We start from the raw sequence: 115,343 nt of genomic DNA, 5'->3' as shown, positions 1-115,343 counted from the left end.
CTAACATCGAAAAATAGCTGATTTCCATTCAAATAAGGCACTAAATGTCCGTTCCATAAATGCTCGTGGGATCTAGTGTGGTTAATGGTTTTTCTGTTGAAATGTAGACAAAGGATGATGAGGGATGAGTGGTTCCATTCAAAAAGTATTTCAGTTTTGTTATAAACTTTTTTTAATCAGTTTTTATTATTGGCTTTACCTGCTAAAAGGAGTCGTTATTTACAGTTTTATACCGGCAACTGCATCATTGCTGAAGACGAGTGAGCAATTTCTAATCCATGAAAATCCAGAAGATATCGGATTATTGTTTAAAGAAAATTATCAAAGCTATCAATCGTATTATTTTGCTTCTTTCTTAAGTGTGATGTTTGTGATTTTAAGTTATACGGCCCTGTTTTTTGCGAACAGATCTGACCATTCGTTTAGTCTTGCGTTGGTGATAGTAATTGTCTACTTTATGATTCTATTTGTGATTAACTATACTTTTATATTGTATTATCTGACTAAGGGTATCAAAGCGTGGAAAAAATTATTGGCGTTAGCTTTTGTTTCTTCCATTAAATATCCGTTAAGATCCATATATATATTGTTTATCGTAGCGATCTTGTCCTTTTTATTTACTTGGAACCTTGTTGCATTTATCGCTCTAGCTCCTTGTATATATGGTTGTGGTATCACAACGAGCTTTATCAAATTTTCGCCTCCGTTTTTAGAAAAATAGGATTAGAGAAAGATTATACCCTTGAGTTTTTTCTCAAGGGATTTTTTTGTACATCAATCAATATAACTTTAACGCTAAATTAATCATGTCTGCCTGTTGTTGTAAATCATTAGAAACCTACTATAGGTTGATATGATCGTAATAGGTTAAAATGAGTAATGGAACATGATAAAAATTACTTATAAAAAAGCAAAAAAAGTATTGACTAGCAAGCGTTTTCAGGTTATTATTAAGTTGTTATTAACTTAACGTTAACTTAACGAATTCGAGAAAGGGGTCAAAAAACATGAGTAAAAAGTTATTAGTGTTTTTTGCAAGTATGTTAATCGTTTTAGGTATCATTGCAGGATGCTCATCAGATAGTGAAGATACTAGCAATGACAATGGTGAAGACACAGGATCTGACGCACCACTTTATGAAACCTGGAAAGACAAAGATCCAGAAGAAATTGAAGGAGACCTTACTGTCATCACGCACAGAACGGATATTGTAGATTCTGTCTACCAAGATTATAAAGATCAATTCAATGAAAAATATCCGAATGTAAATGTAGAGTTTGAAGCACTAACCGATTACGGTGGAGAAATTATGCCACGTATGAACACACAAGACTATGGGGATGTGCAATACCTACCAGTTGAGGTTCCAATTGCAGATATTCCAAACTTCTTTGAGCCAATTGGTAAATTAGACGAAATGGAAGAAAATTACTTAGGTGTAGAAGAACGTGCAGTTGATAACACCGTTTATGGGATTCCAATTGCCGTAACTTACACAGGCGTTATTTATAATAAAGCAGTATTTGAAGAAGCTGGTGTGGAAGGAATTCCAGCTACTAAAGAAGAGTTTATCGATGCTATGCAACAAATTAAAGATAATACAGATGCGATTCCGCTTTATACAAACTATGCAGATGGTTGGCCGTTAACACAATGGGAAGGTGCTGTGACGACAACTGCTGGAGATGTTGATTATTACAATGTGGACATGCTCGATGATCCGACTCCGTTTGATGAAGGAGATCCACACTATGAACACTATAAATTAATGTATGATCTTGCTGAGCAAGGTTTAATTGAAGAAGATCCATTAACTACAGATTGGGAATCTTCTAAAGTAAGAATGAATAATGGTGAAATAGCAACAATGGTATTAGGTTCTTGGGCGCTTGAACAAGTTCAGGGTGCTGGAGAAAATGCGGATGACATTGCGATTATGCCGTATCCATCTGATGCAGAAGAAACTATTTTCTCTTTAGGTGCTGATTTAAATATTTCTATTAACAAACATAGTGAAAATAAAGAAGCTGCTTTTGCTTGGGTTGACTGGTTTATTCATGAATCAGGTTATTCTGTAGAACAAGCTGGCGGTATTAGTGCATCTAAGGATGTTCCATTACCAGAAGCTTTAGCTGCAGGTGAAGAAGAAGGTTGGCAATTCTCTATGTTAACACCTTCTCCGGACGGCAAAAAAGGTTTATTAGATGAAATAGACAAAGAATCGGAAGTTGGTCTTTGGTTAGAACCTCGAAAACAAATTCTTATCGAAGCAGCAATTGGTAACCGTGACGACTCATTTGATGATTTAATGAACAAATGGAATGAAGATTGGTCTGCTGCTTATGAAAAAGTTGTAAACGAATAATAGGTGAAAGTGTACACTATTCACCCAATAGTGGTGAATAGTGTTCCTTTTCAACATCAATCTATTTCTACTGCCATAATAGATTAATAGAGAGAAAAGTGAAAATTAAATGAAATGTTGGAAGTATGCAAGTTGCTTCCAGTTTCATTTAGTTTTTACCAGGAGGTGCGACAATCAGATGTTTTCCAAATTATCCTATAGAACGCAACGAATCATTATTATTGTTTCCTTTTTAATTGTACCACTTACATTACTAGCTACTTTTTCTTTTTTACCTGTTGCCAATATGTTCTGGTACAGTGTGACTGACTGGAATGGCTATAGTGACAAAGAATTTGTAGGCTTGGAAAATTACATTACCGTATTTACAGATCCAGAGTATTTCCGAGTATTTGGTGTCAGTTTGTACTATTTCTTTGCAACATTCGTACAAATGGCGATTGCATTGTACTTTGCAACGATATTAAGCTTTAGAGTTCGATTTAAAAACTTTTTTAAAGGGGTTATTTTCTTCCCTTATCTTCTTAATGGGGTAGCAATCGGGTTTATGTTTTTATTTTTCTTCAGACCAGATGGTGCCTTAGATACGGTCTTGCAGATGATTGGACTAGGGGACTTAGCCATGCATTGGCTAGGTAATCCGGATATTATCAATATATCTTTAGCTGGTACATCGATCTGGCGATACATGGGCTTTAACTTCATTATTTTCTTAGGTGCGATCTCATCTATCTCTGGAGAAATTTATGAAGCAGCTGAAATTGATGGTGCGAATCGCTGGCAACAATTCCGCTACATTATTATGCCAAGTATCCGTATCATTATTTCTTTAAATCTAGTTTTAGCAATCAGTGGTGCTTTAAGTGCATTTGAAATTCCATATATCATGACTGGTGGAGCAAATGGAAGTGCGACATTTGTCATTCAAACAGTAGACACAGCGTTTAAATATGGAAAAATTGGTCTTGCATCAGCGATGGCAGTTATTCTCTTGTTTATCGTCATTATTGTAACTGTCCTACAAAAACGATTCTTTTCGGAGGAGGATTAAGATGAAAGCGAAATATGCGGCGGGAAGCATTTTAAAGTATGGGTCATTAATTTTAGGAGTAATTGCTGCAATATTACCTATCTTAGTTGTATTTTTTGCCTCTTTTAAGACAGGTGCAGAATATACAACAACTGGTCCACTTACTCCTCCGAGTGACTGGACGAATTTCGAAAACTTTAAACGTGCCTTCGTAGAAGGAAACATGTTAAACGGTTTTAAGAATACCGTTATTATACTCTTGATCTCGATTATTGGTACCACACTTATCGGATCAATGGTTGCCTTTGTGTTGAATCGTTTTAAGTTCAGAGGAAGTAAATTAATTTTGGGTGCATTCTTACTAGCTACACTAATCCCAGGGGTAACAACACAAGTAGCAACATTCCAAATCGTAAATGCACTAGGTTTATTTAATACGATGTGGGCAGCGATCATACTTTACTTAGGTACGGACATTATCGCTATCTATATATTCTTGCAATTTATGAATTCAATCTCGGTATCACTAGACGAATCAGCGATGCTGGATGGGGCATCTTATTTTACCATTTATACGAAAATCATTTTACCGTTACTAAAACCTGCAATTGTTACGGTGATTATCGTAAGAGGTATTTTCGTATATAACGATTTCTATACACCATTCTTATACATGCCGAAGACAGAGTTGCATGTTATTTCAACAGCACTGTTTAAATTCCAGGGGCCATACGGGTCAGAGTGGGAAGTTATCTGTGCTGGGATCATGCTTGCCATTATTCCAACATTTCTTGCATTCATTTCCTTGCAAAAACATATCTATAATGGCTTAACATCAGGATCAGTAAAATAACGGAGGTATTTATGGAGTATATTAAAGGTTTCACGTTTGGCTGGGGAGCGAAACGTGGAGATTTTACCAAACCAGAAGCAAAACAATCTTTACGATTAATGAAAGAACGAACAGCAAGTAATTATGTTATTTTTGCTTTAGCTGCCACACAAGAAACAGCCTTTTCTACCGATGTGATCTATCAAGGAGAACATATGGTAACAGATGAAGAACTAAAAGATATGGTTGATTATGCACGAAGCATAGGTTTAAAAGTTATGATCAAGCCTACCGTCAATCCTGCTGATGGGATTTGGCGGGCCCATATTAATTTCTTTGACATTGATGTACCATGTGAACCGAAATGGAGCGATTGGTTTAAAAGTTATACAGATTATCAACTGCATTATGCCAAAATAGCAGAAGAAAAAGAAGCTGAAATGTTTATTGTTGGCTGTGAAATGGTGCAGACCGAGCGTCGTGAAAAAGAATGGCGCAACTTAGTCAGAGATGTACGTGAAGTATATTCCGGTTTGATTACCTATAACACAGATAAATACCAGGAAGCGAATGTAACATGGTGGGATGAAGTAGATGTTATTTCTTCCAGTGGCTATTATCCGTTAGGGGACTGGGATAATCAGTTAGATCGAATAGAGCAGATTATCAAACCTTTTAATAAACCGTTTTTCTTTGCGGAGGCAGGTTGCCCGAGCAGATCCGGTTCCGCACAAATCCCTAATGATTGGGGACTAGCAGGTGCGATTAACCAAGAGGAGCAAAAAGCCTTTTATCAAGATATGTTTGAAAAAACAGCAAAACGTGATTGGGTGAAAGGTTTCGGTCTTTGGGACTGGAAAGCAATTCTTTATCCAGAATCTCAAGCGGAGCAGGACGATGACTATGCCGTTTATGGAAAAGCGGCAGAAAAGGTGATAAAAAACTTCTATCAATCGATGTAAAACAACAGAAGTCGTGCTATCAGATAGTACGGCTTCTTCTATAAATAGGGTGGTGTAATGATGCTAAAGGTTAATTTTAACGACAATTGGACAATGAAGGATTTACAAACAGAGAAAGAATATCATGTCAGATTGCCTGCTTCTGTAATGAATACTTTATTAGACGCGCATGAAATAGCGGACCCTTTTTACCGTGATAATGAAGAGCAGGCATTAGAAGTGGCGAATAAGGATTATCTATTTTATAAAAGATTTGAAGTAGATCAGACATTATTTGCACATGAGAAGGTTACGATTACTTTTCATGGCATCGATACCATTGCAGAAATTACAATAAATGGACAAAAATTAGCAACTACAGAAAATATGCACCGTATTTATGAATGGAATGTGAAAGAACTGTTAGTTGAGGGGGAAAATGAGATCCGCGTCACGCTATTCTCCCCGTTAAAATATATTGAGGAAAAACAAAGAAAGAATCGCTTAGCTGGTGTTGATCATGCTGTAGATGGGTATCAGCATTTACGTAAAGCACACAGTATGTATGGCTGGGACTGGGGTCCGAAAATACCCGATTTAGGTTTGTGGCGAGATGTCGAACTAAAAGCATGGAACGACAATCGATTAGAGGATATTCATATTCATCAAATTCACAATAATAATCAAGTACAGGTGAGGGTGGATGTAACAGTAGAAAATCAAATGGACAGCTGTGAGACAACCGTATTGTTAAAAGATCCTGCTGGTCAAGTGGTAAGTAAGGATGTTGGAAAAGATTCCTTTCTATTTGAAATGGATGACCCACAACTATGGTGGCCTGCCGGATATGGTGAGCAATCGTTATATACGTTGGAGGTTTCACTCAGCAAGGATGGCGAGCAAATTGATAGCCTGACAAAAAGTATTGGACTAAGAACGATTGAAGTAAAACATGAACCAGATGAGTGGGGAAAATCATTTACGTTTATTATAAATGGTTATCCGATTTTTATGAAAGGTGCTAACTATATTCCAGAAGATAATTTATTGCCACGAACATCGAAAGAGCGAACAGAACGTTTGATTCAAGATTCAGTGGCTGCCAACTTTAACATGATTCGTGTCTGGGGTGGGGGACATTACCCAGAAGATTATTTCTATGATTTATGTGACAGGTACGGCATTATTGTTTGGCAGGATTTTATGTTTGCGTGTAGTGTTTATCGTTTAACAGAACAGTTTGAACAAACTGTGCGGCAAGAGGCAATCGATCAAGTCAAGCGGATTCGTCATCATGCTTGTCTAGGAATATGGTGCGGAAATAATGAAGTCGAGGAAGCCATGGAGCATTGGGGTTGGCCGAAGAGAGCGGACTGGCGCCGTGATTATATCAAATTATTCGAAATCATTTTACCTGATATTGTTGCGGAATATGATCCGCAAACCTTTTATTGGTCCTCGTCACCATCATCAGGTGGAGGTTTTGATAAACCGCGTGATCCGAATATTGGAGATGTTCACTATTGGGAAGTGTGGCATGGTCAGAAACCATTTACAGACTATCGAAACTATTATTTCCGTTTTTGTTCTGAATTTGGTTTTCAGTCATTCCCATCAATGAAAACAATAGAAAGTTTCACCAAACCGGAAGATCGCAATATTTTCTCAAGAGTAATGGAACAACATCAGAAAAATGATGCTGCAAATGGTATGATTCTTTATTATTTATCTGAAAACTTCCTTTATCCGAAAAACTTTGATGCACTGCTTTACACTTCCCAACTGTTACAAGCGGAAGCAATTAAATACGGTGTCGAGCATTGGAGACGAAATTTAGGCAGATGTATGGGATCACTATATTGGCAATTAAATGATTGTTGGCCGGTAGCTTCATGGTCCAGTGTTGATTATTACGGTCGTTGGAAAGCTTTACATTATTACGCTAAAAAATTCTATGATCCTATCCTTCTATCGATAGAAGAAGGGGAAAAAGATGCTTCCATCTATGTTACTAATGATCATTTAGAAGCTATTGTTGGCCGTATTGAATGGAAACTACGTGATAATCAATCACGAGTTATTCGGGAAGGTTGGAAAGAAGTGAAGGTCGATGGTTTATCGGCGAAATCTTGTCAATACTTAGATTTTTCGGATGAGATTAATGAAAATACGAAATATCAAACTTATTTAGAAGCAACTCTCTATATAGATGGTGAGGCTTATAGTAATACGACTGTTATTTTTACTAAGCCAAAGCATTTTGACTTCTTAAATCCACAATTGAACTTCCAAGTGGAGGAAGGGAATCAGCAATTTACTATTCAAGTAAGTGCAAAAGCGTACACGAAATACGTAGAAATACAATTAGAACAGGACGCCGTATTATCAGATAATTTCTTTGATTTATCACCAGATGAGCCGAAAAACGTGACAATAGCTAAAAACAGGCTTCCAAAGTCAGTTACAAAGGCTGCATTAGAAAGAACACTCAGCATAAGAAGTGTTTACCATATTACACATTGAGGATGAGTAACATGCAGGAAATTTTTATTAAAGGTATGACATATGGTTGGAATACGACAAGAGGGGCTTATCAGACAGAAGCTGCTGTTGATTCCTTAACAAAACTAAAAGCTACAGGCAGTGAATGGATTGCGTTATCATTTTTTGCCTTGCAAGATACGTATCATTCCACAGATATTCATTTTGATTACGGCCATACGATGACAGATCGTGATATCATATTTGCGGTAAAACAGGCCAAATCATTAGGTTTGAAAGTTTGCTTGAAACCGGTTGTGAATTGTCGTGACGGTATATGGAGAGCGCGAATTGGTTTTCCAGAGGAAGCTGAAAGTGACTGGAATCAATGGTTCAAATCTTACACTAATTTCTTATTACATTATGCAGAACTAGCAGAAGAGCTTGAATGTGAAATGTTCTGTATTGGCTGTGAAATGATAAACACAGAACATCAAGTTGACAGATGGCGACTCGTGATTGAACAGGTTCGACGTCTGTATAATGGACCGATTATATATAATGCTAATCATGGAAAAGAAGAAGGTGTCGAATGGTTTGATGCCGTTGATTTTATCGGGACAAGTGCTTATTATCCAGTAGCAGACAAGCCTGGTGATTCGGTAGAAAATATGGTGAAAAAGTGGGAACAAATAAGTGTTAAGCTAGAAAAACTTTCTCAACAATACAACAAACAGATCATTTTCATGGAAATCGGTTGTCGCAGTGCATTAGGTTGTGCCACCATGCCTTGGGATTTTGAGCATACACATTTACCTTTCGACGAAGATGAACAGGCAAACTTTTATGAGTCTGTCTTTCAAGTATTTTGGGATAAACCGTGGTTCGCAGGATTCTTCTGGTGGGACTGGAAAACTACAATGTATCCTTTAGAAGATGCCAAAAAAGATCTCGATTTTGATATTTACGGTAAAAGAGCAGAGTATATTGTAAAAAAATGGTATAATAAAGAAAAGACACTCGTTAGTAAACCGTAAGGAGAATGGTAATGGAACTAGGAAAACGAATAGTTTTTATTGGTGACAGTATAACGGAATGGGGAAGATATGAGGATTCAGAAGGAATTGGCACTGGTTATGTAAGACTACTACATGATTATTTGCGTGTAAGTGCACCTGAGAAGAATTTTGAGATATTTAACAAAGGTGTTGGTGGCGATCGGATTATCGATATGAAACAACGATGGCAACAGGATGTTACTGATTTAACGCCTGACGTTGTGTCGATCTCGATTGGGATTAATGATGTTTGGCGTCAATTAGATCATCCGGGGATGGAACAAGTATCACCGGAAGTATTTGATGCGACCTATCGTCAGCTGTTAGATCAAGTAAAATCATGTCAATTAATTTTAATGGAACCAACTGTTATTGAAGAAAATCTCCAGTCAGAAGGAAATCAATTACTTAAAAAGTATGTGGAGATCGTCAACCAATTAGCTAATGAATACCAGGCCGTATTAGTCCCTACACATAGAGCATTTGTCCAGTATTTAGCGAAAAATAGCAGATACGAACTGACAACAGATGGTGTTCATATGAATAGTGCCGGAAATATGTTGATGGCAAAAACGTGGATCGAAGCGGTAGAAAAACGAACAGAGTAGTAAGAGAAAGTAGTTCCGTTTGGAGTATATCCAAAATGGGCTACTTTTTTGCGTTAGTGTATTATTTATTAGATGAGTACAATCAGTATGTTGCAAAAATGCTGGACATCATATACGCTTGAAAACATCAACCCTAGAAGTAATATCGATAGGAGTGTTTAAAGTGGCGGAACTAATTGTACCCATGAGTATGAATACGGTAGAACAGTGTATCGAATTATATAGAAATGTTTTTAACAATGAACCATGGAATGAGACGTGGACAGTTGAAGATGCTAAAGAAAGACTGGTAGATTTAGTGAAAACACCTAAATTTCTGGGCTTTCTATTATATGAAAAGGACGATTTAGTCGGGTTCATTGCTGGAAACAGTAAACAATCAGATAAAGGGTTAACTTTTTATATAGCTGAATTATGTGTTCATAATCAAGTCCAAGGCAAAGGTTATGGATCTAGATTACTTCAATATTTAGAGAATGAATTAAAGGAAAGAAATATTCAAAGTCTTTATCTATTAACAGCCAAGGGCGGAGCTGCAGAAGCCTTTTATATAAAAAATAATTATGTGGAAAATCAGGAAAGAGTCGTTATCAAGAAGAATTTGTGATGGAAATATCATAAAAAAACGTTTGCAATTTTCATACAATTATATAATAATATAACTAATCGACGTTTTGAGTCTTTTAAGTAAACGATAACTTAAATGTGTGGTATAATGAAACCGGTATCCTAAATTAGAGGAGGGCGATTATGCCATACATAGCAAATCAAGAACGCTATCAACGAATGACTTACAACCGTTGTGGTGATAGTGGCTTACTACTTCCAGCTATATCATTGGGCTTGTATCGTAATTTTGGTGAAGACACTCCATATCAAAGAGCAAAAGACATTCTTCTAACTGCTTTTGATAATGGTATTACTCATTTTGATTTAGCAAACAATTATGGTGAGCCAAATGGAAGTGCTGAAACATTATTTGGCCAAATTTTACGAAAAGAGTTAGCAACATATCGTGATGAAATGATTATCGCGACAAAAGCAGGTTATGATATGTGGCCTGGACCATATGGTGACGGCGGTTCAAGGAAATATATGCTCGCTAGCCTGAATCAGAGTTTACATAGGTTGGGCTTAGATTATGTAGATATTTATTACTCACATCGTTATGATCCTGATACTCCTTTAGAGGAAACAGTCTCGGCGTTAGACACTGCTGTCAAACAAGGTAAAGCCTTATATGCCGGTGTTTCTAATTATCCAGCTGACATGATGGAGGAGGTCATTGCTTTATTCAAGCAATACCGAACGCCATTTGTCGTACATCAAGTCCAATATTCGATGTTTTTGAGAGAACCGGAGAAGCGTTTATTTCCTTTATTAGAAAAGGAAGGCCTTGGAGCAATTGTTTATCAACCGTTATTTCAGGGACTTTTAAGTACCAAATATCAAGATGGGATTCCAGAAGATTCCCGGATTGCTCAAAACGTGGACTCGATTTCTAGTGATCAGATTACACACGACCGAATAGCAAAAGTACAACAATTAAAAGAAATAGCAGATAACAGAGGTCAATCTGTTCCACAGTTGGCAATTGCTTGGGTGCTAAAAAGGAAATCGGTTTCTTCAGCGTTGATTGGTGTTCGAAATGTTGAGCAACTCATTGAAAATATGAAAACAGTAGAAAATCTATCATTCACCAATGAAGAAGGCCAAGCGATTAACAGTATATTAACTTAGCATAAAGGGGGAACACCGATGCACATAGATATGCCACTCGAGGAATTAGAAAACTATCATGGCACCAATCCGAAACCGGAAGATTTTGATGCTTACTGGAAGCGAGCTTTAGAAGAATTGGCGCAGTATTCATTAGCTTATGACTTGGAGGAAGCGGATATCACCCCTGATTTTGCAAACTGCTATCATTTATATTTTTCAGGGGTTGGAGGAGCACGGGTTCACGCTAAATTAGTTAAACCTAAGCATCCAACAGGCCAAGCGATTGCTATCTTTCATGGTTATTCAGTAGATAGTGGTGATTGGCTTGATAAATTAGCATATGCAGCGCAAGGAATTACTGTCCTAGCATTAGATTGTCGGGGGCAAGGAGGCTTATCAGAGGATACCCTCCAAACGAAGGGCCCTACATTAAGAGGTCATATTATTAGAGGATTAGAAGATAGCAATCCTGACCAACTGTATTATCGGCACGTATTTCTTGATACCGTACAGACAGTTAGGATTTTACAATCGATAGAAGGAGTAGATAAAAACCGCATCGGTGTCTATGGGCAATCACAGGGTGGGGCACTGGCTACTGCTTGTGCAGCACTGGAGCCGACGGTTAAACATTTATATGCAGTCTATCCTTTTCTATCTGATTATGAACGAGCATGGAATATGGATGTACAAAACAGTGCTTATGAGGAAATTGCTTATTTTTTCCGGTGCTTTGATCCAACACACAAGCGGCATCAAGAAATTTTTAAGAAATTAGGATATATTGATATTCAACATTTAGCAGACCGAATTCAAGCATCTGTACAATGGGTAACAGCTATGAGGGATCACATTTGTCCACCATCTACACAGTTTGCCGCATATAACAAAATTCGTTCTGACAAACAGATGACACTTTATCATGAGTATGGGCATGAACATTTACCACATCATGCTGATCAAGCTTTTCAACAATTTTTAACTAGATTATAGATATTTGGAGGGGTATAACAATGGCAATTATTCAATTTCCGAAAGATATGCAATGGGGTACAGCTACAGCATCTTACCAAATCGAAGGTGCAGCGGATAAAGGAGGTCGAGGTGTTTCGATTTGGGATACGTTTTCCAAAACACCTGGCAACGTCGTAAATGGGGATAATGGAGATGTAGCTTGTGACAGCTATCACCGTTATGAAGAAGACGTAGAGTTAATGAAAGACCTTGGCATTGATGTTTATCGTTTTTCGGTAGCATGGCCGAGAATTTTTCCTAATGGTACAGGTGAAGTGAACCAAGAAGGATTAGACTATTATCACCGTTTAGTTGATAAATTATTAGAAAATGGGATTGAGCCAATGTGTACGCTCTATCACTGGGATTTGCCACAAGCATTACAGGATAAAGGTGGCTGGGGTAATCGTGAAACGATTGATGCATTTGTAGGTTATGCAGAACTAATGTTTCAAGAGTTTTCTGGAAAAATCAAAAAATGGCTAACATTAAATGAGCCATGGTGTATCTCCTTTTTATCCAACTTCATCGGGGTTCATGCACCAGGTAATCAAGATCTGCAATTAGCAACGCAAATTTCTCACCACTTACTGGTAGCTCACGGAAAAACCGTACAGAAATTCCGTGAGCTTGGAAATGATGGCGAAATTGGCTTTGCGCCGAATACGACATGGTTAGAGCCTTATAGTAATCGTCAAGAAGATATTGATGCATGTAATCGTGAAATCGGTTGGTATATCGAATGGTTTATGGATCCAGTATTTAAAGGAACATATCCAGACTTTATGGTCGATTGGTTTAAGAAAAAAGGTGTCGAATTAGACATAGAGGATGGCGATATGGAAACGATCAATCAACCAGTAGATTTCCTTGGTATTAACTATTACACTGGTCATATTGCCCGTTATAAGGAAAATGAAGGATTGCTCGATTGGGAAATGGTTGAAATGAATTATGATCGCACTGATATCGGCTGGCCAATCTTCCCAGAAGGGTTTTATAACGTTTTGATGCGTATTAAGAATAGCTATGGTGACATTCCCATTTATATTACGGAAAATGGTTCATGTTATAACGATGAACCTGAAAATGGTAGTGTAAAAGACTCTGGGCGTATTAATTATCTACAGCAACATTTAACAGCACTGAGTCGTGCAATCGCATCAGGTGTTAATGTGAAAGGTTATATTACCTGGTCACTTATGGATAACTTCGAATGGGCGGAAGGCTATACGATGCGTTTCGGTATTGTACACGTCAACTACCGCACATTAGAACGAACGAAAAAAGATAGCTTTTATTGGTATAAGCAAACCATCGCAAATAATTGGTTTGAGAATTAAAAGAGTAAGGACTTTCTTCAATGGAGGTCCTTTTTTATTACATCAGAGTAAGGCAATCCCACATCACTTTACAAGATATGATATTATTTATGTATAAAGTGAGACTATGAACATGTGTTAGCGTCTGTTCCCAGCACTTAGCTTCCTTGTGTTACTTGAAGCTTGAAGTGGGATTCTTTACAGACGTGACAAATTATCAGAGGAGGATCTAGCTTGGATATCAAGCACCTACAATATTTTTTAGAAGTAAGTAAAACTGAAAATTTTACCCAAGCAGCAGAAAACCTATATATTACCCAGCCAGCACTTAGTCGAATTGTAAAAACGTTAGAAAGTGACTTAGGTGTTGCTTTATTTCACCGTTCAAGAAAGAAAATTACACTTACAGATGCTGGGAAAGTACTGCATAAACATGCAACAAAAATTGCAGATCAAATAATAGAAATGGAGCAGGAAATCGATCAAATACGGACATTAAAAACTGATCATGTACGTATTGGCTTACCAACTGTCGTTAATTCCTTCTTTTTTTCTCAGTTAATTACTGATTTTCATCAACGTTATCCTGGTGTTACGTTTCATTTAGAAGAAAATGGATCAAAGGTGATTGAAGATAAGGTGTTAGATGGGGAACTGGATTGTGGTGTTGTAGTCCTGAATGATCATCTTTCGGCAGACTATTATACCTTTGTCGAAGATAATTTAAATCTAGTCGTCTCTAGTCAACACGCATTAGCAAATTTAAAACAAATCAAAGTACAAGATTTACAAGAAGAGTCATTTATAATGTTTAACCAAGATTTCGAGTCAAGATATATTATCATCCAAGCATGTAAGAAAGCTGGCTTTGAACCAAAGATTGTTTCCGAAACATCACAAATTGACTTTTTAGAGGAAATGGTAGCAACGAATTTAGGTGTTACGCTTTTACCAGATAGTACAAGTCAATCATTTACGAAGAATATCAATAGGATCCCCGTTGTTAACCCGGCCATTCCTTGGAACCTTGCGTTTATTTGGAAAAAAGATGCCTATCTATCACAAATTAATAAACATTTTATTACTTTTACGAAAGAGAAACTAGTACAGCAAAAAGAGAATGGAACCTGTCCTTAGGGGCAGGTTATTTTTGTGCTATCAGTTAGTATAAGACGGACAATTAAGACCAATCATTCTTTATGCCAAAATTCTAAAAATGATTATATTCCATTTCTAACCGTTTACATACATTTTTGTTATCTTGAGCATACTAGATCGGAATTGTACTTTAGTCGCTTTCGGGAATTATAATTTAGTAGTACGGGAGAAAAAAGAGAAAAGTAGCAGGGGTGACAATATGGAAACAAAGAAAATGAGAGAAACACGCGTTGTCCAGACTGACCAAGTTTTGATTAACGATTTAAATAATTATCATTCACTTTTTGGTGGTGTGTTAATGAAAAAAATGGACGGATGTGCGACACTTTCGGCAAGAAGACATTCACGAATTAAAGAGTGTGTTACTGCATCAACAGATTCTGTTCATTTTATTGCTCCTATTCGTCAGTCAGATTCTGTTTGTATCGAGTCTTTTGTGACATATACAGGTACAAGTTCAATGGAAATTTTCTGTAAGGTAATTGCCGAGGATTTAGATACAGGAGAAAGACGTTTTGCGGCAACAGCATTCTTTACATTTGTTGCTATCGGGCTTGACAAAAAACCAGTGCCAGTTCCAAAAGTAGAACCGGAAACAGATGAAGAGAAATATTTATATGAAACAAGTAGTGAACGAGTGAAAATTAGAGATATGAAGAGACAACAAAATAAAGAGTTAATTTCGAATATATCATTAGAAAAACCATGGGATTAAGGAGAGGGATTATGCTTATTTCAGCAAGTAAACAGCATTTACAAGATATTCAAGTTGCGATTGAACAGTTAAAAGCAGAAGATCCAGATCAATTTGAACAATTCAAAAATATTATAACACTGACACGTCAGTTACAATACAGTTTTCAATATTTAGGCTGTCTGATTATGGATGAAGACCCAAGTGGTTTTTTACCAAAAGTGCAGGATAGCTATGTATTGTCAATTTATGAAAGAGAAATAGAAAAATTAAAAGAGGAACATTCTCTGGATAAAGTAAAACAAATTTTAGCAACCTATAAAGAAGTTAGCTATGATCATATCTGTAAATTATTATTAGGTAAAGAAATTGAAATGTTAATTGGACCAATGGTTATAAGATAAAGAAAAACAGTCAAATCTTTCGGTTTGGCTGTTTTTTTATGATACGGATAAAAATGACTATACAGCGAATACTCGCAAGCAATGTGCCTTATTCCACAAATAAATTAATAGGTTTAATTGTTAAAATGTCAAATTAACAATAAAAATAGTAAAAATATTATCAAAAAGCCAAGAGCTTGTATGAAATAATGTAAGCGTATCCATAGTTATGGAAGGAGGTATTGTATCTTTCACAGCATGACAATACATAGTCAACGATGTAAGAGAGGAATGTGATGGGACTAAATACCTTTGAAAGGAATGGTGGAACATGACAGGTAGAAGGAGCACTTTTAAACAACTTATTAGACTGTTAGCTATAACACTGTTTTTACTAGGGTTTGGGACACTGATCGGAATCAATCAGTCGCAAGCAGAAGAAATAACAAAAACAATAACGATCGATGGTAATGATGTAGATGAACACAATCGTTTTAAAGGTTTTGGTACGGTATCAGGCAATAATACTTCACGCTTATTACTCGATTACAAAGAAGAACACCCGGAAAAATACTGGGAGATTATGAATCAACTATTTAATAAAGAGACAGGGGCAGGATTAACTCATGTAAAAGTAGAATTAGGTGGAGATATCAATTCTTCCTCTGGTACAGAACCAGCAACAATGCGTTACGAAGATGAACCTGCCAATGTATTAAGAGGTGCAGGCTTTCAATTTGCTGCAGACGCGAAATCCATTAATCCAGCAATCACAACCGAGATTTTACGATGGGGTGAACCTCGCTGGACTTGGAATGGTGTAGCTAATCAAGATTATGAAAATCGCTATCAGTGGTACAAACAAACGATCGATGCTGTTAATGAAGAGTATGGCTTCCAATTAGATTATATCGGCATATCGCAAAATGAGAGAGCACAAAATGGTAATGGAAGAATTGATGTAGAATGGCTTGAGTATTTTACTTCCAGAATAAAGGAAGAACCCAATTATGAAGAAGATTATCAAGATATAAAGCTAGTTGCTGCAGATGGATATCGGGATACCGAGACAATTAGTGGTACGTTATTAGATAACCCTGACTTGATTGATGAAATTGATGTGATCAGTTCTCATTATGGTCTGACAGGTTCTAATGAACTTTCAGAATTACAAGACCAATTAATTGCAGAAGGTAAAGAACCAAAAGAGCTTTGGGTTTCAGAAGGGATCGCACCTATGATTAATGCTAGATATCGTGAGAACATGGAACCACATTACAATGGCCTTGGTGGACGTGGCGGTATTATAGATGTGACATCACGGATCATCTCTGTCTATTCGTGGGAAGGAGCAGGCAATCTGCCGTTAAATGCAGTTTCATTTGATTTTCAACCGTCTGTTGCTGCTTTTTACCAAGGTGCACAATACAATCCAAAGCATTTAATTAGTGCATTTGATCCTTGGTCAGGTTTTTATGAAGTAGATGGTGGCCTTCAGGGTGTCAGACATGTCATGAATTTTGTTGGCTATGATGATCCTTCCACAAAGGAAAATGAAAGATGGCAATATATAAAGAATGCCACGTACAGTGATGGTAATTTCTTTGACGGAGGAGTAGATGTAGACACCAGTACCCATAATTATATGACATTGAAAGATCCAGAAACAGACGATTACACTACTGTATTTGCCAACAACACGAAAGACACACGTAAATATACGATTGAATTAGAAAACTTGGATGGAAAAGAGGATGCGGAAGTATTTGTTTGGGAGACTCGTGGGCCTGAAGAAGGACAAGATTATGATGAAAATTGGTTTCAACACATAGAAAACATTCAACCGGAAGATGGAACGTATGAGATTGAGGTAAAACCTTATTCGATCTTGACCATTTCTACGTTAGATAAAGAAACGGAAATCGATGATTTTGCTTATCAATCCGATCCGGTAGATTTATCAGAAGATACGATTATGCCTTTGCCTTACACAGATGATTTTGAGTATGATGAATATCCTGAAGATGAACAAGGGAGAGACTATATAGAACGACGTGGAGGTACACCAAGGTATACAACTGATCAAATCGGTGCTTTTGAGGTAGTGAAAGAAGCAACAAAACCGGTGGAAAGTGGTAGCTTTGAAAGAACAAAACGCGAAATCCCAGACGCAGAAGAACACGGTAGTATGCTGCAACAAAAAATCACACCAGATATTATCGGAGCAGATTGGGCTGTTTGGGGTGGAACAGACGGATCTGAAGCAAATGTTAATCCTAACACCAATATCGGAGATTTCCGCTGGGCAAATTATAAAGTATCATATGACTTTTTATTAGATACGCATACGCCAGAAGCAGAAGGCAGAGAGAATTATGCTTTAATTGGTGTTCGCCAAGTAAAATCTGACTGGTCTGACTCTCAGGCACCGTATAATGCCCGGATCTACAAGGATGGAAAGTATGAGATTTTGAAACTTGGTGATGTGGTTGAAGAAGGAACAGTAGAGTCATTTGATAATACTATATGGCACAACTTAGCATTTGAAGCGAAAGGAAATATCTTTACCCTTTATCTTGATGATGAAGAAATAGCCTCTTACACGGATGAGGATTCAACTGTCATGTCTGGTAGAGTGACATTAGGCTCAGGTTATTACGAAACACTTATCGATAATTTAAAAATTGAGCCAATTAAAGGTTATGCATATGAATCATTGAAACTGGATAATGCGCAAGGTAAAATTTACGACACAGAGGAAGAGGCATTAGAAAACGATGATCAGTGGAACCCAATTGGATATGTTGGTGACTGGGAATTTATTCAGGCTGGATATGGACACTATAATCGTACACAAATGAGCGCATCAAGTGACTATCCGGTTTGGAATGGCATTACTGTGGAGCATACCGATACTACCAATCAGCAAGGAACATTAAACAAGGTTTACTATTCAGGAGATTGGGGCTCTAATAGTGGTAACGCTTGGGGAAATGATGGTGATTCCTTTGACATTACCTTTAAAGGAAATGCTATCCGATTGTATGGTGAAGCAAATCCGTCGAATGGTACGGCAGATATTTATTTAGACGGTGAACTTGTCGGTGAAGCTAATTATTTGAATAATAGTTCGATCGTGAAAAAGGTTTGGGAAGCGACAGATCTGGAAGAAACTGAGCACACACTTAAAGTGGTTGCTAAAGAAGCTTATACAAGTTTTGTTCGAGCTGAAATAGAGACAGATGATCCGATTGACTTTGAAGCAGTAACAACATTAGCTCCCAATGACTTTACTGCAATAGCTGATGATTCAGAAATTGGAAATGAGGAAAATACAGTGTATGCATACCGTGAGAATGGCAACACCTGGGGGGCTAACAGCACTAATGCTTGGGCTGACTTTAACGATAATCCTTATATCTTCATCAACTTCACAGGTACGGGAATTGATTATCTTGCAGGTGCAGAAAATGAAACCACTTACCATGTGGAATTGGATGGTGAAAGTGTCGATAATTTTGACGTAGAGGATGATGGTATCAGATATTCAGTCAGAGGGTTAGAAGATAAAGCCCATACGTTAAAAGTTTCTTTAGGTGACAATGAAGCAAAAGAACAATATATGGATTATCGCGGTGTCAACATTTACAGTACACCTGAAGAAAGTGAAGATATGATACTCTTTGATTTTAAAGGAAATGGCTTTAATCTATTTGGGGCAACATCTGACGCATTAATAGATGTGTATATTGATGATCAATTAGTGGAGGAGGATTATCGAGTATATCCAAGAGGAGACAGACAAACCTCTTATCACATTCGAGGTCTGAAAAAGCAGAAGCATACAGCTAAAATAGTAGTGAAAGCTGGTAACTTTGTGCTGGATGGAATTGATATTATTACAGGTGCTAGTCCAGCAGAAAAAAATAAAGAGAAGGACAAAAGTAAAAAAGATAAGAACAAAAATAAAGATAAGGAGAAAGACAAAAGTAAAAAAGACAAGAACAAAGATAAAGATTTAGTAAAAGAAGCAGCAGAGGCGTTAAAAGTTTATAATATTGATGATGTCCGTGGTAATTTGACATTACCAATCGAAGGAAAGCACGAAACAACTATCTCTTGGGAGTCAGAAGATCCATCTGTTATCACGACAACAGGTGAAGTGACACGCCCTGAACATGGAGAAGGCGACGTAGAAGTAACATTAGCAGCGACTGTAGCACTCAATGGTAAGAAAGCAACCAAAGAATTTGTGGCAAATGTAAAAGAAATGCCCGAACCACTCGATTATCAAGGATATTTGTTTAGTTATTTTACCGGTGAAGGTTCCGAAAATGGAGAACAAATATATTTTGCCTTGAGTGAAGGAAATGACCCTCTTCACTGGCAGCAACTTAATGATGGAGATCCCGTCATCACATCTAAATTAGGCGAAAAAGGTTTAAGAGATCCGTTTATTATTCGTTCTCCAGAAGGCGATAAATTTTACATGATTGCGACTGATTTAAAAATCAATGGTAATTGGGATTGGAATAGAGCGCAAACAGAAGGCAGCAGGTCAATCATGGTTTGGGAGTCGACTGATCTGGTGAATTGGTCAGAACAACGATTAGTAGAGGTAGCGCCTGAGGAGGCAGGAAATACGTGGGCCCCAGAGATCTTTTATGATGATACGATCGGTAAGTATGTCGTATTCTGGGCATCGAAACTGTATGACAGTGAAGAAGATAGAAACTCAGGAGATAGTTATCAACGTATGATGTATACAACAACAAGAGACTTCCATACATTTAGTGAACCTGAGGTTTACTTGGATTATGGTTACTCGATTATTGACACAACAATGGTTGAGCATGATGATAAGATTTATCGATTCACAAAGGATGAACGAGTTAACAATGAAGATACGTCACCAAATGGTAAATTTATTTTCCAAGAGGTAGGAGATTCTGTACTTGACCCTGATTTTGAAATGATTACAGAAGGAATTGGTAAAGGAACGATTAGCCAAGGGGAAGGACCAGCAATATTTAAGTCCAACACAGAAGAAAAATGGTATTTATTTATTGACGAGTTTGGAGGCCAAGGCTATGTACCTTTTGAAACAACCGATTTAGATTCCGGAGAATGGACAGTAGCCGAAGATTATGATTTACCTAGTCATCCACGTCATGGTACCGTTTTACCAATTACAGAGGAAGAATATGATGCATTACTTGAAAATGTACCAAGTGAAATAAAAGAGTAGTTCTGGTTTATCGGTAGTGGGGGAACCTAGATCATCATGAAGTTGATCAAAGGCTTTACAGTTAATGGAACAATAGAATAGAATCTGAGTTTAGATATCAAGTTTAACAGAAAAGCTCCTAAGGATTATTCCTGGGAGCTTTTCTAAAAGAGTAAAAAAAGCTGTTCAAGCATTTCATAAAGGATGCTAGAGAAAAGGTAATTCTTTAGTTTTTAGTCATAAGGGTTGAGCTTTTTCTCAGTTTTCTTACGCGGAATCATGGCTTTCCCTATTAATGCTTATCATGTCAAAAGTTTAAGAGGAAAATGATTATGAAGTTCGTCTTACATACTAAATAAACAGGTATATAGGTTGATCATGAAAGTCAAATATCTATCGATAAAAGTAAAAATAGTGCTATTTTTACCAAAATGAAAGCGTTTATAATTTGAGTAAGGAAAGGAGGAGGCCATATGCAGTTTGATACATCAAGTGGTTTATTCAAAATTTGTGAATGGCTCTATCGTCTTGCATTACTCAATGTAATAGCAATCGGGTTTTGCTTGCTCGGAGGGATTGTACTAGGAGTTTTCCCGGCAATCACCGCTATGTTCGCATTAAATAATAAATGGATTCAAGCCGAAGAGTTTCCTGTTATCCAAGAATTCTGGAAAGCATTTAAGAAGTACTTTGTGAAAAGTAATTTACTAGGAGGGCTTATAGTAGTCACTGCAATAGCCTTATACATTGATTTTGCGCTAGTTCAGAACTTTAGTGGAATGCTATATTATGTCATTCTTAGTAGCAGTTCAACGGTATTAATATTAAGTGTTATTGTTTTGTTATATGTGTTTAGTTTCATGATTACATTTCCGGAATTAGGCTTGATCAAACAAATGAGAAGAGCTATACAGCTGAGTACACTATTTCCAATACAAACGATCTGGATGGGGCTGTCATTAGTTAGCTTTCTTTTTATCTGTTGGGTGATTCCTGGGTTTTCTTTCTTATATTTAGGAAGTGGTTTAACCTTTATTGCCATGTATTTTAGCAATTACGCTCTGAAAAGGTTGGACAAGTACAACATGTCACCATCCCAAAAGACAATTTTAGAAGAAAGAGGTGTTCTTCATGGCGAGTAACTCCGTCTCAACAACAGAGGAATTACATCAATCGAAAAAAACAAAAAAATCAAAAATCGAAAAAAGTGAAAATCTCGTTGGTTTATTATTTGTTTCACCAATGTTACTAGGAATATCTGTTATTGTGTTATTCCCAATTGTTGCCACATTTATCTTAGCTTTCGCAGATTGGAAGTTTGTCACTGGGATTGATCAATTACAATGGATTGGGTTTGATAACTTTGTAGCTTTAGCAAGTGATGAGAAATTTATCAAATCTGTGATCAATAATGCGATTTTCATTTTTACTGTCCCGATCACGATGATGTGTGCACTTTTCTTAGCTATAATTATTGATAAAAACGTCTATTTAAAAAGTTATTTTAAAGTAGCCTTTTTTATGCCGTACATTTCAAGTGTTGTTGCAATCGCTGTTGTATGGCAAGTGCTTTTTCATCCGTCTCAGGGACCGATTAATCAAGTATTAATGACACTGGGAATTGAAAATCCGCCAACATGGATTTCTGACCCCAATTTTGCCCTTATTTCGTTAATGATTATTCATATTTGGATCTCGATCGGCTTTAGCCTAATTGTCTATATTGCAGGATTACAGTCGATACCGAAAGAACTGTATGAAGCCGCTGATATTGATGGTGCCAATAGCTGGTACAAATTTAGAAATATAACATTCCCATTAATATCGCCAACATCATTCTTTTTGTTAATTACAGGTATTATTGCTTCTTTTAAAGTGTTTGATCTTATAGCTGTACTGACAGAGGGTGGACCACTAAATTCAACAACAATGCTTGTATGGCATTTATACGAAAGAGCGTTCCTTGATCTAGATGTTGGTTATGCTTCAGCGATAGCTGTTGTATTGTTCTTATTCGTATTTTCGATCACGATTATCCAATGGATCGGACAGAAAAAATGGGTGAATTACTAAGAGAAAGGATGTGTTTGGATGCAAAAACAAAGAAAATGGGATGCCAAGAAAATTATCAGTACAATTATCTTATTCTTTTGTAGTATAGCTTTCTTATTACCGTTTATCTGGATGTTATCAACATCATTAAAAATTGAAGCAGATGTTTTTAAATATCCGATAGAATGGATTCCGTCAAGATGGAACGCCGCAAGCAACTATCAGGAAGTCTGGTTTGGTGATCATCCCTTTTATTTATATTACTGGAATTCGATTAAAGTAGCTGTCTGTACCACTTTAATATCGGTAGTTGTATCATCTTTAGCTGCTTATGGTTTTTCGAAAGTAAGATTTCCTGCAGGTGCATGGTTATTTATTATTGTACTGGCAACATATATGGTGCCACCACAAGCAAGTTTGGTACCTCAGTTTATTTTGTATCGTTATTTAGGGTTGTTTGACACACATATTGGTTTAATATTACTAGGTAGCTTCAGTGTGTTAGGGACCTTTATGCTCCGGCAGTTTTTCATCGGTATTCATAATGACTTTATCGATGCAGCCAAAATTGATGGTGCAGGACATTGGCGAATATTTTGGCGAATTGCTTTACCAATTGTACGACCAGCAGTCGCAACATATGCGATACTCCGTTTTATCTGGACGTGGAATGATTATCAAAATCCGTTAATTTTCCTACGTACCGATGCATTGTATACGATTCAATTAGCGATGCAAAAATTTACAACTATTAATGGTAGTTTTTATACTTTAATTATGGCAGCAGCTGTATCAGCTATTTTACCACTATTAATTGTCTTTATCTTAGGTCAAAAACATGTTATTGATGGTATTGCCTTGGGTGGAGTAAAAGGGTAAAGTAAAAAAAGTGTTGTTAAAGGTAAAAAAAGTGATATGTTTGCTAAAGAGTAATTTGTTAGCATCATTAGTGTAAGGGTTTTCAATAATATTATAGGGGGTTTGAAAATGAAAAATAAGTTACTGCTCTTATTATTAAGTATGACATTATTCCTCGGCATCTTGGCAGCTTGTAGCAGTAGTGAGGATGAACCAGCTACAAGCTCTGATTCAGAAGAAGATAATACCGAACAACAAGAAAGTGACAATGAGGGTGAAGAAGCGAGCTCTGATGAACCAGTAAAAATTATGTTTCACACACATGGAAACGAAGCGTCTTATAACTGGTCGGAAACCATTCCAGCATTTGAAGAAGAACATCCAAATATTGAAGTAGAGCTCGTCATTTTAAGTGAAAAAGGGGACACAAATGAAGCATTACAGAAATTAGACCTTGCAGCATCATCTGGTGAACAATTAGATGTGTTGATGTTTAGTGATCCTGCTTCGTATGCGCAACGTGTTGACTTAGGTATGGTTGCTCCGATTGATGAATTTATTGAAGAAGAAGGATATGAGGTAACAGAGGAGTATAAAGTAAATACACAATTGGCAGATCAGTATTATGCTCTTCCAGGTAAATTTAATCCTTGGTATGTACTGGTCAACCAAGACCATTTAGATGAAGCAGGCTTAGAAATGCCTACAGATTGGACTTGGGATGAATTTGCTGACTATGCCAATCAATTAACAACAGATGAGCATTATGGAACGTTCTTTCATGGACCGCAAAATGGCGGCTGGATGGAATATTTAAAATTAGCTTTAGCGAGTAAACCAGAGGAAACAGAATTACTAAAAGCAGATGGAAGCTCTAACTTTGAGGATCCAATGTTTAAGAAGACATTAGAGCTTCGTTGGCAAATGGAGAAAGAAGATCAGTCTGCTACACCATATACAGACATTATGTCCCAACAATTACACTATCGCGATACCTTCTTTAATCAAGAAGCAAGTCTCGTTATGATCGGAAGCTGGATGAATACAGAACTTGGTGGTACAGATCAATTCCCGCTAGACTTTAATGTCGGGATAGCACCATATCCGAAAAATAATCCAGATGATGAAGGTGGTTATACACCGGTTACAACAGACTATATGGCAGTCGCTTCTAATTCTGAACATAAGGAAGCAGCTTACGAGTTTATTCGTTGGTATACAACGGAAGGTCAAATTGTTCAAGGTAAAAACATTCCTTCTTGGAATGGTGTAGGTGATGATGAATTAGAGAATATTGTCGATATTATTTTAGACGATACCAATAATCCGGAAAAAGTAGATAAAGAGGCACTAATTTCCGTATTACAAAACTCAAAAGCATCTAAACTAATTCCGCCAGCTCCATATCAGGCTGAAATCTATCAGATGGCTAATGATGAATATGAGAAACTCATTTATGAGGAACAAAATGTCGATGAAACGATTGATGCCATGCATGAGCAAGCTCAGGAAATCATCGAAAACAATCAATAACCTTGAAATGACTTAGTTGAAGCGTTTACAATTGATATAAGGGACGTTAATTCCGTTGTCCCCTAACATTCTTGTATTAGAGGAGGATGATGATGTGGACTAATTACCGGAGATTAACGTCTCCTTCTTTTCGTTCCAAAGTATTTCTCGCATCTTTTATATGTATTGGAATTCCCGTATTATTAACATTATCCATATACAGTTACTTAACAAGAGATGCAGTAGAAGAACAAGCAATGCAAAACGCAAAGAAAGAGCTTGATTTAACTGAAGAAAATGTTACTAGAGTGATAGATGATGTGATCAATGCCTCCAATTTTGTTCAAATAGACTCAGAATTGAATACGATCTTGAAGAATAAATCGAACCTAACCTTGAATGAAGTCGACAATCAGAGTTATACGGAATATTTAGAAGACCGTCAAGTCCGGAAAACCATTGAAAATATAACGCTGTTAGGTGAAAAATCCTATGTAACAATATTATTGAAAAATGGGCAGTATTATACGAATTATTCTACTGGGCAATTTAATCCTAATTCGTTCTATCAAGAGCAATGGTTTAAGGAATTGAGTTCATTAAATGGCTTTGAATCTTACTGGTCCGGTGTGGAACCAACGATGCTGACATATGAACGAATCCAAAGTCCCTATCAACTTTCTGTTGCCAGAACGTTACGTGACAGTAACAGCGGCATTTATGGATATGTTATTGTCACCTTACTGGAAACAAAAATTCGAAATATATTAAACAATCAAAACCCATCTGAAGAAATCATGCTTGTTGATGACCACAATCAGATATTATCCCATAAAGATCCTGAACTGATAGGTGAAAAAGCAACAATATTAGTGGATATCCCGTTAACGGATAGTTCACAAATAGCCGAATGGAACGGAAAAAAATATGTAATCACCCATAAATCATTAACATTTAATGACTGGAGATTGGTCTCTGTTCTTCCGTATAAAGCTGCTACTTCCAATATTAATTCGATTTTCTCAGAAGTATTTTTATTATTAGCTGTTTCCTTTGCCATATTTTTTGTTATTTTAGCCTATCTAATGAACAGAATTACCAAACCATTAAGACACTTGGATAAAGTGGTGAAGAAGGTACAAACAGGTGATTTGAGTGTCCGAGCAAACGTAAACAGTCATGACGAAATTGGTCAATTCTCTCATTCATTGAATCATATGCTCGATCGAGTCAATACGATGATTGATGAAGTAAATCAAACGCATAAAAGAAAACGAAAAGCAGAATTGGCTATGCTTCAGGCTCAGATTAATCCGCACTTTTTATTCAATGTGTTGAATTCGATTCGCATGAAAGTTTTTAGATTTGGTGATAAGGAAAGCGCCGGCATGATTCAGTCTCTTTCGAAGTTGTTACGCTGGACCATTGATAATAAAGAAGATCAAATCACGTTATTCGATGAAATAAGTTTAATGAAAGATTACGTTAATTTAATGAATATGAGACAGAAAAATAAAGTAGTATTAGAGATAGATGTAACAGATGAAGCATATCAGCAACTAGTGCCTAGATTTTTATTACAGCCTTTGATTGAGAATTCGATTATTCATGGTCTGAACCAAGGTTCCGGTCAAATTATTATCAAAGCGGACATCCATAATGAGGTGCTTCAACTTAGCATACGTGATAATGGAGAAGGGATTAGTCCACAACAATTAGCTAAATTAAATGAGGAATTACGTTCATCGACAACAACCAAACGTTCGAATAAAGGATTTTCGAGTATTGGTATGGCAAATGTATACGAACGCTTACAGCTTTCATATCGCGTGAGTCCTGAGATGAACATAGAAAGTAATTTGAAGTTAGGTACAATGATAACGATAAAAATTCCTTTAGGTGGTGAAGGTCATGTACAAAGTCATGTTAGTTGATGATGATTATCCAACGATTGAGTTTTTATCTGAAACGATTAATTGGAAGAAGTTAGGCTTACAATTATACAGTACACATGAGAATGGGTTACATGCCTTTCAATATGCAAAAAAAGAGATGCCTGATATTTTAATTACGGATATAGGCATGCCAAAGATGGATGGCATCGAGCTTACAAAAGAAATAAAAAAATGGAACCCGAATATCCAAGTAGCCATAATCTCTTGTCATAACGAATTTTCATATGCCCAGCAAGCGATTAAATTAGATGTCCAGGATTATATATTAAAGGAATCACTTAATCCAGAAGATGTGGAAGAGATTTTAATAGCTTGTAAAAGGCGATTAGATAATAATACTTCCGAAGTTGTAGAAGTGAAACAATTAAGACATAAAGTGAAAATGAATTATGATATCGAAAATCAAAAGCTATTGCGACAGCTCATGCAAGGCTCTTCCAATAAATTATTGGAAATATTTGATCAAAGTGTGCAATATATTCCTGTATATTTTTATGTAAATGCTTATTATCAAGTGAAGAAAAACTTTATTTCGGATGATACCTTGCAATTTGCAATTTATAACATTATGAGAGAAATTATCAATAAGAAAGAGTTGAATAAGATTTTATGCATTCATTATGAGCAAAACAAAGGCTTTCTCTTCTATCCAGATTATTTAACGATCAAATATGATATTTTCGGAGAATTACGTGATTTATTGAAAGAGTTACAACATTCACTGAACCATTTTTTGAATATACAGGTAAGCTTCTTGATAGGAAATAAAACGGATGTAAGTTTATTAAAGTCAGCCATTATTGCTTTAGTGAATAATGAGAAACAGATTTTTTTCACTCGTAACCATACCATAGTGAATGCAGAAGAAATAACTAGAACTTATCATGGACAAGAGATTTTCCAATATTATCAGGATGTGGCAAACGAACTGAAAAAGGCCATGTTCCAACGTGATCTTGTGTCGTTCAAAGAAAACTTGTCCAAATGGATAGAATTTTGTATTGCAAAGCAGTATGAGCCAAAGGTTGTTAAAGAATGGTTTCTCCGAATGATTTTAGACTTGAACATAAGATTGCGGACGATTCCGTATTTTCAATCTAATTACCATGTGGAGTCCATCCAAGAAGAGGTTTTTCTGTTAGATACGATATATGAATTACACGATTGGCTGAATAACTATGCTGAAAAATGCCTAAAAGAAACGACACAGCAATTAAAAAACAATTATCATCAAGATGTCGTCAATGCCTGTTATTATGTTGCAGATAATATTGAGAAAAAATTATCGTTAGACGAAGTGGCAGAATACTTATATTTAAATGCTAGTTATTTTAGCAGACTATTCAAAAAAGAAATGCAGATTACTTTTGTAGAATATGTCAAACAGAGAAAAGTCGAAAGGGCTAAAGAATTATTGGAATTAACTAATGATTCGGTTGGACAAATATGTGAACAACTGGGTTACGATAATCAAAGTTATTTTATCAAAATTTTCAAGAAGCAGGCAGGGTGTACACCATTAGAATATAGAGGACGTAAATGGAATGGGGCTAATGTGAAATGAATAGTAGCTTTATAGCACAATTAGAGAAGGATGCTGAGCATTTTCTGCATACACCAGCTGACAACATCAGCTTTAATACGTACCGGCAATTTATGCGAAACGGCGATCGGCAAATGTACGAAACACAGTATTTTCTGCGGCGAAAAAGATTAACGACATTTGGTTTACTTCACTACCTATACCCAGAAACGAAAACATATACAGATGCGTTAGAAAATGAGATATGGCAAGTATGTAATGAATTTACGTGGTGTTTGCCTGCACACTTAGACAGACAATTCGAAGAGCAAGATTATCAAACATATCGACAAACTGCTCAACTGCAATATTCTGTTGACCTTTTTGCGGCAGAGACAGCTTTTACACTAGCCGAACTTATTGATCTGTATGGTGAACAATTGGATGATTTTCTAGTAGAAAAGATAAAAATTGAGATCGATCGCCGAGTTTTCACTCCTTTTCTAGAACGATCTTTTCATTGGGAGAAAGCCACACATAATTGGGCATCTGTCTGCGGTGGATCAATTGGAGCGGCAGCGCTATATATACTAAATGGTGATCGTAGACAAAACCAAATAATCAATAGAGTGATCCAAACGATGGATTATTATTTAGCAGGCTTCGAGGATGATGGGGCGTGTGCGGAAGGCTACGGATACTGGCAATATGGTTTCGGTTATTTTGTCTATTTCGCTGATCTTTTAGAGCGTTTTCGGGACATTAATTTATTCGACCGTCCTAAAGTAAAAGCGATTGCTTCTTTTCAGCAAAAAATATTTTTGGATGACAATCACGTCGTCAATTTCTCAGATGCTGAACCAACTGCTGCTCCGATGCTCGGATTCAGCCATTATTTGCATAAAAAATTCGCCGAAGTACATGTACCAAACGAGAGTGTGGCGTTGACAAATGCTGTTGATCATTGTGGTAGGTGGGCACCTGCTATCCGCGAGTTAAGCTGGTATGACCCCAATTTCAAGGGAGGGGAATGGCCACAGGGGAACTACTTGATGGAACAGGCTTCTATCTTTTTATCACGAATCGACCAATATGCATTTGCTGTCAAGGCTGGTCATAATGACGAACCACACAACCATAATGATATCGGGCATTTTATTCTTTATGGTAAAGGACATGTGTTTTTGCGAGATTTAGGAGCTGGTGAGTATCATAAAGATTATTTTAATGATAAACGCTATCAATTTATCTGCAATAGTGCCGCTGGTCATTCTGTTCCTGTTATTAATGGAGTCTATCAACAAGAAGGTGCGCAATTTTCTGGTGAAATCACCCAAATTAGAGAAAGCAGCGGTAAGGACGAGCTTACATTAGATTTAAGCGATGCATACAGCGAACAACTACAATTTATTCGCAAGTTTAATTGGGATAAATCAGATAGACCAAAGTTAATAGTTATCGACGAGTTTGCATTGGAGAGAGAACCATCTTCTTTGGTCGAATCTTTTATTGCAGCGGATCTTCCTTTTGAACAGCAAGAGGATAGAATTTATTTAAAAGGTGATCAGGCAACCTTGGAAATAACGTTTGATAAAGATAAAGTACAATCAAGTGTGGAAAGGAAAAGTTTTCGAAATCATCAGGGTAAAACAGAATATTATTTACATATATTATGTAAAGTTATTAGCCTAGATAAAGATATTACACTTCGATTTGAATTTAAGTATTAGGAGGAATATGATGTTGCAGCAGAATCCTTTACAGACGAAAAAAGATGTAGAGAAAGTATTACTAGATATGTGGGCACCGCTTGAGCCGTATTATGATCAAACTAACTCACGGATAAGAATGGGGCAGACAGCTGCAGCCTACTCGGAAAGTGTAGCGGGACTTGAATGTTTTTCAAGAGTTTTATGGGGAGCAGCTCCTTTTATTGCATCTAATGGCAGTACAGCATTATGGTCGAAACATTTGCAAGGTATTGTAAATGGTACAGATCGAGAGAGTGAAGGCTACTGGGGCGAAATCCATGACTATGATCAACGAATCGTTGAGATGGCAGCCTTTGGTTATGCCTTGTGTTTAGCTCCGGAACAAGTTTGGGAACCATTAAGCGAAGATCAACAAGAAAATCTGGTAAACTGGTTAACTCAAATCAATCAGAACGCTGCCCATGATTGTAATTGGTTATTTTTCGCAGTAATCGTGAATATCGGTTTGAAACAAGTTGGGGCTCCATACGATCAAGCAACCATTGAACAAAATTTAAACAGGATTGATGATTTTTACTTAGGTGACGGTTGGTATAAGGATGGCGAAGTAGCTCATGTCGATTATTACACACCTTTTGCACTTCATTATTATGGGCTGTTCTATGCTACCGTCATGGAAAAAGATGACCCTAAACGTGCGAAGGTCTATAAAGAAAGAGCTATTTTGTTTGCAAGGGATTTTCTCCACTGGTTTAGTGAGGATGGACGGGCAATTCCGTATGGACGTAGTCTAACCTATCGATTTGCCCAATGTTCGTTCTGGAGTGCTTATGTCTATGCAGGTTTAGATGATATTCCTTTAGGTACTGTCAAAGGCATCATTCTCAGACATTTTCGCTACTGGTGTAAACAAGATATTTTTCAGCCTGATGGTACACTATCAATTGGCTATCATTATCCAAATCTTATAATGGCAGAAAACTATAATGCGCCAGGTTCACCGTATTGGGCATTTAAATCGTTTCTTCTATTAGCTTTGCCTGAAGATCATCCTTTTTGGCAAGTGGATGAGCAACCATTGCCTTTGCTGCCAAAATCAAAACGACTTGCAAAAGCTTCCATAGTAATTAAACGACATGACGAACATGTTGTAGCTTTCACTTCTGGTTATCAGCATACAAATGCACATACTCATACGTCCAGCAAATATGAAAAGTTTGCTTATTCGAATTATTTTGGTTTTAGTGTACCACGTGGAGAGTGGGGATTGGATCAAGCTGCTTTTGATAATATGTTAGCACTCAGTGAACAAGATCAATTGTTTCGCGTTAAGAGACAAGTCATCGAGAAAAAGGTAGAGAATGATTATATCTATATGGTGTGGGCGCCGTGGCAAGATGTTGTGATTCGTACATGGATCATTCCTGGATTACCGTGGCACATACGTATTCATGAAATTACCTCCAAACGACCACTGGACATAGCTGATGGAGGGTTTGCGCTTGGATTATCAGAATCCGGTATTACTATAGATGAGAAGTCAGTGAAAACAGAGTATGGAAAAGTGTCAGCTCTAGCGCTTAGTGGAGATGCTGAAAATAAGCATATTTATCCGAATGCCAATACGAATTTAATGCAAAAACGAACGGTAATTCCAACACTAACAAAATCATTAAACAAGGGAACTCATCTATTTGTACATGCCTTTTACGGATCACCGACACAAGCGAAAGCAGAGTTGCCAAGATTAGAAAATGGGATTATTTATTTAGAAGACAAAGAGTGGAAATTGGCTGATTTAATGAAGAAGCGGGATAACCCCCGCTTCTATTGATATAGTTGCAAGTAAAAGGTCCGGAGTTGCCAGTAAATTTTCTTGAAATCATAGTCACGCATGAATGTGAAGTTATGGTAAGTGTAAAAAGCTGAGAAAGTAAACTGTCAAAACCAACAATCATTAATCCCCAAAAGAGTCGTAATGCACCATATCTTCTTTTGGTATATGCTTTTTCGGTGGCTTTGTCTCTGCTGGATAACCAAGACCGATGATGGCCACTACTCGCCGATCTTCAGGAATAGCTAAGACTTTTCTAGCATGATTTTCACGTTTCTCTGATTCCTCGACATCCTCTGCATGATAGATGGCACCGAAAGCACCAACTAATCCTTGTTCCACCGCCGCTAACCAGCAATATCCAGCTGCAATGGAACTGTCCTGTAACCAATACTTACTAATATCTGGTCGACCGGTGATAGCAACTGCTGCTTTAGCGTCGGCAATCCATGGCATAAACGGTGTGGTGTCTTTTAAAGCAACTAATTTTTCTGGATCAGTTATAACGATAATATCTTTGGATGGTAAATTATTTCCAGTAGGAGCAAAATAGGTCGCATCTACTACAGCTTCCAATACTTCCTTATCAATCTCACGATCTAGGTATCTTGTAATTTCTCTTCTGTTTTTAATAGCTTCTAATACGTCCATACAATCCCTCCTATTCCATTTGCTAATTAATGTTTATTACATTCTATCAATAATTTCCTGTAATAACCATTTATTAGATTGAAATAAGGAGGGGGATTATTATTCTTCATATGTTCCAATTATATCTAATGATTCCTCAACAAGCGACATATCAATAATTTGATCGAAATCTAATTCTCCTTGAATCGCACCATTTTCTTTATAGAATTGGTATTGTTTTTCTACGTCTTCTTCAAATATATAGCCATTTGGATTTAAGCCGGTTACACCAACTTCTTCCCATAGCTCTTCATCTTTCAATGCTGTGTGATTGGCCATGATAGAGATAACTTCACCGTTGTCATCGATATCCTTTATAAAGACATCATGGTAATCACGAACTCCTCTTAAGTATGCTGCCATAAAGCGAACGGCAACATCTCGTCGTTCTGTTAAAAACTTTGGTGAACCTAAGACCATTGCAATTTGCGCTTCTGGAGCATAGTCGGTAGCATCGTGGAAACGCTGGTGTATGCCTTGATTCTCTCCTTGTGTAATAAGAGGTTCAATTTGCAAAGCAAGATCAATTTGTTCATTTCCCATCGCAGACATCATGTTACCAAAGTCACTCATCAAGACAAATTCTACATCATCTTGCGAAACATCGGCATGTTTCAGCATTTCATTGTAAATATAATGATCAACACCGTTTTCTGTAGAAACAGCAATTTTCTTACCTTTTACATCAGGATAATCGTTAATTTGATCCTTTAAATCTTCTCTTACAACAAAGGTAAAGTAGGAACTGCCTTGATTGTTATGGCCTTTGTCAGCAATAAAGCGAACATCAATACCCTGTGCGATCGAATTGAAGAAAGAAGCGGAAGATATACCACCTGCTACATCAACTTCACCAGCTGCAACAGCAGGCAACATTTCATCACTGTTGCCAAACGTTGCGAATTCTACTTCAATGTTATATTCTTCAAAATAGCCTTTATCCTTTGCGATGTAAAAACCTGCTCCAGAAGCGGATCCATCTTCTGCGATCACGACTTTGGCGGTCTCATCAAGGGGGGTTAAAGAATCAGTATTTTCGCCGTCACTCTGTTGCTCGGAATCTGATGATTGACAACCACTTATAACCAAAAAAGCGACAACTGCCATTATTAAAAAAAGAAATTTTTTCATTGTTATTCCTCCATTACAATTACTCACTATAACCTGGCTTGCTTTACTTCATTTTGTAGATGCTCCCATACATCTAAGAAAATGTCTGTCATGGCTGGATCGGATCGTACTTTTTCAATTGATCGTGGTCGTTCCATCTCAATGTTAATATCTTTAACAATTCTTCCGGGTTGTGAGCTCATTAGCAGAATTCGATCACTAAGCAATAGTGCTTCATCAATACTATGGGTGATAAAAAGAACCGTTTTCTTTGTTTCCTGCCAAATCGAAAGTAATTCTTCTTGTAAAATGAATTTGTTCTGTTCATCTAAGGCAGCAAATGGTTCATCCATTAACAAAATTTCCGGGTCATTTGCAAAAGCTCGCGCAATACTAACTCGTTGCTTCATACCACCAGATAGTTCTTTCGGATACAATCGTTTGAAATTAGTTAAGCCGACTTTGTATAAATAATAATCCGTGCGTTCTTTTATATAAGCACTTGGTAAATGTCTCATTTTTAACCCGAATGCAACATTCTCTTCAACCGTGAGCCAAGGGATAATTCCATTTTCTTGAAAAACCATCGATTGTAACGGCTTCTCTTTATCTGTCTGGTGAATTTTTACTTCACCAGTACTCGTTTTCTCTAAATTAGCTAAAATTCTAAGTAACGTTGTTTTTCCGCAGCCACTCGGACCTAGTAAACAGACGAATTCCCCTGGTTGAATCGATAACGTGATGTCTTGTAAAGCTTCAATATACTTATTTCGTTTAATGAATTTTTTCGATAGTTGATTAATCTCAATTTTTGACAACTTTATCCCTCTTTTCTACGTTATTTCCAGGGCAATAATTTTCGTTCTATTCCTCTTAGTAATAAGGAGAAAAAGTAACCAAAAAACGAAATTAGCAATAATCCGACATACATTTGTGGCAGTAGAAAGGCTTTATAATTCATCCAAATTAGGTAGCCGATACCTGAGTTAGCGCCAATCATTTCGGCTGCTACTATAGTCAGTAGTGCGATCGCCTGGCCCATTTGAATTCCTTCAAGCATAACTGGTAATGAGCCGGGAAGTGCAATTTTGAAAAAGAAGTCTTTTGCATTGGCTTGATAATTTTTGGCGACGTCCACGTAGATCTTATCGATATTCGCGACACCTGCTGCGGTATTGATAGCCACTGGAAAAAAGACACTAATTGCAATGGTAATCATTTTCGAGAATTCTCCGATCCCAAATAGGATTAGAATAATAGGAAGCATCGCCAATGTTGGAATCGGCATAAAAATCATGATGATAGGTGAGAAAAAATGTCTGAAATACCGATACATCCCCATTAACAGCCCGATACAGATTGCAGGAATAACTCCAAGTAAGAACCCAAATACAATTCGCGTTAAACTAACAGTAACATGAGTAAAAAGCTCCCCAGACTCTCCCATCTGCACAAGTGTTTGTATGATCAAAGTGGGTGCTGGAAAGAAACGAGGGTCTAATATCTCGAATTGTGAACAAAACTCCCATAAAAGAAGTAAGCAGATTGGGGAGGAGATGGTAATCAATTGTGGTATAGATACTTTTTTTCGCATGACATCTCTTCCTCTCTTTATATGGCTATCATATGTATTCGCCCAGAAGGTGTGCAAAAAAAGTCTGTATGAAAAGCTGACAAGAAAAAGAAGAAAGCCGATGTATATGGTGATTGCTAATCTATGTTTTTTCTGGTTGTGCTAGTTAGTGGAATCAGATAATCTTTATGGGCAGAAGAATACAGCAGCACCAATGATTAATATGGACGCTTATGCTTTGGAGAAATTAACTGAAGGAAGAATCGATCAAAGCAAAAGGCGAGGAAAAGGGGTGATAAAATAGTGATTATGTGGATATAGAGCAAGAAATTGGAGGCAACAAAGTATAGCAACTGGTATGTAGAGAACTACAATAAACCAGTTGCTATATCAGTAGCTAATGCTTTAGTTATAAAGTGAGCTGACAGATTGATGTTCATATAAACGGATAATCGCTTCGGCTGCAACAGGCGCTACAGTTAATTGTGTAATTTTATCGATTTGTTTTTCTTCGGATAACGGAATCGTATTCGTAACGATTAATTCTTTTATATCGGATTCAGCAATTTTATTGACGGCTATTCCCGAAAGTACAGGGTGTGTTGTACACGCATACACCAGATTTGCACCATGTTTTCTTAATGCCTCTGCACTAGTCGTAATACGTCGTCCGGTATCAATAATATCATCTATAATAATTGCTGTTTTGTTTTCAACATCACCAACGATATTGATAGTAGATGCGCTGTCTCTTGGACCTCTGCGGTCTACAATAGCTATCGGAGCTTTTAACTGCTCAGCTAAATGTCTGGCGCGTGATACACTGCTATGGTCAGGTGCTACAACAACAACATTCTCTAATTGTTTTGCATACAGATAGCTTCCGATAATCGGGACAGCTGTAATTGGGTCTACAGGAATATCGAAAAAGCCCTGTGCTTGGGGTGCATGTAAATCAATGGAAATAATTCGGTCTGCACCAGCTTTTTGGATTAAATCAGCAATCAACTTAGCAGTGATTGGTTCTCGCGCACGAGATTTTCGATCCTGACGCGCATAACCATAATAAGGAATCACGACATTAATGGATGCTGCTGAAGCCCTCTTCAAAGCATCTATCATAATTAATAATTCCATCATATGATCTTCAACAGGATCATACGTTGATTGAATTACGAAAACATCACAACCTCTAATGCTTTCTTCAATATTAATTTGAATTTCTCCGTCACTAAATGTTTTGACAGATGACTTACCTAAATCAATACCAATATGATGAGCAATTTCTTCAGCTAACGGCAGGTTGGAGTTTAAAGAAAAAACTTTCAATTTGGTATCATTGTATGTATCGTTCAAGCAAAAGACCTCCTAATTAATGAATGTCTCTTACATTATCGCAAAAAGCGACAAATGAAACAAGTTATCTCTCTTTCTTTATTGCTTGAATCAATGACATAATTTGCAGCGTTTGTTCCTTTAACAAAGTAGAGGTGTTTTCCATACATTCCCCCAGGCTTAAGGGCTGATTAACAATGGAAAAACAGCCTGCAAAATGTTCTCTTAATTTTGCGGTATTGCCGCCCAAGCTGCCAGATAGTAAAATGGTTGGTGTGTTATAGTTATTAGCAGTTTCTGCTACAAAACCGGGTGCTTTTCCATATAAGGTTTGTTCATCACTTTGACCCTCACCAGTGAAAATAAGGTCAGCTGCTTTGATACTTTGTTCTAGATGGATAGCATCAGCAATTAAAGAGGCCCCTGATTCTAATTGACCTCCAAGTGATAGGAAGGCGAATCCTAGACCACCAGCAGCCCCAGCACCGGAAACCTGCTGCCAATTATGATGTAATTGATCTTCTATCAGATGAGCAAATTTGTTTAAAGCATTATCATATAATTGGATTTGTTCCAATGATGCGCCTTTTTGTGGACCGTATATAGCACTTGCACCAAGTTTTCCACATAAAGGATTATCGACATCACATGCAATTCGAAAGTCAACATCTTGAATACGAGGGTCTAAATCATCCAGTTGAACAGTTTCAATATGTAACAGGTCTTTGCCAAATTTATCTACAGGATTACCATTTTTATCAAATGCTTTTAATCCAAGTGCTTGTAATAAACCTAAACCACCATCGTTCGTAGCACTACCACCGAGACCGACAATGATTTGTTGACAGCCTTTATCTAATGCATCGAGAATCGCTTGTCCCATACCGTAAGTTGTCGTTAAATCTGGGTTTCGCTTTTCAGTTGGAACTTGATACAATCCTGCATGCATGGCTGTTTCAATGACAGCAGTAGTCTGGTTAATAATAGCATAGCTCGTCTGAATTGTAGTGCCTAATGGTCCGAGTGTAGAGATCTGGACTTGTTCTCCGGATGTAGCTGATAAAATTGCCTCGATCGTACCTTCACCACCATCTGCCATTGGTTTGGTGATAACTTCATGACTTCCACTTGCTTGAATTGCTGTCTTTATCGTATTTGCGACTTCCGCAGCGGAAAGACTTCCTTTATAAGAATCAGGTGCAACAACAATTTTCATAACACTTCCTCCAATAAATAAGATACTTTTTAGTAAAGTATAAAGGAGATACCGCTTTCAATCAATTTTAAATTGAGAGAGAGGAGCGTTTTGTGGAATTAAGAGGGAACAAGTAGTTGAGAAATCATAAATATAAAAAAAGATGATGCAACAATCACATCATCTTGATTAATTATTTTGTTGTACCATTGGTTGACGTACTTTAATTGATTTTCGCATTTCAAGTAACACAATAGTAAAGGCAATATGACCGTATATCAGATTGGCAATGAATATTCCCCATAAATAGGCCTCTCCAGGTCCTATTCCAACGGTTACATATTTTATAAAGGTAAACCATGCACCAATAACAAAAGGTATTTGGCCTAGCGCAGTTTTCTTCCAATTATCGCCCCAAAGTAAAAAAGGAGTGAAACTAAAAATTAACAAGAAAATTAACAATATATCCATACTGAGTCACCTCAAGCTTTAGTTTGTAAGTGTTTTCAGTGTTAGTATAACATAAAGTTCATATTTTTGTAACAATTAGTTCATATTTTAGACACAAATTTTGAGTGGCACCGACTAGACGGCGCGGTTGAATCTCCCTTATATAGCTTTTTTCATTGTCTTTACTATCTCATTACCCGTGGTCAATGGGACATTAAACCTCTCCAAGTACTTAGTTTCTGGATTCGTGTTCATCTATCCAAATTAAAATACTAGGAGATAATATGTTACCGATGAAATAAAAAGACCGTAAGATTTCCCGGTAAAGTTTGATTTACCGGGAAATGTGTCTAGGAAAATGATGAGTTTTTCCGGTAAACTTATCATTAAGGGGAAATGTATCAAATAGAATTAGAGGTTTTCCTGATAATAATTTGAGTCAAGATAGGGCGATTCTGAAGTCATTATCTTGTTAACATCATAGAAGCCTTTAAGCACATTGCTTAAAGGCTTCTCAATAATGATATTAACCTGTATTACGCAGACCGGCAGCGACACCATTAATGGTAAGGAGAGCTTCCATTAACAGTTCATCATATTGCTCGCCTTCTTCTCCCTGATTGCGTAATTGTGATACGAGTTGAACTTGTAATAAATTTAATGGATCTACTAAAGGATTACGTAGTCTAACCGACTCTTTAATGTTATGACGATTATCAAGTAATTCCTCTTGTCCCGTAATTGTTAAGACGATATCTTTTGTTTGTCTATATTCTTCTTTAATAGCGTTAAAGATACGAGAACTAATTTCCTTATCTTGCATCATATTAGCATATTCCTGGGCAGTTTGAATATCAGCTTTAGTTAGGGCCATTTGTAGATTATTGATCGTTGCATTAAAGAATGGCCATTTTTCATACATTTTTTTCAGTAAGTCTAGGTTTCCTGTTTCATCAAGATATTTCTTAAAGCCAGTACCTGCAGCATACCACGCTGGCAGTAATTGACGACTTTGAGTCCAAGCGAATACCCAAGGGATTGCACGTAGATCTTCAAAGCGGTCACTACCTTTACGCTTCATCGGACGGGAACCAATGTTCAAGTCACCTAATTCGTGTAAAGGAGTTGCTTGGTTGAAGTATTGGATAAACCCTGGATCTTCAAAAACTAATGATTGATATTTCTTCAATGCGTATTCAGAAATTAGACTCATCGCATCCACTTCTTCTTGTGAAGGCTTCATGTTTGTATTATCATCATTTAATCCCATGATACCAGTAAGCAGGGTAGAGGTAGCTTGTTCTAAACTACGGTAGGCAATATCTTCTAGTAAATATCGAGATGATAATACTTCCCCTTGTTCAGTAATTTTAACACCATCACCAAGTGTTACAGCTGGTTGTGATAATAGACTGGAATATAATGGTCCACCACCACGACCAAGTGATCCACCGCGTCCGTGGAAGTATTTTAATTTAACACCATAACTAGATGCAATATCATGAATTTCTTGTTGTGCCTGATATAACTCCCAGTTTGCTGTGATGTTACCGCCATCTTTACTACTGTCAGAGTAGCCAAGCATTACTTCCTGTAGGTCACCACGTGCTTCAAGATGTTTACGATATAAAGGAATATCAAATAATTTTTTAATCATTTCAGGTCCGTTTTTCAAGTCATCTATTGTTTCCAGAAGTGGTGCCACATGGATGCGACTAACTACTTTTCCATCTGGATAGACACGATAGAGTCCAGCTTCTTTTGCTAGTACTAGTACTTCTAGAAGATCACTTACGTTGTCTGTCATACTGATTAAGTATACTTCAATCGCACGTAAACCAAATGTGTCCTGAGCACGCTTGATCATGCGGAACGTGTCAATTACTTCTAATGTTTCAGGACTGAATTCATCATATATAGAAATGAGTGGACGAGGATTCTCTAGAACGGAAACAAGTGTTTTAACTTTTTCATTCTCATCTAAAGATTTATATCCCTCAGCTATCCCAACCTTATGGAATATTTCACTAAGTGCTGATTCGTGCTCACCACTATGGTTTCGGATATCCAATGATGCAAGGTGGAATCCGAAAAGATCAACTTGACGAATTACTTTGCGTAAAAGCTTAACAGGATTGTAATTTGGATGATGAATTTTCATGCTTTCACGGATAAGGTTTAAATCCTCCAGTAACTCTTCAGCTTTCGCATAACCGCGTTCATCATCTTTTTCCGTGAAATCTAATTTTTTCAGCATAAGAGAAAGTTTTACTCGATATACTTCATCGTCTTTATGCCAGCCATTATAGGCTAATTCTTTACGATCTTTCTCAATAGAATCTCTTAAAGCTTCACTTACTTCGATTTTAGAATCGGAATGACTTAAGCGATCTTTTAATGTATCAAGTGCCTCTTTATATTTTCTTAAGACTAGTTCACGCTGGCGTTTTAATGTTTCGAATGTTGTTGTTGCTTTTACATTTGGGTTACCGTCTCGGTCACCGCCGATCCAAGAACCAAAGCGTAAGAATGAAGGGATATTCCAACGTTGGTTATATTTTTCAAATAATAAATCCTCAAGGTCGTCATGTATTTTGGGTAAAACATCAAATAGAACACGGTCAAAATAATATAACCCGTTAGAAACCTCTTTCATAACAGATGGTTTCTTTTGTCTGATTTCTTGTGTTTGCCATAAAAAGGTTATTTCATTTGCAATTCGCTCTTTGATCATTTTTTTCTCATATCTTGTATAGGAATAATCCCACTGAGTTAATAAGCGAGCAATTCTTTTATGAATTTGTAAGATAGTTCTTCTCGTTGCCTCAGTTGGGTGTGCGGTCATAATTAATTCTAATGACAATTTCTCAAGTAAATCTGTAATCTGATCTGGACTAACATTATTATCAATTAGTGTTTTAACTCCAGCTTCTAATGAACCAGGCTGAATAATATTTGCATCCTGTGCTTGATATTCCCGGCGTCTTCTTGTACGGTAGTTTTGCTCGGCAATGTTTAACAAGTGCAAGTGGATAGAGAAAGCACGAATAACAGTTTTTCTCAATCCCGGCTCCAGTTCATTAATTTTTTGTTTAATTTTATTTTGAGTAGTAGCATCTTGTGTCTCTCTAAATTCGGTGGAAAGAACACGAATCTCTTTAACTGTATTTAACAACGTATTGCCACCTTCGTGAAGCAATACATCGTCTAAAATCTTGGTTAAGTATTCGACATCTTTGAGCAATGATACATTGACTTTTTCGACTGATGTTGTTGTCATATTGTCCCACTTCCTTTCAAAGTTTTCTTTCAATTAATGTTATGAAATAAACGTATGCATTTAATAGTGTCGTGCTTTGAATAACTTGCAATTGATAGTTGGCTGGAATTGGTTAGAGGACTTAAACTGGACGATCGATTTCACACTGCCTTAGAATCGTCAGAGATAATAAATGAAAATAGTTCATAAAATAGACACACCTATTATGATAACATGATTTTGACAAAAAGAATAATGATTTTTCTTTATTGTCGTAATTGTCTGAAAATCCACGCATTCTATGTATAATAGTTGAGTCTATCTCTATATTAAGTTTATGCTAAATGAAAGAGAATCGCAAACCATTCAAAAAAAGAGGGGAAATCATGAAACTAGAAGGCGTTTTGCCGGCAGTTCGTAATATGAAAGATTTTGACAAAATTCTTGAAAGTGACCACGAACTATTCATTATTCTTGAAACACGGATTGCTCAACTTCCACAGATCGTTCAATATGCTAAAAAAAACCATAAGAAAATATTAGTGCATGCAGATTTAATTAACGGATTGAAGGTTGATCAGTATGGCATGGAGTTTTTAATTCGCCATGTAAAAGTCGATGGCATTATTTCGACAAGAGCAAACGTTATTGCGATGGCGAAAAAGAGTAATATTGTAGCCATACAGCGGCTATTTGCTATTGATAGCTCAGCAATTACCAAGAACATTGAGTTAGTATCTAAAACCCAACCAGATTACATTGAGGTTTTGCCAGGTATTATTCCGGATGTGATCGGGGAAGTAGCAAACCAAACAGGTATACCAGTTATTGCAGGTGGATTAATAAAATCTAGAGAAAATATTGATCATGCACTGCAGCAAGGAGCGGTAGCAATTACTACTTCTAATGTAGAACTTTGGTGAAAAAAGATAGAAGAAAACCATTGACAGCGCTTTACATGAAGTGTATTGTTGTAAATAACAAGTTAAAGAACGTGTCGGAGATAAGGAGTCCACACAGCAATTTGCGTACTTTCCTAGGAAGTGGTGCGTAAAAGGCTGTGTGGGCTTTTTTTCTGACACTGCACGTGCATCTCTTGTTGATGGAAGACTTATTAAAGATAAGGGGTGGATCATTTTGTCAGAGTTTTTAGCTGAATTAATCGGAACGATGATACTGATAATCTTTGGTGGTGGTGTTGTCGGTGGAGTGGTTCTGAAGAAATCAAAAGCAGAAGGAGCAGGTTGGGTCGTCATTTCAATAGGCTGGGGGTTAGCTGTTGCGATGGGAGTTTATGCCGTAGGAAATGTCTCAGGAGCACATATCAACCCTGCTGTAACAATAGGTTTTGCTTCAATTGGCGAATTCCCATGGGCCAAAGTTCCGATGTATGTTAGTGCGCAATTGATCGGTGCATTTATTGGAGCAGTCATTGTCTTCTTTCAATACTTACCACACTGGAAGGAAACAGATGATAAAGGGGCAAAGTTAGCAGTTTTTTCTACAGACCCTGCAGTAAAAAGTACACCTTCCAATTTAGTCAGTGAAATAATCGGTACCTTCGTATTAATTATGGGGCTGTTATTTATCGGTGCCAATCAATTTACGGAAGGATTAAACCCTGCCATAGTAGGTTTGTTAATTGTAGCAATCGGGATGTCACTGGGGGGAACAACGGGTTATGCCATTAATCCGGCCAGAGACTTAGGACCCCGAATTGCTCATGCTGTCTTACCGATTATTGGAAAGGGAGATTCCGATTGGGGTTATGCATTGATACCGGTAATAGGTCCGATTATCGGTGGTGTTTATGGAGCAGTTTTTTATAATGCAATCTTTGTAGGTGAAATTACGGCTTTATTTTGGATCATGTCGATTGTGATAGCAGTTATATTAGGAGTAGCGTTAACTGAAGAGTTGAAAAAGCATAACGGACCAATCAAGTCAACCAACAACTCTTCCGAAAAGGAAGCAGTTTAAAAGATATTGTGAGACTACCATCAGTGGGGGGCTTACGGGGATTATTACATTTTGGGGAGGAAGTATAATGGAAAAGTATATTTTATCAATTGATCAGGGAACAACCAGTTCAAGAGCGATCATTTTTGATCAGAAAGGAGAGATTGTTGAAGTTGGGCAGCAGGAATTTCAACAATTTTTCCCGAAGTCTGGCTGGGTGGAGCACGATGCTAATGAAATATGGACTTCTATTTTGGCATGTATTGCAGAAGCATTAAGAAAAGCAGATATCGAAGCATCTCAAATTGCTGGTATCGGGATTACCAATCAACGTGAAACAGCAGTTGTTTGGGATAAAGAAACAGGTAAACCTATTTATAAAGCAATTGTTTGGCAATCCCGTCAGACAGAAGAAATTTGTCGGGAATTACGTGAAGCAGGTTACCAGGATACATTCCGTCAAAAAACAGGTCTATTGATTGACGCTTATTTCTCTGGAACAAAGGTGAAATGGATTCTGGATCACGTAGAGGGAGCGCGTGAAAAAGCAGAACAAGGTAAGTTACTTTTTGGAACCATAGATACATGGTTAATTTACAAGTTAACTGGAGGCAAAGTCCATGTAACTGATTATTCCAATGCTTCCCGTACTTTAATGTACAACATTTATGATTTGAAATGGGATGAAGAATTATTAGATATATTAGATGTGCCCAAAAGCATGCTGCCAGAAGTAAAATCATCGTCAGAAATATATGGGGAAACGGTTGATTATCACTTCTTTGGTCAGAATGTTCCAATTGCTGGTGCTGCAGGAGATCAGCAAGCAGCATTATTCGGTCAGGCATGCTTTGAAAAAGGAATGGTGAAAAATACGTATGGAACAGGCTGCTTTATGCTGATGCACACTGGTGAAGAGCCTGTTCGGTCAGATCATGGCTTGTTAACCACATTAGCTTGTGGTGTCGATGGAAAGGTAGAATATGCGTTAGAAGGAAGTATATTTGTTGCTGGAAGTGCTGTTCAATGGTTACGTGATGGCTTACGCATGTTTAAAGACGCAGGAGAAACGGAAAGCTATGCAGAAAGAGTGGAGTCTGCAGATGGTGTTTATCTAGTGCCGGCATTTGTAGGGTTAGGAACACCATATTGGGATAGTGATGCTCGTGGTGCCGTATTTGGTTTAACAAGAGGTACTACAAAAGAACACTTTATCCGTGCCACATTAGAGTCGATTGCATATCAGACGAAGGATGTACTTGGTGCGATGATTGAGGATTCAAATATCGAGGTGAAATCATTACGCGTTGACGGTGGTGCTGTTGCGAATAATTTCTTAATGCAGTTCCAAAGTGACTTATTGGACGTTCCAGTAGAAAGACCAGAAGTAATTGAAACAACTGCATTGGGAGCAGCTTATTTAGCAGGTTTAGCGGTTGGTTATTGGGAAAGTAGAGACAATATTAGCAGTCAATGGAAGGTAGATAAACAATTCAATAGTGAGATGGACAGTCAAACGCGAGATGATCTATATAAAGGCTGGAAAAAAGCTGTCGAAGCAACCAGACTTTTTAAATAAAAAATAAGTGAGACTTCGATTAGCGGAAGTATTACGGACGATAAGAGCCGTAATAAAAACTATTATTGTAACCAAAAACGAACAACAATTGATTGTCAGAACTTAAAGGGGAGAAATCTATGACTTTTTCAAGCAAAAATCGCAGTAATACGTTTGATCAAATGAAACAGAATTCATTGGATATGATCATAATAGGTGGTGGTATTACAGGTGCAGGAATTGCTCTTGATGCTGTTTTACGAGGGTTAAATGTTGCTGTTGTTGAAATGCAGGATTTTGCAGCGGGTACTTCAAGCAGATCTACCAAGCTTGTCCATGGTGGGTTACGTTATTTAAAACAATTTGAAGTGAAAATGGTTGCTGAGGTAGGGAAAGAAAGAGAGATTGTATATGAAAATGGCCCTCATGTGACAACACCTGAATGGATGATGCTTCCATTTTATCAAGAAGGGACATTCGGTCCTTTTTCAACTAATATTGGATTACGGGTGTATGATTTCCTTGCCGGGGTTAAAAAATCAGAACGTAGAAAAATGCTTAGCCGGGAAGAAGCGATCAAACGTGAACCGTTATTGAAAGATGAAGGACTTAAAGGTGCAGGCTATTATGTCGAATACCGTACAGATGATGCAAGACTAACGATGGAAGTCATGAAAAAAGCAGTGGAAAAAGGAGCTCTTGCCTTAAACTATGCAAAAGTATCTGACCTCCTCTATGAAAACGGCCGTGTCAATGGAGTAAAGATAGTTGATCAATTAACTGATGAAGTACATGAAATGAATGCAACATATATTGTTAATGCCGCTGGCCCATGGGTAGATACCATTCGTGAAAAAGATCATTCCAAAAAAGGAAAAACATTGCAATTGACGAAAGGGATTCATCTTGTCTTTGATCAATCACGTTTCCCTTTAAAACAAGCGATCTATTTTGATACACCTGATGGTCGGATGGTATTTGCAATTCCACGTGAAGGAAAGACGTATGTTGGAACAACAGATACTGTCTATCAAGGAAATATCGCACACCCGACGATGACGGAAGCAGACAGGGATTACGTATTAGATGCGATTGCGTTTATGTTTCCTGATCAGCAGATTACAGCTGATGATGTTGAATCTAGTTGGGCCGGATTACGACCATTAATTCATGAAGAGGGAAAAGACCCTTCCGAAATTTCACGTAAGGATGAGATTTTTGAATCAGATTCTGGTCTTATTTCGATTGCCGGTGGTAAATTAACAGGTTATCGAAAAATGGCAGAACATGTTGTAAATGTTATTCGTGATAAAATGGTGCAGGCAGAAAAAAAGGTCTTTGATCCGAGTGATACGAAGCATTTACCAATATCAGGTGGTGATGTTGGTGGATCAAAAGGTTTTAAAGCATACATGACAGAACAAATTGCCAAAGGGGTAGAAGTAGGATTATCAGCAGAAGAGGCTAAAATGCTTGTACAACGTTATGGCTCTAATTTTCCGATTGTTTATGATTACTATCAACAAGCTGTAAACAAGGATCATTCTCTTGCACTGGTAACATATGCAATGCTTCATTATAGTATCGAGCATGAAGCGACTTGTAAACCAGTTGACTTTTTTATTCGTAGAACAGGTGCACTATTCTTTGCTATTAACTGGGTGAGAAAAGAGAAGCAAGCAGTCATTCATGAGATGCAACAAATCTTTAATTGGTCCGATCAAACAAAAGAAGCTTATACAGAGGAACTGGACCAATTATTATACGAAGCTGTACATCCAACTAATAAATAAAGGAAATAGTGGACTTAGTCGAACATGCTGAGTCCACTATATCTTTTATTGTCTAAAAACTGGAAAAATCAATTGATTTCCGCTATGATGAAAATAAATAAAAAGAGGTGATGGGTAAATGAAAAAAGTGATAAATAATGCCAATCATGTCGTAGATGAAATGTTAGATGGATTAGTGACAGCTTATCCGTCCTTTTTGAAAAGGCTTCCAGAAACAACTGTCATTTCGAGAAGTGATGCGCTGGTACAGGGAAAAGTCGGTATTGTAAGTGGTGGCGGAAGTGGTCATGAGCCAGCACATGCTGGATTTGTTGGAAAAGGTATGTTAGATGCAGCCGTAGCAGGAGAGGTCTTCACGTCTCCAACACCTGACCAAATTATCGAAGCGATTAAATCGGTGGACAGTGGAAATGGTGTTCTTTTAATTATCAAGAATTATACGGGCGATGTCATGAATTTTGAAATGGCACAAGAGATGGCGGAAATGGAAGGGATAAAAATAGCCAGTGTAATTGTGAATGACGATGTTGCTGTGGAAGATAGTACCTTTACAGTGGGAAGAAGGGGAATTGCTGGTACTGTGTTTGTTCATAAAATAGCTGGTGCTAAGGCAGATACGGGAGCATCACTTGAAGAAGTAAAAGCTGTTGCTGAAAAAACGATCGCAAATGTTCGGTCTATGGGTGTGGCATTATCACCATGTACTGTACCTGCTGCTGGAAAACCCAGCTTTACATTAGCAGATAACGAGATGGAAATTGGTATAGGTATCCATGGGGAGCCAGGGATAGAACGACTACCTTTGGAGGAAGCGGATAACATAACTACCATTTTAGTTGATAAGGTTTTAGCAGATATAAATTATGAGAAAGCAGAAGTTGCATTAATGGTAAACGGTTTAGGGTCAACACCTGAAATGGAGCTACATATTGTAAATAGAAAGGTCTCTGAGATTTTACAGGAAAAAGAGATTACACTGTACAAAACCTGGGTAGGGGAATATATGACATCACTTGATATGGAAGGATTCTCGATAACATTATTAAAATTGGATAGTGAATTAAAGGATTTATTAGTTCAAGATGTCAAAACGATTGCATTTCACGTGTAAAAGGAGAATTGGATGATTATATTAACGGTTGATAAAGCCAAGGACTGGATGAAAGAAATTCAAAAAAGAATGTTTGATCATAAGGATCAATTAACTGAACTGGATCAAGCGATCGGAGATGGGGATCACGGCATTAATATGGCGCGTGGATTCCATGAAGTTGTCGCAAAAGTTAATCATACATCATATGATTCCGCAGCGGATGTTCTAAAAAGCGCTGCGATGACATTAATGGCAAAAGTAGGTGGGGCATCAGGTCCGTTGTACGGAACTGCTTTTCTTAAAATGTCTTTGGCAATGCAAGGGAAAGAAGTAGATCAGGACGTCTTTAAACAAGCAATAAATGATGCAGTCGAAGGTCTCCAAGCTCGTGGTAAAGCAGATTTTGGAGAGAAAACCATGTACGATGTATGGAAGCAAGTAGCGAACTTTCTTCAAGAAGAAGATGTACAAGATTGGCACGGTATTCTAGAAGTTTGTCAGGCAACGATTGAGGACACACGAGAAATGGCTGCAACGAAAGGCCGAGCTTCTTATCTCAAAGAACGTTCCAAAGGACATGTAGATCCTGGTTCGATGTCTTCGTTTTATATTTTTGAAGCATTGGCCGAAGTACTCGATTTGGAGGAATAGAGATGGCAGAAAAGGTAGGAATCATTATTGTTTCCCACAGTTATCCGATTGGTCAAGGAATCAAGGCATTGATTGATCAAGTTATCGATGATGTGCCACTTTCACTGGCATGTGGAACAGAGGACAATGAAATTGGTACAAGTATTGAAAAAATCCAAGAAGCTATTGAACAAGCTGCAGGTGACAGTGGCGCTATTATCTTTTACGACCTAGGTAGTGCTAAAATGAACGCAGAAATGGCGATAGAATTACTGGAGTCTTCGAATATTCGTATCGCTGAGGATATTCCAGTTGTAGAAGGTTCTTATATCGCTGCTGTGGAATCTAACTTAGGTAAGTCTGTAGAGGAAATTATATCTAGTTTAGAGAAAATGAAGATAAATATGTAATATAAGAATCCCCTGTCATCACTGGATAAGACAGGGGATTTTGTTTCTAAAAGGAAAGAAAGTATAAAAATTGGGTGCCTGTCTACGCAAGCGCCCAGAAACTAGGCGACTTCACGAATCGCCCTGCGATAAGTCATCATCGGTTCGTAAACTCACCGTAATTCCTTTATCTCAGTTGATGCTGAAGTCGCTACGTTTCTAAACGGGCGCTCTGCGCTTTTCTTATAAATAAAGAAAGTATATAATCCGTGGTATCAACGCATTTGTAAGCAGAGTAGCCATTTTGAAATAGCTTGTATAGGAAACCATCGCTGCGGCTGTCCACTTCCCTTTCCACCATCCCGTAGGAGTGGAAGTGGACGGCCTCCGCTATGAAACTGTTCTACAACGTTTGTGACTGCTCACTTCTCGAGCTTTCTTAACCTGTGTAATAAAATTGGAATGTCAGCGAGTACATTCATTGTAGAGCATTAATTAGCGTAGGCGTCCACTTCGACTCCTGTGGGATCAGCGTGATCTGAAGATCCACTTTTGTAAGCGATCTTCTTTACAAAAGTTAGCTGAAGACCCGCCCCACGGAAAGCGAGGTGGGCAAGCCGCAGCGGTTGTTACGCCTATTATTCATGTCAAAATAAACTACTTTGGACAGGACCGGGTGGGATTTCCCGGTTTTTCTTAAAATTTCACAATCTTTCCCGGATTACTCCATTCAACACCTAAATCATTTGGAAGACAAAACTGATTATAGCATTGTTTTAATGTCTCATCTAATCCTTGAACAGTCGTCAATTTTCGGTCTTCGTCATAAGCTATCCAATGTTTAGGAAATTTAGGAATGTCCTTTACGGATTGGTGTATTCCGTAAATCGCATTGACATGTGCACTTGCGGCTTCAGGTCCACATAAAATACTTTGTTTTTCATTACGGAGCGCTTCTAACATAACTTCTAATTTTACTATATGAATATTTTCAGGATCTTCGTATACCTTTTCTCTGCCGTCATGCCACTTAGCTATAATATCCCCGCGTTCTCCCTCTGGATGATAGGTGATTGTTGCATCTTCAAACTCTAATGTATATTTCGGACGATGTTCATCAGCAACTGCATGAGAAGCAAGGTAAACCATTTCTATATCATTTTTGGTATGGATATGAATTGCACATGTATCAAATGTTTCAATCGGATTTGCACGATATAATTCAGCCGAAATTTGATCGATTTCCGCACTCGTTTCAATAGAATCACCAGATAAATAGAGTAGATGGTGTAAGAAATGTGCGGTAGCATTATTGGCAACACTATCAAAAATCATCTCTCCGTCTGGACTATATTTTTTTCCTGCCCACCCAGATCGATTAAAATAGTCAGCGTTTCGCGGCCATAATACTAGACTTTTCATCCTGATCGGACGACCAAATGCTCCGCTTAATATATCCTGTTTTAAAGATTGAATTGATTTAGTAAAAGACCAGTTAAATCCGATCGCTAATTTTTTCTGGGTACGATCCCGTGTTTCAATCATTTCCTGCAAATGCTCGCGATTGGCTGTTGCTGGTTTTTCACAAAGTACGTGACTGCCTCTTTCCATCGCAAGACATGCTTGTTCCTTATGTAGGTGGATAGGTGTCGATATAATGGCAAGGTCAGCTTGATGTTCTTGATAGAATTGCTCCAACGTATCATAGATTGGGATATTTTTATCCTTGATTTCCTGATAATACCTCGATCGTTCAGGAGAAACATCAACAGCACCTTTCAAGAATACGTTTTCATAATTGTTTTCAAATAAATTTTTCAAATAAACATTTCCATAACCTCCGATACCAACTAATACAATGGAAATCTCGTTATCCATAGGACAAATCTCCTCACTTTTTGCTTTTTTTAAAATCAATACTATATAATAGCAATATATCACAACTTCCTATTTTTCGCAGTAGATGCTGGAAAACTAAACAAAAAAATCTGAAATCTGGAGGAAGTTCCATGTTAAAAGATATTCGAATCGAACCATTCGGTATACAACTATATGAAAGCAAGCATCACGCTGGTGACCGTATTGAAGAACATCACCACCAAGTCTATCAACTACTTTACGCGCTTGAAGGGACAGGTAAAATCATCTTAGATGGAAAAGAATATTTTCTTGAACAGGATCACCTAACATTTATTACACCATTGACACCACATGCGATTATTTCGGATCATAAATTAACTGTCTTGGTGCTCGCCTTTGATAGACGAATTAAAGATGGAACGAATACAGAATTATTTGAGAAATCATTATACGAATCTAAATTTATCGGTTTAAACCCTTTTAATAGCAGTGAGATTCGCCAGCTATTGCGGACAATGCTTTATGAACAGGCTCATGACAGTCTGCATCAGGAAACAGCGTTACGCACATACTTGTCACAACTTTTATTATTAATCGCACGTGGCGGGAAAAATAATGAAAAAGTTGATGCGAATACCTTACGGGCAGAGCGGCTAAAGGATTATATCGATTCTCATTACTTTGACTGGATCCATGCAGAAGACTTGGCATCACGGCTAGGAATAAGTACGAGACATATGAATACGATTTTCAAAGAAACCTATTATATGACTCCTATTCAATATTTAACAGAAGTCCGCGTAGGTCTAGCTAAGAAAATGTTAGCAGAAACGGACAAAGATATTGCTTCGATTTGTTTTGAAGTTGGATTTGAGTCGCTTTCTACCTTTTATCGAGCCTTTAAGAACATCACGGCGATTTCTCCTCATAAGTACCGGACTAAACAACAGCATATTGATAAGCGAAGTTGATAGTAAATCATGGAAAGCTGCCAGAAAATTAATCAAAGTTGCCAGTAAATGAACCAAAGAAGCCCCAACAATCGACTAAAATACTAGTAATCTCTCCATTTTATTTCCGATTTTAAGAAATTCGTTCTTAGATTAATAAGACGAATTTTTTTTATTACGCTAAACTTAATATAAATTAGCAACTGAAAGGGGAAAAAATAATGGCAGAACATAAAATCGGTATCATTATGAATGGGGTTACAGGAAGAATGGGGACGAATCAACACTTAATTCGTTCTATTAAAGCAATTAGAGAACAAGGCGGTGTTTTATTAAAAAATGAGGATACATTAATGCCTGACCCAATCTTAGTAGGAAGAAACGAAAAGAAATTGAAAGCGTTGGCAGAAGCACATGGCATTGAACGCTATTCAACAGATTTAGAGGCGGCATTAAACGATGATTATAATGAAATTTATTTTGACTCTCAAACAACGGTTAGGCGCGCTGAAAGTATTAAGCAAGCAATAGCAGCTGGAAAACATATTTATTGTGAAAAGCCAACAGCTACTAACCTAGAAGGATCCGTTGAACTAGCAAGACTGGCAAGGGAAGCAGGAGTGAAAAATGGGGTAGTACAAGATAAATTATTCTTACCAGGTCTACTCAAATTAAAGCGTCTTATCGATTCCGGTTTCTTTGGCAAAATGTTATCAGTAAGAATGGAATTTGGTTATTGGGTGTTTGAAGGAGATTGGCAAGAAGCACAACGCCCATCTTGGAACTACCGGAAAGAAGATGGCGGTGGTATTATCGTTGATATGTTTGCACATTGGCGTTATGTCATTGATAACCTTTTTGGTAATGTAAAAGCAGTGTCATGCTTAGGTGCTACTCATATTCCAGAGCGTGTTGATGAAAATGGTGAAAGATATCAAGCAACTGCAGATGATGCTGCATATGGAACATTTGAATTAGATAATGGTGTTGTTGTACAGGCAAATTCATCTTGGGCCGTAAGAGTAAATCGTGATGATTTGTTAACTATTCAAGTGGATGGTACGGAAGGTAGTGCAGTTGCAGGACTTCGGGATTGCAAAGTACAACATCGTGTCAATACACCAAAACCAACGTGGAATCCGGATATTGAAAATCCATTTGATTTCCAAGCACAATGGCAGGAAGTACCGACAAATGATGTGTATGACAATGGATTCAAAGTACAGTGGGAGTTGTTCTTAAAACATGTCTTTGCAGATGAGGAATTCCCTTGGGATCTGCTTGAAGGTGCAAAAGGAACGCAACTTTCTGACCTTGGTTTACAATCATGGGAAGAAAGACGCTGGGTAGAGGTGCCAGAAATCAAATTGTAAGGAGGTACACAAAATGACGAAGCTCATTTTACCGAATAAGGATCGAAAACTATATACTTATGAAGCTAGTAATTATACACCTTTTGATGTTCCAACAGATAAACCTTTTGAAAAAAGGACTGCATTCTCGGCTGCTCATGTGGTGGCCGATCCTTTAGCAGATGCTGATCCTACACTTAATGCTCAAATAGATTGGGATAAAACGATGGAGTATCGCCATTATTTATGGTCACTCGGATTATCTGTAGCAGAAGCAATGGATACCGCACAACGCGGAATGGGATTAAGCTGGGAAGGTGCGAAAGAGCTAATATCACGCTCGATTAAAGAAGCAAAATCTGTTGGTGGGAATATGGCAAGTGGGGTTGGAACAGATCATCTAGAACCATCTCCGTCCGTCACACTAGAAGACGTAGAAAGAGCATATGAAGAACAAGTTTCTTTTGTGGAAGGAGAAGGTGGGAAAATTATTTTAATGGCCAGTAGAGCACTTGCAGCCTGTGCACAAGGTCCAGAGGATTATCAGCGTGTCTATAATAAAATTTTACAAAATGTTTCCCAACCAGTTATCTTACATTGGCTTGGCGACATGTTTGATCCTGCATTAAAAGGCTACTGGGGCCACGAAGATTTAGATGAAGCAATGGAAGTATGCTTGCAAATTATTCGAGACAATGAAGCAAAAGTCGATGGTATTAAGATTTCGCTCTTAGATGATCAAAAAGAAATTGAGATGCGTCGTAAGTTACCAGATAGTGTCAGAATGTATACCGGCGATGATTTCAACTATCCAGAACTTATCAAAGGTGATGAACAAGGATACAGTCACGCCCTGTTAGGTATTTTTGATGCAATTGCGCCGGCAGCAGCGGGAGCGATGCATGCTTTAGATGCAGGTGATCTAGAAAAATATGATCAATTATTAGAAAAAACAGTGCCGTTATCTCGCCATATTTTCCAGACCCCAACTTTTTCTTATAAAACAGGTGTTGTCTTTATGGCATACCTGAATGGTCATCAAGATCATTTCCGGATGATCGGTGGAAAAGAAGGTGCACGTTCAATTGTTCATTTGTCCGATTTATTTGTGATGGCGGATGAGGCTGGATTATTAAGAAACCCAGAATTAGCAACAGATAGAATGCGTTTGACATTAGAACTTGCTGGTGTGAATCAGGAGGGAACACGATGACAGATGAACAGTTAATGAATCGTCTTAGTTTAAATCAAATTACAACCGAACAATGGAGTCTTCAGGAAGCTGTCGAAGGTTGCCTCCATCATGATGTACCATGGATTTCGGTATGGCGTCATAAAATAGCAGAAATCGGCTTAAAAAAATCAAAACAGTTGATTCAGGAAGCCGGATTACAAGTATCGAGTATTTGTCGTGGTGGGATGTTTCCTGCTGCTACTGAGAAAGAAAGAGCAGATAGAATTGATGATAATAAACGTGCTGTGGAAGAAGCGGCAGAATTAGGTACGGATACATTAGTATTGGTTTGTGGTCCAAGTGCTGATAAAGATATTGCTACAGCAAGAGAACAAGTTGCGCAAGGGATTGACAAGTTAGTCCCTTTTGCAAAGGATTATGGTGTAAAATTAGCGATTGAACCTTTACATCCGATGTTTGCTGCAGACAGGTCAGTTATTAACACAATGGAGCAAGCGACAACTATCGCAGAAAAATATGACCCAAGTGAAGTGGGGGTTATTGTTGATGTCTATCATGTTTGGTGGGATCCAAACCTTTATGCGGAAATCGAACGCGCAAAAGGAAGAATTTTAGGTTTTCATGTGTCTGACTGGAAAGTACCAATGGATGATATGTTTAAAGGCCGTTTTATGATGGGAGACGGTGTGATCGAAATTAACAAAATGAGAAAAGCTGTAGAAGCAGCAGGTTATCATGGTCCAATCGAGGTTGAGATTATTAATCAATCATTGTGGGATCGTGATGGGGATGACGTATTGCAAGAGGTCAAGCAAAGTTTTGCTAAACATGTATAAATACTGATAAGGATGGGATGAAGGAGTGTATCTTTTAGGGGTACACTCCTTTCTATAAAATGGAGGGGTGAGTATGAAAAAAGCTCCAGCACCATTATTCAGAGATCCGATCTATGACGGTGCTGCTGATCCAACTGTGATCTGGAATCATGTGGAACAAGAATGGTGGATTATTTATACGAATAGAAGAGCGACAAGCCGGCGAATTGATGTATCATGGGTACATGGAACAGACTTAGGTATCACCACTTCGAAGAATGGTTATGATTGGCTATATCGTGGGATTATCGAAGGTTTAGATATAGAAAAAGGACGTAATACATTTTGGGCACCTGAAATTATTTATCATAAAGGCATCTATCATATGTATGTTACCTATATTAAAGGCGTACCCAATGAGTGGGCTGGTCATAAACGAAAGATATTGCATTATATAAGTGATGATTTGTGGAATTGGAACTATCAAAGTACGTTGTCGCTGAGTTCAGAGTTTGTAATCGATGCTACTGTACACAAGCTGCCAAATGGAAAATGGCGAATGTGGTATAAAGATGAACAAAATCATAGCCATACATACGCAGCTGACAGTGACGATTTATATCATTGGGAATCAGTTGGTCCAGTAATTACTGGTTTCCCACATGAAGGAGCCAATGTGTTTTATTGGAAAAAACAATATTGGTTAATCATTGATGAATGGAGTGGACAAGGTGTCTACCAATCAAAAGATTGTGTGAATTGGCAGTGGAACGGTAAAATTTTAGATAAAGATGGGCAGAGAAAAGATGACCAAGGTGCCGGTCTCCATGCGGATGTATTAGTTATTCATGATAAAGCATATATTTTCTACTTTACTCACCCTGATCGTTTAAAAGGTTATGGAGAAGATTCTTATTTAACTAAACGTTCTTCCATTCAAGTAGCTGAACTAGAAATTGAAAACGGGATTCTTACCTGTAACCGGGATAAAAATCTGACTTTAGATTTGAATTAAAAACTAGGAAACTATGTGTATTTCGAATGGTTTAGATTAGATTTATTTACATTTTTATCTTTCAATGGTAATTTAGTAGTATGAATGACGTAATGTTTGGAGGGGAGAGCCCTGAGAAATAATCAAGATTCAATGGTCGTATACATCACAATTGCAGTAGGGATAACATTACTAATTGGTATAGGCTGGTTTATTAAAAGCTATCTGGATGGTAAAACAGTCTTTAATAACAATTCCATTCAGCAATATGCTTATGATCTTCATCAGACAAAAGCATTAAGCACGATCAATATTCATTTACCCCAGGGGTTAGAAATATTAGATGAAGAAGAGGATCAGGATGAAAACGAAGAAGATGAAGAACTAGAAGATGAGGAAGAAGTCGATGAAACTGTTGAACTAGAAGATGAAGAAAACCTATATGGAGGAACTGAGCAAGTAGACTCCAGCACTAATAATAGTTACTATTATCAAGATAATAACAGTTCCAGCAGTTCTAACAGTTCCAGCAGTAGCAGTAATAGTAGTAGCTCTACAGTTCGTGATGATGTATATGGCGGATAATTACATAAAAAAACAACAGCTTATTCATAGATGGATGCTGTTGTTTTTTTATTGAAACAATTTTATACAGGATAATTTATTTCGCCTGAGGATGTTTCTCTGAAACGATATCTAAATCAGCCGCACGTGCATTGGAACTAACCTGTTCTCGGTTTTTACAACCCGGTATAACAGTCGTGACAGCATTGTGTTTTAAGCACCAAGCAAGTGCCCAACTTGCCATATTTACTCCTTCAGGAACTTCGTGACGAGCAATTTCTTCAACGATTCTTAACAAGCGGTCGGTTTTGTCACGGTCATGTCTGGATCGTACGTCATTTTCTTCAAATGTAGAACCTGGTTTATATTTGCCACTTAAGTAGCCACTTGCTAATGGGACCCTAGCCAAAACACCAAGATCTTGGTTGATGGCAGAGGGATATATTTTTTCCTCAGGTGCACGATCCAGGCGATTATATACTACTTGGATTGCTTCAGCTCCAACTTCTGTTGCTTTATCAGTCTGGTAGCTATCTTCATTTCCAGCTAATGAAATCGCTAAGTGTCGAATCTTACCTGCTTGTTTCTGTTTGTCTAACATGGTCCATAAATCATCATTAGTAAATTCTTCATCAGTACAGGAATGAGCCTGATAAACATCGATGTAATCTGTTTTTAATGATCTTAAGGAGTCATCAAGTTGTTTCAACACTTCATCTGGAGACCAATGGCGCGTCCGTTCAAAATTACGATGAAAATGGTGACCGAATTTAGTTGCTACAATCCAGTCTTCACGATTATTCCTACTTAAATAATCACCGATAAATTGTTCAGAGAGATGATCACCATAACATTCAGCAGTGTCGATCAGATTGATTCCTTCTTGTTTTGCCTGATCAAGAATCTGATCAACTTCTACTTGGATAAAATCCTTTCCCCATTCACCACCGAATTGCCAAGTACCAATTCCTACAACTGAAACATCTAAATTTGTTTTGCCGAGTCTACGATATTTCATACCTTGCACCTCATCTCTTTTTTGTTATAAGTGATAGTTTATCCCTTGCAAATAAAAGCATGTATTATTAGCATAACTGAAAAAGGAAGCGATGTCACAAATTAGACATAAAGATTTGATCAAAATGTGAATGAATGAACATTATTATTGAAAAGAGAAACAATTATGATATGATATAAGTGTAATAAAGATAACAAACACATAACCAAATGTGAAATGATGAACAAGAAAAGGAGTGGTGGAAGATGTTTCTAGAATTCTTAAGATCTAATCGTTATGTTGCAGGTTTTCTAGCTATTATTCGTATTTATTTAGGGTACACTTGGTTAACATCTGGTTGGGGGAAAATAACAGGAGGTTTCGATGCATCCGGTTATTTACAAGGAGCAGTAGCTAAAGCAAGTGGCGACCATCCAGCAGTTCAAAGCTGGTGGGCAGCATTTCTTGAAAATGTCGCCATACCAGGAGCAAATGTTTTCAGCTTTCTAGTAATGTGGGGAGAGTTCTTAGTAGGAATTGCACTTATTCTAGGAATCTTCACAAACTTTGCAGCATTAATGGGAATTGTAATGAACTTTGCCTTTGTTTTCAGTGGAACAGTAAGCAGTAACCCACAAATGATTTTATTAACAGCATTCTTATTAGCAGCAGGGTTGAACGCAGGTAGACTCGGATTAGATCGTTATGTAATTCCATTTATTCGTCAAAAAATAGCAGATAAAAGAAGAAATCAAATGAAACAAGTTGTTGCAGAAACACATTAACTTATAGCTTTATATGTGAAATGTTGAACAAAAATTAAAAGGAGTGACTTAAAATGTTCGTAAACTTTTTAAGAAATAATAAAGTAGTAGCAGGAATCTTAGCTTTTATTAGAGTGTATTTAGGGTATCAATGGATGACAGCTGGTTGGGGCAAGATTACTGGCGGAGAATTCGATGCTAGTGGATTTCTGCAAGGAGCTGTAGCAAACGCAGGTGGTGAACATCCAACTGTTCAAGGCTGGTGGGCAGCGTTCTTAGAAGCTGTTGCGATTCCTGGAGCCGATATTTTTACATTCCTCGTTATGTGGGGAGAATTACTAGTTGGTATCGCGCTTATTCTAGGTGTATTTACTAATTTCGCAGCATTAATGGGAATCATGATGAACTTTGCATTCCTGTTCAGTGGAACAATCAGCACAAATGGTCAAATGATTTTACTCACATTATTCTTACTTGTAGCAGGTTATAACGCAGGAAGATTTGGATTAGACAGATATGTGATTCCTTTCATCAAAGAAAAAGTAACAAGCAAAAATGAAGAAAGCTTTATAAAACAAGCAGAAGCACACTAAGCAAAAAACACGCTCCCAAGTGGAGTGTGTTTTTTGTTCCAAGAATATCAAAGAATAGCACAAAATTTAATATACTGCGCAGTAATTGCTCTCTTCCATTCTTGACTTAGAGAGTGTCAGACAAACCGCTCCGCAGAATACTGCGCTTTCCGTGGGCTCGGCTTCAGCTAACTTTGCAAAGTGGATCTTCAGATCTCGCTGTCCCACAGGAGTCTCCGTATTCTGCCTCCGCTATTGTTGTGCTCTGGTTATAGAAAGGATAGAACTCATGGAACTACATATGGTGGAGAAATCAACTGGCTGATTTCGGATAAGTGTTGTGGAGCATATCTTAACGAAGGCGCCCACTTCCACTCCTGTGGGAATCGTTTGACCTGAAGATCCACTTTTTCGAGCGGTTTTGGCTCAAAAAGTTAGCTGAAGGGCAACCCCCACGGAAAGGGAAGTGGGCAGCCGGAGTGGCGGTTATGATCACGACGATATATGTCAAAATTACTTCATAGGCTACTGTGCATTTAGTTTCGAACAAACAGAATTTTCAAAACTTCGCAGGATGTATCTACTCCACATCACAAAAACAAGCAGGGTCGGTGACCTCGTTAAAGCAGTTTTGTTGTTGTAAACAAAAAAAGGCACCCTATATTATAGGGTGCAAAGGGGGACAATCTATTTTGAATCAAAATACTGTACATGTATCCACACCTCTGAAAGATGTGAACAGTATATGTACACAACAACTATTATTGTAACCGATTTCAGTATATAAAATTTAGTAAGCGATTACAATAGGCACATAGAACTATTTTATTCGCAAATAATGGGAATACTAAATTAGATAATGGCGAATATGCTTATATAAAGGCTTTTTAAATGACTGATAATTTTAAAAAATGGGTGATAAATATGAAATTTCGCCGTTATCAATATCAAAAAAACCGTAACATTATATTGTTAATCGGATTGATCTTCACGATAGCTTTCATCACGTTAGTTGTTTATGCGATCGTACAGTTTTTTTCTACAGAGCGAGAAGTGGAAAAAGTGGTAGAACAGTTTTATCAATACGAACAAAATGGGGATTTCTCTAATTCGTGGGAGATGTTTCACTCTTCAATGAAGAACAGATTTGACAAAAGTGACTATATTCAAGATCGTGCCCACGTATTTCTCGAGCACTTTGGTGTTAACACGTTTGATTTTACGATTAGTGAACCGGTAAAAATTGAAAATTATCAAATGACAACTGAACTGGCAAACACTCAAACCGTTTACCGACTTATCGTAACCTATATTTATCAGAGTAAATATGGTTATTTAGAAATTGATCAACCAGTTATTTTAGCTGAAGAGGATCAAGAATGGCGAATTTTATGGGAATATGAAGAATGACCCATGTTCGATGTTGAAATTTAATCATAATAAGCGTATAATATAAACTACCATACTAGTATAAAGAAGGTGTAGGAATGGTCACTCAAAGTCAAAGAACAAGAGGATCGTCACGGGATTATGTGTACAACACGATTAAAACACAAATTATGAATGGCGAAATTGCCCCTGGAACCAAGCTGTCTGAAAAAGAAATCTCAGATAAGCTTAATGTTAGCAGAACACCAGTTAGAGAAGCTTTTCTACAATTAAATCAGGAAGAATTGCTAGGTGTCTATCCACAAATTGGAACGATTGTGACTAAAATTAATTTAGCATTAGTAGAGGAAGGGCGCTTTGTCAGAGAAAATATTGAAAAAGCTATTGTAAGAGAAGCTGCCGAAACAATGGAAAAAGAAGATTTGCTACAAATGGAATCCAACTTAACACTTCAGGAATTTTCATTAGAAAAAGGATCCTATCAACGCTTATTTGAATTAGATGATGAATTTCACCAGTTAATGTACCGAGGTTGTGGTAAACATAGAACATGGAATATGGTGAAACGAATGAATGTCCAATTTGACCGTTTACGTCTACTACGTCTTTCTGTCAATCATGATTGGAAAATCATCGTCGCTCAGCATCGTAATATATTTGAAGCAATAGCTGGCAGAGATCCTGAGACAGCTGAAAAAGCAGCAATGGAACATCTACAGCTCGTTGAAATAGAAAAAGATCAGCTGAAAGATCAAAACCCAGAATTTTTTGTTTAGAGAGAAGGAGTGTAGATATGAATCGTAAAAAATATAATATGTGGCTACAATATCAGCCAGTAACAGATAGCAAAGCGAAAGAGCAATACCAACTTTTGTTGGATCAAGTTTGTGTGATAGGTGAAGGTTTACAGTTACAAGCTGCAAAGGAAGAGCTGCTTGTGGCTGTACCACAAATGCTTGATAAGAAATTCAACGTTTCGAATGATCCTTATAATAGTAAAGTTGTAATCGGTAACAAGATTGAACTAGCTCAACACCTAGATGAAAACAAGCAAGCGATATTAGCAGATAAAAATGAAGAAGCTTTCCTTCTTTCATCGGATGAAAAACAATTAATCATTACCGGTAATTCTGATGTTGCTGTCTTATATGGAGTCCATCATTTGTTAAGGTTGATGCAGCTTCAAGCAGATATCACACAATTAAGTATAGTTGAACAGCCGAAAAATCAATTTCGAATGCTAAATCAGTGGGATAACTTTGACGGTAGTATTGAGAGAGGGTATTCCGGTCGATCGATTTTCTATCAAAATAATCAATTTGTCGAAGATAAAACGAGAATCAAAGATTATGCGAGATTTTTGTCTTCTGTCGGTATCAATGCCATTTCGATCAACAATGTCAACGTCTGGGAAGAAGAAACCTATTTTATTACCAAAAAATATCTACCTGAAATTCAAGAGATTGCTAGTATTTTCCGTACATATGGTATCAAACTTTATCTAAGTATCAACTTTGCCAGCCCTGTGACACTCGGAGATCTAGGTACGGCAGATCCACTTGATCAAAACGTACAAAATTGGTGGAAAGAAAAAACAAAAGAAATTTATGCTTATATTCCGGATTTTGGCGGATTTGTTGTGAAAGCTGACTCCGAAAACAGACCTGGTCCTTTTACATATAATCGTGACCATGCCGATGGGTCGAACATGTTAGCAAAAGCCTTAGAACCATTTCAAGGTAAAGTAATCTGGCGCTGTTTTGTCTATAACCACTTACAGGATTGGCGTGATCGGTCAACAGATCGGGCAAGAGCTGCATATGATCACTTTAAACCATTGGATGGACGTTTCCATGAAAATGTGATTTTACAAGTAAAAAATGGACCAATGGATTTTCAAGTGCGAGAGCCTGTCTCCCCATTAATTGGGGCGATGCCAAATACGAATCAAATGATCGAATTTCAAGTGGCGCAAGAATATACTGGTCAACAAATCGATTTATGTTATCTAATACCACAGTGGAAAGAAGTCCTTGCCTTTGATACGCATATTAAGGGAGAGGGAACAACCATTGAAGAAATAGTAGCCGGCAATATTCATCACAATAAATACAGTGGGGTAGCAGCAGTTTCCAATATTGGTGATGATGAAAACTGGACAGGAAATACATTAGCACAAGCAAATCTCTACGGATATGGCAGATTAACCTGGAATCCAGCATTAACTTCGGAAGAGATCGCAAAAGAATGGATTAGGCAAACGTTTGGTACGAATCAAGAAGTGCTTGACACGATTGAAGATATGCTATTAAACGCATGGGAAATCTATGAAAATTATACCGCTCCACTTGGAGTAGGCTGGATGGTAACGCCAGGTGTGCATTACGGACCTAACATTGATGGGTATGAGTATTCGAAATGGGGAACCTATCATTTCGCTGATCGTGATGGAATTGGTGTTGATCGGACGAATGAAACAGGAACAGGTTATACCGAACAATATCAAGAACCGCATCAATCTATTTATAATGACTTAGATAAAGTTCCAGATGAACTGCTTTTATTTTTTCATCATGTACCATACAAGTATACGTTAAAAAGTGGAAAGACGGTGATTCAGCATATCTATGACACTCATTATAAAGGCTATGAACAGGTTGAAGGCTTAATCGAGCAATGGAATGGATTAAGCAACGATATTGATAGGGAGCGGTTTGAGAATGTGAAGAATCGCTTAGAGCGACAACTGGAGAACGCTAAGGAATGGCGTGATCAGATCAATACCTATTTTTACCGTAAATCTGGTATCCCAGATCAACACGGACGAACCATCTACTAAAGAAGGGATGTGACAACATGCGAATGGTGTTTCGATGGTTTGGTGAGGGGAATGATAGTGTAACATTATCTCAAATTAAACAAATCCCCGGAGTGGAGGGTATTGTTTGGGCATTGCATGATATTCCTCCAGGTGAAATATGGCCAAAAGACCGCATCTATGAAGTGAAGCAACAAGTAGAGCGTTATGGATTACACCTAGATGTTGTGGAGAGTGTCAATATTCATGAATCTATTAAACTAGGGAGAGCAGACCGTGATCGATATATTACGAATTATATAGAAACGATCAAAAATTTAGCGGCAGTAAATGTAAAAGTTATTTGTTATAATTTCATGCCAGTATTTGATTGGGTAAGAACCGATTTATTTGGTTCCTTACCTGATCAATCAACAGCACTTTTTTATGAAAAGGCAAAAGTGACAGATATGGATCCATTAGAATTAGTCGAAAAAATTGCTGCAAATCCTGATTATACGATGCCTGGCTGGGAACCGGAACGATTAGAGACACTAAAGGATTTATTTGCAGCCTATCAGCACGTTACAGAAGATGATTTAATCGATCATCTACGTTACTTTTTGCAAAAAGTCATTCCAGTATGTGAAGAGTATGATATCAAATTAGCGATTCATCCAGATGATCCGCCATGGGAAATCTTCGGCCTTCCGCGGATAGTGACAACGCAAGAGCGCCTTCGGAACATTATGCGTCTAGTGCCAAGCAAGTATAATGGGATTACTTTATGTTCAGGTGCATTAGGAGTTCGAAGAGATAATGATATCGTCTCGATGATCCATGAGTTTCAAGATCGTATTCATTTTGCTCATATTCGTAATGTGAAATTATTTGATAATGGTAATTTTATTGAAACATCTCACCGAACAAATGATGGTTCAATTGGCATTGATGAGATTGTCAGAGCCTATCATGATATTAACTTTACGGGCTACACAAGGCCAGATCATGGTCGGCATATTTGGGATGAACAGTGTAGACCAGGTTATGGGCTATATGATCGAGCGCTTGGGATTATGTATTTATGGGGATTATGGGATGCTTACCAATTAGTCAAAGGAAAGGATGAATCAGATGTTACCAATCCATTCGAACTTAAGAAATAAAGTAGCTGTCGTTACTGGAGGTGGCGGTGTCCTGTGTGGGGCAATGGCAAAGGAATTAGCACGTCAGGGCATGAAGGTAGCCGTATTAAATCGCACTTACGAAAAAGCAGAAAAGGTAGTCGATGATATCAAAGAACAAGGTGGAGAAGCGTTGGCAATTGGCTGTGATGTACTCGATCGAGCAGCGGTGATGAGAGCTGAAGAAAAAATATTTCAAGCATACGGAGCCTGTGACGTTCTGATAAATGGTGCAGGAGGTAACCATCCTGACGGTACAACAGCAAGTGAAAAGTTTGAAAAAGAAGAATTGTTAGACCCCTCCATCCGCACATTTTTTGATATGACAACAGAAGGCTTCTCATCGGTATTTAACCTTAATTTTATCGGTTCCTTAATTCCGACACAAGTTTTTGCTGAGCGAATGGTGGAACGGAAAACGACGGTTATCAACATCTCATCCATGAGTGCACCAAGTCCGATGACAAAAGTTCCGGCGTACAGTGCGGCCAAAGCTGCGATAAATAATTTTACCCAATGGCTTGCAGTGCATATGGCGGAAGCGAATGTACGTGTCAATGCAATTGCTCCCGGCTTCTTTTTAACAGATCAAAACAGACCGCTTTTAACAAATGAAGATGGTTCACCAACACCACGTATGCAAAAAATCATTGATCATACACCAATGCGGCGTCTAGGATCGCCAGAAGATTTATTAGGAACATTGCTTTGGCTTGTTGATGAAGAAGCAAGTGGTTTTGTAACCGGTACTTGTATTCAAGTTGATGGCGGATTTATGGCATATAGTGGGGTGTAATCATGCAAGATGTCATTACGATTGGTGAATCAATGGTTGTGTTCACTCCGGTATCAAGTCCAATGATGCGTTATGCAGAGACCTTTTCCAAAAATGTAGGTGGAGCCGAGACGAATGTAGCAATTGGTCTTGCTCGCCTTGGGCATAACGTAGGCTGGGTTAGTAAGCTAGGAAAAGATGAATTTGGTACATATATTTTAAATACGGTGCGTGGAGAAGGAGTCGATGTCAGCCAAGTTAAACAAGATCCAGTTTTTCCGACAGGGCTTTATTTTAAAGAAATTCGCCATGCTGATGATATCCGTGTCAGTTATTATCGCAAAGGATCGGCAGCCAGTACTTTACAAACAGATGATATTGATGAAGCATATATAAAAAATGCCAAATATCTTCACGTAACCGGAATAACGCCAGCCTTGAGCGAATCTGCTTACCATACTGTGATTCAAATGATGAAACTAGCTCGTAAACACGAGGTGAAAGTTGTTTTTGACCCGAATTTAAGACGAAAACTATGGTCAGAACAAAAAGCAAGAACTGTGCTAACAGAAATGGTGGCGTTATCAGATATTGTTTTACCAGGCTTAGAAGAGGCGGACTTCTTATTTGATGAAACAGATCCAGAGCAGGTAGCCGATCAATTTTTAGCTAATGGCTGTGAAACAGTTATTATTAAGCTTGGAGAAAAAGGTGCGTATTTTAAGGCTAAAAATGAAAGCGGATATATCGAGGGGTTTCCGGTTCCACAAGTGATCGACCCTGTCGGAGCGGGTGATGGCTTCGTGGCAGGATTTTTATCCGGTATGCTTGATCAACTTCTGTTAAGCGATGCCGTCAAGCGTGCGAATGCGGTAGGGGCGATGCAAACACAAGTAAAAGGTGATTACGAAGGATTACCAGATCAAGAAGCGTTACATCAATTTATGTTCCAGCAAGATAATATCGATGTCAAAAGGTAGGTTGAATACAAATGACTGTATTACAAAGGATGTTAGACACTGGTGTAGTAGCGGTAATGCGCAAAACCACACCTGAAACAATTATTCCGATTGCACAAGCATTACGTGATGGTGGGGTAACATCGCTTGAAATAACCGTGGAAACACCTAAAGTGTTAACACTTATAGAGAAAGTAAAAGATGAATTAGGTGACGAGGTAATGGTTGGAGCAGGTACTGTACTTGATGCAGAAACAGCACGTGCAGCCTTAATGGCTGGTGCATCTTTTATTTTCTCGCCAACAGTAAGAGAAGAAACAATTGAAATGACGAAACGATATGGAGCTGTATCTGTAGCAGGTGCCTTTACACCGACTGAAATTTTAACAGCCTATGAAAAAGGGGCAGATATGATTAAAGTCTTTCCTGCTAGTGTAGTAGGGCCGAGATTTTTTAAAGATATCAAAGGTCCGCTTCCACATATTCCCTTAATGCCTACTGGTGGCGTCGATATCAATAATACTAGTGACTACATCAAGGCGGGAGCTGTTGCCGTAGGAGCTGGGAGCACATTAGTTAGACAGGCCGATCAGATTACAGACAACTATTTAGCTGATTTAACCAATAAAGCAAAAGCATTTATCGAAGCGGTGGAGAAAGGAAGGAACGGAAGATGACCACAATTCAGGTGAAAAGAGAAAGTGAAGCTATTTTTTCGGATAATTGGAAGAAATGTATCGGTACTGGTCGCTTAGGGTTAGCTTTACAACAGGAATATTTGGAGCACTTAAAAACAGTACAAGAAGAAATCGGCTTTTCCTATATAAGAGGTCATGGTCTGCTACATGATGATATCGGGATTTACCGAGAGATCGAAATTGATGGGGAGAAGCGGCCTTTTTATAACTTTACCTATATTGATCGTATTTTCGATTCATTTCTAGAGCTTGGCCTAAAGCCATTCATTGAAATTGGATTTATGCCAAAATTATTAGCTTCTGATCATCAAACGATTTTTGCCTGGGAAGGCAATGTCACACCACCAAATGATTATCAAAAATGGGAAGACTTAATCAAAGCAGTAACACAACACTTTATCGACCGTTATGGTAGAGAAGAAGTGTTAACATGGCCGTTCGAAATCTGGAATGAACCGAATCTTGTGAATTTTTGGAAAGATGCTGACAAAGAAGAATATTTTAAATTATATCAAGTGACCGCGAATGCGATTAAATCAGTTGATCAGCAGATCCAAGTAGGAGGACCGGCAATTTGTGGTGGATCAGATGAATGGATTACAGACTTTTTGACCTTTTGTAAAAACGAAAACGTGCCTGTTGATTTTGTTTCACGCCATGCCTACACATCACGTTCACCACATAAAGTAACAGCAGATTATTACTATCAAGAACTTGCTGAACCAGATAAGATGTTAGCAGAGTTTAAAAATGTTAGACAGCTGATTAAAGACTCCGATTTTCCTGATCTACCTTTTCATATCACGGAATACAATACATCCTACAGTCCGATAAATCCGGTTCATGATACAACGTTAAATGCTGCCTATTTAGCAAAGATTTTAAGTGAAGGTGGCGATCATGTTGATTCCTTCTCGTATTGGACATTCAGTGATATTTTCGAGGAACTAGATGTACCGAAAGCGCAATTTCATGGAGGTTTTGGCTTGATGGGCTTAGGTCATGTACGAAAGCCAACCTATCATCTGTTTGCCTTTTTTAATCGATTAGGCAGTAAGGTATTATATCGAGATGATCACATCCTTGTCACGGAAAAGAAAGATGGGAGTATTTCGGTTGTTGTCTGGAATTTAGTGATGGAGAAAGGTGATGATCATAATCGTGTAATAAACATTCAATTGCCTTTAGCTAACGGGAAGTATTTTGTCTATTCTAAATCAATCAGTGAAAAACATGCCAATCCATGGCGAGTATGGCAAGAGATGGGGCGACCGCGTTTTCCATCAAAAGCACAAGTGGAAACATTAAAACAAAGTGCAGTACCACTATTTGAATCCTTTCAAAAGCATGCTAACGATGTAGGATTACAACTAGACCTTCAATTAACAAAAAATGAAGTAAAATTAATTGAAGTAGAATTATTGAAGAATGAAACACCTTCGTACCCAGGGCTGGATGATAGCTTGATTGATTCATATTCATAAAGTAATCCGGTGTGCATCAAGGAGATCACACCGGATTTCCAATTAATAGTTCCAGAAGTGTTTCGCAATAAACAAAGGCGATTTCGCAATAAAGGAGCATCGTTTCGCAATAAACAAAGTGGATTTCGCAATAAAGGAGCATCATTTCGCAATAAACAAAGGCGATTTCGCAATAAACAAAAGCAGATATCGCATAAAGGCTGTGCAACTTGCAATTCTAACAAGAAATGTTCTATCTTTGAAATTTCAACAAAGGTAACAAATTATACCTTCTGTTTTTCGTGTTACCTTCTGCTTTTAAACCTAAATCTTTTAATATTCTAGTTGCAGTATATTCTGAATCTATTAAAAGGAACCATCTAAGCTGTCTGTTTGTAATGAATTCTCCAAAGAGATAAATGAAATCAATTAAAGCATAGATGTGGCAGTCTCGATTTTTATAGTTACACTTGGGACAGACCCATCCACCGTGTGTGCGTTTCATGACAATAGGTTTACACTTTGGACAAAATACACCACGGCGAATATTGCGTAAATCTATGTGTGTATCCTGTAATAGTTTCAAATTTTTTTCACTATTCAAAGCAAGCAATTCTTTTCCAAGGGTGAGCAATTGATCCATTGTTAGTATATGGTTAGGAAAATCCTTCGAAAGTTTTTTCAGCCGAAATGGTAGTAGTTGAGAAGTGATTATATCTGGATGATCAATCGATAGGTTTACTTTTTTATGTGTGAAAACGACTAAAGTGTGAATAGGAATGGAGTGGTAGCCTAATTTTGACAGTAATGAATGTAGTTGTTCTTTTTGTAAAGCAGCTTGCATGATGGGGTTATCATAAACTTTTCTTCAGTATCTTTCGATTGAATCAGTTGATTGGCATCATTTAGCATTATCTTTCCTATTAGATGCTTAACTTCTATTATCAAAAGAAAGTTCGAAAAAAGGAATAATCCATCCATTTGAAAATGGTGTCTATTATGCTCAAGACGCAAGTTATATAAATCATAATGGGAATGTAATGATGTGAGGTTGATATAATAAGGTAAGCTTTTTTCTCCGAGGTAACCTGCTAGTTCTCGACCGAATGCATCTACAATATCAGGAGGTACTTCGAGGTAACGATCTTGTAGTATTTCTAACTGTAACAATGATTTCGTTTTTTGTGGGGGTTTTAATATCAATGAATCATCTCCTCTCCTAGTGAGTATAACAAAAAAGTCGGAATGAAGCGATAAAAATATCGCTTCATTTCATTTTAAAATAATTTCCATTTGACTTTTTTAGCTTCTTTTAATCTCTCATTCACATTATCCCAATTCACAACATTCCACCAATTTTTTATATAGGATGCTTTATCGTTTTGGTGTTGCAAGTAATAGGCATGTTCCCAAACATCTAGCACTAATAACGGAATAGTGTCCGGTAATTGAAATAATTGATGTTTTTCAAATGATTGGATCGCTAGTTTACCGCTTCTAGGTGACCACAGCAATACTGCCCAACCATTACCTTCTACTGATTCTGCAACATCCGTAAACAACTTTTTAAAGCTATTCCATGAGCCAAAATCTTTTTCGATTTGTTTGAGTATCTCACCAGATGGTTTCTTTTTACTGTTTGGTGTCATGTTATACCAGAAGATGGTGTGCAAATAATGACCGGAACCATTAAATGCTTGTTCTCTTAACCAATGCTTGATCGGATCTTTGCCTTTTTTACCGGAGTATAAGGCTTCTTCAGCTTTATTTAATCCGTCAACATAAGACTGGTGGTGTTTTGTGTGATGTAGACGCATAATTTGTTCACTAATATAAGGTTCCAATGCATTATAAGCATAAGGTAAAGGAGGCAATTTATGCTTACCATAAGGCACACTCTCTCGATTAGAAGAACCTTGTATTTCTTGGATCAAATGTTCACCCTCTGCCCTTAAATCTAACATTCTTTCAGTATTTGCCTCGGCTTCTTCTTGGTCTAATAATTCGTAAATATTTCCTTGCCATTTTTCCACTTGTTTTAAGGCATGCATTTTTTCATCGTCTAAAAGCTCACTCTGTTGAATAGTTTGTTTCAGCTTTTCGCCCCAATTCAACAAGTTTTCAAGATATTCTTTGTATTCTTTATTCATGTCATCACCCCATGTAGCATATGAAAAAAGCCTAAACGGGGTGAATATATTAGGGTACATCTTATTGAAAAATAGTAACGGAGTAAGAAAGGAGAGATAAAGAGCTAACAGCAGCTGGAATAGGGGAGAACCCAATGGAATAGTCAAATGCTCCAGCTGCAGTACAAAGATTAAAAATTAATGCATGATAGGTTCATTCCCAGTTTCCGTAAAAAACTTCTCAATATTAAAGGCAGCCATTCCCATTACGGTAGAATGGTTCTTCAGTTTAGCTACGTTTAACTGAACATCATTCTTGTTAAAACCAATTGCATTTTTTTCAATTCTTTTTTCAATGGCAGGCATAATATACTTTTCTGCTTGGCGTAATGTATTACCGACAACTACTTGTTCAGGATTAAAAATATGAATAATATTAGTAATTCCAACACCTAAATAGTCGCCGACATTTTCTAATAACTGTATTGCTTTTGCGTCACCTTGATCAGCAGCTTCGATCAAGTGATCAACTGTAGTATCTTTAAATCCAGCTTCTTCTGCTTGGTCAAGTAATGCTTGCTCAGAAGCATAAAGCTCCCAACAACCTTGGTTTCCACACCGACAATCTGCACCATCCTTCTCAATTGTCATGTGTCCAAGTTCACCAGAGAACCCTCTTAATCCTTTATATAACTTTCCTTCTAAAATCAAGCCAACACCAATACCGATACTAATACTTGTATAGATTAGCTCACTCGACATTTGTCCGACTCCGTATACTTTTTCACCATATGCTCCTGCATTTGCTTCATTTTCAACCGTAACAGGGACATTGTAGTGGTCAAATAGAATTTTTTGTAGTGGTACTTTTTTCCAACCGAGGTTTGGTGCCAATAAAATTTCGCCTTCCGTTGTGACAACACCTGGTACACCGATACCGATACCGACAATTCCATATTCAGATTCCGGGGCATCGTTCTTTAACCCATCAATTAATTGATATAACAATGCCAATACTTCATCGAAATCTTCCTGGCTGAAGCGGATTTTTTTCTCTGACAAGATATTACCACGAAGATCGGTTAACACACCTAAAATACTTTTAACACCGAGATCAACTGAAATAGTAAATCCAGCAGTTTCATTTAAAAGTAACATCACTGGTCGTCTGCCACCGCTGGATTTACCTGTACCAGATTCATGGATCAATTTCTCATCTATAAGTTCACTTACGAGTGATGAAACAGTTCCTTTGTTTAAACCGGTTACATTTGCGATTGTTGCTCGAGAGATAGGTGCCCTTTCTTGAATAGTTTTTAGAACTAGTGCTTTGTTCTCTTTCTTTACGACATGCTGATTCCACGTTTGACTCAATCTGCTCACTCATCCCTTAACTTAATAAATTATCTTCATTTTAACATAATTTAAAAAATTATTCTATAATCTTTGTTTATTCGCTAGACAAACTTAAGTGTAGTTGCTATAATAATCACGAAATCAAATCCATAATGGATATAACTTGGAGGTATGTATAAATGACATGGTTTGAAAACGTTGACAAAATTAAATATGAAGGCCCGAAGTCAACTAACCCGTTAGCATTTAAATTTTATAATCCGGAAGAGAAGATCAATGGTAAGACAATGGAAGAATTTCTTCGTTTTGGTGTAGCGTACTGGCACACATTTACGGAAGATTTATCAGATCCATTTGGTACAGGTACAGCAATTCGTAACTGGGATAAGTATGATGGTATGGATCGTGCTAAAGCTAGAGTAGAAGCAGCATTTGAATTCTTTGAAAAACTAGGTGTGAAATATTTCTGTTTCCACGACGTTGATATTGCTCCAGAAGGGGCTACACTACGTGAATCAAATCAAAACCTTGATACAATTGTTGAAATGATCAAGGATTATAAGAAAGATAGCGATGTAAAACTGCTTTGGAACACAGCAAACAACTTTACAAATCCACGCTTTGTTCATGGTGCAGCATCTTCTAGCAATGCAGATGTATTCGCATATGCAGCAGCGAAAGTAAAGAAACAATTAGAAATTGGTAAAGAGCTTGGTGGAGAAAACTACGTATTCTGGGGTGGACGTGAAGGTTACGAAACACTCCTTAACACTGATTTAGGATTAGAGCAAGATAATCTTGGACGTTTCTTCCACATGGCAGTAGATTATGCGAAAGAAATCGGCTTTGATGCGCAGTTCTTAATTGAGCCAAAACCAAAAGAGCCAACAACACACCAATATGACTTTGATTCTCAATCGGCACATGCATTCTTATTAAAGTATGGACTAGAGGATCATTTCAAATTAAATATTGAAGCAAACCACGCGACACTTGCTGGTCATACATTCGAACACGAGCTTCGTTATGCACGTGTTAACGGCTTACTAGGATCTGTGGATGCTAACCAAGGTGACCCATTATTAGGTTGGGATACAGATGAGTTCCCTGCAGATATCTATTCTACAACATTAGCAATGTATGAAATCATCAAAAACGGTGGACTTGGATCTGGTGGTCTAAACTTCGATGCCAAAGTACGTCGTGGTTCATTTGAACAAGACGACCTATTCCTTGCACATATTGCAGGTATGGATCACTTTGCAGTTGGTTACAAAGTAGCAAACAAATTAGTTGAAGACCAAGTATTTGAAAAAATCATTGATGACCGTTATGCAAGCTTTAAAGAAGGTATCGGTAAAGATATCGTAGAAGGTAAAGCAGACTTCAAATCACTAGAAGAACATGCACTAAACCTAAAAGAAATCAAAAATAAATCAGGTCGCTTAGAATTAATCAAAGCAAGGATCAATCAATACTTATTAAACGCATACGCTGATCAATAAGATAAGCAGTAAGAAGAAGACTTAGCTGAGCTTGTGCATAGCTAAGTCTTCACTTCGATATAGGAGTTGTATTGGTTGCGAATTATAACCAAAAGGAGAGGTGTCGCTGTGAGTTATGTAATCGGTGTCGATCTCGGCACAAGTGCAGTTAAGCTGCTATTAGTTAATAAAGCTGGTGAAGTAGTTCAGGAAGTTTCCAAGGATTATCCACTGATTCAAGAGAAAACTGGTTATTCCGAGCAAAAGCCGGAAGATTGGGTAGAACAAACAGTAGCTGGGCTTACAGAGCTTGTTCAACAATTTGATGGAGATGTTTCTGACATTGAAGGTTTAAGCTTTTCCGGCCAAATGCACGGATTAGTCTTACTGGATGAAAATAACCAAGTGTTGCGAAATGCAATTCTTTGGAATGATACACGTACAACTTCACAATGCGCGGAAATTTACCAAAAAGTAGGCAAAGAAAAATTTATTGATATTACGAAAAACTTAGCATTAGAAGGTTTTACCTTACCGAAAATTTTATGGGTGAAAGAACATGAGCCGGAAATCTTTGCGAAAGCAAAAACATTCGTTTTACCTAAGGATTATGTGCGTTACCGCTTAACAGAACAAGTGCATATGGATTACTCTGACGCAGCAGGTACCAGTTTATTAGATGTAGCGAAAAAAGAGTGGAGCAAAGAAATCTGTGAGTTACTTGACTTAGACGTTTCGATCTGTCCACCACTAGTTGATTCACATCACAATGTCGGAAAAATAACGTTAGAGATTGCAACTGAAACTGGATTATCTGCAGATACAGATGTATTTGCTGGTGGAGCGGATAATGCCTGCGGTGCGATCGGCTCAGGTATTTTATCTGAAGGAAAAACTTTTGCTAGTATTGGAACATCTGGTGTGGTACTTTCCTATGAACCAACAGGTGATAAAGACTATAAAGGAAAAGTACACTATTTCAACCATGGTGAACAGGATGCATACTATGCCATGGGTGTTACGTTAGCAGCTGGGCATAGCTTAAATTGGTTTAAAACAACATTTGCAGTAGAGCAAAGCTTTGAAGAGCTGTTAGACGATGTTGGTGAAGTACCTGCTGGTGCAAATGGTTTACTTTTCACGCCTTATCTTGTAGGGGAACGAACACCACATGCTGATTCACAAATTCGCGGTAGCTTTATTGGTATGGACAGTTCCCATACATTGAAGGATTTTGCACGTGCTGTATTAGAAGGAATTACATTTTCCCTTAACGAATCGATTGCGATCTTTAGAGAGAATGGCAAACAAATTGATACGATCTATTCGATTGGTGGTGGAGCGAAGAATCCAGATTGGCTACAGATGCAAGCTGATATCTTCGATGCCAATATTGTCAAATTAAAAAGTGAGCAAGGCCCTGGAATGGGTGCCGCGATGCTTGCTGCCTATGGATCAGGCTGGTATGCTTCATTAAAAGAATGTGCAGATACTATTTTAGAAGATGCTGAGACCTATCAGCCAAATCCAGACAACGTGGAAAAATATAAACAGTTATTTAAGTTGTATCAAGATGTGTATCAACAAACACAGCAATTAAATCAAGATTTGATGGACTTTAGAAAATAATACTAAAAAGCCAAGGGTTAATTTCCTTGGCTTTTTAGTATAATCACAGTATAACACTGCTGATACTTACTATTACCCTATCAATCCATATCCTTATTTATGATGGAAACCACATTTTAAATCTCCCACTTAATGCTAAAAGGCTGAAAAAGTAAAGACAGTTATCATAGTATCTTCTTTTTCCTGTTCTGACGGGTGTATCCCAAAATAGATCAACAGCTTTTTTAGCATGGTCACCGCTTGTCGCTAATGATGCCATAGCATTGGCAGCGATTAGACCAACTGGATGAAGTGCTTTTTCATCAAAAGGTTCTCCGTCAATTTTATACCTTCTGTAATCCTCAGGATCTTTATCAGCAAAGAATGCCTGAATCTTTTCCGCGACGACGACTGGACAAGCATTATCTTGAAACCATTCATAATCTAGTCCAATATTACAGGCAACACGGTAAGAATCGCTGAAGAAATGGCCAAACCCTCTAATATGATTAGGTGAACCATCATAAAAAGCATATTCTGGAGCTAAACCGGTTATCGGATGTGCTGACTTAGCAATATATTGCCTACTAGCGATGGCAGCTTCCTTCCAAAAATCACGATCTTCCTCATAACTCCATAGGGCAAACAATTCATAAAAATGCGGCAAGTGATAAGAGGGATCAGAAAATTCTACGCTAGGAACAAACTTTATCAGTTTGTTCTCTGGATTCCACATTGGATAGCCATCATTATTTTCTCCTTTATGAATACAACGATGTAATAAATCCTTTGCATGCTTACTATATTGATAGATTCCAGTACCGTCACCCCATTGATGGGAAGCGAAAAACAGTGCTAATGCAAAATATTCTTCACCGTCTGGGGCAGGGCCATAAGCATTCTTTGAACCATCTGGAGCACATGACCAGGCAAAGTAGCCGGCATTTTCTCCTTCTTCCATATACATATAAGTCATGGACCACTTCCATAGCCGATCGAAAATATCTTGATCATCCATTTGAACTGCCATCATCATTCCATAGGACATACCTTCTGTTCGAACGTCGTCATTTCCGGTATCAAGCATATAACCTAGGTCATCACCGACAGGAAAATAGATTTGTGTTTCCGGGTGTGAGGAATCAAATAAGAGTTTCCATGTATTCTCTACTTTACGATTGATTAGCTCCTCGTCATACCCATATTCTTTCCATACGTTCCGATAGTTTCTGTTTGTAAATGTAGCTGTGTAACTCATCAAACTCCTCCTTCTGTTGTTCTGCATGGGATACTTATACAATAAAATAGATTAGTGGAGATTTCGTGGGCAAAATAATCACGATAAATCAAAAACCCACTTTTCTTTTGATTCATATTGTACTATAATAAGTATGTCTATCGAATGAACAAAGTATATTTTTTTCTTTGATTTTTAAAGCGTTTTCAAGAGAGGAGGAATCATCATGGCAAAAACAGTGAACTCTAACGGATTTTATCGTTTTTTGGAATGGTTGATGTGGATCATGTATTTAAATTTGTTGTGGGTAATGATGTCACTTGTTGGTTTGATTGTTCTTGGTATATTTCCAGCTACTGCGGCCTTAGTGACTACCATTAGGGAGTGGTGTGTACAAAAGGATGGTATTGCTTTTAACAAAACGTTTTTCAAAGCTTATAAGCACACATTTATCCAATCAAACGTAATCGGTTATCTATTGACGATCATTGGCTATGTTTTATTTGTTGATTTTCAGTGGATTATACAACATACTTCAACCTTTCAATCATTATTTCTGGTCTTATTTATCGTCATTGGGATTATTTACACGATTACGATATTGTACATATTTCCAACCGTTGCACATTTCGACTTATCGATACGGCAAACATTTAAGCATGCGATTGTATTAGGATTATTCAGCCCATTGGTTACGATAGCAATGTTTGTTGCTTTATTTTTACTGCAATATGTATGGAGGTTTATTCCTGGTCTACTCCCTGTAGTTGGTGTCAGCTTCACTTTTTATATTGTCACTCGAGCAGCGATATTTGCCTTTGAAAGCTTTGAAAACAGGCAGCAAAGCTTATTAGAGAAAGAATATGTGAAAGGGGAGAAGAAGCATGCATAAAGTCTATTTGGTCGATGATGATGTCTTTGTTCGTAAAGGAATCAAAACATTGATAGATTGGGAATCATATGGCTTTACAGTCTGCGGGGAAGCAGGAAATGGAGAAGATGCATTGGCGGAAATAAAGGAACTTCAGCCAGACCTTGTGTTAACCGATATCAGAATGCCTGTCTTAGATGGTTTAGATTTAATTAAACTTGCGAAAGAAACGATATTTCAATCTCCTTATTTTATTGTTATTAGTGGGTATAACGATTTTAAATATGCACAGCGCGCACTTCGTTATGGAGTAAAAGATTTTATTTTGAAACCTGTTGATCAAGATGAAATTCATCAAACATTGGAGAAAATAGCTAATGCGATCGAAGTTGAATATGAAGCCAAACAAATGGAAGATAAAATGGAAACGGTAACAGAATTGAAGACGTTCCTTTTATGTGACAAAGAATGTAATCTGTCAAATGAATGGCAGCATCCTTTCTTAAAAGAGACAGCGTATACATTTATAAAAGTCGAGTTAAACGGATTGAATATCGATTATCAGCAAAGCTTTGAACAATTAGAAAATGTATTGCTTTCGATGGAAGCACAAAATCATTTTATCTGTTTTGAAGATAATATCAATTGTTTTGGCTTAGTAATCAATAACAAATTTTTGTCTGCGAATAATCAAACGCTAGATCAATTTCTCGATGAGTGGCATCGATATGCAGATTTAGATATGCATATTTACTGTGGTGAAACAGTCCAGAAAGTCGAGGACTTAACTACTTCGTATAAGACAGCCAAAAAGTGTGTGCAATTCAAATATTTAGTTGATAAGCCGATTATTACTGCTGCTATGATTACTGAAAAAGATGTGTTTTTCATCGATTTGGATCAGGCCTACTATGACAAAATGATGGAATGTGTAGAAGAAAATAATCATGAAAAGATCGACAAACAATTAAATAAGATGCTACAAGCTTGCAAAGAAATGAAGTTTGCTAAAGATGCTTGGCGAACCATGGTCAATCGTCTCAATCATAAAATTCTTAAATCGATAAAAGAATCAGATGGAAATGAACAGGAAATCGCCAATTTAAAAGAAATGTTAGAGTGGGATCAATATTCTCTAAGTCTTCAGCAATTACAAGTTTTATGGGGAGATTTTATCAAAGATGCGGCCAACATCCTCGCTAAATTAAATCAAAACAATGTGAAAGGAACGATTTATCAAATCAAGAAATACATCCATTCGCATTACGATCAACCGATAACACTAAAATCGATTGCGAACAAATTTTTTATGAATCCGGTATACATGGGGCAATTGTTTAAAAAAACTTATGGTGTTTATTTTAAGGATTACATCTTAACGGTAAGAATGGATGAAGCTAAGAAACTCCTACGAACTACCGATTTAAAAGTGTATGAAGTGGCAGAAAATGTCGGATTTAATAATCCGGATTATTTTGTTACCCAATTTGAAAAGATTGTTGGAACCACTCCGTCACAATATCGAAAAAAATTAATGGATCGAATCAGCTAGAAGGGTTCCTATGAAAAAAATTCACTTAAATGATATTCGCATTCGCAATAAATTATTATTAATCTATATGTTTTCCGTATTTTTACCGATTGTACTCACGAATGTTATCTTCTATAATGTAACATCTGAAAATGTCCGTACCCAAAAAATACATGATAATGAACTTGCGTTACGGCAAGTGGCAAATAGCTTTAAACAAGGAGTTGAGGATGCTGTCGGAATAGCATCCGTTCTTTATGCCGATGCGTTTGTCTATCAACTATTAGATACTACGTATGAGTCACCGGTAGATTTTATCTTAGCATATAATAATAATTTTCGAGACATTAATAAATATACACCAGTATATTCTTCGATTCGTTCCATTTATTTATATACAGACAATCCGACAGTCATTACAGCAGGTGGAGTATTTGCGATTGATGATTCAGTAAAGGAGTCACATTGGTATCAATCAACACTTGAAACGAGAAAAAAATACCCAGTTGTAACAAGGAGTACTGCAGAAAATGGTGATCTAAGCCAATTTGTCGTCGTAAGAGCTTTAGACTCAAGTGATACTTCATCACACGAAAAGGTTATTATGATTAATTTAAATGATCGTTTTATTCATCAGCTGTTCGCAAATGAAACATTTGAGGGAGATATCTATTTGTTAAATGAGGAAAATAACATCGAATATACCACGAATGAATCTGTTCCGTGGGAGTCTGAGTATATTGCTTTTGATACTGTTTCGATTCCTAACCATGCTACCGTATTAGATGAATCCTATCCGGTACAATATATAGATGATTGGAAAGTTGTAGGGGTCATGCCTGAAGATCAATTGTTAGCAGAAGTAAGAAAGTCGATTCCGTCTATTTTATATTTAGCGTTATGGAATTTTGTGATCCCGACCTTATTTATCGTTTATATTGCTGGTAATATTCATTTTCGCCTAAACACGATCGTGAAGAAAATGAGAAAAGTCAAAAATCAAAATTTCGAACTAATACCTGGGAAACCTTATAAAGATGAGATTGGAGTATTAACTACCGAATTTAATCGAATGTCCAAGAAGATTAAAGACTTGATTAATGATGTTTACATTGCACGGATTCAGAAAAAAGATTTGCAAATACAAAACAAAGAAACACAATTAAAAGCATTACAAAGTCAAATTAACCCCCATTTTTTATTTAACGTACTGGAAACGATCAGAATGAGAAGTTTATTGAAAAAAGAGGATGAGACGGCTGAAATCATTCGTAATATGGCACAACTGTTAAGAAACTCGATTACATGGGATAAAGACTTTGTAACGGTTAAAGAAGAAGTGCAATTAATCCAAGCATTTCTGGAAATTCAGAAATATCGGTTTGACGATAAAATACAATATAGTATTCATGTAGCTGAATCAGTAGAACATATTTTAATACCAAATATGACGATTATACCTTTCGTCGAAAACGCAAGTATTCATGGAATTGAACCCTTGAAAGCTAAAGGAAAAGTCACGATAGAAATTAAACAAGATGACACACATTTATGTTGTATGATCAAAGACAATGGTATTGGAATCGATGAAAGAAAATATGAGGAAATTTTTGGTTCATTTGATGACGAAGAGATTACTGGCGAAAGTATTGGAATAGCTAATGTTTATCAACGGTTAAAAATGTATTATCAGCATCATTTTGAATTGAAAATTGACAGCCGAAAAAATATAGGAACAATCGTGTATATTAAAATACCGTTAAACAAGAAATTAGAAATGTAGTCTTATTGAAATAAGACTACATTTCCTTTTTGGGGTTTTATCTAATCTGGCTTTATTTTTCAAAGTTTCATCTAAACTTTGATGGGTAACAATCGGAATAACTACAAGTTACAATGAAAGTGCTTACAAAAATAACATCTTGGCAACGAAATACTTTTTTAAAAAAGAAAGGGGAATTAGTTTTATGGATTGGAAAAAGAATGTATGGCTATTAAGTTTACTAGTTGCAGTATGTTTATTAATAGCAGCTTGTAGTGACGATAGCGAGGAAACAGGTTCTTCAGATAGTGATTCTGATGCAACTGAGGAGTCGGGTAATGAAGAAAACGAAGAAAGTGATGGCGAGATTTACACTTACGATTTCTTTGACGCATCTGGTCCTGGAGAGGATATCAATACTTCAGAGACTACTTTAGGGAAAATGTTTGAAGAAGAAACAGGAGTTAACTTCGATATTGAGCACATTGTTGGTGACGTAAATCAAAAAATTGGAACGATGATTGCAAGTGGTGAATATCCGGAACTATTAAATGCTGAACAATCAACTGATGCTGTTATTGATGCTGGAGGATTTATTCCGTTGAATGACCTTCTTGAAGAGCACGCTCCAAATATTATGGAAATGTATGGTCCGTATTTAGAATTAATGAAACGTGATGACGGAAATATTTATGTTATTTCATCCGGGGCAGCGCATGATTTTGCAAAACCAGCAAACGTAGAGCAAGGTGCTTGGTGGATTAAACGTGATGTTTTAAAAGAATTAGATTATCCCAAACCAGAAACGTTAGATGAATATTTCGATATTATTGAAGAATACACAGAGGCAAATCCACAAATTGATGGAGCAGATACAATTGGTTTTACAGCACTAACACATGATTGGCGATTCTTTGCTTTATCGAATCAGCCAATGCACTTAGCAGGGTATCCAAATGATGGTGGTATTTTTGTTGATATGGATACACACGAGGCAACGGTATACAACAATAAACCAGAAACAGAACGTTGGTTAAAGAAATTGAACGAAATAAACTCAAAAGGTTTATTTGATCAGGAAGCATTTACCCAAAATTATGATGAATATTTAGCAAAGCTAACAACTGGACGTGTAGTAGGTTTCTTTGATTATCGTTGGCAAGTTGGAGACGCAATGAACACGCTTCAAGAAGATGATGATCCATATAATGATTATATGGCATTCCCTGTAGTATTTGAAGAAGGTGTGAAAGACCAATATTTAGATCCTATAGGATTTACTGCTTCTCCAGGTATGGGAATTACAACAGGTACGTCTGAAGAAGATCAAATTCGTATCATCAAATATTTAGATCACATTGCAAAAGAAGAGGTACAAAAGTTGGTTACATGGGGTATTGAAGGAGAGACGTATGAAGTAGGTGATGATGGTCGTTATTATCGTACAGAAGAACAAATCGAACAAACAAGAAGTACTGAGTTCCGTGATGAATTCGGGTTCAGCTACTTTGAATGGGGCTGGCCTCGTATGAATGGTTTGTATGAAGATGGCAATGCCGTAGAACCTCCTAAACAACCAGAAGTAGCAAGTATGATGTATGACGATGGTGATAAAGAGTTTCTTGAGGCATATGATATTGAAACCTTTACGGAGTTGTTCTCTGAGCCTGATCCAAGACCATGGTTCCCAGCTTGGGATACTCCAATTGAAACAGGTTCTCAAGCTCAGTTATATGAACAGCAATTAGATGATTTAATGAAACGGAAGTTCCCTGAAATTGTTTTTGCTGACTCAAGTGACTTTGATGCTCAGTGGAGTAGTTATTTAGATGAATTTGAAGGTCTTCCGTATGAAGAATACGAAGAAGTTATCACAGACTCAGTTAAGAGAAAAGTAGAGCTTGTAGAACAATAAATATTTAAAAAGAAGGCTGATTATTCAGCCTTCTATAGTTATAAAATGATATTGCTAACCTTTTTGTTTTCGGACCATTCAGTTAAGAATAACAATTCTCTTGATGATATTGTTCATTAGGCGAACATTTACCGTTTGCCTGATGGTCCGAAAGCATAGAAATATTTATACAGTGAGTGATAAGGGGGATAATCTATGCAATCAGAATCCAGTATTAAAACAAAAACAATGTCACAAGCAGATGATGATAAAGGTCTGAAAGGATTTCTAAAGAAATGCAAACAACAACAAGCACTTCTTTGGATGACTGTACCTTTTGTTATTTGGGTGTTTATCTTTAAATATTTACCGGTATGGGGCTGGACCATGGCCTTTCAAGATTATAAACCAGCATTAAGTTTTACCGATCAGGAATGGGTAGGGTTTAAACATTTCCTGTTTTTATTCACGGATGATCGTTTTCTTGGTGTACTACGAAATACATTAGCACAAAGTTTAATCAATCTTGTATTAGGGTTTATTACAGCAATCACACTAGCGGTACTAATTAATGAATTATCTAATATGAAATTTAAACGAGTAGTTCAAACGATTAGTTATCTGCCACACTTTTTATCCTGGGTAGTGGCTGCAGCGTTAGTTTCTTCTGTGCTATCTATTGAAGGTATCGTTAACGAGGTGCTAATGGGATTAGGACTTATTGACAAAGAAATTCTATGGTTAGGTGTAGGTGAATACTTCTGGGGGATTTTAGGTGCTGCGGAAACGTGGAAAAATGTCGGATGGAACGCGATTATCTATTTGGCTGCTATTTCCATGATCGATCAGGAGCAATATGAAGCAGCGAAAATTGATGGAGCTTCCCGGATTCAGCGAATTTTACATATTACAATTCCTGGTATGAAGTCAGTTATTATTGTCCTTTTAATTATGAATATTGGTTATATTTTAGAAGCTGGTTTTGAACCTCAATATTTATTAGGAAATGGTCAAAACGTCGAATACTCAGAAAATATCGATGTATTTGTAATTAAATATGGTATATCGATGTTTAACTTCTCATTGGCGACCGCAGCAGGTATGTTCAAAACAGTGATCAGCTTTATATTCCTAATTGCAGCCAATTCATTATCAAAGAAAATGGGTCAAGGTGGACTTTACTAGGAGGTATTCAATATGTTTAGACGCAAAAAAGCAAGTTTTATGAGAACAAGAGAAGATATCATTTTTGATACAGGTAATATTATTTTTATGTTAATACTATGTGTATTTATGTTATATCCATTCTTAAATCAAATAGCAATCTCATTAAATGAGGCAACAGATTCTGTACGGGGTGGCATATACTTATGGCCGCGAGAATTTACATGGAATAATTATGAACATGTATTTGAGAAAGCTGCTATTTATCAAGCAATCTTTATTTCGGTATTAAGAACCCTTGTCGGAGCAGGTGTCGGATTGTTCTGTACCGCTATGGTGGCTTACGCTATTGCTCAACCGAATTTTATCTTCAAGAAGTCAGTGACGATTATTTTTATTATGACGATGTATTTTAATGGTGGGTTAATCCCGACATTCCTATTAATGAGAGATTTACAATTAATCGGATCTTTTTGGGTGTACATTTTACCAACATTAATCAGTGCCTTTAACTTAATTATTATGCGATCTTTTATTGAAGGTTTGCCGAACAGTATTTTTGAATCAGCAAGAATCGATGGTGCAGGAGATTTTCGAATTTTCTTCCAGATTGTTTTACCATTATCATTGCCGGTGTTAGCAACGGTTGCACTATTTGTTGCGGTTTTTCAATGGAATCAGTGGTTTGATGTGTTCTTATATAATTCAAGTCAAGAACATCTTACTACGTTACAATATGAGTTAATGAAAATACTTCAAAATTCAAGTACAACTTCCAGTGGTGATATGGCATCTGCCTTTGCAAATTCAGCTGACGGCAACTCCAATATGGTAACACCGAAATCGATTCAGGCAACAATGACGATTGTTGCAAGTGTACCAATAATTATGGTTTATCCATTCTTGCAACGATACTTTGTTAAAGGGATGACTCTTGGAGCAGTAAAATAGAAATATAGGAGTGACGCTAATGACAGAACAAATAACTAGTCTTTATCAGCGTTTTGAGAAAGATTTCAAAATTGGAGCAGCGATTAACCAACGGACCATGTATTCATCAGAAGAAATAATTAAAAAACATTTTAATAGTTTAACAGCAGAAAATGAAATGAAGTTTGAGAGTGTTCATCCGAATGAAAATGAATATACATTTGAAATCAGTGATAAAATCGTAGCATTTGCAGAAAAACACCAAAAAGCAATGAGAGGTCACACGTTAGTATGGCATAATCAAACGAGTGATTGGATTTTTGAACAAAACGGCAGACTTGTAGATCAAGAAACCTTATTAAAAAGAATGAAAACTCACATCGATACCGTTGTTGGCAGGTATAAAGGCAAGATTTATAGTTGGGATGTTGTCAATGAAGTAATTGCCGATGAAGAGGATAAATTTTATCGTGACTCCAAATGGTATCAGGTGCTTGGAGAGTCATTTATTGAAAAAGCGTTTGAATATGCACATCTAGCAGATCCGGATGCAACGTTACTATACAATGATTACAATGAATCTAATCCAGCCAAACGAGATAAAATCTATCAATTAGTCAAACAATTAAAGGATAAAGGCGTACCAGTTCATGGAGTCGGCATGCAAGCTCACTGGAATATTTACGATCCGTCCCTGGACAATATCCGTAAATCGATTGAAAAGTATGCATCTTTAGGTTTAGAAGTACAAATTACCGAGATGGATGTATCGATGTTTACGTTCGATGATAAACGGACAGATTTAACCGAACCAACAGAGGAAATGAAAGAATTACAAATGCAAAGATATTTACAATTCTTTGAGGTTTTTAAAGAATATAAAGAACATATCGGAGCTGTAACGTTCTGGGGAGTGGCAGATGATTATACATGGCTGAACGATTTTCCCGTAAAAGGACGGAAAAACTGGCCATTCTTATTTGATGAAAACCAACAGCCAAAAGAAGTGTTGAAGAAAATAATGTCCAAGTGAACTTAAAAATAGTTAGCTATATTGGTATAAACCCGTTTCAATTATGATGGAACGGGTTTATACTTTTCTATGAGTCAGTAAAATTTGAAAGTTGGTAGTTAATCCTTTTGTTATTGCAAGAGCTTTAACTCGTGAAAATCAAGATAAACGACAAATCAAACATATAGCGCAAAAAAGGAGTCGAGATGATGGTAATGATGGTAACTATTCAAGATGTTATGGAGCAGATTGAGAAGGGGATTAGACTTGATTCATCAACAGTGGATGGGTTGAAATATGGAAATAAGGAAGATCAAGTAAAAGGGATAGTGGTCAGTTTTATGGCTAGTTTAGATGTGATTCGAAAAGCGGTTGATCTAAACGCCAATTTGTTGATTACACATGAAGGCCTATTTTATCAGCACCATTCCAACCATTTGTTAGAAAAAAACATGAGTCTAATCGAACAGAAGAAAGCAATCATTGAAGAGACTAACCTTGCCATTTATCGTAACCATGATGCGATTCATCGCTCTGATCCAGATGGTATTACACAAGGCTTAATTGAGTCCCTTGATTGGCAGCAATATGTATACGAAAACGCACCATCCCATAGTATTGTACATATACCCCATAAAACACCTGTACAGATTGCTTCTTATCTTAAAGAGAAGTTGGGGATTGAAAATATACGATTTTTAGGTAATCCATATATAAGATGTGAAAAGATAGCTGTGCTCGTAGGCTACCGAGGACACGGAGTAAATACAATCCCATTGTTAGATAAGGTTGACCTTGTTATTTACGGAGAAGGGCCGGAGTGGGAAACACCCGAATTTGTTTGGGATGCAATCCAGCAAGGTGCCTCCAAAGGATTGATTCAACTAGGTCATGCAGAAAGTGAAGATCCTGGCATGAAGAGGTTAGCTAACCAATTACAACATACCTTTCCGGATGTTCCAGTCACATTCATACCAACAGCAAGTCGATTTAACGTAATCTAAGGGATAAGTTAAAACTTCCATTCTAATTGTCATTGCTTTTTTAAATTAATTTATTTATAATGACAGTAAGTTTTAACAACCAAAAAGGAAACCGATTTCTTTAAAAATTTAGTGGAAGGTGTGAGATTTTTGAGTTTAATAGAAAAGATTCAATCACCATCTTTATCATTAGAACAACGATTAACAACATTAATGGAAGCGCTAACGTTAGATGAAAAAATATCGCTGTTAAGTACGAGTCAAAGTGCGATACCGAGATTAGGAATCAAAGAATATACAGTAGGCGGTGAAGCAGCACATGGAGTAGTTGATCGCGAAGGTGGCAAAGCGACCGTATTTCCTCAGCCAATCGGACTATCCAGTACGTGGAACAAAACCTTAATGCATCAAGTAGGAAGCGCGATAGGAGATGAAGCAAGAGTCTTTTATCAGCTTCAGAATGAAAAAACAGGTCTAACGTTATGGGCGCCTACGATTGATATGGAACGAGATCCCCGTTGGGGACGAACAGAAGAAGCCTATGGAGAAGATCCCTATTTAACAGGACAATTGTCCAAAGAACTAATTAAAGGGATGCAAGGTGACGATCCTTTTTATGTGAAACTTGTCGCAGCACCGAAGCATTTTTACGGGAATAATAATGAAAAAGGGCGTGAAGATACATCCAACAGTATTGATCTACGTAATCGAAAGGAATATTATTTGAAAGCGTTTGAACCAGCGTTTAAAGAAGCAAAAGCATTATCTATGATGACCGCCTATAATGGTGTCAATGGTATTCCTTGTATGCAAATACATGAAATCGAAGAAATTGTCCGAGATGAGTGGAATATGGATGGGTTTATTGTCAGCGATGGTGGTGCATTGACGTTAAATGTAGATGAATATCAATATTATCACTCATTTGAAGAAGCATTAGCAGATGCATTGATCAAAGGAATTGATTGTTTCGTAGATCGCAAGGAGATTGTCGAGGAAGCAGCAAGGAACGCACTCGAAAGAGAATTGATCCAACCTGAAGATATTGATCGAGCCATTCGTCGAATGTTAAGGGTACGCTTTCGCTTAGGGCACTTTGATCATGATCCAAGTCAAAATCCTTATCACAATATACCATTAGATGTGATGTGTAGTGAAGAACACGGAAAACTTGCTCGTAAAGCAACGGATGAATCGATCGTATTATTAAAAAATGATCAACAGTTTTTACCTTTACAGAAAAATAAATTGAAAAAACTTGCCGTTATTGGTCCAACAGCTAATGATGTTTACCGAGATTGGTATACAGGTTATCCACCTTATAAAGTAACACCATTAGCAGGTATCGAAAACTACCTTTCAGATGTCGATATCACTTATCATGATGGTTTTGATCGCATAATCTGGCAACCGAATGAATCGAGCAATCATGTTGGATTGAATGAAGAAAATCAATGGGTCGTTACGGAATATGATGAAGAATCTGCGGTATTAGTGGATGAAGACTGGGGAAATGGTTGGCATGTCTTTAAAAGTGTGAAGACAAATCGTTACCTAACACAAACTGATAAAGCTAGTTCTTTTTCAGCTACAAAAGATGAGGTTTTTGACTGGTTTAATCGTGAAAAAATAAGTATTCAAACAAATGAACAGGACTTGTATACACTTAGCAGTTGGAACGGTTACCCGTTAACAATAGCAGAAGACAACGTAGTAGTGAACGAAACAGAGCATACTCTTTTTGAGAAAAAGATCATTGAAAATGGTATACAAAAAGCTGCGGCTCAAGCGAAGGAAAGTGATGTTGCCATTGTCTGTGTAGGTAATCACCCCATGATAAATGGTAAAGAAACAGAAGACAGAGAGGATATTAAACTGGCAGACTACCAGCAACGGCTAGTTCAGGCTGTTTATCAAGCGAACCCCAATATGATATTAGTCGTAACGGCTAGTTATCCATTTGCGATCAATTGGGAACAAGATAACATTCCGGCAATTCTTTATAGCTCGCATGGATCGCAAGAACTTGGTAATAGCTTAGCTGCAACGATCTTCGGTGAAAACAGTCCTTCAGGAAAACTTAGCATGACATGGTACAGAAATGCGGACCAACTACCAGATATTACAGATTATGATATTCGTAAAGGAAAGCGCACTTATCAATATGCTGACTCGAATATTTTGTATCCATTTGGTCACGGGTTAAGTTACGGGACCGTCACATATCAAGATATCACGATTGATAAATCGAAAATAGGGGAAAATGAAGCACTGTCCATCTCATTAACATTGAAAAATGAAAGCAATTTTACGCAGGCAGAAGTTGTGCAAGTGTATGCAACGATAACGGAAGGCTACTATTCGAAAGCTAATAAACAATTGGTTGCGTTTGAAAAAGTCTTGTTGTTACCAGATGAAGAAAGACGTGTCACATTATCTATCGATTCAGATCAATTGCAAGTATTTGATGTGCGAACGAATCAGTTTGTGCTTGAACAAGGTACCGTTCGTTTCCTTATTGGTCAATCAAGTGAACAATTTGTTTTCACTTCTGATCCGATAGCAGTTGAAGGTGAAGTGATCACAGAACGCTCACTGGCAGAACCAACACCAGCAGAAAACTATGATGATTATGAAAATATTACGTTAACAAAAGGAGAAATGGAAAAACCTTGTGTCACAGCTGAACAACAAGGCTGGATTCTGTTTCAGAATGTTCAATCTAAACCAAATGCAAAATTGAAAGTAAGAGTGAAAGGTGAGGCAGGTCAGATTCATGTTTTCTTCAATGACCGAGAAGCGTCACCGGTTGCTGTGAAAAGTATCGATAGCAATCAATGGACAGATGAAATAATCGAGCTAGATTTAGCGCATAGTGATCCAATCACTATGATACTCGAAATCAATCATTTATCGATTCAATCAGTACAATTAGTGGAAGGATGAGTACATTGCTACATCAATTACCTAAACGAGGTATCTGGACTGATCAACCTGCCTTCAGATGGGAGGATGCTTTAGTAAGTGGGAATGGCAGTCATGGAGTAATGGTATTCGGTGATCCTGTTCGCGATACTATTATCGGCAACCATTGTCGACTTTATTTACCACAAGGTAACAGCTATGATTTACCAGATATGGCTCCGTATTTAGAAGAAATGCGAGCGATTATTCGCGAACACGGGTATGAACAGGCAATATCCTATTATTATCAGAAGGCGACAGAACTAGGTTACCAAGGGTTAACGATGAGTGACCCATCACATCCAGGTTTTCATTTACATGTGGAAACAGATCATCAAAACTATTCAGATTATAAGCGGAGTATTAATTACGAGACAGGTGAGTTAGTAGTCTCTTATAAAGTAAATGAAGAAGATTACTATAAAAAAACATTTGTGTCACAGGACTGCAATCAAATTATTCATTTTCTAAGTCCCGGCAGTTACAAAATAAAGCTGGAAGATTACCAACATCCTAAAATGAGCCAATTGAGTCAGGTCGACCAGAAAATAATCCACACGCATTTTGACTATCGTTATAGTGATGGTGGATATGATGTAATGATTGAAGTAGAAGCTGAAGGGATCAAACCGCTAGCTAATGAGATCGGATTTGAATTGAATAGTGCGAATCCGGTTCTTATTCGTATGGAAATTTTACCTTACCGGCATAAGTCGAAGCGTAGTATAATTCGAAACAAAGTAAACTTATCTAATGAATATTCTCGTCTTTTTACCAAACATACAGCTATTCATAAGGAAATGTTTCAACGCGTGGAGTTGAGGTTAGCTAGAGACGAGGAACGACTACAATCGATCTGGTCATTAGTAAACAAGGCAAAAGAACGAGGGCAGATCACACCTGTTTTATTAGAAAAAATGTATGATGCCGGTCGATATATGTATATTTGTAGTGCTGGTGAGCTCACTCCAAATTTACAAGGGATTTGGACGGGGACGTTTGAACCGGCATGGAGTGGTGATTTTACCTTTGATACCAATGTAGAATTATCAATTGCCGCGGCACTTTCTAGTAATCTATTAGAAGGATTGGAAGGATATTTCCGATTAATAAAAGAGTTAATGCCAGGTTTTCGTGAGAATGCCCAAAAGTATTATGGTGCCAGAGGTGTTATGGCAGCAATTCACGCCAGTAACAGTGGCAAACATGTTCACTGGAATCAAGAATGGCCCTTACATTTATGGACGTGTGGTGCTGGGTGGTTAGCGCATTGGTATTATCAATATTATCGTTTTACCGACGATAGGTTGTTTTTGCAAAATGAAGCGTTACCTTTTTTAGAAGAGAATGTCTTGTTTTATGAAGATTTTCTTGTTGAAGATCCGGATGGTACTTATCGATTTACCCCTTCCTATTCAGCAGAAAATGGAGCGGCAGATAATGCAACACAAGATATAGCGGTCGCGAAAGAAGTATTAACTAACTTAAGTGAAGCTTATCAAATTTTAGGTTATCCAGAAGAAAAGATAAAGAAATGTCAAGAGATGAAAAATAAACTACCTGCTTATCAGGTAAACGAAGATGGTGCATTGAAAGAATGGTTAATACCAGAAAAAGGTGAAAATTATAACCACCGTCATTTTTCTCATCTTTATCCTGTTTTCCAAAGCAGGGAATTTAATGATGAGACAAATCCAGAAATGTGGCAAGCTGCAAGAACCGCATTTAATAAGCGCTTGGAAGCATGGTTATTAAATGAAGAAGGAGACACCTCCTCTACTCATGGTCGGATGCATTCCGCCTTGTGTGCTACCCAATTCCATATGCCGGAATTATTAGATGATATTTTCCGTCTGTTGATTGATCATAATTGTTTCTATTCTTCATTAATGATGTCACATTATAATGAACAGCAAATTTTCAATGTTGATGGAAACGGAGCTTTACCACAAGTCGTTCACGAGATGCTAGTTGATTTCAGCAATGGCAGATTAACCTTATTAGGTGCCCTTCCATCTTCGATTTCAAAAGGAGAAATGAAAGGAATTCGCCTGCCAAATCAAATGATAGTGAATAGATTGACTTGGGATTTAGAGGCAAAACACGTAGAATTACAAATCGTCAGCAAAATCGATCAGGAGATAAAATTGTATTTGCCGCTTTATCAAGAAGTGGAGCAAAATCAGCAAACTATCATGCTACAGCGAAATAAACCAGTTTCATTTCAGATAAATTTGTAAACAGGTGATTGAAACGAACGGAGAAAAGCTAGCTAATAAGTAAGAAGAAGCTGTGACAGGAGGGATCACAAATGTTCCTAAAGAAAAAAATCATGTCTTTATTTGATTATTTAAAAGTAAAGCATAAATTGTTAGGCATTTACCTAATTGTCACAGCGATACCTGTTCTTTTGGTTGGTGCGTATTTGAATGATAGTACGAGAGATATTGTATTAAGTCATTCACTAAGTGAAGCCGAATCGAATGTAGATAAGCTTGAATTACGATTACAAACGATCTTTAATCGAGTTATTAGTATTGCAGATATGGTTTACATCAATCAGAATATGAAAGAGTTGTTAGAAAATGAGTATGAATCGACATTAGAAATTTACAATGCCTATAATCGTTACCCGGTGTTCGACGATTTTCTGAAATACTACGATGAAATTGAAACCATTCAATTTTTTATGAACAAAGATATGATAACGGATTCACATTTTATTTATGCGGATTCCATCGTAAAGCAAGAGGATTGGTACAAGGAAGCAGTTGAAAAAAGTGGACGTTTATCATGGGTTTATATGGAGGATTATTGGACTGGTCAGGAATTATTAGCGCTAACAAGAGCAGTATACGGTCAAAGTAATGATTTATTAGGAGTATTAGCTATTTACGTTTCACCGGATATGCTGAAATCAGTAGTAGAAGGGGAGCCATATCAAGCCTATATCACATTAGATCGAGAAACAATCGTATATAGTACAGAGCGTGAATATATTGGCAACAAAGCTACTTTTTTCAACCAAGAATCTAATGCATCCGGAAATGATGTGATGGATACAAAGTTTGAAGGGGAGCATGTCAAAATAAACCAGCACGACTTTCGACCTGATAAATCGCTGGATAATAGTTTTCAAGTCTCGTCCGTTATTCCGGTTGAAGAAGTGATGAAGGAACCAAATGCTATTTATACACGAGGACTTTTGGTGATCATTAGCGCGTTATCGGTATCGATTCTATTAATCGGTATTTTTATCAGAAGTTTTCATAAGCGGATTCAGCAATTGAGGCAAACAATGTATCAAGTAGCAAAAGGTAATTTTCAGGTTAACCAACAGATAAATGGACACGATGAAATTAGTGAGGTTTACCACGACTTAGCAACAACTTCCCAAAGTGTTCAGAAAATCATTGATGAAGTCTATATTCATAAAATTAAGGAAGAAACTTGGAAACGCAAACAAAAGGAAATGGATTTTAAAATGCTAGCTAGTCAGATTAATCCACACTTTCTTTACAATACGTTAGAAATGATCCGGATGAAGGCAATTTTAAACAAGGACCCGGAAGTCGCAAAAATTGTAAAAATGTTAAGCAAAATGATGCGTTCAGCATTAGAAAGAACAGATCGCCCTGTTCCGATTACTGACGAAATAGTTCTTATGCATTATTATTTAGAAATTCAGACATTACGTTTCGGTGAGAAATTTAGTTATCAATTAGAAGTGGAAGATGCAGTAGAAGACTATTATATTTTCCCGTTATTGATTCAGCCTATTGTAGAGAATGCTATTATTCACGGGCTTGAGCCAAAAGAAGAGCAAGGGTTTATTAAGATAACGATGGCAGAAGAGGATAAATATATCCAAGTAGAAGTAAAAGATAATGGTGTTGGCATTCCGAAAGAAAGTCTCAGTGAAATTAGAGAACGATTGAACGATGAAGAATACTATTCAGATGGTAATCGAATTGGCTTGCACAATGTCCATCAACGGTTAAGGCTTTATTACGGAGAAAAATATGGTATTGAGATGGATAGTATTGAAGGCTTGGGCACAACGATGACCCTAAAAATACCTAAAATTAAACATGAGAAGGGGGTAGGATGAATGTTAAAAGTTCTGTTTATAGATGATGAACCGTTGATAAGAGAAGGTCTTGCTTCCATTATTGATTGGAATGACTATGGTTATCAAGTGGTAGGTACTGCGGAAAATGGTAAAGTCGGCTTAGAGAAAATAAGAACGTTAAAACCCGATGTTGTTTTTGTAGATATTCGGATGCCAGGCTTAAGTGGAATAGATATGGTAAAGCAAGCGAAGAATGAAGGTTATCCCTGTAAGTTTGTTGTATTATCTGGTTATTCCAATTTTTCTTATGCACAGCAATCCATTCGTCTTGGGATGGAATCCTATTTACTGAAACCAGTTGATGAAGAGGAGTTGATCCCACTTATTCGTCAGCTTAAAGAAAAATGCAACAGTGAGTATCTATTGCATTCACAAATACACGAATATGAGACGATGACAGAGAATGAAGAGTGGAAGCAATTTTTACAAGGGAGAAAAAAACATCACAGGTTGAACCAGTATCAAAATGAGACTTTCCATATAGCAAGTGTCACATTCATCAATAGACCAGAAAAAAACTGGGTGGAACAAAAGATAGAGTCGGATCAACTCTTCAAATATATTTGGATCGATCAAGTTATGTATCTACTTTTTAAAAATGGTGAAGTTGCCTCTATTAAACGGTTATTCCAATCAATGAGCCGGTTAATGGCAGCTAAACAACATCAATTTCAGCTCATAGAAGAAGGAACGACCATTGAAAGATTACCAGACATGGTCAACCAACTGAAGCAGTTGCAACACTTACACTTCAGTTATAGCAATACAACTGTTTTATCTAAGCAAGAACTGATTTCAGAGAAAACTAGTTTACCAGACGGCTGGGTAGAAGAAGTATGTCGTTCGATTGAATTTGAAGATGATAATAAATTAGACAACTATTTTGAAGAAATGGAAAAATATTATCAAGCCAAACAATACCAGCCACAAAGAATTACTGCTGAATTAATTGAAATCACCAAAGATATTTATACGATTTTATCGCGAGCAAACCAAGATATTCATATACCTTCCAATGAAGAAATGGCCAATATTATTTGTGCGTCTCAGACATTACAACAACTGCTGTCTTCACTAAAGAACCAATTTAGCAAGGCAGCCTCTGAAATCAATGGATTTGCTTGTAATTCAGAAAATACAATTGAGAAAATCGTTGAATTTGTCGAGAAGTTTTATTATAAGGATTTAAATTTAAAAGTAATAGCTGACTTGTTCAGTTACAACCGCTCTTATTTAGGAAAAAAATTCAAGAAGCAAACAGGGTATTATTTTCATCAGTATCTCGATATAGTCAGAATGGAAAAAGCAAAATATTTCTTAGTCGAAAGGGAGCTGAAAGTATACGAGGTATCAGAAAAAGTAGGTTATTCCAATAATGATTATTTCTATAAGAAGTTCAAAAAATATGCCGGTGTTAGTCCAAAAGAGTATCAAAAAAATCAGCGGAAACAACACGCTTAAAGGGGGATGTCGATGGCACAAACAGTAACAGAAAGGCCATTATATATAGGTGTTCAATATTTTTATTACTTTCTCATAACTAATATTCATTTTATGCTAGCTAATCTCCTGTTTTTACTAGCTTTTGTGTTTGTTGAAATGTCCGTGCAAAATATCATCCTTTTTTCTATTGCGTTATTACCAGCAGGCCCTTCTTTGGCTGCCTTATACGCAACAATGGGAAAAATGATTCGCGAACGCGACCTTAGTCCGACAAAAGATTTCTGGAGCTATTACAAAAATAATTTCAGCATTGCAACCAAATATTGGCTCTTTCAGTTGACGATTATGACGATTTTAATAGTAGATATTTATTATGCGAATCATTATCTGGCAGTGCTATCTCCAGTATTTCTAATTTTATTAATTTTTACGTTGTTTGTTTGTCTTTACGCTTTTCCAATTTTGACAAGGTTTGAAGTGAAATTAAAGAACTTGTTTATTGTATCGATTTATGCGGTCTTCCGTTATTTTAAGACGACCTTGTTTCATATTTCTACCTTGGTCTCACTGGGAATCATCTATTATTTTGCTCCTGGGATTACCGTTTGGTTTTGTATGAGTGCAGCAGCTTTTTTTATCATGTTTAATATGCGAAAGCCACTTCAGTTGATGGAAGAACAATTGGCACAAAGAGGGATGGAATATGAAGAAAACTAGCATTTTAATTTATGTGATCATCAGTATTGTCGCATTAACTGTCTTGTTATTCGTTTTAGTAAATCAGGACAAAAAAGAAACAGAAGCAGAGTCTGATCAGCTCATTGATGATTTTGAACAAGTAACTGCCATTGATGTGTTGGCAAGTGAGGATATTTCTTTAATGAAATCGGATCAAGGATGGCAAGTTGAGGGCGCAGAGGAACAAGAAGATACGGATAAAATAGATAGCTTTCTATTAGCAATGGAAGAAATGACAGGGGAAGCGGTTGAAGTCAAGAAGAAAAATGTCAATCTAGATTTTCCGAAAGTGGTTGTTTCCTTTATGGATCAGCAAGATGATAGGCAGAGAATTGCTATAGGTCAAATGCATGACCAAGGGGATCGCTATTATGTTGAACATAAAGAAAAAGAAACGATTTATTTAGTGGACCGATCATCGGTGGAAATGATTCCATTGCAACGGATAGCATTATTGGATAATAAGATTTTAACCATTTCTTCTCAAGATATTACAGAAATCGAAATAGACAATGGAACAGAAGTAATTCAGTTGAATAAGGAGTCCCCTTTTTCAGAAAAGGAATCATTAGCACACCTTAGTGGCTGGTATATGCATGAGCCTTATCAACATGTTTATAGTGTTGCCTTTTCCAATGCAGAGGAGATGGTAGTTGGTGTAGATGGCATCGAACAAGTAGAAACTGTCGATGGCGACGACCAATACGGCTTAGCGGATTCTGACTTTTCGATAATATTTTCGAATGGAGAAGAGGAAGAAAAGCTGATCATCGGTGATCCTGCTGCAAATAATCAGTATTATGTCCAAGTTGATGGTAAGGAAGAAGTGTATAAGGTACCTACAGAATTACTAGATCCATACAGTTACAAGGCTTATGATATGATTGATCATTTTGTCCATATCGTTTCTTTAGAAGTAATCGATGAATTAACGATTGAGACACCAGAAGATAGTGTGCAATATACAATGGACCATGAGGAAAATACGGAAGAAGAGGTGGAAACAACTGTATTCCATGACGGGAAAGAACTAGAGATCGACACCTTCCGCGATGATTACAAACAATTGGCAGGCCTGACATTTGATCAAGCTTATAAGGGAGAAACGGTGAAAGATGAGCCGGAAGTAATGATAAACTATTTGATCACAGACGAGAACAATCAACCAATTGAAAACACGATAGCATTCCATGCAATATCTGATACAGATTATGCAATCATCAAAAACAACAGCAGTGAAATTGACTTCACCATCAAAAAAGACAAACTGCACCAGGCAATAGTATGGGCAGTACAAACTGAATCATGATGTTCGCTCACTTTATTACCGGGAAAACCTCTACTTCTATTTGATAGATTTCCCGGTAATGATGTTTTTATAGGGAAATCCCCTACTCTGAATTGGCAGATTTCCCTGTTACTTCACTTTTACAGGGAAATCTCCCTGTTATAATTAATAGTTTTCCTGGTAGTTAACTTGCCAACGAAAAAAGAATGGCGAACAGGCTTGATTCATTGTATATAATAGGTTCCTTTTTTTATTCCTTTTGATTTTAAGTGCTTTTTTAAATGATATCTTATTCGTTCAAGGGAAATCGGTAGACGACACCAATCATATATTTGCTCACTTGTCACGCGTTCATCTGGAAACAAAAACATAAATTCTTCAACATTGCTAATTATAGCAGTTTGGACGAATTCTGATTGACCGCAGTTCTGACATCTGCATTTTTTACCTTCTACTATGGTCATAAAAAAATCACATGATGTACAAGGGATGCCCTTTTTTAAATCATTGTAATGGTATGTAGGCAACTGCTCATAAGGAGAATGTTCAAGTTGGATTGATTCTAGATGATTCATTACATGGTGCATCATTGGATTTAGTGGCACCTCATTTTCGAATTGACGTAGGTATCGATTTATTTGTGTTGGTAATATAATATTGGAATTTCTTGGTGTTTGAAAGAGGGAACATTCGGGGTTAATAAAAACAACTGCTGCCACTACTGGTATATCCCATTCTAATTGTTGAAGAAGTTGACGAAGCAATGATTTACTTCTTCTTAATTGGATAAGAGGATTATCTATCTCTTCTCCAGAATTAAGATATAGCTGTTCATTTTGAAAATAAAATTCACCTGGGTAATTTTTGATCTCAAACATGTACAAGGTATTATGGAAAAGAAGGATGTGATCCAGTTGAAAGGCTCTGTTGTGATGGGACAACCAAAGGTCTTTGAGTAATAGAAAGTTGCTTGATAATCGTTCTAGGTATTGGTCAAAAAGAACTTCGCCTTGATAACCTCTGTCTAGTCTTCGGTATTTTTTTATTTCTTCTTTTGACAATGATCGGCGTCTTTTGAGGTATTCGAAAAGGACTAATTCACGTGGTTTTAATCTTGTCTTCAATTTTCTCTTCCCTTCTAAAGTTAAGTATTACGACAAGTATTATTGAACAAAAAATGAATAAAGTCAAAGTGGTAAAAAAGAAAAAGTAAAAGGTCAAAACAGTAGAAAAATTAATTTTCACACGTATAAAAAGCCAAAACTTTACAGATGAACGATATCATTTTACGATTTCGTTTATTTTACACTCTTCAATTTTTTCTGAGTAACCCTTTCCGCTCAAGCTTCAAGTAAGACTAGGATAAGAGAAGTTAAATTTAAAATCTCCTCATTGAACATAGTCTCACTAAATTACTATGAAAGGTATTTAATTCCACCTCTCATTTTTACCGGTTTTTATGTCTTGTTTCTTATGTTTTTTGAGAAAGCGGTTTCTAATATAATAATTATAACTTAAAAAAACGCTTTCAATATAGGGTTGACAGGTTAGGAGAGAGATAAAATGAGTCGAATCAACAATGCTGCAGAGGCACAACCGAATCTACCTGAGTCACACTCACCTTTGCAAACGCCAGTGAAGCCGGGCTTTTCTTCGCATAAAGGAAAGAAGCGCGGACCAGACCCAGGCAATAAAGGCTTCTTTAAAAGGTTGAGTAAACAAAAGGCGTTATTCTTAATGTCCTTTCCTTTTGTTATCTGGTTACTAATTTTTAAATACATTCCAGTTGCAGGCTGGGTGATGGCATTTCAAGATTATAAGCCGCAATTAGGTATTCTTGAGCAAGAATGGGTAGGATTCAAGCATTTTAAAGACCTCTTCAATGAACCGATGTTTTATCGAGCATTAGAGAATACATTGGGGATGGGGATTTTAGGGCTGGTGTTTGGTACATTATCAGCAATTGCATTTGCTTTACTTCTCAATGAAGTTAGGTTTTTAACGTTAAAGAAATGGACACAGACAATATCCTATTTACCTCACTTTGTATCTTGGGTAATTGTTGCCAATATTGTCATCACCATGCTTTCACCAGAAGGAATCATCAACAACTTGTTAGTTGGTTCAGGTATTCTCGATCGACCCATTAACTTTATGGCACAACCTGATATGTTTTGGGGGATTGTTACGGCTGCTGATGTTTGGAAAGAGACTGGTTGGAACGCAATCATTTATTTGGCGGCAATGGCTGGTGTCGATCCGCAGCTCTATGAAGCAGCGAAAGTAGATGGTGCAAGTAGATGGCGACAGATGTGGCATATTACTTTACCAAGTATTCGCCCCGTTATTATCGTATTACTTATTTTAAATATTGGTAACTTAATCAATATTGGTTTTGAAAAACAAATGCTATTAGGGAACAATATAGTCGCCGAAAAGGCTTTGGTTATAGACTTATATGCACTAGATTATGGTATAGGAATGTTCCGCTATTCATTTGGTACTGCAATCGGGATTTTTAAATCCGTTATTAGTATTATTCTTATTTTAATATGTAACGGCTTTGCGAAACGAATAGGTGAAGGACGTGTATTCTAGCAGAAAGGAGTGTCACATCAAATGAAAAAAAGAAAATGGACGACATTTGATATCATTTTAACTATTTTTATGCTTTTCATTGTAGTCATTACACTTTATCCATTCCTGAACATCTTAGCCATATCGTTAAATAATGCGGTGGATACAGCTAAGGGTGGAATTCATATATGGCCCCGTGACTTTACATTTGCTAATTATCAAGAGATTTTTGGCAGTAATGACAGGCTGTTGCAAGCATTTTTTATGTCGATCTTAAGAACAGTAGTTGGAACCATTACAGGTATTATTGCAAGTACGATGCTTGCTTACGTGTTAAGCAGAAGAGATTTTGTTTTTAATGGCTTAGTAGGTTTCTTACTCGTATTAACAATGTTTGTTAGTGGGGGATTAATTCCGGAGTATATGCTAATTCGTCAGCTAGGTTTGATTAATGACTTTGGCGTTTATATTTGGCCGATGTTAATTTCGGCATTTAATGTTATCATTATCCGCTCATTTATGGATAATTTGCCGACAGCTCTAGAAGAATCAGCCAAAATGGATGGTGCCAATGATTTTGTTATCTTTACCAGAATTATTATTCCGTTATGTTTACCAGTTATCGCAACGATTGCGTTATTCCTTGCAGTTATGCAGTGGAACAGCTGGTTTGATACGTATTTATATGCTAGAGGTAGCGAGGCTTTAACGACGTTGCAGTTTGAATTAATGAAAATATTAGATAATGCTAATATCTCAAGCGGGGATATTACCTCACAGAATGCCGAGGTCATAGCAGGTCAAACTAACCCACAATCGATTAAAATGGCAATTACGATTATCGCTACGGTACCTATCCTAATGGTATATCCGTTCCTGCAAAAATACTTTGTAACAGGACTAACGCTAGGTGCAGTCAAAAGCTAGGTATTAATGAAAATTAATATAAAAATTTATTAAAAACGGAGGGGAAAAACATGAAGAGAAAGCTATCCATCTTATCTTTATCCTTATTATTCATGTTTGCAGTACTTTTCTTAGCTGCTTGTAGTGATGATTCAGAATCAGATACAGGCGCTGAAGGTGATGATGCAACAGAAGAGAATGAAAGTGATTCATTAAATGATGAGCCGTTGACATTGACTTATTTCAATGCTGATGGCGAAGAAAAATCATTTGACGATCCAGTAGCACAAAAAATTACAGAAAAAACAGGTATAAAACTGGAAATGGATTATCCAGTTGGTGGGAATGATGAAGCGATCCCATTGATGATTGCAAGTGGTGATTATCCAGATTTAATTTTCGCAAAAGGTGATATTGGAAAGCTGATTGAAGCTGGTGGTATCATTAAATTAGATGATTTGATTGAAGAAAAAGGTGACAACTTAAAAGCAATGTATGGTGATCAACTCGATCGTTTACGTAACTCAATAGACGACCCAAGTATCTATAACGTCGGTACTTATGGTGTGGAAGAAGCACGCTGGGAAACAAGTGGTACCTTCCAAATACAATTAGATGTCTTACGTGAACTTGGATATCCTGAAATTCAAACATTAGAAGATTTTGAAGCAGCGATTACAGAATACTACGAAAAGTATCCAGAAATTGATGGTCAAAAAACGATCCCGTTATCTCTATTAGGTAGTGACTGGCGTTGGTTAATTACGGTAGGTAACCCGGCAGGATTCGCAGCAGGTATACCGGATGATGGTCAGTGGGCTATAGATGATGAAACAGGTGAAACAACTTACAAGTTCTTGTTACCGGAATTAAAAGAATATTTTAAATGGTTAAATGGTATGAATGATAAAGGACTATTAGATCCGGAGTCATTTACACACACATACGACACGTATATTTCGAAGCTTTCATCTGGTCGTGTACTAAGTATTGCTGATCAAAATTGGAATATTACTGACGCAGATGCAGCACTTGTAGCCGATGGAAAAGAATGGAGAACATACGCACCACTTCCTGTCACGTTAGGTGAAGAATATAAGTCACAAGGTCTAAAAGATTACGGTTTTGCTGGAGGTTGGGGGATTTCTATTTCTTCCACTAGTGAACATCAAGAAGAAGCATTCGAGTTTTTAGATTGGATGGCATCAGAAGAAGCTCAGATCCTCGTTAACTGGGGAATTGAGGGCGAAAACTACGATATTGTAGACGGAAAACGAGTGATGCACGAAGATGACCGTGAACGAATGAATTCCGATAGTGACTATGCTAAAGAAACAGGTGTAGGCTATTATATCTATCCATTCCCACAATGGGGTAATGGAGCAGTGGACTCTAATGGTCAGCCGATCACACCAAACTCTGAGCAAGATATTATTGACAACTTTAACGAGGCCGAAAAAGAGGTTGTAGCTGAATACGATATGGAAAACTGGACGGACTGGTTCCCACCGGCAGAAGAATTAGGAATTTCTAAACATGGTGCTGCGGCGAATTATACCATCGAATCAGGAAGTGATTTAGAGATTATCCAACAGAAAGCAGACGACTTAACAGAGCAACGAATAACACAAGCCGTTTTAGGTGATCCAGCAGACTTTGATGCATCATGGGATGCCATGATTGAAGAGTTAGAAGCAATGGATATTGAAAAAGCAAATGAATTGATGACTCAAAAAACATTAGATGTTATGGAACTATGGGGTACAAAGTAATCTGATAGATGATGGGCCTGATTCCACCTAAGTGGTCTCAGGCTTCATCTATTATGGGATGAGATTGCTTTGAAGATCTCGGTTTTAATGTTGGTCGTTGATTAGCGAAATTAGCACTGTGATAAATTTACAACGAATCGCAATAAAGTAGAGGAATTTATCGTTGATCTGTCGAATACTTGCTATACATAAATAGTTAGAGGAGGAACCAAAATGATCCATGAAAAACTACCAAAAATATGGTATGGAGGAGACTATAATCCAGAACAATGGGATGAAGAAACTGTAACCGAAGATATCAGAATGTTTAAACTTGCGGGGATTGATGTGGCAACCGTTAATGTTTTCTCATGGGCATTAAATCAGCCTGATGAAAATACCTATGATTTCACTTGGTTGGATGAAACAATTGATCGCTTATACCAAAATGGTGTTTATATTTGTCTTGCAACCAGTACAGCGGCGCATCCGGCTTGGATGGCAAAGCGCTATCCGGATGTTAGACGAGTTGATTTTGAAGGTAGAAAAAGGCAGTTTGGCGGTAGACACAACTCCTGCCCAAACAGTCCGACCTATCGCAAATATGCAGAACGTATTGCGGAAAGGTTAGCAGAACGCTATAAGAATCACCCTGCTGTATTAATCTGGCATGTTTCCAATGAATATGGTGGTTATTGCTATTGTGAAAATTGTCAAAAGGCATTCCGAGTATGGCTAAAAGACAAATATGGGACACTTGATGCAGTGAATACAGCGTGGAATACACGATTCTGGGGTCACACTTTTTATGAGTGGGATGAGATTGTGGCACCAAATGGTTTAAGTGAAGAATGGCAAGGAGGCCAAAACACTAATTTCCAAGGTATTTCACTAGATTATCGTCGTTTCCAGTCTGATAGTTTATTAGATGTGTTTAAACTAGAACGAGATGCATTAAAGAAACATACACCAGACCTTCCGGTAACAACCAATTTAATGGGACTGTATCCTGAGCTTGATTACTTCAAATGGGGGAAAGAGATGGATGTCGTATCATGGGATAACTATCCTTCAATCGATACACCAGAAAGTATGACAGCGATGACCCATGATTTAATGCGAGGTCTTCGAAGTGGTCAACCGTTTATGCTGATGGAACAAACACCAAGCCAGCAAAATTGGCAACCATACAATGCCTTAAAACGCCCGGAAGTTATGCGCCTCTGGAGTTATCAAGCGGTAGCACACGGTGCTGATACAGTGATGTTTTTCCAATTGAGACGTTCACGAGGTGCTACGGAAAAATATCATGGTGCAGTGATTGAACATGTCGGACATGAACATACACGCGTATTCCGTGAGTCCGCTGAATTAGGGAAAGAACTCAGCCAATTAGAAGATAAAATTATCGATAGTCGTGTGAACGCACGGGTAGCAATTGTCTTTGACTGGGAAAATCGCTGGGCCATTCAATTATCAAGCGGACCTTCCATAGCACTAGATTATGTAAAAGAAGTGCATAAATATTATGATGCTTTTTATCAACGTAATATTCCGGTCGACATGATAAGTGTGGAAGAAGATTTAAGTGGTTATGATATTGTGATTGCGCCAGTGTTATACATGGTAAAAGAAGGACATGCTGATCGCTTGAAGCAGTTTGTTGCAAAAGGTGGTACCTTCGTAACCACTTTCTTCAGTGGCATCGTTAACGAGAACGATCTTGTCACATTGGGAGGTTATCTAGGAGAATTAAGAGACTTAGTTGGAATATGGGCTGAAGAAATTGATGCATTAGAGCCATCTAATTATAACGAGATTGTCATGCAGGACAAAATAGGGTCACTATCGGGCGAGTACAAATGCAACATATTATTTGATCTGATTCATGCTGAAGGTGCGGATGTACTGGCAACATATGGTTCAGACTTTTATAAAGGCATGCCGGTACTAACAAAAAATCAATACGGAGAAGGTCATGCATACTATATCGCCTCTAGTCCTGATCAAGTATTTGTCCAAGATTTTGTCGATACTATTGCTGCTGACAAAAATATACAAGGTGAATTAGATTCTGCACAAGGTGTTGAAGTTATAGCACGAAACAAAGCTGATGAAAAGATTTTATTTGTAATGAATCATAATAATAAGTCAGCAAGCTTTGATACAGGTGAGGAGACCTATACAAATCTATTAACGGGTGAAAAATATACAGGTGAAACAGAAATAAAAGCAAAAGATACATTAATTTTAAGTCTTTAATAGATTACGACGTACGACTAACGGTGATATGGGTTCATCGTTAGTTTTTTTATATGGAAAATTAGCGCAATGACTGTGTTAAATGCAGTAGTTATTTTGAAAGTTAGCTTGTACAGGAAACCATCGCTGCGGTTGCCCACTTCCCTTTCCACGGGATTTTCGCCTAAGCTAACTTTGGTAAGCAAAGAGCGCTTACCAAAGTGGATCTTAGTCGAAAGTCATCCCGTAGGAGTGGAAGTGGACGGCCTCCGCTATGAAACTGTTCAACAACGTTTGTACCTGTTAACTTTTCGGGCTTTCCCGGTTTTTCTTATAAAGAAAGTATAAAAATTGGGTGCCTGTCTAGCTCCGAGCGCCCAGAAACTAGGCGACTTCACGAATCGCCCTACGATAAGTCATCATCGGTTCGTAAACTCACCGTGATTCCTTTATCTCAGTTGATCCGCTCCAGTCGCTACGTTTCTAAACGGGCGCTCTGCGCTTTTCTTATACTATGAAAAACTTGACAATCAGATAAAAAGTGTAAATAATGAGGACGATTACATAAAAGTAAAACATTCTTGTATAGAGGTGGCTAACAAATGCGAGTAACAGCAAAAATGATAGCAGATGAACTAGGTTTATCTCCAGCTACAGTTGATCGAGTTTTAAATAATAGGAAAGGGGTAAGTGAAAAGACGATACAGAAAGTAAAATCTAAAGCTCACGAGTTAGGTTATCAACGGAATAGAGCAGCTAAATTCTTAGCAACGCAAAAGGTAATTAATATTGCCTTTATTCTTCCTGTATTTCCTAATTATTTTTGGGACGACTTAGATTTTGAAATTAAAGAAGGAGCCATGCTTTATTCTGAGTTCGGATTAAAAGTCGATGTCCATCGCGTACATACAGTGCCTGAAAATCAGCAAGTAGAATATTTGCAGGGAATTGTAGATTCGAAGGAATATCAAGGAATTGTGATAGCGGCACATGATACGAAACCACTTGAAAAAATTATCGATCAAGCAACAAAAGAACAGATAGCAGTGTTTACCATAAACACAGACGTACCAAATAGTCAACGTATAGCATATGTAGGTAGTGACTATTATGATGCGGGCTTTCTGGCTGGAGAGCTAATCTACTTATTTAGTAGAAGCGCACAACATATTGTATTTATAAGAGAAAAAGAAAACACCTTCCAAATGCAAAATAAAGAAAATGGATTTACTGATTATTTCGAAAAATTGAACGTAAATTATCAATTACAAAAAATTAAGTATGATACATCTGCTTATATCGAAGAGGAACAAGTAGAAAAATTGTTAAAAGATCATAAAGAATTGCTGCTGGCTGCAGATGCTATCTACGTAGCTGGTGGTTTATTAGATAAGATTATCCCAAATATAGAGAAATGGGAGAAAAAGCCTGTCATCATCGGTCATGATATTAACGAAACTATTTATCATGCGTTTCAAAAGGATCTTATCACTGCTTCAATCTGTCAAGATCCGGTAGCACAAGCTAACTTTTCATTGAAAAAAATAATGAACTACTTTTTAGATGATAATATCAACGATATCAGTTCATATATTGTCAAACCTGAAATCGTAACGAAGGCTAATGCAAAATATTATATCAATAATGAAAATAATTTAATTAATAAACAGGAAAATGATTGACGTACATCATTTTCTGATATATCATATTAATAAATAGATGAGTTACCTAAAGATGAATGCGCTTTTACATTGCGTGCTTCATCTACTTTTTCACCTTGAAATGATGTACGTACATCATCGCGAATCATTGGAAGGTGAAAGTTGTAACAGGTACTAATTCTATCAACTATTGATATCAAATCTAAGGAGGTCAATGATGAAATTTAGATTAGTTTTTATTTCGTTCATAATGTTAGCTTCTATGAGTTTAATTGTTGCGTGTAGTTCAAATGAAAGCGGTGACAATGGAGAGTCATCAGGTCAAGGGGATGAAGTAGTTGTTGATTTGTTTAATATAAAAGTAGAAACAACGGATCAACTAAATAACTTAATCGATATTTATGAGAGTGAAAATGAAAATGTAAAAATTAATGTAACAACAGTTGGTGGTGGGCAAGATGCTCCATCGGCATTACAAGCTAAGTTTTCTTCTGGTGAAGCACCATCGATCTTTTTATTAGGTGGTCTGTCGGATGTCGAAAAATATAGTGAATATTTGTTAGATGTATCAGATATGGAGAGTGCTAAAACAGCTATTGACGGAACTTTAGAGGGGGCTTCTATGGATGGTACACCATATGGCATTCCTTTAAATATTGAAGGATACGGTTGGATGATTAACAAAGATATCTTTGAAAGAGCAGGGGTAGATCCGTCAACGATTGATAGTTACGACAAATTTGTGGAAGCAGTAGAAACTATTGATTCTCAAAAAGAAGAATTAGGGATAGATTCGGTATTTGCCTTTAGTGCAAAAGAAGACTGGGTCGTAAGTCAATTCTCAAGTCACTTTACGGCTCCGGAATTTGGTAATGATGTTAAGACTGCTTTCGAATCAGATGAACTGAATTTTGAATATGGTGAACGTATGAAAGAATATACGGATTTATTTAACCAGTATAACTATCAACCTATTCTATCATTAGACTACAGTACGTCAGTAGAAGAATTATTTGCAAATGATAGAGCAGCGATTATTCACCAAGGTAACTGGATCGTTCCAACATTAAATAGTATGGACGAAAGTTTTGCACAAGAAAAACTTGGCATTCTTCCTCTCTTTGTTTCTTCCGATACCGAAGGGAAAATTGTTGCCGGTCCGTCATGGTATTGGGGAATTAATAAAGAGAAAGATGAAGCAGTAGTAGAAGAGTCTAAGAAATTTATTGATTGGATGTATACTTCTGACAAAGGAAAAGAATTAATTGTTGAAGACTTTAAATATGTTCCTTCCCATGAAGGTTATGATACCGATTCCATTTCAGATCCAGTATCTGCCGAAGTATATCAGTATTTATTAGATGGAAAAGGGAAAATTTGGGCGAATAACCAGTATCCTGATGGCTTTTTCTCTGAAGCGTTACACCCAGAGTTTCAAAAATATTTAGGTGAACAACAAAGCTGGGAAGAATTTGAGGAAGCAACTAGCAATGCATTTTCAGAAATGCGTTAAAGATCCCCAAGAAAGATGGAGCAAAAACATATTTTTGCTCCATCATACACATGGTTTAAAGGAGTGGGAAGATTGAATTTTAAAAACCGCACATACTGGTTGTTCTTATTACCAACTCTGCTAGCCTTATTACTCGTGTTAATCATACCTTTCTTTCAAGGTGTTTATTATTCATTCACGGAATACGATGGCTTTCAAGTAACATCATTTGTAGGTTTTGATAATTATATCAAGTTATTCTCAGATGATCAGTTTCTTTATAGCTTAGGATTTACTGCAGCTTTTTCAGCTGCTTCTGTGATCGGAATTAATGTATTAGGATTATCTTTTGCTTTATTAGTTACACAAAAATTAGGGAAAGTAAGTACATTATTTCGAACGATTTATTTTATGCCAAACTTAATTGGTGGGATTATTTTAGGTTTTATCTGGCAATTCGTCTTTTTAAAAGCTTTTACAGGAATTGCAGATGTGACTGGTATCGAGTTTTTTAGAGGTTGGCTGTCTGACACAGAAACGGGCTTTTGGGGATTGGTAATCCTGTTTGTATGGCAAATGAGTGGTTATATCATGGTTATTTATATATCCTTTTTGAATAATGTTCCAAAAGAACTGCTAGAAGCAGCAACGATAGATGGAGCAAATAAATGGCAAAGTTTTTGGAAGGTTAAGTTTCCACTTATTATTCCTGCGTTTACGGTAAGTTTATTTTTAACATTATCAAATGCTTTTAAAGTATATGACCAAAACATGGCCTTAACAAATGGAGGACCATTTGGATCAACAGAGATGGCTACCATGAATATTTATGATACGGCATTTAAAGTGCAAGATATGGGATATGCTCAGTCAAAAGCGATTGTCTTTTTAATCATCATCACTTTAATATCTGTTATCCAACTTTATATTACTCGTAAAAAGGAGACAGAACTATGAGAAACAAAGAACGTACACATAAGTATACGATGATGTTTATAGGTGCTGTTGTCTCTTTATTGTGGATATATCCTTTCTATCTAGTATTCATTAATTCGATTAAAACAAAATCAGATATTTTCGAAAGTACTTTAGGACTTCCAGGAACACCAACATTGGAAAATTATCCAACAGCTTTTGCCGAATTAGATTTCCTGTTGACGTTTTTTAATTCCGTTGTAGTAACGGGTGGAAGTATCTTGATCATTGTCATTTGTACTTCGATGGCAGCGTATGCATTATCTCGCAAACCAGGAAAAACTAGTTCAGCTATTTACTTTTTGTTTGCTATTTGTATGCTGATTCCTTTTCAGTCTATTATGATTCCTTTAGTTTCGCTATTTGGTGCAGTAGATTTATTAAATCGAACTGGTTTAGCCATTATGTATCTAGGGTTAGGGTCTAGTCTAGCGGTTTTCTTATACGTAGGTGCAATGAAAGGGATTCCGAAAGCATTAGATGAGGCGGCGATTATTGATGGTTGTAATAGATTTCAAGTTTATTGGTACATCATGTTGCCCATGTTAAAGTCAACGACGGTAACGGTTATTGTTCTGAATGCGATCTGGTTCTGGAATGATTACTTACTTCCATCACTTGTGATCAACAAAGAAGGCATGTACACCATCCCGTTAAAAACGTTTTATTTCTTTGGTGAATATTCCACACAATGGCATCTTGCCTTAGCAGCTTTAGTTATTGCGATGATTCCGATTATTGTTTTATATATGTTCCTACAAAGATATATTATTGATGGTATTTCTGAAGGCGCAGTTAAATAATTTAATACAGGAGGGAAAAATATGAAGTTTACAGACGGTAATTGGTTAGTAAGAGAGGGGTATGAAATACATTTTCCAAAATTAATTCATGAGGTGGAAGAGATAGATGGTTCGGTAACCTTATATGCACCATGTAAATATCTCAATCATCGTGGGGACACTTTAGATGGACCATTGTTAACAATTAAAATTTCATCCCCCGTTGATGAAGTGATTCGTGTTGAAACATGGCATTTTAAAGGTGGCAAAGCGAAATATCCGAACTTTGATATTAGTGACCAACACAATTCGATAGCGTTAGAAGAGAATGAAGAGTATGTTTCTTTCACGAGTGGAACTCTTCGCTTACAAATATCAAAACAAAATTTTGCATTATCATTTGAAAATGCTAATGGTAGATTAACAGATGCTGATGGAAAAGGGCTAGCATGGATTGATGGACCGGCAAATAAAACATATATGCGTGGTCAATTACGCCTTGGAGTAGGAGAACATCTTTATGGTTTAGGTGAACGTTTTACGCCATTTGTAAAAAACGGTCAATCAATTGATATTTGGAACAAAGATGGTGGTACAAGCTCTGAACAATCATATAAAAATATTCCTTTTTATTTAAGTAGTAAAGGATATGGTGTTTTTGTCAATCACCCTGAAGAAGTGAGCTATGAGTTAGGCTCTGAAACGGTATCTCGCGCTCAGTTTAGTGTGGAAGGAGAATATTTAGATTATTACTTTATTAATGGTCCTTCACCAAAAGAAGTAGTCAGTCGTTATACAGAATTAACAGGAAAACCTGCTTTGCCTCCTGCATGGTCATTTGGATTATGGTTATCCACTTCTTTTACGACAGACTATAATGAGGAAACGGTTAATCATTTTGTTGATGGCATGGCAGAACGTGGTATCCCACTAAGTGTCTTTCATTTTGACTGTTTTTGGATGAAAGAATTCGAGTGGAGTAACTTTATTTGGGATCGTCGTAATTTCCCAGATCCAGAAGGCATGTTAAAGCGACTGAAAGACAAAGGACTGAAAATTTGTGTTTGGATCAATCCATATATTGCACAGAAGTCAGTACTTTTTGATGAAGGAATGGAAAAAGGTTATTTATTAAAGAAGCCAAACGGTGATGTATGGCAATGGGATTTATGGCAAGCGGGTATGGGAATTGTGGATTTTACGAACCCAGATGCATGCAAATGGTTCCAAGACAAGCTAAAGGAATTATTGGATATGGGTGTAGATTCCTTTAAAACAGACTTTGGTGAACGAATCCCGACGGATGTCGTGTACCATGATGGATCAGATCCGCAGAAAATGCACAACTACTATGCTTATCTATACAACAAAGTAGTGTTTGATTTACTGAAAGATGTAAAAGGTGAAGAGGAAGCTGTTGTATTTGCGCGATCAGCCACTACAGGTGGGCAACAATTCCCGGTACACTGGGGTGGTGACTGTGATTCCACATATGATGCGATGGCCGAAAGTTTACGTGGCGGTTTATCATTAACAACTTCAGGCTTTGGTTACTGGAGTCATGATATCGGCGGTTTTGAAAATACTGCGACTCCGGATGTATTCAAACGTTGGACAGCATTCGGCTTACTTTCAAGCCATAGCCGTTTTCACGGTAGCTCTTCCTATCGTGTACCATGGAACTTTGATGACGAAGCTGTAGATGTTGCGCGTCACTTTACTAAGTTAAAAAATAGTTTAATGCCTTATCTTTATGGGCAAGCAGTGGAAAATAGTAAAACAGGCGTCCCTGTTATGCGTTCGATGTTGTTAGAATTCCCAGATGATCCACTATGTGAAACATTAGATCGTCAATATATGTTGGGAGATTCCATACTTGTAGCACCAATCTTTAATGAGGAAGGAATCGGCTCATTCTACTTGCCTGAAGGTAGATGGACACACCTTTTAACTGGAGAAGTAGTGAATGGTGGTACATGGATAAAAGAACATTACGATTACTTTAGCCTGCCGCTTTTTGTAAAGTCGAATACCATTTTACCGGTAGGAACAAGTGAAGAGAATCCCGTCTATGATTATACCGATGGTGTAACCTTTAAAATCTATCAGTTATCAAACAAACAAAAAGCGGAACGCACACTTGTTAACGCAAAAGGTGAAGAGATTGGGGCAATTGTAGCAGAACGAAATGCTAATAAGATTCAAGTACAGACAACCGGTGTCGAGCAAGCCTATCATATTGAAATTGTCGGCCATAAGAAAGTATCCGTAAACGCTGGAAAACAAAACGTTACAATTGAAATATAATGCAGAGTATTCGCGAGATATTTACACTTATCTCGCGAATACTAAATTCTAGTATTCTCTGAATGAATCCGTTATCATGGAGTGGTGAAGGGGTGAGTTTATGTCTACAAAACATCACATTATAGTTGCAGGATGTGGCGGTATGGCAAATGTTTGGTTGGACTACGTGGAACAACGTGAAAATGCCTCAATAGTAGGGTTGGTCGACCTCAATAAGGAAGCAGCTCAGAAAAAGGCTGATCAACGAAACTTACACGTACCTATTTTTACAGATATAGCAACAGCCATAAAAGAAACAGGAGCCAATCTCGTCTTCGATGTGACCATTCCAGCTGCTCATAAACAAGTTGTTACAACAGCACTTGAAGCTGGTTGTCATGTATTCGGTGAAAAACCGATGGCGGAATCTTTAAACGATGCTCTGGAAGTGAAAAAAATTGCAGAACGGACAGGCAAAACATATAGTGTCATGCAAAATCGACGGTATCTCAAAGAAATAAGATCCCTTCGCCATTTCTTGGAAAGTGATGGATTAGGAAAAGTTCATACATTAAACGTTGATTTCTACTTAGGCCCTCATTTTGGCGGATTTCGTGAGCAAATGGATCATCCGTTAATTGTCGATATGGCAATACATACATTTGATCAGGCGAGATATATTTCAAATAGCAATGCTGTCTCCGTCTATTGTCATGAATTCAATCCAACGGGTTCATGGTATAATGGTAATGCTTCTGCTATTTGTATCTTTGAAATGGCAGATGGCACTGTTTGTACATTCCGTGGTTCCTGGGCAGCAGAAGGATTTCGCACGTCATGGAACGGAGATTGGCGAATTATCGGAACGAAAGGGACAGCTAAATGGGACGGCTTTAATCATCTTACAACCGAAATCGTCAAGAATCCAGCTGACACAGCTTTTTTTAAACAAACGGAACAAAGCACGATACCCAATAGTTGGACTGGAAAAGAGGAACATGCTGGCTGCTTAGATGAAATGTTTTCTGCTTTGGAAGAAAATCGTCAAGCAGAAACAGATTGTCATGATAATATTCATAGTATGAAAATGGTATTTGCAGCAATAGAAAGTGCAGAAAAGGGTGAGAAAGTTTACTTGTAGGTAGTGCATTAACTGGATTCATGTAAAACGAACGCAAAGACTAGTTAAATGTCCTTGCGTTCGTTTTTTTAATAAGTAAGCAAAGTATAAAATTTACGCAGATGTCTAGCTCCGAGCGCCAAAAACTAGGCGGCTTCACGAATCGTCCTACGATAAGACATCATCGGTTCACTTTTCTCAGTGATTCCTTTATCTCAGTTGATTAGCTCCAGTCGCTACGTTTTTTAGCGGGCGCTCTGCGCTTTTCTTATTGGTCGATTCACACTCTTTTTTTGTAATTTTTTAAAAGCTAATAATGCCAGGTGCATGGTAATAAGACTGGAAAGACACATAGGGAAAAATGGCAAAATCCCCGGTATACGTTCTGTCAATAATCCGATCAGCAAAGTAGTAACAAACATGGTAACCGTAAGAAATGGATTAGAGACTCCTGTTAATAGTGCGATTTTATAATAATCAAATGTTTTGTGTTCAAAGTGCACCAACACTGGAAAGATATAAAACAATAATATTAAAAAAATAAGTGTCAATGTTGCAAAAATAAAGAGCATTAAGTAATAGACAGACGGAGGAACTAAAAACAAATATTGATAATTAATATATAACATATAGGCAAGAAGAGCTATTGGCCATAACAAAAGGTTTGCTCGGACGAAGTGTATTTTATAGGCTCGCCAAAACGTTTTAAAAACAGAAATGTCACTGTTCCCTCTCAACCATTGTCTAGTTATTGTAAACATCGATGCAGTAGCTGGCGCAACACCGAATAATAAAAGACCAAATACAGTAAATAAAATCCAGAGAACATTAACATACGCGATTCTTGTTATCCATTCCATCACTGTATAAAGTTTTGTAATCAACCCATTTTGATTCATTGTATTCACCTCTACATTAGGTTTTTGATCAGCATTTTGACAAATTATCCAGAAAAAATATTGTACATTTCATAAAAACGCGTTATAATTAAACAAATTAATCGTTCACTAGTATACTAGTTATATCAGATTGTTTCCTTTATCATATCAAATAATGTATAGAGGGGCAATACATTCTATTATCTAAACTACCATACTAGTATTTCTTGTGTGCTTTACATAGCAGATTAATAGCTGGAAGTAGGAATGTTATCGCTTATTTTACTTTAGTACCAATATCTATTCCAAATAAAAAAAGTATTTGGAATACCGGTGAAAGGGGTGATGAATCTCCAGTTAATACCGAAAAAATGAAAGCGTTATACCGGATCTTGAGGTAGGGTTAATTAGGTACAATTTATTAAATTTCTCGGGAGGGTCAGCAAATGCAAAAAAAATTATTCAGTGCATTGTTTGTGTTCATTATCATTATTTTATTGGTAGGTTGTATAGAAAGTAGTGACAGCAGTAACGACTCTGAAGAAGATGGTTTAACAACTATCACGACGGTACGTACACAAGATGATGGTACCGTTTACAAAGATGGTGAAGATGTTAACGATAATGTTGTAACAAGATGGGCAGAAGAGGAATTAGGCATTAACTTTGAATACTTATGGACACGTCCAAATGATGAACAGTATAATCAACAAATTCGTTTAATGATGTCATCCAATGAGCCTTTACCAGATGTATTTCAAGTGACAGATACGCAATTAATAGCTGACTTGGTTGAGTCTGGAAAGGTTCAACCGATTGGAGAAGTGATTGACGAGCATGCTCCAGATCGCTTAAAAGAGATTTTTAATGAATTTTCTGATGCCTTTAACCAGGCTACTATTGATGGCGAAAGATACGGACTTCCAAGATTCTCTGGTGGTAACGGTACCGAATCATTAATGTGGGTACGTCAGGATTGGTTAGATAATCTTGGTCTGGAGGCGCCAGAAACATTAGAAGAATTAGAAGCAGTGATGGATGCTTTTGTAAATGAAGATCCAGATGGTAATGGTGAAGATGATACCTTTGGTTTGTTACTGTCTGCTGGTGAAGTTGGCTTTGGTAGAACGAATATTGGTGATACTAGCCCAGTATTCGGTATGTACGGTGACTATGTTCCTGGACTATGGTCAGAGGATGAAAACGGAGTTCTTGTTTACGGTTCTATTCAAGAAAGTATGAAAGATGGCTTAGTTAAGATGAAAGAATGGATGGGAGAAGGATATATTTCTCAGGAACTGGCAATCGCTCCAGCAGACCAAGCACAAGAGATCTTCGTATCCGGTAAAGCTGGTTTAGCATTCGGCCCACCATGGGCATGGGATTGGCCGTTTGGGGAAACAAAAACGAATGACCCAGATGCCGTTATCAAGCCTTATCAACTACCTAGTGGTCCAGACGGTGAAATGGGCCGTAAAGGTGAATCTTTATTAACAGGATCATTT

91 protein-coding genes (1 of these 91 cut by a window edge) are annotated in these 115,343 nt (G+C 37.2%); 74 read left to right on the top strand and 17 right to left on the bottom strand.

Translation table 11 applies throughout. The features are described from left to right. Positions 1-124 precede the first annotated feature (124 nt). The 24 genes from D569_RS0104390 to D569_RS0104275 all read left to right on the top strand — a co-directional run bounded on the left by D569_RS0104390 (position 125) and on the right by D569_RS0104275 (position 32,281). The gene (locus D569_RS0104390) at positions 125-721 is read left to right on the top strand and encodes a hypothetical protein (RefSeq protein WP_018931188.1); all 597 of its coding nucleotides are present in this window, start codon (positions 125-127) and stop codon (positions 719-721) included. Positions 722-1,007: 286 nt separating this feature from the next. After that, positions 1,008-2,366 (top strand): ABC transporter substrate-binding protein, encoded by a 1,359-nt coding sequence (locus D569_RS0104385; RefSeq protein ID WP_018931187.1) that lies wholly within the window; start codon positions 1,008-1,010, stop codon positions 2,364-2,366. Between the two features lie 178 nt (positions 2,367-2,544). Then, positions 2,545-3,417: a carbohydrate ABC transporter permease gene (locus D569_RS0104380; RefSeq protein ID WP_018931186.1), complete on the top strand. Its 873-nt coding sequence runs from the start codon at positions 2,545-2,547 to the stop codon at positions 3,415-3,417. Position 3,418: 1 nt separating this feature from the next. After that, positions 3,419-4,249, top strand: a complete 831-nt coding sequence (locus D569_RS0104375) for a carbohydrate ABC transporter permease (protein ID WP_018931185.1) — start codon at positions 3,419-3,421, stop codon at positions 4,247-4,249. 11 nt (positions 4,250-4,260) lie between these two features. After that, positions 4,261-5,190 (top strand): glycoside hydrolase family 113, encoded by a 930-nt coding sequence (locus D569_RS0104370; RefSeq protein ID WP_018931184.1) that lies wholly within the window; start codon positions 4,261-4,263, stop codon positions 5,188-5,190. Between the two features lie 60 nt (positions 5,191-5,250). Next, on the top strand, positions 5,251-7,692 hold the full coding sequence (locus D569_RS0104365) for a beta-mannosidase (protein ID WP_018931183.1): 2,442 nt from the start codon (positions 5,251-5,253) through the stop codon (positions 7,690-7,692). Between the two features lie 11 nt (positions 7,693-7,703). Next, the gene (locus D569_RS0104360; RefSeq protein ID WP_018931182.1) at positions 7,704-8,687 is read left to right on the top strand and encodes a glycoside hydrolase family 113; all 984 of its coding nucleotides are present in this window, start codon (positions 7,704-7,706) and stop codon (positions 8,685-8,687) included. A gap of 11 nt (positions 8,688-8,698) precedes the next feature. Continuing rightward, the gene (locus D569_RS0104355; RefSeq protein ID WP_018931181.1) at positions 8,699-9,316 is read left to right on the top strand and encodes an SGNH/GDSL hydrolase family protein; all 618 of its coding nucleotides are present in this window, start codon (positions 8,699-8,701) and stop codon (positions 9,314-9,316) included. A 163-nt stretch (positions 9,317-9,479) separates the two neighbouring features. Then, positions 9,480-9,923 (top strand): GNAT family N-acetyltransferase, encoded by a 444-nt coding sequence (locus D569_RS0104350; RefSeq protein WP_018931180.1) that lies wholly within the window; start codon positions 9,480-9,482, stop codon positions 9,921-9,923. Positions 9,924-10,066: 143 nt separating this feature from the next. Beyond that, positions 10,067-11,056, top strand: coding sequence for an aldo/keto reductase (locus D569_RS0104345; RefSeq protein WP_018931179.1), 990 nt, complete (start codon positions 10,067-10,069; stop codon positions 11,054-11,056). A gap of 18 nt (positions 11,057-11,074) precedes the next feature. Then, entirely contained in the window at positions 11,075-12,031 is a 957-nt protein-coding gene (locus D569_RS0104340) for an acetylxylan esterase (RefSeq protein ID WP_018931178.1), read from the top strand. A 20-nt stretch (positions 12,032-12,051) separates the two neighbouring features. Continuing rightward, a complete protein-coding gene (locus D569_RS0104335) occupies positions 12,052-13,395 on the top strand; it encodes a GH1 family beta-glucosidase (protein ID WP_018931177.1) in 1,344 nt (447 codons plus the stop codon). Positions 13,396-13,608: 213 nt separating this feature from the next. Then, positions 13,609-14,511 (top strand): LysR family transcriptional regulator, encoded by a 903-nt coding sequence (locus D569_RS0104330; protein ID WP_018931176.1) that lies wholly within the window; start codon positions 13,609-13,611, stop codon positions 14,509-14,511. Positions 14,512-14,731: 220 nt separating this feature from the next. Continuing rightward, positions 14,732-15,247, top strand: coding sequence for an acyl-CoA thioesterase (locus D569_RS0104325; RefSeq protein ID WP_018931175.1), 516 nt, complete (start codon positions 14,732-14,734; stop codon positions 15,245-15,247). Positions 15,248-15,258: 11 nt separating this feature from the next. Next, entirely contained in the window at positions 15,259-15,630 is a 372-nt protein-coding gene (locus D569_RS0104320) for a hypothetical protein (RefSeq protein ID WP_018931174.1), read from the top strand. Positions 15,631-15,940: 310 nt separating this feature from the next. Further along, a complete protein-coding gene (locus D569_RS22495) occupies positions 15,941-20,857 on the top strand; it encodes an immunoglobulin-like domain-containing protein (RefSeq protein WP_018931173.1) in 4,917 nt (1,638 codons plus the stop codon). Positions 20,858-21,309: 452 nt separating this feature from the next. Continuing rightward, on the top strand, positions 21,310-21,978 hold the full coding sequence (locus D569_RS0104310; RefSeq protein ID WP_018931172.1) for a YesL family protein: 669 nt from the start codon (positions 21,310-21,312) through the stop codon (positions 21,976-21,978). Then, the gene (locus D569_RS0104305; RefSeq protein ID WP_018931171.1) at positions 21,968-22,909 is read left to right on the top strand and encodes a carbohydrate ABC transporter permease; all 942 of its coding nucleotides are present in this window, start codon (positions 21,968-21,970) and stop codon (positions 22,907-22,909) included. Before D569_RS0104310 ends, D569_RS0104305 begins: the two co-directional genes overlap by 11 nt. 18 nt (positions 22,910-22,927) lie before the next feature. Further along, positions 22,928-23,767, top strand: a complete 840-nt coding sequence (locus D569_RS0104300; protein WP_018931170.1) for a carbohydrate ABC transporter permease — start codon at positions 22,928-22,930, stop codon at positions 23,765-23,767. Positions 23,768-23,875: 108 nt separating this feature from the next. After that, the gene (locus tag D569_RS0104295; RefSeq protein ID WP_018931169.1) at positions 23,876-25,279 is read left to right on the top strand and encodes an ABC transporter substrate-binding protein; all 1,404 of its coding nucleotides are present in this window, start codon (positions 23,876-23,878) and stop codon (positions 25,277-25,279) included. 86 nt (positions 25,280-25,365) lie between these two features. Further along, entirely contained in the window at positions 25,366-27,192 is a 1,827-nt protein-coding gene (locus D569_RS0104290) for a sensor histidine kinase (RefSeq protein ID WP_245548482.1), read from the top strand. After that, entirely contained in the window at positions 27,170-28,777 is a 1,608-nt protein-coding gene (locus D569_RS0104285; protein WP_018931167.1) for a response regulator transcription factor, read from the top strand. Before D569_RS0104290 ends, D569_RS0104285 begins: the two co-directional genes overlap by 23 nt. After that, on the top strand, positions 28,774-30,465 hold the full coding sequence (locus tag D569_RS0104280) for a heparinase II/III domain-containing protein (RefSeq protein ID WP_018931166.1): 1,692 nt from the start codon (positions 28,774-28,776) through the stop codon (positions 30,463-30,465). Before D569_RS0104285 ends, D569_RS0104280 begins: the two co-directional genes overlap by 4 nt. 10 nt (positions 30,466-30,475) lie before the next feature. Next, entirely contained in the window at positions 30,476-32,281 is a 1,806-nt protein-coding gene (locus D569_RS0104275) for a DUF2264 domain-containing protein (RefSeq protein WP_018931165.1), read from the top strand. A 123-nt stretch (positions 32,282-32,404) separates the two neighbouring features. Here D569_RS0104275 and D569_RS0104270 read toward each other — a convergent pair whose 3' ends face one another. From D569_RS0104270 to ppc, 8 genes are all read right to left on the bottom strand, one after another. Further along, positions 32,405-32,932: a nitroreductase family protein gene (locus D569_RS0104270; protein WP_018931164.1), complete on the bottom strand. Its 528-nt coding sequence runs from the start codon at positions 32,930-32,932 to the stop codon at positions 32,405-32,407. A gap of 99 nt (positions 32,933-33,031) precedes the next feature. Continuing rightward, on the bottom strand, positions 33,032-34,102 hold the full coding sequence (locus D569_RS0104265; RefSeq protein ID WP_018931163.1) for an ABC transporter substrate-binding protein: 1,071 nt from the start codon (positions 34,100-34,102) through the stop codon (positions 33,032-33,034). A 26-nt stretch (positions 34,103-34,128) separates the two neighbouring features. Next, on the bottom strand, positions 34,129-34,899 hold the full coding sequence (locus tag D569_RS0104260; protein ID WP_018931162.1) for an ABC transporter ATP-binding protein: 771 nt from the start codon (positions 34,897-34,899) through the stop codon (positions 34,129-34,131). Positions 34,900-34,919: 20 nt separating this feature from the next. Next, positions 34,920-35,675 (bottom strand): ABC transporter permease, encoded by a 756-nt coding sequence (locus D569_RS0104255; protein WP_018931161.1) that lies wholly within the window; start codon positions 35,673-35,675, stop codon positions 34,920-34,922. A 384-nt stretch (positions 35,676-36,059) separates the two neighbouring features. After that, positions 36,060-37,010 (bottom strand): ribose-phosphate diphosphokinase, encoded by a 951-nt coding sequence (locus D569_RS0104245; RefSeq protein WP_018931159.1) that lies wholly within the window; start codon positions 37,008-37,010, stop codon positions 36,060-36,062. A gap of 64 nt (positions 37,011-37,074) precedes the next feature. Continuing rightward, the gene (locus D569_RS0104240) at positions 37,075-38,205 is read right to left on the bottom strand and encodes a glycerate kinase (protein ID WP_018931158.1); all 1,131 of its coding nucleotides are present in this window, start codon (positions 38,203-38,205) and stop codon (positions 37,075-37,077) included. A gap of 168 nt (positions 38,206-38,373) precedes the next feature. Continuing rightward, positions 38,374-38,655: a spore morphogenesis/germination protein YwcE gene (locus D569_RS0104235; RefSeq protein ID WP_018931157.1), complete on the bottom strand. Its 282-nt coding sequence runs from the start codon at positions 38,653-38,655 to the stop codon at positions 38,374-38,376. A gap of 505 nt (positions 38,656-39,160) precedes the next feature. Then, positions 39,161-41,914, bottom strand: a complete 2,754-nt coding sequence (ppc, locus tag D569_RS0104230; RefSeq protein ID WP_018931156.1) for a phosphoenolpyruvate carboxylase — start codon at positions 41,912-41,914, stop codon at positions 39,161-39,163. A 365-nt stretch (positions 41,915-42,279) separates the two neighbouring features. Here ppc and D569_RS0104225 point away from each other — a divergent pair, with 365 nt between their 5' ends. The 7 genes from D569_RS0104225 (at position 42,280) to dhaM (ending at position 49,336) form a co-directional block, all read left to right on the top strand. After that, positions 42,280-42,816: a glycerol-3-phosphate responsive antiterminator gene (locus D569_RS0104225; RefSeq protein WP_018931155.1), complete on the top strand. Its 537-nt coding sequence runs from the start codon at positions 42,280-42,282 to the stop codon at positions 42,814-42,816. 214 nt (positions 42,817-43,030) lie between these two features. Continuing rightward, positions 43,031-43,873: an MIP/aquaporin family protein gene (locus D569_RS0104220; RefSeq protein WP_026287213.1), complete on the top strand. Its 843-nt coding sequence runs from the start codon at positions 43,031-43,033 to the stop codon at positions 43,871-43,873. A 67-nt stretch (positions 43,874-43,940) separates the two neighbouring features. Next, complete coding sequence (gene glpK / locus D569_RS0104215; RefSeq protein WP_018931153.1) at positions 43,941-45,431, top strand: glycerol kinase GlpK; 1,491 nt, start codon at positions 43,941-43,943, stop codon at positions 45,429-45,431. 119 nt (positions 45,432-45,550) lie between these two features. Further along, entirely contained in the window at positions 45,551-47,203 is a 1,653-nt protein-coding gene (locus D569_RS0104210) for a glycerol-3-phosphate dehydrogenase/oxidase (protein ID WP_018931152.1), read from the top strand. Between the two features lie 118 nt (positions 47,204-47,321). Continuing rightward, positions 47,322-48,314 carry a dihydroxyacetone kinase subunit DhaK gene (gene dhaK, locus D569_RS0104205; protein ID WP_018931151.1) on the top strand — a complete coding sequence of 331 codons (993 nt, stop codon included), beginning with the start codon at positions 47,322-47,324 and terminating at the stop codon, positions 48,312-48,314. A 12-nt stretch (positions 48,315-48,326) separates the two neighbouring features. Continuing rightward, entirely contained in the window at positions 48,327-48,947 is a 621-nt protein-coding gene (gene dhaL / locus D569_RS0104200; protein ID WP_018931150.1) for a dihydroxyacetone kinase subunit DhaL, read from the top strand. Between the two features lie 2 nt (positions 48,948-48,949). After that, on the top strand, positions 48,950-49,336 hold the full coding sequence (dhaM, locus tag D569_RS0104195; RefSeq protein ID WP_018931149.1) for a dihydroxyacetone kinase phosphoryl donor subunit DhaM: 387 nt from the start codon (positions 48,950-48,952) through the stop codon (positions 49,334-49,336). Between the two features lie 675 nt (positions 49,337-50,011). On the opposite strand, the gene D569_RS0104190 is transcribed toward dhaM, so the two are convergent. Further along, positions 50,012-51,193 (bottom strand): Gfo/Idh/MocA family protein, encoded by a 1,182-nt coding sequence (locus D569_RS0104190; protein WP_018931148.1) that lies wholly within the window; start codon positions 51,191-51,193, stop codon positions 50,012-50,014. Between the two features lie 131 nt (positions 51,194-51,324). Here D569_RS0104190 and D569_RS0104185 point away from each other — a divergent pair, with 131 nt between their 5' ends. The 6 genes from D569_RS0104185 (at position 51,325) to D569_RS23575 (ending at position 57,066) form a co-directional block, all read left to right on the top strand. After that, complete coding sequence (locus tag D569_RS0104185; RefSeq protein ID WP_018931147.1) at positions 51,325-52,146, top strand: helix-turn-helix transcriptional regulator; 822 nt, start codon at positions 51,325-51,327, stop codon at positions 52,144-52,146. A gap of 200 nt (positions 52,147-52,346) precedes the next feature. Beyond that, entirely contained in the window at positions 52,347-53,498 is a 1,152-nt protein-coding gene (locus D569_RS0104180) for a Gfo/Idh/MocA family protein (RefSeq protein ID WP_018931146.1), read from the top strand. 13 nt (positions 53,499-53,511) lie between these two features. Further along, the gene (locus tag D569_RS0104175) at positions 53,512-54,690 is read left to right on the top strand and encodes a dihydrodipicolinate synthase family protein (protein WP_018931145.1); all 1,179 of its coding nucleotides are present in this window, start codon (positions 53,512-53,514) and stop codon (positions 54,688-54,690) included. Further along, the gene (locus tag D569_RS0104170) at positions 54,687-55,508 is read left to right on the top strand and encodes a sugar phosphate isomerase/epimerase family protein (RefSeq protein WP_018931144.1); all 822 of its coding nucleotides are present in this window, start codon (positions 54,687-54,689) and stop codon (positions 55,506-55,508) included. The genes D569_RS0104175 and D569_RS0104170 overlap by 4 nt, the downstream gene beginning before the upstream one ends. Before the next feature lie 73 nt (positions 55,509-55,581). Then, positions 55,582-56,502 carry a glycoside hydrolase family protein gene (locus D569_RS0104165; protein ID WP_018931143.1) on the top strand — a complete coding sequence of 307 codons (921 nt, stop codon included), beginning with the start codon at positions 55,582-55,584 and terminating at the stop codon, positions 56,500-56,502. Between the two features lie 132 nt (positions 56,503-56,634). Further along, complete coding sequence (locus tag D569_RS23575; RefSeq protein WP_018931142.1) at positions 56,635-57,066, top strand: hypothetical protein; 432 nt, start codon at positions 56,635-56,637, stop codon at positions 57,064-57,066. Between the two features lie 76 nt (positions 57,067-57,142). Here D569_RS23575 and D569_RS0104155 read toward each other — a convergent pair whose 3' ends face one another. Next, complete coding sequence (locus tag D569_RS0104155) at positions 57,143-58,063, bottom strand: aldo/keto reductase (protein ID WP_018931141.1); 921 nt, start codon at positions 58,061-58,063, stop codon at positions 57,143-57,145. 245 nt (positions 58,064-58,308) lie between these two features. Here D569_RS0104155 and D569_RS0104150 point away from each other — a divergent pair, with 245 nt between their 5' ends. The 10 genes from D569_RS0104150 to D569_RS0104105 all read left to right on the top strand — a co-directional run bounded on the left by D569_RS0104150 (position 58,309) and on the right by D569_RS0104105 (position 68,664). Further along, positions 58,309-58,827, top strand: a complete 519-nt coding sequence (locus tag D569_RS0104150; RefSeq protein ID WP_018931140.1) for a DoxX family protein — start codon at positions 58,309-58,311, stop codon at positions 58,825-58,827. Between the two features lie 53 nt (positions 58,828-58,880). Further along, a complete protein-coding gene (locus tag D569_RS0104145; RefSeq protein WP_018931139.1) occupies positions 58,881-59,399 on the top strand; it encodes a DoxX family protein in 519 nt (172 codons plus the stop codon). Positions 59,400-60,302: 903 nt separating this feature from the next. Further along, entirely contained in the window at positions 60,303-60,788 is a 486-nt protein-coding gene (locus D569_RS0104140; RefSeq protein WP_018931138.1) for a hypothetical protein, read from the top strand. Between the two features lie 77 nt (positions 60,789-60,865). Next, positions 60,866-61,543 carry a GntR family transcriptional regulator gene (locus tag D569_RS0104135; protein WP_018931137.1) on the top strand — a complete coding sequence of 226 codons (678 nt, stop codon included), beginning with the start codon at positions 60,866-60,868 and terminating at the stop codon, positions 61,541-61,543. A 17-nt stretch (positions 61,544-61,560) separates the two neighbouring features. After that, positions 61,561-63,606, top strand: a complete 2,046-nt coding sequence (locus D569_RS0104130) for an alpha-glucuronidase family glycosyl hydrolase (RefSeq protein WP_018931136.1) — start codon at positions 61,561-61,563, stop codon at positions 63,604-63,606. Positions 63,607-63,623: 17 nt separating this feature from the next. Then, positions 63,624-64,730: a mannonate dehydratase gene (gene uxuA, locus D569_RS0104125; protein WP_018931135.1), complete on the top strand. Its 1,107-nt coding sequence runs from the start codon at positions 63,624-63,626 to the stop codon at positions 64,728-64,730. Beyond that, positions 64,699-65,544, top strand: a complete 846-nt coding sequence (locus D569_RS0104120) for an SDR family oxidoreductase (protein ID WP_018931134.1) — start codon at positions 64,699-64,701, stop codon at positions 65,542-65,544. Before uxuA ends, D569_RS0104120 begins: the two co-directional genes overlap by 32 nt. A gap of 2 nt (positions 65,545-65,546) precedes the next feature. Next, the gene (locus tag D569_RS0104115) at positions 65,547-66,503 is read left to right on the top strand and encodes a sugar kinase (protein WP_018931133.1); all 957 of its coding nucleotides are present in this window, start codon (positions 65,547-65,549) and stop codon (positions 66,501-66,503) included. Between the two features lie 11 nt (positions 66,504-66,514). Beyond that, complete coding sequence (locus D569_RS0104110) at positions 66,515-67,159, top strand: bifunctional 4-hydroxy-2-oxoglutarate aldolase/2-dehydro-3-deoxy-phosphogluconate aldolase (RefSeq protein ID WP_018931132.1); 645 nt, start codon at positions 66,515-66,517, stop codon at positions 67,157-67,159. Next, on the top strand, positions 67,156-68,664 hold the full coding sequence (locus D569_RS0104105; RefSeq protein ID WP_018931131.1) for a GH39 family glycosyl hydrolase: 1,509 nt from the start codon (positions 67,156-67,158) through the stop codon (positions 68,662-68,664). Before D569_RS0104110 ends, D569_RS0104105 begins: the two co-directional genes overlap by 4 nt. Positions 68,665-68,896: 232 nt before the next feature. Here the strand turns inward: D569_RS0104105 and D569_RS0104100 are convergent, their stop codons facing one another. From D569_RS0104100 to D569_RS0104085, 4 genes are all read right to left on the bottom strand, one after another. After that, on the bottom strand, positions 68,897-69,487 hold the full coding sequence (locus D569_RS0104100) for an eL43 family ribosomal protein (RefSeq protein WP_026287212.1): 591 nt from the start codon (positions 69,485-69,487) through the stop codon (positions 68,897-68,899). Then, positions 69,436-69,846 carry a nuclease-related domain-containing protein gene (locus D569_RS0104095; RefSeq protein ID WP_026287211.1) on the bottom strand — a complete coding sequence of 137 codons (411 nt, stop codon included), beginning with the start codon at positions 69,844-69,846 and terminating at the stop codon, positions 69,436-69,438. Before D569_RS0104095 ends, D569_RS0104100 begins: the two co-directional genes overlap by 52 nt. Positions 69,847-69,920: 74 nt before the next feature. After that, the gene (locus D569_RS0104090; protein ID WP_018931130.1) at positions 69,921-70,793 is read right to left on the bottom strand and encodes a superoxide dismutase; all 873 of its coding nucleotides are present in this window, start codon (positions 70,791-70,793) and stop codon (positions 69,921-69,923) included. 177 nt (positions 70,794-70,970) lie between these two features. Next, positions 70,971-72,146, bottom strand: coding sequence for an ROK family transcriptional regulator (locus D569_RS0104085; protein ID WP_018931129.1), 1,176 nt, complete (start codon positions 72,144-72,146; stop codon positions 70,971-70,973). Between the two features lie 161 nt (positions 72,147-72,307). Here D569_RS0104085 and xylA point away from each other — a divergent pair, with 161 nt between their 5' ends. Together xylA and xylB are read left to right on the top strand one after the other, a co-directional pair. Next, positions 72,308-73,633: a xylose isomerase gene (gene xylA / locus D569_RS0104080; RefSeq protein WP_018931128.1), complete on the top strand. Its 1,326-nt coding sequence runs from the start codon at positions 72,308-72,310 to the stop codon at positions 73,631-73,633. Positions 73,634-73,741: 108 nt separating this feature from the next. Then, positions 73,742-75,241: a xylulokinase gene (gene xylB / locus D569_RS0104075; RefSeq protein WP_018931127.1), complete on the top strand. Its 1,500-nt coding sequence runs from the start codon at positions 73,742-73,744 to the stop codon at positions 75,239-75,241. Positions 75,242-75,338: 97 nt separating this feature from the next. Here the strand turns inward: xylB and D569_RS0104070 are convergent, their stop codons facing one another. Further along, positions 75,339-76,478: a family 8 glycosyl hydrolase gene (locus D569_RS0104070; RefSeq protein WP_018931126.1), complete on the bottom strand. Its 1,140-nt coding sequence runs from the start codon at positions 76,476-76,478 to the stop codon at positions 75,339-75,341. A gap of 205 nt (positions 76,479-76,683) precedes the next feature. Here D569_RS0104070 and D569_RS22480 point away from each other — a divergent pair, with 205 nt between their 5' ends. The 14 genes from D569_RS22480 to D569_RS0104000 all read left to right on the top strand — a co-directional run bounded on the left by D569_RS22480 (position 76,684) and on the right by D569_RS0104000 (position 97,190). Continuing rightward, complete coding sequence (locus tag D569_RS22480) at positions 76,684-77,349, top strand: YesL family protein (protein ID WP_018931125.1); 666 nt, start codon at positions 76,684-76,686, stop codon at positions 77,347-77,349. After that, positions 77,342-78,880 (top strand): response regulator transcription factor, encoded by a 1,539-nt coding sequence (locus tag D569_RS0104060; RefSeq protein ID WP_018931124.1) that lies wholly within the window; start codon positions 77,342-77,344, stop codon positions 78,878-78,880. The genes D569_RS22480 and D569_RS0104060 overlap by 8 nt, the downstream gene beginning before the upstream one ends. Positions 78,881-78,890: 10 nt before the next feature. After that, a complete protein-coding gene (locus D569_RS0104055; protein WP_018931123.1) occupies positions 78,891-80,642 on the top strand; it encodes a sensor histidine kinase in 1,752 nt (583 codons plus the stop codon). A 184-nt stretch (positions 80,643-80,826) separates the two neighbouring features. Beyond that, a complete protein-coding gene (locus D569_RS0104050) occupies positions 80,827-82,536 on the top strand; it encodes an ABC transporter substrate-binding protein (RefSeq protein WP_018931122.1) in 1,710 nt (569 codons plus the stop codon). Positions 82,537-82,731: 195 nt separating this feature from the next. Further along, positions 82,732-83,700: an ABC transporter permease gene (locus tag D569_RS0104045; RefSeq protein ID WP_018931121.1), complete on the top strand. Its 969-nt coding sequence runs from the start codon at positions 82,732-82,734 to the stop codon at positions 83,698-83,700. 12 nt (positions 83,701-83,712) lie between these two features. Next, on the top strand, positions 83,713-84,630 hold the full coding sequence (locus tag D569_RS0104040) for a carbohydrate ABC transporter permease (protein ID WP_018931120.1): 918 nt from the start codon (positions 83,713-83,715) through the stop codon (positions 84,628-84,630). Positions 84,631-84,649: 19 nt separating this feature from the next. Continuing rightward, positions 84,650-85,642, top strand: coding sequence for an endo-1,4-beta-xylanase (locus D569_RS0104035; protein WP_018931119.1), 993 nt, complete (start codon positions 84,650-84,652; stop codon positions 85,640-85,642). 185 nt (positions 85,643-85,827) lie between these two features. Continuing rightward, positions 85,828-86,625 (top strand): Nif3-like dinuclear metal center hexameric protein, encoded by a 798-nt coding sequence (locus D569_RS0104030; RefSeq protein ID WP_245548481.1) that lies wholly within the window; start codon positions 85,828-85,830, stop codon positions 86,623-86,625. Between the two features lie 129 nt (positions 86,626-86,754). Beyond that, positions 86,755-89,550: a glycoside hydrolase family 3 C-terminal domain-containing protein gene (locus D569_RS22475; RefSeq protein ID WP_018931117.1), complete on the top strand. Its 2,796-nt coding sequence runs from the start codon at positions 86,755-86,757 to the stop codon at positions 89,548-89,550. Positions 89,551-89,555: 5 nt separating this feature from the next. Then, entirely contained in the window at positions 89,556-91,808 is a 2,253-nt protein-coding gene (locus tag D569_RS0104020) for a glycosyl hydrolase family 95 catalytic domain-containing protein (RefSeq protein WP_018931116.1), read from the top strand. Positions 91,809-91,879: 71 nt separating this feature from the next. After that, positions 91,880-93,679: a cache domain-containing sensor histidine kinase gene (locus tag D569_RS0104015; RefSeq protein ID WP_018931115.1), complete on the top strand. Its 1,800-nt coding sequence runs from the start codon at positions 91,880-91,882 to the stop codon at positions 93,677-93,679. After that, positions 93,680-95,161 carry a response regulator transcription factor gene (locus D569_RS0104010; RefSeq protein WP_018931114.1) on the top strand — a complete coding sequence of 494 codons (1,482 nt, stop codon included), beginning with the start codon at positions 93,680-93,682 and terminating at the stop codon, positions 95,159-95,161. A gap of 12 nt (positions 95,162-95,173) precedes the next feature. After that, the gene (locus tag D569_RS0104005; RefSeq protein WP_018931113.1) at positions 95,174-95,860 is read left to right on the top strand and encodes a YesL family protein; all 687 of its coding nucleotides are present in this window, start codon (positions 95,174-95,176) and stop codon (positions 95,858-95,860) included. Next, the gene (locus D569_RS0104000; protein WP_018931112.1) at positions 95,847-97,190 is read left to right on the top strand and encodes a DUF4340 domain-containing protein; all 1,344 of its coding nucleotides are present in this window, start codon (positions 95,847-95,849) and stop codon (positions 97,188-97,190) included. Before D569_RS0104005 ends, D569_RS0104000 begins: the two co-directional genes overlap by 14 nt. Positions 97,191-97,393: 203 nt before the next feature. Here the strand turns inward: D569_RS0104000 and D569_RS0103995 are convergent, their stop codons facing one another. Further along, the gene (locus D569_RS0103995) at positions 97,394-98,293 is read right to left on the bottom strand and encodes a nuclease-related domain-containing protein (protein ID WP_018931111.1); all 900 of its coding nucleotides are present in this window, start codon (positions 98,291-98,293) and stop codon (positions 97,394-97,396) included. Positions 98,294-98,732: 439 nt separating this feature from the next. Here D569_RS0103995 and D569_RS0103990 point away from each other — a divergent pair, with 439 nt between their 5' ends. The 10 genes from D569_RS0103990 (at position 98,733) to D569_RS0103940 (ending at position 112,981) form a co-directional block, all read left to right on the top strand. Continuing rightward, positions 98,733-99,767 (top strand): ABC transporter permease, encoded by a 1,035-nt coding sequence (locus D569_RS0103990; RefSeq protein ID WP_018931110.1) that lies wholly within the window; start codon positions 98,733-98,735, stop codon positions 99,765-99,767. A 21-nt stretch (positions 99,768-99,788) separates the two neighbouring features. Further along, positions 99,789-100,673 (top strand): carbohydrate ABC transporter permease, encoded by an 885-nt coding sequence (locus D569_RS0103985; RefSeq protein ID WP_018931109.1) that lies wholly within the window; start codon positions 99,789-99,791, stop codon positions 100,671-100,673. Positions 100,674-100,723: 50 nt separating this feature from the next. After that, complete coding sequence (locus D569_RS0103980; RefSeq protein WP_018931108.1) at positions 100,724-102,424, top strand: ABC transporter substrate-binding protein; 1,701 nt, start codon at positions 100,724-100,726, stop codon at positions 102,422-102,424. 213 nt (positions 102,425-102,637) lie between these two features. Further along, entirely contained in the window at positions 102,638-104,665 is a 2,028-nt protein-coding gene (locus D569_RS0103975; RefSeq protein ID WP_018931107.1) for a beta-galactosidase, read from the top strand. Positions 104,666-105,246: 581 nt separating this feature from the next. Then, entirely contained in the window at positions 105,247-106,326 is a 1,080-nt protein-coding gene (locus D569_RS0103970) for a LacI family DNA-binding transcriptional regulator (RefSeq protein WP_018931106.1), read from the top strand. A 193-nt stretch (positions 106,327-106,519) separates the two neighbouring features. After that, a complete protein-coding gene (locus D569_RS0103965) occupies positions 106,520-107,818 on the top strand; it encodes an ABC transporter substrate-binding protein (RefSeq protein WP_026287206.1) in 1,299 nt (432 codons plus the stop codon). Between the two features lie 72 nt (positions 107,819-107,890). Continuing rightward, the gene (locus tag D569_RS0103955) at positions 107,891-108,754 is read left to right on the top strand and encodes a carbohydrate ABC transporter permease (RefSeq protein WP_018931103.1); all 864 of its coding nucleotides are present in this window, start codon (positions 107,891-107,893) and stop codon (positions 108,752-108,754) included. Then, a complete protein-coding gene (locus D569_RS0103950) occupies positions 108,751-109,575 on the top strand; it encodes a carbohydrate ABC transporter permease (protein WP_018931102.1) in 825 nt (274 codons plus the stop codon). The genes D569_RS0103955 and D569_RS0103950 overlap by 4 nt, the downstream gene beginning before the upstream one ends. A 21-nt stretch (positions 109,576-109,596) precedes the next feature. Continuing rightward, complete coding sequence (gene yicI, locus D569_RS22470; protein WP_018931101.1) at positions 109,597-111,861, top strand: alpha-xylosidase; 2,265 nt, start codon at positions 109,597-109,599, stop codon at positions 111,859-111,861. Positions 111,862-111,961: 100 nt separating this feature from the next. Continuing rightward, a complete protein-coding gene (locus D569_RS0103940) occupies positions 111,962-112,981 on the top strand; it encodes a Gfo/Idh/MocA family protein (protein ID WP_018931100.1) in 1,020 nt (339 codons plus the stop codon). Between the two features lie 224 nt (positions 112,982-113,205). Here D569_RS0103940 and D569_RS0103935 read toward each other — a convergent pair whose 3' ends face one another. Continuing rightward, positions 113,206-113,859, bottom strand: coding sequence for a YesL family protein (locus D569_RS0103935; RefSeq protein ID WP_018931099.1), 654 nt, complete (start codon positions 113,857-113,859; stop codon positions 113,206-113,208). A gap of 425 nt (positions 113,860-114,284) precedes the next feature. On the opposite strand from D569_RS0103935, the gene D569_RS0103930 reads away from it, so the two are divergent. Further along, a protein-coding gene (locus D569_RS0103930; RefSeq protein ID WP_018931098.1) for an extracellular solute-binding protein crosses the window boundary here: on the top strand, positions 114,285-115,343 show its 5' portion. The gene runs 591 nt beyond the window's last position; the window shows 1,059 of its 1,650 coding nt (coding positions 1-1,059); it begins with the start codon at positions 114,285-114,287; its stop codon lies off the right edge, out of view.

This window comes from Gracilibacillus lacisalsi DSM 19029 (genome assembly GCF_000377765.1).
Taxonomy (GTDB): domain Bacteria; phylum Bacillota; class Bacilli; order Bacillales; family Amphibacillaceae; genus Gracilibacillus; species Gracilibacillus lacisalsi.
This window is presented reverse-complemented; position numbering and strand designations above follow the sequence as displayed.

Coding starts and splice junctions, on each gene's coding strand:
- D569_RS0104390 (WP_018931188.1), top strand. CDS start 125: ATGAGTGGTTCCATTCAAAAAGTATTTCAGTTTTGTTATAAACTTTTT.
- D569_RS0104385 (WP_018931187.1), top strand. CDS start 1,008: ATGAGTAAAAAGTTATTAGTGTTTTTTGCAAGTATGTTAATCGTTTTA.
- D569_RS0104380 (WP_018931186.1), top strand. CDS start 2,545: ATGTTTTCCAAATTATCCTATAGAACGCAACGAATCATTATTATTGTT.
- D569_RS0104375 (WP_018931185.1), top strand. CDS start 3,419: ATGAAAGCGAAATATGCGGCGGGAAGCATTTTAAAGTATGGGTCATTA.
- D569_RS0104370 (WP_018931184.1), top strand. CDS start 4,261: ATGGAGTATATTAAAGGTTTCACGTTTGGCTGGGGAGCGAAACGTGGA.
- D569_RS0104365 (WP_018931183.1), top strand. CDS start 5,251: ATGCTAAAGGTTAATTTTAACGACAATTGGACAATGAAGGATTTACAA.
- D569_RS0104360 (WP_018931182.1), top strand. CDS start 7,704: ATGCAGGAAATTTTTATTAAAGGTATGACATATGGTTGGAATACGACA.
- D569_RS0104355 (WP_018931181.1), top strand. CDS start 8,699: ATGGAACTAGGAAAACGAATAGTTTTTATTGGTGACAGTATAACGGAA.
- D569_RS0104345 (WP_018931179.1), top strand. CDS start 10,067: ATGCCATACATAGCAAATCAAGAACGCTATCAACGAATGACTTACAAC.
- D569_RS0104340 (WP_018931178.1), top strand. CDS start 11,075: ATGCACATAGATATGCCACTCGAGGAATTAGAAAACTATCATGGCACC.
- D569_RS0104335 (WP_018931177.1), top strand. CDS start 12,052: ATGGCAATTATTCAATTTCCGAAAGATATGCAATGGGGTACAGCTACA.
- D569_RS0104325 (WP_018931175.1), top strand. CDS start 14,732: ATGGAAACAAAGAAAATGAGAGAAACACGCGTTGTCCAGACTGACCAA.
- D569_RS0104320 (WP_018931174.1), top strand. CDS start 15,259: ATGCTTATTTCAGCAAGTAAACAGCATTTACAAGATATTCAAGTTGCG.
- D569_RS22495 (WP_018931173.1), top strand. CDS start 15,941: ATGACAGGTAGAAGGAGCACTTTTAAACAACTTATTAGACTGTTAGCT.
- D569_RS0104310 (WP_018931172.1), top strand. CDS start 21,310: ATGCAGTTTGATACATCAAGTGGTTTATTCAAAATTTGTGAATGGCTC.
- D569_RS0104305 (WP_018931171.1), top strand. CDS start 21,968: ATGGCGAGTAACTCCGTCTCAACAACAGAGGAATTACATCAATCGAAA.
- D569_RS0104300 (WP_018931170.1), top strand. CDS start 22,928: ATGCAAAAACAAAGAAAATGGGATGCCAAGAAAATTATCAGTACAATT.
- D569_RS0104295 (WP_018931169.1), top strand. CDS start 23,876: ATGAAAAATAAGTTACTGCTCTTATTATTAAGTATGACATTATTCCTC.
- D569_RS0104290 (WP_245548482.1), top strand. CDS start 25,366: ATGATGATGTGGACTAATTACCGGAGATTAACGTCTCCTTCTTTTCGT.
- D569_RS0104285 (WP_018931167.1), top strand. CDS start 27,170: ATGTACAAAGTCATGTTAGTTGATGATGATTATCCAACGATTGAGTTT.
- D569_RS0104280 (WP_018931166.1), top strand. CDS start 28,774: ATGAATAGTAGCTTTATAGCACAATTAGAGAAGGATGCTGAGCATTTT.
- D569_RS0104275 (WP_018931165.1), top strand. CDS start 30,476: ATGTTGCAGCAGAATCCTTTACAGACGAAAAAAGATGTAGAGAAAGTA.
- D569_RS0104270 (WP_018931164.1), bottom strand. CDS start 32,932: ATGGACGTATTAGAAGCTATTAAAAACAGAAGAGAAATTACAAGATAC.
- D569_RS0104265 (WP_018931163.1), bottom strand. CDS start 34,102: ATGAAAAAATTTCTTTTTTTAATAATGGCAGTTGTCGCTTTTTTGGTT.
- D569_RS0104255 (WP_018931161.1), bottom strand. CDS start 35,675: ATGCGAAAAAAAGTATCTATACCACAATTGATTACCATCTCCTCCCCA.
- D569_RS0104240 (WP_018931158.1), bottom strand. CDS start 38,205: ATGAAAATTGTTGTTGCACCTGATTCTTATAAAGGAAGTCTTTCCGCT.
- D569_RS0104235 (WP_018931157.1), bottom strand. CDS start 38,655: ATGGATATATTGTTAATTTTCTTGTTAATTTTTAGTTTCACTCCTTTT.
- ppc (WP_018931156.1), bottom strand. CDS start 41,914: ATGACAACAACATCAGTCGAAAAAGTCAATGTATCATTGCTCAAAGAT.
- D569_RS0104225 (WP_018931155.1), top strand. CDS start 42,280: ATGAAACTAGAAGGCGTTTTGCCGGCAGTTCGTAATATGAAAGATTTT.
- glpK (WP_018931153.1), top strand. CDS start 43,941: ATGGAAAAGTATATTTTATCAATTGATCAGGGAACAACCAGTTCAAGA.
- D569_RS0104210 (WP_018931152.1), top strand. CDS start 45,551: ATGACTTTTTCAAGCAAAAATCGCAGTAATACGTTTGATCAAATGAAA.
- dhaK (WP_018931151.1), top strand. CDS start 47,322: ATGAAAAAAGTGATAAATAATGCCAATCATGTCGTAGATGAAATGTTA.
- dhaL (WP_018931150.1), top strand. CDS start 48,327: ATGATTATATTAACGGTTGATAAAGCCAAGGACTGGATGAAAGAAATT.
- dhaM (WP_018931149.1), top strand. CDS start 48,950: ATGGCAGAAAAGGTAGGAATCATTATTGTTTCCCACAGTTATCCGATT.
- D569_RS0104190 (WP_018931148.1), bottom strand. CDS start 51,193: ATGGATAACGAGATTTCCATTGTATTAGTTGGTATCGGAGGTTATGGA.
- D569_RS0104185 (WP_018931147.1), top strand. CDS start 51,325: ATGTTAAAAGATATTCGAATCGAACCATTCGGTATACAACTATATGAA.
- D569_RS0104180 (WP_018931146.1), top strand. CDS start 52,347: ATGGCAGAACATAAAATCGGTATCATTATGAATGGGGTTACAGGAAGA.
- D569_RS0104175 (WP_018931145.1), top strand. CDS start 53,512: ATGACGAAGCTCATTTTACCGAATAAGGATCGAAAACTATATACTTAT.
- D569_RS0104170 (WP_018931144.1), top strand. CDS start 54,687: ATGACAGATGAACAGTTAATGAATCGTCTTAGTTTAAATCAAATTACA.
- D569_RS0104165 (WP_018931143.1), top strand. CDS start 55,582: ATGAAAAAAGCTCCAGCACCATTATTCAGAGATCCGATCTATGACGGT.
- D569_RS23575 (WP_018931142.1), top strand. CDS start 56,635: ATGGTCGTATACATCACAATTGCAGTAGGGATAACATTACTAATTGGT.
- D569_RS0104155 (WP_018931141.1), bottom strand. CDS start 58,063: ATGAAATATCGTAGACTCGGCAAAACAAATTTAGATGTTTCAGTTGTA.
- D569_RS0104150 (WP_018931140.1), top strand. CDS start 58,309: ATGTTTCTAGAATTCTTAAGATCTAATCGTTATGTTGCAGGTTTTCTA.
- D569_RS0104145 (WP_018931139.1), top strand. CDS start 58,881: ATGTTCGTAAACTTTTTAAGAAATAATAAAGTAGTAGCAGGAATCTTA.
- D569_RS0104140 (WP_018931138.1), top strand. CDS start 60,303: ATGAAATTTCGCCGTTATCAATATCAAAAAAACCGTAACATTATATTG.
- D569_RS0104135 (WP_018931137.1), top strand. CDS start 60,866: ATGGTCACTCAAAGTCAAAGAACAAGAGGATCGTCACGGGATTATGTG.
- D569_RS0104130 (WP_018931136.1), top strand. CDS start 61,561: ATGAATCGTAAAAAATATAATATGTGGCTACAATATCAGCCAGTAACA.
- uxuA (WP_018931135.1), top strand. CDS start 63,624: ATGCGAATGGTGTTTCGATGGTTTGGTGAGGGGAATGATAGTGTAACA.
- D569_RS0104120 (WP_018931134.1), top strand. CDS start 64,699: ATGTTACCAATCCATTCGAACTTAAGAAATAAAGTAGCTGTCGTTACT.
- D569_RS0104115 (WP_018931133.1), top strand. CDS start 65,547: ATGCAAGATGTCATTACGATTGGTGAATCAATGGTTGTGTTCACTCCG.
- D569_RS0104110 (WP_018931132.1), top strand. CDS start 66,515: ATGACTGTATTACAAAGGATGTTAGACACTGGTGTAGTAGCGGTAATG.
- D569_RS0104105 (WP_018931131.1), top strand. CDS start 67,156: ATGACCACAATTCAGGTGAAAAGAGAAAGTGAAGCTATTTTTTCGGAT.
- D569_RS0104100 (WP_026287212.1), bottom strand. CDS start 69,487: ATGCAAGCTGCTTTACAAAAAGAACAACTACATTCATTACTGTCAAAA.
- D569_RS0104090 (WP_018931130.1), bottom strand. CDS start 70,793: ATGAATAAAGAATACAAAGAATATCTTGAAAACTTGTTGAATTGGGGC.
- xylA (WP_018931128.1), top strand. CDS start 72,308: ATGACATGGTTTGAAAACGTTGACAAAATTAAATATGAAGGCCCGAAG.
- D569_RS0104070 (WP_018931126.1), bottom strand. CDS start 76,478: ATGAGTTACACAGCTACATTTACAAACAGAAACTATCGGAACGTATGG.
- D569_RS22480 (WP_018931125.1), top strand. CDS start 76,684: ATGGCAAAAACAGTGAACTCTAACGGATTTTATCGTTTTTTGGAATGG.
- D569_RS0104060 (WP_018931124.1), top strand. CDS start 77,342: ATGCATAAAGTCTATTTGGTCGATGATGATGTCTTTGTTCGTAAAGGA.
- D569_RS0104055 (WP_018931123.1), top strand. CDS start 78,891: ATGAAAAAAATTCACTTAAATGATATTCGCATTCGCAATAAATTATTA.
- D569_RS0104050 (WP_018931122.1), top strand. CDS start 80,827: ATGGATTGGAAAAAGAATGTATGGCTATTAAGTTTACTAGTTGCAGTA.
- D569_RS0104045 (WP_018931121.1), top strand. CDS start 82,732: ATGCAATCAGAATCCAGTATTAAAACAAAAACAATGTCACAAGCAGAT.
- D569_RS0104040 (WP_018931120.1), top strand. CDS start 83,713: ATGTTTAGACGCAAAAAAGCAAGTTTTATGAGAACAAGAGAAGATATC.
- D569_RS0104035 (WP_018931119.1), top strand. CDS start 84,650: ATGACAGAACAAATAACTAGTCTTTATCAGCGTTTTGAGAAAGATTTC.
- D569_RS0104030 (WP_245548481.1), top strand. CDS start 85,828: ATGATGGTAATGATGGTAACTATTCAAGATGTTATGGAGCAGATTGAG.
- D569_RS0104015 (WP_018931115.1), top strand. CDS start 91,880: ATGTTCCTAAAGAAAAAAATCATGTCTTTATTTGATTATTTAAAAGTA.
- D569_RS0104010 (WP_018931114.1), top strand. CDS start 93,680: ATGTTAAAAGTTCTGTTTATAGATGATGAACCGTTGATAAGAGAAGGT.
- D569_RS0104005 (WP_018931113.1), top strand. CDS start 95,174: ATGGCACAAACAGTAACAGAAAGGCCATTATATATAGGTGTTCAATAT.
- D569_RS0104000 (WP_018931112.1), top strand. CDS start 95,847: ATGAAGAAAACTAGCATTTTAATTTATGTGATCATCAGTATTGTCGCA.
- D569_RS0103990 (WP_018931110.1), top strand. CDS start 98,733: ATGAGTCGAATCAACAATGCTGCAGAGGCACAACCGAATCTACCTGAG.
- D569_RS0103985 (WP_018931109.1), top strand. CDS start 99,789: ATGAAAAAAAGAAAATGGACGACATTTGATATCATTTTAACTATTTTT.
- D569_RS0103980 (WP_018931108.1), top strand. CDS start 100,724: ATGAAGAGAAAGCTATCCATCTTATCTTTATCCTTATTATTCATGTTT.
- D569_RS0103975 (WP_018931107.1), top strand. CDS start 102,638: ATGATCCATGAAAAACTACCAAAAATATGGTATGGAGGAGACTATAAT.
- D569_RS0103970 (WP_018931106.1), top strand. CDS start 105,247: ATGCGAGTAACAGCAAAAATGATAGCAGATGAACTAGGTTTATCTCCA.
- D569_RS0103965 (WP_026287206.1), top strand. CDS start 106,520: ATGATGAAATTTAGATTAGTTTTTATTTCGTTCATAATGTTAGCTTCT.
- D569_RS0103950 (WP_018931102.1), top strand. CDS start 108,751: ATGAGAAACAAAGAACGTACACATAAGTATACGATGATGTTTATAGGT.
- yicI (WP_018931101.1), top strand. CDS start 109,597: ATGAAGTTTACAGACGGTAATTGGTTAGTAAGAGAGGGGTATGAAATA.
- D569_RS0103940 (WP_018931100.1), top strand. CDS start 111,962: ATGTCTACAAAACATCACATTATAGTTGCAGGATGTGGCGGTATGGCA.
- D569_RS0103935 (WP_018931099.1), bottom strand. CDS start 113,859: ATGAATCAAAATGGGTTGATTACAAAACTTTATACAGTGATGGAATGG.